Below are 113,824 nucleotides of genomic sequence, written 5' to 3'. Positions count from 1 at the left end.
GCGGCGACACTGCCACGCGGGCTGAACACGAGGCTTAGCTCCTCGCATACGGCGGGAAGCAACTCAGGCACGTCGTAATCCGCCTCACCCCGCGTGCATCCGGCCAGCATGCGAAGCGTGGGGCTGTCCAGCCCGGCGACCAGCGCAGCGCACGCGGCCTCGACGACCTCATACGCGCGAACCTCGCCGACCCCGCACAGAGCGGCAACGTCCTGCAAAACATCGGAAGGAGATTCGGTCAACGACATCCGCGCATGATCCCCCGCACGAGATGACCCCGTCGACCACAATTCCGAAGGCTTCGTGGAGGCCGCCGCATCGTTGCCGTCGGATCCGAAAGCGGGTTACGTGCTGGTGCGCGGCAGGAGGTCAGGCGGCGTGCGGCCGTGCTGCGCGGGCCGCAGCGGCGGCGACGGTCAGCGTGTCGCGGGCGGGGTGATCGAGAAGGTCTTGCAGATCCGTACCACTGGCCGCGAGGAAGCCGTGCCGGACACTGGTGGCGATGGAGGACAGCATGGGCGGCTGGAACGGCAAGAGCCCGGGGGTGTCGAGGAGCCTGCGCCGGTACTCGCCCAGCCCGATCGTGCGGTGCCCCGCCTGCAATTGCGCGGCGACGACGCCCGCGGTGACCGGTGTGCCGACGAGGTCGTAGACGCGCCCCGCGTGGCGGGGTGCATCGTGCGCGACGATTGCCGCCACGTCGGCCAGGTCCTCACGCGCAACGGCAGCCAGCGCCCCCGCGCCGAAAGCGGATTCCAGCATGCCGCCGTCCCACATCAACAACGCGCCGAACAGCTCGGCGTACAGGCCGTTGCGCAAAATCGTCCAGCCCAGACCGCTGTCCATGACCAACCGCTCACTCACCCGGTGAGCCAGCGCGAAACCCAGGTGATCACCCGAGCCGGTCAGGCTTGTGTAGATGATGTGCCGCACACCGTCACGGACGGCCGCCGCAACTACGTCCGCATGCCGCCCGACGACCACATCGTCCTCCGCGTAACCGGCGGAGACCAGCACCAGGGTGGTGACACCCGTCAGGTCGATCGTGGAGGGCTTGTCGAAGTCCACGTGCCGCATCCCCTCACCGGGCGTGCGGCTACCGCCGACCGCATCCGACTTACGGACACGCAATGCAGCCAGAGTGAGTGCGCCCAGCTGTCCGTTCGCTCCGGTCACCAAGATCATGAGGTCGGGGTCTCCTTCGTGGTTCTTTTCCGTAACTACGATGGGATCCTGACCCGCCCGCCCACCGGCCACAAGAAGGCAGTTGGATGTCACTCACGCACACCGCAGTAACCCCCCAAGCGGCCGACCTCGACCCCTGCGGACAACCAGAGCACCCCGACTGCGGCATACGTGACGTGCTGGACCGGGTCGGCGACAAGTGGTCCGTCCTGGTGATCGTGGAACTCGCCGGCGGACCCCGGCGCTTTCGTCAACTTCAGCGCGCGATCGACGGCATCTCCCAGCGCATGCTGACCCTCACCGTCCGCAGACTCGAACGCGACGGACTCGTCCAACGCACCGTCTACCCAACCGTTCCCGCCCAGGTCGACTACCGCCTCACCGAAACCGGCGCCAGCCTGACCCACCTCGTCAAAGCACTCGCCGACTGGTCCCTCACACACCGCCCCGCCATTGCCGACGCCCGACACGCCTATGACCGACAACACCCCGGCCACAACATCCACTAGCCCAACAGCTTCGCGACCGATCCGGATGACGCGGCCGTGCACTTCCCGCAGCTAGGCAACGAGTTCACGTATGGACCAGCAGGTGAAGAGCCGGCCGAGCCCGGTCGGGCGGGCGGCGGTCTTCCCGGAGAGCACCGCATCCAACACCTGCGAGGGGAGCGTTACGCAGGCCGCAGCCGGATATGACGGGGCGACACGGACGACGGAGCCGGTACGCACGCCGCAATCGGAGCCCGGACCGTGGGCGGATCCGGAACAACGCGCAACATGGACGGGGCCCGCAGCGCGGCGAGGCTGCGCAGCGTGGGGGCGGTGCGCTGTTCAGAGGGGGTCTGTGAGTACCCCTGGGCGATGGCGTCATACAGGGCGCTGGCGAACAGGGCGATGTCGCCAGGGGTGTTGTCATGACTGACGCTGACCCGGACGGCGGTGATGATGCCGCGCCGAGGCAGGTAGAGCGGGCTCTCATCGGCGACGATCTTGCCCACCAGAATGCTGCGGTCCGCGAGACGGCGGCGCAGCACGGCAGCGGGTACCCGGGCGTGGCGGAAGGTGACGATGCCGCTGTGCCGGCCGCCTTCGGCGATCAGTTCGCTACCGGGACTGCTCTGGACCGCGGCGCGCAGCGAAGACGCCAACTGCGCAATCCTGGTGCCGGGGTCGGTGCCGGGGTTCGTGCCGACGGCACCTCCAGCGTCGGTGCCGGGGGTGATGCCGCCGTCGGTGCTGGTACCGGTGCCAGGGGTGGGGTGATGGGTGAGAGCGGCGTTGAGGGAGGCGAGGGCCGGAGCGGGCGCCGACAGGGGAGGCAGGCCGCCGTGCGGGGCCAGGACCTCGTGCAGGCGCGGTGCGGCGTAGGCGAACCCGGCGCCGTGGGGGCCGCGCAGGAAACGCCAGCCGTCCCCGGTGAGCAGGTCACAGCCGAAGGCGGCCACATCCAGGGGTAGTTGTCCAACCGCGTGGGAGGCGTCGACCGCGTAGAGGCAGCGGTGCCCGGCCAGCAGGGCCCCGACCTCGTGGACGGGTTGGACGGTGCCGCAGACCGCCGACACGTACGGCAGGCACACCAGAGCGACGTCCTCATCGAGGTGGCGGGCCATCCACGCCACATCAACCTCCCCGTCCGCGTCCTGCGCGATGACCTCGATCCGGCAGCGGGTACGCGCACGCAGCGCGAACAGTGCAGACAGCTGAGCGGGCGAGGCGTACGGGCTCACCCACACACGCTCCCCAGGATGCAGCGGCAGGCGGGACATCACCGCCGTGAACGCCTGATCGCCCCCGCCACACACCACCACATCCCCGGCCGGCGCACCCAGCAGGACGCCCAGCCGGCGCGGCAACTCCCCGTACAGGACGTCCGCGAGACGCTCCTGCACCACCAGCGGGCCCTCCCGGTCCTCCACCCGCGTCCAGCGAGCCATCACCTCCGCCACCGCAGGAGACAGGGCGCCGGCGCCGGCGGTGTTCAGATCCACCCGCAGCTGATCGAGGTGTATCGCGTTCACTGTGGGCCTCCCCCGTCAACAACACCCATGAGGCAATGTGTTGCCTCCTTCTTGGCAATACATTGCCTGGAAAGAATGGGAGTTGGCAACATGGGCTCCGGCCGCACTCAAGGCAAACCGACAAAACGTCACCCCCACCGGTGCCGGCTCGGGTGTTTCCGGCTTTCTTTTCGAGGGGTTGCCAAGCATTGCCAAAGGCTTTCCCGACCCACCAACACGCCACATAACCCCAGGCCAGAGCCCATTTGATGAGGCACGTGGGGTCGTCAGGTGCTGGCTGTGGAGTGGTTCTGGCGGGCGCGTCGAGTCAAATGCGATCCATTCCCCACCCATTCACGAGAATGCGTTGCCAATCTTCTTGGCAGAAGGTTGCCAAGCCCCGAACACGAAATTGACACACCCAAGGGAGAACCCGCCATGAACCGCATCGTCCGCATCGCCGCCACCATCACCGCCCTCACCGCGGCCGCCCTCACCATCACCACCGCCACCCACGCCGCGGACACCAGCCGCCTGGCCCACACCGTCCAGGCCGGCAACATCGGCTGGCCGTCCGCCCCGACCGCCGTCCCCGCGGGTGACATCGGCTGGCCGTCCGCCCCCACCGCCGTCCCCGCGGGTGACATCGGGTGGCCCACCTCCCCCACCGCGATCCAGGCCGGAGACATCGGCTGGCCCACCGCACCCACCGCCGTCCCCGCGGGTGACATCGGCTGGCCCACCTCCCCCACCGCGATCCAGGCCGGCAACATCGGCTGGCCCACCGCACCCACCGCCGTCCCCGCGGGTGACATCGGGTGGCCGAATGTCGCCTCCGCCTGATCACGCCCGGGCTCTACCGCCACCTCGTGACGCCCCCGCCGGCCACCACGCCGCAGCGGGGGCTTCGACGTGGCCGATGGTCCGCAGAGGCCGGCCTGCACCGTGAACGGTGACACTGGGTGACGATCACACTTTCGCCGTAAACGGCACGAGCTGTCCATATTCACGTAACAATCAGCTGATGTGGGCGAAGCGACCCCTCGTGTTATTCAATGAGGTGTGTGTCGGGAGATCTCGGGGCTCCGTCGCACCGGTCCGAATAGTCGCCCCGGCGCCGCCCCGGGGATTGTGAGAGAGCCGCATGGACTCCACACCCTCGCCCTCCCCCTCCCCGTCGTCCTCATCGCCGTTCGACCTGGTCAGCAGTGCCCTCGGGCGCTACGTTCCGCGCGGTGGAGCGGCGACGGCCGGCGGCTCCGGCGATACGGCCAGTGGCTCTGGCGACGCGCGGGGCGACCGTGCCGCCCGCCCTCGCGTATCCGGCGATCCAGCAGCCGACCGTCAGGAGCAGATTCTCGGCGTGGTCAACCTGGACAGCGACCTGAAGATCACCCACTGCAATCTGGACGCCGTCGTGTTCGCGGGGCTGGACGTCACGGTCGGGAGTTCTTTCGCCGACCTTCTGCCTCCGGGGGACGTACCGACGGTCACGCGGCGGTTGCAGCAGGTCCTGGAGATCGGCGAGGCCCACGTCGCCCGCATCCAGCGACTACGACGCGGCGACGGGTCGGAGCTGGTCGTCTCCATGAGCATCCTGCCCGCAGCCGCGCCCCAGGAAGGCTTGACCGTCTCCCTGATCGCCATGGCCAAGCGGCTGCACCTCTACGCCGCCGAGACCGCGATCGGCACCTCGCTGGACATCGGCGAGACCGCCCAGTCGCTGGCCGAGTCCTTGTTGGCCTGGGGGGATGTGGCCGCCGTGGACCTCGACTACGCCGTGTGGACGGGTGAAGGAGTCACCGACAAGGCGCAGGGACGCATTCGGCTACGACGGGCGGCCCTGGTGCCCGACCGGGTATGGCCGGAGGGGTACGTGACTCCGGGTGACGATCTTCCGAGCGACGCGAGTCGCCTGCTGGCGCAGGCGGTACGTCGCAATGATTCGCCGCAAGCCATCGTCATACCCGAGCGGGAGGCCATCAGGCGCCTGCTCGGCAGCCCGCGGGTGATACGCGCCCTGGTGCCCGGCGACCGGTCGGCGAGCGTGGCATGCCTCCCGCTGGTCCTGGACGGCACGCCGCCCGTCGTACTGGGCGTGGCGGAGGTCTGGCGGCGGGCGGACATCCCCTTCCAGGACAGCGAGCTGTTCGACCTGCAGGAACTGGTGGCCAGGACCGCCCATCACGTCGATCTGGCCCGTCAGCACCAGCGCGAACACACCCAGGTGCTGGCGTTGCAGCGCCGACTGCTGCCTCGGACGGGCGGCAACACCATGGAGATCGCCAGCGTCTATCAGCCCGCGACCCCGGACAGCGCGGGCGTCGGCGGGGACTGGGTGAACAGCTTTCCGCTGCCGGACGGCCGTACCGCACTGGTGGTCGGCGACGTCGTAGGCCACGGACTGGGAGCCGCGGCGACCATGGGCCAGCTGAGCATGGAGGCCCGCGCGCTCCTGTCGGCGGGACTGGCACCCGACGAGGTGCTGGAGCACCTGGACAAGACCGTCACGCTGCTGGACGACGCGGAGTCCGGACTGACGGCCGGCTACAGCGCCCTCGGCTCCACCTGCTGCATAGCGCTCTACGACCCGGTGAGCCATCAGGTGGCGCTCTCCAGCGCGGGTCACCTCCCCCCGGTTCTGGTGCTTCCGACCGGCCGCGCGGGGCCGCTCGCGGTGAGCCCACACCCCGGTCTCGGCGCCGAGTTCGCTCTACGGGAACCGTTCGACGTGTACACGTTCAGCGCGCCTCCGGGCTCCCTGCTCGCCCTGTACACCGACGGCCTCGTGGAGGATCCGGCCCTCTCGATCGACGATGGGATCGGCAAACTGGCGGAAGTCCTGTCCACGGTGCATCCCTGGGACACCCTGCAGCAGGCCGCGCGGCACGTCGTCTCCACTCTGGCACCCGGGCGTCAGCGCGACGACATCACCCTGCTGCTCGTGCGGATGATCGGCTACCGCAAGGAGGACACCGCGACCTGGCGGCTGCCCGCGCGCGACGACGCTCCTGCCCGAGCCCGTGCGCACGTCTCCACACTGCTGCGGCAATGGCGCGCCCGGAACGACGTACGGGACGATGTGGCTCTGATGGTCAGCGAGCTGGTCACCAACGCGGTGCGCTTCGCATCCGGTCCCGTCACCGTACGACTGATCAGGGCCGGTCACGGCCTGCTGTGCGAGGTCGGCGACACCGGCAACGGCAGGCCGCGTCTGCGCAGGGGCGACCTGCTCGACGACGGAGGGCGCGGGCTGCAGATCGTGCACAGGCTCACCACGCGGTGGGGGGTGCGGTGGACCGACACCGGCAAGGTGGTTTGGGCGGAAGTCGCGAGGTGACGCCCTCGCGCCGAGCCGTACGCCGCCCAGCACCCCGCGCCAACAGGGCGGCAGACGCGTCAGTCGACGGAGTCCTCGGGGACACCCGTGGCCCGAACGGTGACGCGAGCGACCCGGTCACGAGCGCGGGCGGGTTCGGCACGCACTACAGCCACTCCCCCTCGAGGGCGGTGGCGGTGAGGCCGGGTGCCGCGGCGTACAGGACGGCGCGACTGCCCGGCTTCTGCCCGGCGTCGTGCGCCCGCCGCAGGATGTCGAACACGGCGGCGCCTCCTCGATTGCCGCTCGTGTAGCTGTCCCGGCTGTAGTCCAGCAGCCCCGACGGCCACATCTCGGGCATCGTCTGCTCCATGTACTCCAGCACCCGCGTCCCGCCGGGGTGCGCGAGCAGCACGTCGGGGTGCCAGGACTCCGGGTCGTCCTCGTAACGGACGCGCAGCCACTCCCACATCGCGTTGACCGTCTCCTGTACGGCGCGCGGCCCTCGCCGGTCCATCACGAAGTGGGCGCCGTCCTCCCGCGTGTCCAGGCGGTGCAGGTCCTGGGTGCCGGGCAGGGTGTGGTGCCAGGCGGCGTCCAGTCGCAGCACCGACTCACGCCTCGGCCGACCGGTGACCACCGCGGCGACCGCGGTGTCGGCGAACAGCAGGCGGACGATCAAGGACTCCAGGGTGTCGTCGGCGGGCTGGTAGGTCGTGCTCAGCGCCTCCGAGATCACCACCAGCACCACCCGGTCGGGATCCGCGGCCACGAGCTCCGCCGCCAGGGCCAGGGAACGGGTCCCCGCGACACAGGCCCACTGCGTCGCCGGCAGGAGCATCACATCGTTGCGGAGCTCCAGCTTGTTGGCCAGGGACACGTCCAGACCCGGCAGCGCCGGGGTGGTGGAATGACTGGTGATCAGGCAGTCGACATCCGAGGCGTCCAGTCCGGCGATCTGCAGCGCCCCGCGCGCCGCACGCTCCCCGTAGGCCTGCACGGCCTCCCAGGCCGGAGCGGTGCGCTCCTGGACGGTCTGCGGCGCGGGTATCGCCTCGAGAGCGGCGATGACGCGCTCCACGTCCTGCTGGGTGAACCCTTCGCGCGCCAGAGCGCTTTGGGCGGGTCCGGTGCCGACGGCCCGCAGCCCGCCGCCGCTGCCGGGGGCGACGGCGGTCTCCAGCGGCAGCATCCACCCGCGGGTCGCTATACCCGTGCTGGCCGCGATGCCGTCCATCCGCGACTCCCACGCCGCATGCGGATGCCGGTCACGAACCTCCGCAACGATCTGGCTGGTCTCCACGGCGTGCTCACCGTGTATCACGGCAGGAGGACAGAGGTATGCGGCCATGATGAGCACCTTTCCAGGGGAACAGAGAGGATCGTCAGGAGGGCTGCGCCATGGGCCACTTCGGAGCGTCGGGCCTGTACCGATGGGCTCCGTCACGGGAGGCGCTGTCTCCGTCGAGCATGGACGCCAAAGGGACATTTCCGCTGTGACCTACACAACTTGAGCACTGATTTCAGGGCGTGATTCGGCACACACCGGCAGGAAAGACTCACCCCACCCGCACTCCTGGTCCCACCTGACTCGGTATCAGCCACCCTGCACAACGGTCCGCACCCGATACCGTCGGGCCAACGGCTCTCCGCTCGTTCGAAGTCGTCGACTACGGCGCCACAGTCGCCCACAAAAGCGCTCACAGACCGCTCGCTAGCTGACTACGCGCCAGGACGCGCCCCCTCGCCGAGCCGGCCCAACGCCCGGAACGACTTGCCCATACGTGGTCCCGCGCAACCCGCCGCAGGACTGTCCCGCGCAAGCCGCCGGAACCGCCCGCCCCCGGAGGTCGTCTTGGGCGCTGACTGTGTGCGAAACAGGATGACGGGGGACGTTGTGACGCGGAACGTGACGAAGGCCGGTCTCATGATGGTGGCCGTGGTGACCGTACTCGGGGCCTCGGCCTGCGGAGGCGCAGCCGGCACCGCGGCAGCGCGGAAGGACGGGGCGCGGCCCGCGCACGGGAGCGAGAAGTCAGTGGCGCCCTCGCGAGACGGGGTGCCGTCGGACCCGGCGTCGGCGGGCGCCGAGCAGGACTTGTCCGCCGTCGCGCAGGCTGCGGCAGGGCCCGTCACCCGGCAGGTGCCGTGGAACCTTGACATCCTGGACCAGCGGTCGCGGCCCCTGAACGGAAAGCTCACCACCACGGCAACCGGCAAGGGCGTCCACGTCTACGTGATCGACACCGGGATGGACATCGCCCATAAGGAGTTCGGCGGACGCGGTCACCTCGGCGCCGACTTCGTGGGGCCGAAGGACTCCGGTGACTGCTTCAACGAGGAGGGCACGGGTCACGGCACGTTCGTGGCGGGCATCATCGGCGGGGCCAAGTACGGGGTGGCACCGAAGGCGGATCTCGTACGGGTTCAGGGCATCGTGTGCGAGAGCGACGGAGGCGGCTCCCCGGCGGCGGCCGAGGCGGCCGTCGTCAAGTCGGTCAAGTGGGTCACCGCGCACGCGAAGAAGCCCGCGGTGGTGAACATGTCGCTGAACCTCGACCACCGGTCGCCGGCACTGGAGTCAGCCGTCAAGAAGATGGTCGACGCGGGAATCCCGACGGTGGTGGCGGCCGGCAACTTCCATGACGACGCCTGCAAACACTCCCCGGCCGGCGTCCCTGGCACGATCGTCGTCGCGGCCGCCACCGCCAACGACCGCCCATGGAACGACGGTGGCAGCTACGGATCCGGTTACGGACGCTGCGTGGACCTGTACGCCCCAGGCCAGAAGGTGACCGCCGCTCTCGCAGGTGGCGGCAAGGTCACCCAGAACGACGGCGCAACGTCCTGGGCGGCACCGCACGCGACCGGCGTGATCGCCCTGTACCTGTCGGCACACCCCCACGCCACGGCCAATCAGGTCCACGTCTGGCTCGACCACACGGCCACCCACGGTGTCCTGCACGGCGTACGCTCCGACACCCCCAACCGGCTGCTCAACACCGGGGGCCTCTGAGGTGCCCTCGACGTGAGGCGAGGGGTCTCCGACGAACATGGCGCCCTGCTGAAGCCCTCCCGCCGGATACGGTTGCGGTGGTTGGGGCCGGTTGCGTTTTGCGGTAGGGCGTACGACGGAAGGGCTCCCCCCCTCGCACTGCATTCCCCGCCGGACTTGAGCCTGCGCGCTGGCTGGTGGCGGGCGCCCTCGAACACCTCCGCGTACTCCGCAGCTCCGGAGACCTCCGCGCGGAATGGCCTCATTGAGGTCGGTTGCGCGCCCGCTCAGGACGAGGCCGTGGACGGCCTCGGAGTCACCCCACTCCCGTCGCACCCCTTGACGCATGGCCGATTCCGGACGAACAATTTCGGGCATCCGTTTGACAACGTTGTCTTATCGAAAGGCGCCCAGCGTGCCCGATGCTTCCCTCTCCGTCGACCGCCGCCGTTTCGTCCAGCTTCTCGGCGCGGCGACGCTCGCGGCGACCGTCCCTGTCACCCTCGGCAGTGGCGCTGCGAGCGCTCAAGGACACCCTGGTGCGGCGCCCGACACCGTCGCGGACATCTACTACCGTGTTCTGCTGAACCACACACACTGGTCCGAGACACAGTGGGACGAAGCCCACGGCTACTACACGGCCAAGGACTTCGGCTTCGCCGTGGTGCTGGGCAACGCCGTCCTCCTCACCCACGGCAGCTACGACAGCGACCGCGCCGGCGTCGACGAGAAGACACTCAAGGCCCGGACCATAGCCACGATCCAGCACTTCGCCGCGTCGAACCGGCTCACCGGCGGCACCCAGTGGGGCCGGACGCTCTTCTTCGACACCACCTTCCAGCTCTACTTCGTCCTGGCGGCCCGGCTGTTGTGGGACGAGCTCGACGCGGCCACCCGTACCAACGTCGACACCATCGCCCGCGAACAGGCCGCCTACACCACGGGCTTGGGAACGGGGAACGACCCGAACTCCGGCAGCTGGACCCCGAACGGCCTGCTCGGTGGCCATCAGGGCGACACCAAACTGGAGGAGATGGGCGTCTACGCGCAGTCCCTGGCCCCCGGACTGGCCTGGGCCACGGACGACGCCCGGCACGCGGACTGGGACAAGGTCTTCGGCACCTGGTCACGCAATGAGACCGGCCTGCCCCAGGCGGACCTGGTCAACCCGGCCCGTGTCGACGGTGTCCCCGTCTCCGACAACACCGCCCGCAACCTGTACGACACCTTCATCGTCGAGAATCACGGCTCCTTCGGCCCGCACTACCAGCAGGAGCTGTTCCGCACGTCCGGCCGAAACGCCGCCCATTTCATCACCGCCGGACGCCCGTTGCCCCAGGTGCTCACCAACCAGCCGAACGCGGACGAGCTGTGGCGCACCCTCCTCGGGGTGATGAGCGACGCCGGCGAGCCGCTGATGCCGATGGTCAACGACCGTGAACACCTCTACGGCCGTGACGTCATCCCGCTCGCCTTCCTCGCCCAGGTGGGCGGGGACCGCGCCGCGGCCCGGGCGGAACTGGCCCTCGCCGAACGGCTGGAGTCGTACCAGAAGTACCCGCCGGAGTACCGGCTGGCGAAGTTCTCCGGGGAGCCCAAGTACGAGCCGGAGGCGCGCGCGGAGGTGGCCATCAGCTACCTCCTGCACCTGTGGGCGGCGGACCATGACCGCACCGTCCGGCCCCTGTCCGCGGAGGAACTGTTCGAACACGCCTCGGGAGTCACCGACTTCGGCGCCGCCCCCGGTCTCGTGTCCCACCAGTCGGCCGGCGCCTGGGCCGGCGCCGTGACCAAGCCCGGCTTCGTGAAGTTCGCCTGGCAACCGGCCCACGACAACTGGCTGTTCAAGATCAGCGGTGCCAACCCCATGTTCCTGCCCAGCACCGCCGCTCAGGTCACCGGCCGCGAGGTGAGGACGTACACCAAACTGCGCGACGGGTTCGACGGAAGTGCCACGGCGCTGCGTCTGAGTACCGGCCAGGCCGGGCTGACCACCTTGCCCTCGGGTGCGGTCGTCTACGCGACGACCGGCGTCGCGGCGGGAGAGGGACACCTCGAAGTCCACAACCTCACCATGCCGGGCATGGCAGGTCTGACGGGTTCCCGCACCTACCGCTTCGCGGAGGGCACCGCCACCGTGAAGGCGCAGGACGCCGGGCCGGCCGGCGCCTCGCCGCGCGTGGACGAGGTCGTCTTCACGCGGACCGAGGTCAGGCACCTGCGCATGACCGGCGTCCTGCCCGACCCGACGTACGGCTACTCGCTCTACGCCTTCGAGGCCCGCGACGGCGTGAACGGCACCGACCTCGCCCGGAGCGGGACCGCGACCGCGTCCTCGTACGACCCCGGCAAGGAGCCGAAGTTCGCGGTGGACGGGAACGCCACGACCCGCTGGGCGGTGTCGAGGGCCGACCGGCCCCGGGCCGACAGTTGGATCGCCGTCGATCTCGGCGCGGCCCAGGCGGTGGACCGTGTCACGCTCCGCTGGGAGGCGGCCGCCGGACGTGCCTACACCGTGCAGGGCTCGACGGACGGCCAGAAGTGGACCGACCTCGTCTCCTGGCCCGAGCCCGACGTCTCGAGCAAGGGCGGCTGGATCGACGTCGACGGTCGCGCCGGCCTCGTCGTGCGGGGCTCGGAGCAGCCCCTGGCGGTGTACGGCGACACGGTCGTCCTGGCCGACGGTGCGGCTTCGCCCCTGCTGGCCGAGGGCTATCCCGGCATAGCCACGGACAAGCTCCGTGACCTCGCCCGCCGTGACACACCACAGGCCCAGGACGACGGCGTCCGCGCGGCTCTCACCGAGGACCATCTCAGCCTGTTCAACCTGACCGACAGGAGGATCGCGACCCGCGTCGACATACCGCAGTCCGGCATGCGCACGGTCCTGTTCGAGGGGCACCAGACCCTCACCGCCGACGGCAGCGCCTACGAGGCGCAACTCGACGCCGCCACGGCCGAGTTGCTGCCCCCGCGTATGGTGGTGAGCCCCGTCCTCGGACGGCAGCTGCCCGTCGGCTTGCGGGCGGAGGTCGTGGACGCCGCGACCGTGCGGCTCACCGGGCCGTCCTGCACCCTGCGGGTGAGCGGTCAGAACCGTACCGAGGTGGCCGTGGTCCGCGCGGGTCGCACCACCACGGTCACACTGCGGGGCGCCGAGGCCTACCCGCTGGACGACCTCGCCCTGGGCCGCACGGTCTTCCCGACCAACCCGCTCCCGCCCGGCATGTCGGCCCCGTCGGCCGCTGTCGACGGTGACCCGCACACCGCGTGGACGCCCGGGCCCGACGGCCGTATCGTCGTCGACCTCGGCGCCGAGCACACCGTCCGGGAGATCCGTACCGTGTGGACCGGAGGTCACGTCCCCGGCCTCAAGGCGGAACTCAGCAGCGACGGTCTCACCTACACGCAGGCCGGCCCCCTCACCGGGCACGGCCGGACCCGCGAACTCACCGTCGACGCCACCGCTCGCTACGTGGCTCTGGCGACCGACGCGGGGCGGCGGGGTGACGCCCGGCTCACCAGCCTCTCCGTGCGCTGACGGACGTCGCCACACGGCGAGGGGATGCCTTCCCCTCGCCGTGGCGGGACTTACGGTTTGTGGGTGACCCAGAGCAGTTCCGCCGGCCAGCGGTGTGCCCAATCGAGTGGGTCGGTTTCGTTGTAGCCGTTGGGTGTTCCGGGGTCGGGCCGCGGCTCGATGAGGTCGTCGATGACGAGACCCGCGCCGCGCAGGACCCTGACCCAGTCGCCGTAGGTGAGCTGATAGCTGGTCGCGCCGTCGCCCTCGGCGATGGTGTTCAGTCCGAAATAGTCCCGCTGCAGCGTCGGGGTCACCAGGCTGGCTGCTTCGTCGTAGCAGGCCTCGAACCAGGGGCTGGCGACGTTGAACACCAGGCGCCCGCCACGGCGCAGGACGCGTGCGGCCTGCGGGACCGCCAGGTGCGGGGGCGCCCAGCTGAGCCCACCGAAGTCGCAGAACACCAGGTCGAAACTGCCGGCGGCGAAGGGGAGTTGTTCGGCGGCACCTTGCACCAGCGGGTAGCCGGCCGCCCCCATCGCACGCGCCGCTGCCGCGAGTTGGGCTTCGGACACATCGAGCCCGACCACGGTTGCACCCTCGGCAGCCAGTGCCCTGGACCACTGGCCGGCGCCGCAGCCGAGTTCAAGGACACGCTTGCCGGCGACATCGCCCAGGGCGTGAAGGTGCGTGTCAGGGATGGAGTACATGCCCCACAGCCGCGGTGCAGCGCCGATCTGCGGGTCGTGCCCGTGCTGGTAGTCGCTGCTGATCCGGTTCCAGAACCGCCGGTTGGCGGGGATGCTGTCCACCGGCCGACTCCAGCACCGCCGGCCGGGAGCGGTCAACACGATTACGGCACAGAGCGACTTTGACCTCGGTCTGTCCCTGGCCCGGCCCACGACGTCGGACGAACCCTGGCCGACTCAGGGGGCGGTACCGTCCGCGCGCTTCGCGGAGGGGCCGGGGCGGGTGCGCGCGTCGGGCGGGATCAGCTCTCCGTGCCCCGCGGCGCAGACGACCACGGTGCGGACCTGCTCGCCGCAGCCGTCGTGGACGACCTCCAGGGGCGGGCCCTCGGGATCCGCCGTATAACGGTCGCCCCACTGCTTCAGAGCGATCATGGCGGGCCACAGCTCCCAGCCTTTACGGGTGAGCCGGTACTCGTACCGGGTACGGCTGCCCGGTTCGCTGTACGGGACCGTGTCCAGGATCCCGGCCGCGACGAGCTTCCGCAGCCGGTCGGCCAGCACACTCTCGGACAGCCCTACGTGCCGGCGGAAGTCGTCGAACCGCCGCACGCCGTTCATGCAGTCACGCAGGACCAGCATCGACCACTTCTCGCCGATCAGGTCGAGCGTCCGCTGGACCGTGCAGTTGTCGGTACTGGTGTCGAGCCACGTCATGGAGCCCATCGTAGGCTGGCTGTGTCATTGACAGCCAGGTCCCGCTCTAGCTAACTTCGAAAAAAGAAGGCAGATGAGGTCGATCGAAACGGGGAGCGTCATGGGCAGGTCACGCACGTACGACTGGGAGGACCCGTCCGTGTCCGCGTCCGCCGTCGGCCACCACAGCGGCCTCGACTTCCTCCGCGAGGTGCAGGCCGGACGCCTCCCGGCGCCACCGATCGCCGCCACCCTCGGCATGAGGCTCGAAGAGGTCGAGCACGGCCGCGCGGTCTTCTCCCTGATTCCGGGAGAGGAGCACTACAACCCCATCGGCAGCGTCCACGGCGGGGTGTACGCCACACTGCTCGACTCCGCCGCGGGGTGTGCCGTGCAGTCCGTGCTGCCGCCGGCCATGGGCTACACGTCGCTGGACCTGACCGTGAAGTTCCTGCGGCCGGTCACCGTGGACACAGGCAGGATCCGCGCGGTCGGCACGGTCCTGAACAGCGGCCGCCGTACGGCCCTCGCCCAGGCGGAACTCCTCGACGAAACCGACCGGCTGCTCGCCCACACCACCAGCAGCTGCCTGCTGTTCCCCGTCCCCGTCTGAGGTCCACGCGATTGGACGGCGGCAAGGGGTACCCCCCTCCAGGTACTGCCGTACGGCCTCGAGCCTCCCGGTGCCGATGACCTGCAAGGACGAGGTCCACCACGACCACTTCCACCGTGCCCCGGGCGGTCTGCACCAGCGCCACGGGCCGACCGCTCCTTCCGCTGTCACGACCGTCAGGCTGGCATCATCCGAGTACCTCGTCCGTACCCGACGGACGTCGGTCCACGCGTGGGGTGCCTCCCGACGCCAGAGCCCTCGCCCGCCTGCTCGTTCCCGCCGGGCTGCGGCGTCGCAACGGGACTAACGTGGCGGTGTATGAGGATGAGGCTCCCCCTGGACGCGGTGCCGCGACTCACTGGCGCGGTCGTGCTCGGCGCCGCCGTCGGAGTGGCCGTGGGACTGCCGACCGACGTGCTGCTGGGACTGCTGGCCGGGATCGCCGCGACGGAACTCTTCTTCGTGCTCGCAGGCTGGGTGGTGCTGTGGCCCATGGACGCGGCGGCGACACGGCGCAACACGCGGCGCGAGGACTTCCGGCCCGTGACCGACGAGTTGGTGGTGGTGACGGTCGCACTGTGCGGGCTGTTCGCCATCGTGCTGTTGCTCGTGCGCGGAGGCAGGGCGGGCGACGGACACGCGGCTGCCGCCACGGCGCTGTGCTGCGTCTTCCTGGCCTGGTCCGCGCTGCACCTGATGTACGCCACCCGCTACGCCTACGTGTACTACGAGCACAACGGCGGCATCGACTTCAATTCCGACGCCCCACCCTCGTACCGCGACTTCTTCTATTTCAGCTACAACCTCGGAATGACCTATCAGGTCTCCGACACCGACGTGTCGAGTTCCGCGATCCGTTCCATCGTGCTCAGGCATTCGCTCCTCTCCTACGTGTTCGGCACCAGCATTCTCGCCTCGGCCATCAACGTCGTCGTGGGAATCGTCAGCGGCTGACACGCCGGACATCCCTCGGCCCTCATGTCTTCACGGCATCGGACGCCGGATCTCGTGCGGATTCTCCGGTACGCAGCAGATGAAGGAGGATCGGCCGACCGTCCCGCGTGTACCGGTGTCCAGGGTCCGTACGCGCCGACAGACGCTGACAGAGGCTGACAGACACGGTCTCGGCGGACCTGTGTCCGCTTTCCCTGTGCGCAGTCCTGTCCCGTCGGCTTGCCCAACGCGCTTTTCACGAGAGCGAGTTCACCGCATGCCGGTGAATTGCAGCGGCCTCCGGGACCGGCGTGGGCGACGTCCGCCTCCGGTTGCGGAGCCATGGGCCCCGCGAAATGGTGGAAAGTACTCATCGCCGCTCCGGGAGCTGCTCATGTCGATGTCGACGCACGGTTTCGGCTCGTCCGATCCTTTCGGCGAATTGCTGAACCGCTTCTTCGGTATGTCACCCGCGTCGTCCCCACCTGCGGTGCAGCGCGTGCCGATCGGGCGGCTGCTGACCGAGTCCTCGCAGGAACTACTCAACCTGGCCGCGCAGCGGGCCATGGAGAACGGCACGACCGACCTCGACACGGAACACCTCCTCTGGGCCGCCACGAAGGTGGAGCCCTCGCGCTCCCTGCTGGCCCAGGCCGGGGTCGACCCCGACGCCCTCGCCGCCCAGCTGGCCGAAGTGCTGCCCAGGGACGCCAGCGAGCCGTCGTCGGAGCCGGGCCTCACCCCGGCGGCCAAACGCACCCTCACCACCGCCTACGCCCGCTCGCAGGCCGCCGGGGTCTCCTACATCGGCCCCGAGCACATCCTGGGCGCCCTGCTCGGTGACGCCGACAGCGGCGCCGCCCAGCTCATGCGCGGCGACGGCCAGGACGCACAGAAGCTGGCGGGCCTCTCGGAAAGGGCCGCACGCCAGGAAGGCCGCTCGTCCGCCGAGCCCGACAAGCCGGCGACCACCTTGGACGAGTTCGGGAGGGACCTGACCGACGAGGCCAAGGCGGGAAAGCTCGACCCGGTGGTCGGACGGGCCGAGGAGATCGAGCAGACCATCGAGATCCTCTCCCGCCGCTCCAAGAACAACCCCGTCCTCATCGGCGAGCCCGGCGTCGGCAAGACCGCCATCGTCGAGGGGCTCGCCCAGCGCATCGTCTCCGGTGACGTCCCCGAGACCCTGAAGGGCAAGCGCGTCGTCTCGCTCGACCTGTCCGGCATGGTCGCGGGCGCCCAGTACCGCGGGCAGTTCGAGGAACGTCTGAAGAAGGTCATCGAGGACGTCCAGGACTCGGAAGGCGAGATCATCCTCTTCATCGACGAACTCCACACCGTGGTCGGCGCGGGCGCGTCGGGCGAGGGCTCGATGGACGCCGGCAACATGCTCAAACCCGCCCTCGCACGCGGAGAACTGCACGTGGTGGGCGCCACGACCATCGATGAATACCGCAAGTACGTCGAGAAGGACGCCGCACTCGAACGCCGCTTCCAGCCGGTGATGGTCCCGGAGCCGACGGTCGAGGAGACCGTGCAGATCCTGGAGGGCCTGCGCGACGCCTACGAGGCGCACCACCAGGTCCGTTTCGCCGACGGTGCCCTCGCCGCGGCGGCCGAACTGTCCGACCGCTACATCAGCGACCGGTTCCTGCCCGACAAGGCGATCGACGTGATGGACCAGGCGGGAGCGCGGGTACGGCTGCGCAGCGCGAGCCGCTCGACCGAGGTCGCCGAACGCGAGGACCGCATCGCCAAACTGCGCCGCGAACGCGACCAGTCCGTAGCCGCGGAGGACTTCGACCGGGCGGGACAGCTGAAGCAGCAGATCGCCGACGCCGAGGGTGAACTCGCGGGCATCGAGGAGCGCCGAGCAGGCGTGGTGTCCGTGACTGCCCGGGACATCGCCGACGTCGTCTCCCGGCGCACAGGCATCCCCGTCTCCCAACTCACCGCCAGCGAGAAGGAGAAACTCCTCAAGTTGGAGGAGGAGATGCACTCCCGCATCGTCGGCCAGGACGAGGCCGTCACCGCCGTGTCCCAGGCAGTGCGCCGCAACCGCGCCGGCATGGGCGACCCCAACCGCCCTGTCGGCTCTTTCCTGTTCCTCGGCCCGACCGGCGTCGGCAAGACGGAACTGGCGAAGACCCTCGCCGCACTGCTCTTCGGCGACGAGGACCGCATGACCCGCTTCGACATGAGCGAGTTCCAGGAGAAGCACACGGTGGCCCGACTGGTCGGCGCGCCACCCGGATACGTCGGCTACGACGAGGCCGGCCAGCTCACCGAGAAAGTCCGTCGGCAGCCGTACAGCGTCGTGCTGTTCGACGAAGTGGAGAAGGCACACCCCGACATCTTCAACACGCTGCTCCAGATCCTCGACGACGGACGCCTCACGGACGGCCAGGGCCGCACCGTCGACTTCCGGCACTGCGTCGTGATCATGACGTCCAACATCGGCGCACATCTCATCCTCGACCACAAGGGTGACGTGTCCGAACTCAGGGACGTGCTGATGAACGAGTTGCGGACCCGGTTCCTGCCGGAGTTCCTCAACCGAATCGACGACATCATCATCTTCCACGGCCTCAGCGAGGACGATCTCGGCGAAATCGTCGAGCATCTGCTCGGTCGGAGCGAACGCCGGGTGCACGCGCAGGGCATGAAGCTGGAAGTGACGGACGCGGCCAAGAAGCTGCTCGTCGCCCACGGTCACCAACCCGAGTTCGGCGCACGCCCGTTGCGGCGGACCATCCAGACCGAACTCGACAACCGCATCGCGGAACTGCTGCTCAGCGGCGAGGCCGAGCGCGGCGACACGATCGTCGCCGACGTTCGGGACGACACCGTCTACTGCACCGTACGCAAGGGTGACGGCTCGGCGGGCGAGGGCCGGGGGAACGGCGGGACCGCAGCCGAGCAGGACGGCACGACGGGCGACGGGACGGAGGACTCCTGACACCGAAAGGCATGCCCGGGACGGGCGCAATGACCACCCCGAGCAGTCCATTTGAGGAGGCTGCGCATGACGCACCACAAGCCCAACCGAGCTGTCGAAGGCGACCCGGAGCACGGCCACAGCAGGGGCATGCCCCGGCGGGTCGACGAGGACGAGCTCCAGGCGCGAACGGAACACGACCGGCGTGAGGCCGGTCTCCCGGGCGGGCCCACGGAGGACCCGGAGGACGAGTACCGGCAGGAGCGTGAGGAGATCGACCGCGAGGTCGGCACCGGTGAGATGCCCTCCGGCAAAGGCACCCGGCGCGAACGGGACCCCTTCCCACCGTCGCACTACGAGCGCTGAACGCACGACGACGCGGCCGATCGCGGGACCACCTGGGCGTGGTCCCGCGATCGGCCGCTGCGCCGCTTTCTTTGTCCGGCGGCCACACCGTCAACCGGTAGCTCCCCGGCTCGGTCCTATCGCCGACTCATCGGAGAAAGCAACTCTTCGTGACGTTCACATACAAGGAGTCACAATCGCGTCGATCCGAATCGCGACGAAATGTGATGTATGCAAGTGTGGAACGCGGTGTTCCCCGACCATCAGGACGCCTCGCGGTGTCCCCGGAGTGATGGAGGTTCCGCATGTCCTCGAAGCGACGTCGGAAGAAGAAGAGCAGGCGCAAGCACGCAGCGAACCATGGGAAACGTCCCCAGTCCTAAGACGTTTCCGCACCGTCAGAAAGTCGGAGGCGGAGTCCTAGGCAGGCAACGGTAGCAACAGCACGGTGCAATGTCGTAAAGCGCACCCTCTCCCCGCCACGCGATCCAGGACGCCCTGATCTTCTATCTGATGTCAGTTAGCGGTGGTTGCGTGGCGTGGGCTGTCGCCTGCGGCGAGGGACTCGGCGAGGATGCGCCAGATCTCCGCGGCCAGGTCGATGTTGGCATCGGCCTGCGCCTGCTCGGCCAGCACCCGCAGCCCCTGCACCCCACTGACGTCACCGGAACGGATCAGCAGCTGCTGACGCAGGATGTCCAGCCGGACCCGGTCCCGGTACGTCATCCGCGGCTCGACCTCGGCCAGCTCCGCCAGCAGCACCCGAGCATCGTCATAACGGCCCGTCAGGAACGCCAGATCCGCCTTCAACGCCGTCAACTCCTGACGCAGACCCGCAGTCCCCACGAACGCCAGAGCCGGCTCGGCCGCACGGACACACTCCTCAGCCGCCCCGGGATCAGCCGGCAGCTTCTGAAGATGCAGCCGCCCCGCCGCAAGACGCAACCGCAGCCACAACACCAAATCCAGCGCGCTGTCGAACCCCTCCAGCGCCTGCTGCAAATAGCCCTGGGCCGCCTGGTGATCGCCCTGGCGCAAGCGCACCGCCGCGGCCGTCCACATCGCCTCCGCCCACAACACATCCGAACGCCCCGCCACCAACGCGACCAGTTCATCGGCATGCGCCCGCGCGTCCGGCATCCGGCCCGCCTCGGCCTCCACCGACACCAGTGCCAGCAGCACTCCCGCCCGGTCCTCCACCTCCACACCCCCCTCCCTCGCCAACTGGTGCGCGGTCGTCGCGGCATCCAACGCGGCAGGAATCTCACCCAGCGACCGCAGACAGCGAGCGAAACGGGTCAGACCTCGCACCCGCAACGCCACCACCCCGACCACCTCGCCCAGGCCGACGAGTTCCGCGAGGTCCTCACGCTCCCCCGCATGGTCACCCTGCACCCGCCGCCGCCCCGCCAACTGCCACAACGCCTGCCACCGCAACACCGGCGACTCATGCCCCTCCGCCCCCAACGCCTCCCGCAACACCTCCAACGCCGAATCCGAACCCGTAGAAGCAACCAGCGTCAACGCATTCGCGAGCGACCCACCGGCAGGCTCCTCAAAGTCCGCCACCTCAAGACCCAGCCGCTCAGCCAAAAACGCCACAGCCCGCTCCGTCGGCTGACGAGCCCCCGACTCCAACCGCGACAAATACCCAGTCGACATCCCCTCCCCCACCAACGCCGTCTGCGACAACCCACGAGCCACCCGCAAACCACGAAGACGACGCCCAAAAGCAGGCTGACGCAACATAAAACCAATCCCTCACAGACACACAGTCAGAGCCAAGAGGCAAGGACAAGGGCAAGAGCACGGATCGGAGCAGGCGAGACACCGTCCGGGGCAACGGCCAGCCGCCACAGCCGACATGAGGCACGGGCACGGGCACGGGCAGAGAACGAGCAGCGATCAAAGCAAAGGGCAGCGACAGAGGGCTTGAGGGAAGGGGTAGCTCCAGGGGACCGGGACCGCCCCGAGCGTAGGTGCAGGGCAACCACCCGGCAATGTTTTGCCACACCCCCTGAACCCCACCTCGTGTCAACCTCACGAGCCTTTCATGCGTTCCTCAAGCGGTCCTTGACCAGCAACGCGCAGCATTTCAACGAGTAATGGCACAACCACGCCCCCAACCACCCAACCCACCACGGGAACCGTTCTCGTTCACCTCCACGGGAGACACCCATGACACCCCCGGTTCCCCACCAGCACCCCACCCGACACCCCCACACCCAGCCATCCGCACCGCCACCCAACACCAACACCAACACCGCCGACGAAGACGACATCGGCTGGCCTAAATAGCGACCTACGTGCAGGTTTGGCATACGTTGAGCATGCGACACATGGAAAATAGTAGACCGGTCGGCTAATCTGCACCCACTAAACCCGTGCGCATGAGAACGAAAGGCCACCCCATGTCCACGCAACCTTCCACTGCCACCGCTCGCTCCAGCATCTCGCGTCACGTCCACGGCCCGACCGTCGCCCTGGAGGTGGCCGCATGAGCGATCCGGGCCGACTCGGGGAGCTGCTGGGCATCGGCCACCCCATCGTCCAGGGCCCCTTCGGTGGCGGGCTCTCCTCCGTCGCCCTCGCCGCCGCGGTCAGCGAAGGCGGTGGCCTTGGTTCCTACGGCGCGCACCTCCTCACTCCCGACGAGATCACCGCACTCGTCACCGAATTCAAGGCGGCCACGAGCCGACCATTCGCAGTCAACCTCTGGGTGCCGCTGGAGGGCGAGCGCTCCGCAGTGCCCGACAAAGACGAGATCACCGCCCACATCGAGCGGCTCCGCCCCTACTACCAAGAACTCGGCGCCACTCCCCCTGCTTACGAAGTTGTCCAAACGCTGCCTGAGTTCGACGACCAGATCGACGCGCTCCTCGCCGCGGCGCCGCCTGTCATCAGTTTCGTCATGGGCATCCCTTCACGCCGTGTCATCGATGAGGCGCGCCGCCGAGGCATCGCCCTGATCGGCACGGCGACCACAGTGGACGAGGCTGTCGCCCTTGACGACGCAGGCCTCGACGCGATCGTGGCCTCGGGCAGCGACGCCGGCGGGCACCGCGGCGCGTTCCTCGCACCCGTGCACGAGTCGCTGGTCGGCACCTTCTCATTGGTGCCGCAGGTCGCCGATGCCGTGACCACGCCCGTCATCGCCGCGGGCGGTATTGCCGACGGCCGCGGAATCCGGGCGGCCCTCGCCCTCGGCGCCGACGCCGTGCAGATCGGCACCGCCTTCCTGGCCACCCGGGAATCCGGTGCGAGCGACGCCCACAAGCGTCAGCTCGGGACTCCGGCGGCCCGCACCACCGTCCTCACCCGGCTCTTCTCCGGTCGAACCGCCCGCGGCATTCCAAACCGGTTCGTCCGCGAAATGGCGGCACACGAGGACGCCGTGCCCCCGTACCCCGTCCAGAACGCCCTGATGAGGCCCATCCGCCAATCCGCCGCCGCCCAGGGCAGGTTGGAGTATGTGAACCTGTGGGCCGGACAGGCGGCGGCGATGGCGGACAGCAACCTGGGAGCCCGAGAGCTCCTGGCGGAGTTGGTTGCACAGCTGGGTTGAAGTACGGCCATGACATGCATCACACCGAGGAGTTGTTGGGTCACAAAAGGCGAACGAGGCCCGCACGTGCCACGGACTCTTGCGCGACTCCATACCCCGAAGCATGTCAGCCTCCACAGCCCACCTGCTCGCCCGAAGCGGCAGTGCGCACGCTAGACGGCAGCACAATGCTTGTTCCTGAGCCCTCGGATCTGCCCGCTGGTCGGACTGGCAGGATGTCGGGGACGGAGCGAGCAGGGACGGGCATGCACACCTGGGATTTTCATGAGTGGCAGGCGGCGCTCGGCGCTTTGAGCCCTCGGGCAGCAGCGCTGGTCGGGTTGACGGCAGCTGAACGCGTCTCTGGGTGCCTTCACGATGAGCGCTTCCGGCGGCGTGGCCGTTCGGAAGCAGCGCTGGTCAAGGAGGTGCTCCAAGCGTGCTGGAACAGCTACGCCGGGGACGACTCCTCCCTCCTTCGGCTTCGGGAGCTCACCGATCAGCTAGACGAACTGTCCCGCGAGTATTTGACCTTGTCGCTGACTGATCTCTTCCACTCGTACGAGACTCTGCCCGAGGACAGCGCTGACGACGAAGGACTCGATGACGGAACGGCCGACCTGGAAGAGTTCCTGGAGGAGGCTGAGCCCGAGGGTGCCGTGATGATGCATCTGGACGCCCTGACGGCCGTATCAGAAGCAGCATCCGTCTGCGCGGGTGGGCCTTGGGATGGCGCGCTTCGCTGCCTGCAGATCGCCGCGATCGCGGCGAGTCAACATAGTCCTCGGCTCGCGGGGCCGGGCGTCGAGATTCAGCGGCAGCGCGAGGACCTTGCACTGGTCAAGGCTGCAGCGAGCACCGAGCTGAGCCGGGTGGCTGGTGATCTGCGGGGGCGCGCCCGGGCTGATGCCCTCGGGTGGAAGCAGGTCACGGAACAGCTTGATCTCCTGCACGACTGAATGTCGTCCAGCACGTGGAAGGCCACGGCCACAAGACGGGACATCGCCATCCAGCGGACTCCTGAGCCAGACCCCTTCCTTCAGATCATCGGATCATCGGTCTGGCGCATCGTCGACTCACCACACCGGGCCACTGCGGATGGGGCCTCCCCTGTTTGCCGACTCGAGAGCAACGGCGGCATCTGAGCGAGCAATGCTCGCGCCCCCCGCGGGTGCGTCAGGTGCCGGGGCGGTGCCCACGCCGACGGTGGCATCCCGGCGGCCGGCCGCAAGGTCATGAGACGCCTTGAGTAGGGCGTTGCTCGTCACTCGAATACCCCCCGGGGTATAGCTGTTAATGTGGATGCCAGATACCCCCCGGGGTACATCGTCCGTAAGGAGTCATGAGCCGTGTTCTTCGTCGACACCCTGGAGATCGAGGGCCTGGGCAACCGCAGCTACCTGGCCGGCGGATCCAGTGCCGCGGTGGTCATAGACCCGCCGCGGGACATCGACCAGGTCATCGCCGCGGCAGCCCGACGTGGGGTGCGCATCGCATTCGTAGCCGAGACCCATGTGCACAACGACTACGTCACCGGGGGCCTGGAGCTGGCGCGTCTCACCGGCGCGCGGTACCTGGTGCCGGCCGGGGCGCACGTGTCGTTCGCCCGGACCCCGGTTGCCGACGGCGACACGGTGACCGTCGACGAGGGCCTGGTACTGCGTGCGATCGCCACTCCAGGACACACGCCGCACCACACCTCGTACGCCCTGACCGAGGGCGGCCGCGGCGTGGCGGCGTTCACCGGTGGATCCCTGCTCATCGGCACCGTCGGCCGCCCCGACCTGGTCGAGCCGCGGCTGACCGAGCAGCTGGCCCGCGCCCAGCACGCCTCCGCCCACCGGCTCGCGGACGAGCTGGACGACGAGGTGCCCGTGCTGCCCACCCACGGCTTCGGAAGCTTCTGCTCCTCCTCCCAAGCGGAGGGAGACGCGACCACGATCGGCAAGGAGCGCGAGACCAACGACGCGCTGACCCTGGACGCGGACGTCTTCGTGGCCCGGATACTTGCCGGGCTGGACGACGTACCCGCCTACTACGCGCATATGGGCCCGGCCAATGCCGAAGGCCCCGCTCCGGTCGACCTCACCCCGCCGAGGCGTGCGGACGCCGAGGAGATCACCTCCCGGCTGGCCGCGGGCGAGTGGGTCGTGGACCTGCGCAGTCGCATGGCCTTCGCGGAGGGGCACGTGGCCGGGTCGTTCAACTTCGAAGGGAACGGCAAGCTCGCCACCTACCTGGCCTGGATGATCCCGTGGGGCAAGCCCGTCACCCTGCTCGCCGAGACGCCCGGGCAGATAGCCGACGCGCAGCGGGAGCTGGCACGGGTGGGCATCGACCGCCCGGCCGCCGCCGCCACCGGCGAGCCGTCCGAATGGATCCGCGCGGGCGAACAGCTCGCCGCCTTCCCCCGCGCCCGCTTCTCCGACCTCGCCGATGTCGGTGAGCGCGGCGACGAGGTGGTGGTACTGGACGTGCGCCGCGGCTCGGAGCGTGCGGATGGCCACATCGACGGCTCCGTCCACATCCCGATCCACGAACTGCACGGCCGCCTCGGCGAGGTACCGGACGGGACGGTGTGGGTTCACTGCGCCGGAGGGATGCGCGCGGCGATCGCCGCCTCCCTGCTCGACGCCGCCGGCCGCCATGTGGTCGCCATCGACGACGGCTTCGACGCCGCCGTCAAGGCAGGACTGACCCCCACCCGCACTGGCCGAACCGACTGATACGCCCAACCGCTCCACCTGCACGAAAGCGACCAAATGATGTTCTCGCTTCTCCGCCGCGGCCCCGGCCGCCTCACCCCCCAGACGGCCCACCAGCAGACCAACGACGGCACCGCCGTCCTGCTCGACGTACGCGAAACACCGGAGTGGAACGCCGGGCACGCACCCGGCGCGCTGCACCTGCCCCTTTCCCGTCTGGCGGCAGGGGCGTCACTCCCGGCAGCCATACAAGGCAGGACAGTGGTCACGATCTGCCGCTCCGGCCACCGCCCCCAGCAGGCCGCCAAGCTGCTGACGCAACGAGGAGTACGGGCCACGGACGTCACCGGCGGCATGGCCGCTTGGGCGCGCCGGGGCCTGCCGGTCACCGGCGAGAGCGGCAGCAACGGCGTCATAGCGTGAGCGCGCTGATCCTGGCCTTGATCGCCGGAGCCGTGGTCGGACTCGCGCTCGGCTCGCTCGGCGGGGGCGGCAGCGTCCTGGCCGTCCCGGCACTGATCTACCTGCTCGGCTTCACACCGGCCGCCGCGACCACCGCCAGCCTGATCATCGTCACGGCCACCTCGCTCACCGCTCTTTACGCCCACTACCGCACCGGCACCGTCCGCTGGAAAGCCGGCGCCCTGTTCGCCGCGGCCGGCCTCCTGCCCGCGGCCGCAGCGGGAGCCGCCGCATCCCACCTACCCCAACCGGTACTGACCGCCGCGTTCGCTGCCGTCGCCGCACTCGCCGCCGTCACGATGCTCCGGCCCAGCCGCACCACCGCCGGCTCGGCAGCCACAGCCACAGCCACAGCCACAGAGGCACGGCCTGCCCGGGCCGCCGGAACCGGCGCGGGGCTGGGCGCGCTGACCGGTCTGCTCGGGGTCGGCGGAGGCTTTCTCGCCGTCCCAGCCCTGGTCACCGTGTTGGCGTTCGAGATGCAGTCCGCCGTAGGTACCAGCCTGCTGGTCATCTCGGCGAACTCGCTGGCCTCCCTGGCCACCCGCGGTGCCAGTACCGTCGGCGTCGACTGGGCGGTGATCGGCCCCTTCACGGGGGCGGCGATCCTGGGCGCCTGGGACGGCAAACGCCTGGCCGCCAAGGTCACGAGCACCTTGCTCCAGCGCACCTTCGCCGTCGCGCTGCTCGCCGTGGCAGCCTTCATGCTCATCGACGCCCTCACCTGAGGACTCAGACCGGTGATCGGCGCCGCATCACCAAGCTCAGGCCAGGGACAGGAACAGCTTCTCCAGCCGTGCGCGCATCTGCTCCCGGTCGCCGGAGGCCGCCATGTCCGCGTCGGTCAGGCAGTGCTGCAGACCCGTGGCGATGATCGCGAAACCGGCCTTGTCCAGAGCCCGGGACGCCGCGGCGAGCTGGGTCACGACGTCCTCGCAGTCCCGCCCCTCCTCGATCATCTTGATCACACCGGCGATCTGACCCTGCGCCCGGCGCAGCCGGTTGACCACCGTCTTCAGTTCCTCGGCCGCCATCGCCAGTTCCACAACCCACACTCCTTCGAGATACCCCCTTGGGTATCCTACAGAAGGGGTAACCCGGACCAAGCAAAGGAAAATCCCGCGTGGCCACCACCACCTCCCTCACCGCCGACCAGGCCAACGCCCGCCTCCACCAGCTGACCGTCATCGACGTGCGCACCCCCGGCGAATACGCCTCCGGCCACCTCCCCGGCGCCCACAACATCCCCCTCGACCGCCTCGGTGCCGCCCTGCCCGCCCTCAAGACCGCCGCGGACCGCGGCGACCTTCTCATCGTGTGCGCCTCCGGGACCCGCTCCACCCAAGCCTGCCGGCGTCTTGCCGACCAAGGCGTCACCGCCGCCACCCTCGCCGGCGGCACCACGGCTTGGACGCAGCTGGGCCACGACACCCATCGCCCGGCCGGCACCAACGCCCCCTGGGCCATGGACCGTCAAGTCCGTCTCGCCGCCGGATCCCTCGTCCTCATGGGCCTGATCGCCGGACGACGATGGAGTACCGCCCACTGGCTCTCCGCGGGCGTCGCCGGCGGCCTGGTCTTCTCCGCCCTCACCAACAGGTGCGGCATGGCCAAGATCCTGGCCAAGCTCCCCCACAACCAGCCGAGGGCCACCGACCTGGACGACACCCTCGCGGCCCTGACCGGCTGACCCCTGGCCACCGACTAACGGCGACGCCTTGCGAACGACAACCTCACAGGGCACTCGTAGGTCATGAGCTCCGAGTACGTCTGGGGATCACGGATCGCTCGTTCAAAACGGGGCCCGTGTGCCCACCCGTTCTACGGTGTGGACACACGGGCCTGGAGCCGCCGACCCTTGACGGCATCCGATCCTTGCCGGCTACTGAGCAGCGAGTTGCTTGAGGTCCACCGTGTCTCCGGCAGACGGCTGTTCGGGCTTGACGGGCTTGTTGTAGTCGCTGAACGTCGTCGACTCAGGCTTGGAACCGCCCGTCGTGGTCGCCTTCAGAATGTAGGGCTTCCCCTCGGACGCCACGTAAAGCGTCCACGTCTTGCCGCCCGACTTCTTTTCCAGCTTCACCGCCGGGGTGCCGTCCACCGACGTACTGCCTTCCTTGGACATGCCCTTGCGCTCCGACTTGTCCTCGTCCAGCGCGGCCAGCAAGCCCTGCTTGTCACACAGCCCGCTCAACTGGTCATCCCCGGCGGGCACCTTCACCCATTTGTCGGCGACCTTGGACACCATCTTGTCCGCGCCGTCCTCACGCTTCAGGCTGTTGCGCCAGTACTCCTCGTCGCCCTTGAGATACAGCGTCGCCTCCGTGTGCCGCACCTCCGCCCTGGCACCCTGCTGCGTGAGCGTCCCCTCGCAGTTCTTCTCGCTGTCGACCGCGATATCGAGCGCCAGTAACTGACCACCCTCCTGACGCACGTTGCCTTTGAGGCGCATGGAGTCGGCCTGCCGAGTCGCCTTGACCGCCTCATCGGCCACCTCATCGGCGGACTTTCCCTTGAAGGCCTCCTCATCCCCTCCGCCACATGCCACCAGGCTCAACGCACATACGCCCGTCGTCACCGCGGCTGCCAACCGTCCCGTTCCTCGCATCGCACTCACTCCCCCGAGAGCCGTACTCGCGCCCTCAGTCAGCGCCTGATCCCGATGATCACGGCGTGGACCAACCGTCTTCCCCACCGGCCACCCACAACACGCGGTACCTGGCATTCCGGATATGCCGCGTCCTGCGCGTCACCCACGTCACGAGTCCGCCACGGCGCAGGGCGTGCTGGGCCGGCCGACGGAACTCGGGGCGGCGGCGCAGGCCCACTGCCGACGGGCGGTCATTCAAGTACCCGGTGCGCCTACGCCTCGGGGCGCGCGATCGAGGTCACCATGAAAGTCTTATCGCGCGAAAGATCCGCCGCGGTTCGCCCTTTCGCGGACTTCTTTCTACGAGACAGGATCAGGAATGACGGAAGTGCACGGTACGACGTCCGCCCGTGAAATCTTCTTCGTTTCCAACAACGTGGATGAGATCGGGGGCGTCACCACTTGGACCCATCAGATGGCTCGCCTGTTCTCGCAGCGGGGCCACACCGTGCATGTGGTCGGAGTCGTTCCCGCTCCCGAGGATCAGCGGGCCGACCTGGGTGAAAGCCTGCCGTACACCACTGTCACGCTGTACGACGTCCATCCGGCCGGTCCCGCCCCGCGGCGAGGGCTGACCCGTGTCCTCCACCCGGGCGAGCGGCTGCAAGAGGCGGCACGGGCCGCGGGCATGCGTGAGCAGTCGGCCAAGCTCAGCGCACTGTTTCGCACAGCCGGCCCCGGCGCGGTGATCATCGTGACCCAGGTCTGGGCCATGGAGTGGGTGGCGCTTGCCGATACGCGCGGGCTGCCGGTCGTCGGCATGACTCACGAGTCGTTCGAGACCTGTCGCAGGTCCTCCCGCTTCCGTCGGGTCCAGCGGTTCTACAAGGACGTGGACCGGATGCTGGCGCTCACTCGTGAGGACGCCGATCTCTGGATCGGCCAGGGTCTGAACAATGTGGGCAGCATGCCGAACCCGCTTCCCTTCCTTCCTGACACCCCGTCTGAGCGGACCGAGAAGCGTGTGGTCAGCATCGGCCGGCTGCACGAGGAGAAGGGCGTGGACCTCCTTCTCGACTCCTGGGCCGAGATCGCCTCGGACCACCCTTCCTGGACGCTGTCGATCTATGGCTCGGGTCCGGAGGAAGAGGCCCTGAAGAAGCAGGCGGCGCACCTGGGGATCGCCGCTTCGGTGGAATGGAAGGGCCGGACCGACAACGTGCTCGGGGCGCTGCGCGAAAGCTCGGTCTTCGCGCTTTCCTCCCGAGGTGAAGGATTTCCCCTGGCGCCCATGGAGGCGATGGCGACCGCGGTGCCGTGTGTGGCGTTCGACGCCAGTCCGGGAGTGCGGGAGATCATCACGCACGAAGAAGACGGTCTCATCGCTCCCGCAGGGAACACCCGGGCGTTCGCGCAGCACCTCGACAGGATGATCTGCGACCAGGACCTGCGAGACCGAATGGGCGAACAGGCACGAAGGAATATCCACCGGTTCTCACCTGAGCGAGTGGTGGGCCGGTGGGAATCCCTTTTCGCCCTGCTGTACTCCTAGCCTCGAAGTTTCGTGACGGTCCGCCGACGGAGTCGGTGGACCGTTTTCGTGCCGGGGGCGAAGGCCGATCGCCGCGGCGGCGCACCCGCCCGCAGTGTCTCTCCGGAGGCTGCGAGGGTGTCGATGAGGCGGGAGACCGTCGGGTCTGAGGCGACCGGCCCGAACACGGCGGGCTCGGCCCTCCGCAGCATGCCGACATCGGCCAGGCAGTCGCCGGCCAACGCAACCGCCAGTGCACGTCCAGGAGGATCTTCCCCGCACTGACCCCTTCAGGTGACACGAAAGACCGGCCAGCCGATCTCGGTGCGCCACGCAGCTGGATCGCTTGTGTCACGGGGGCCGACAACGTAGACCTCCCGCACCGGCCCGGCCACCGACATCGCGTTCTCCACCACCCAGGTCCCGAGTTCGCCGTACGTGACCTCGATGCCGTCGTGCTCGCCGATGTGGGTGGTGACGGCCAGTTCCGCCGCCGGCAGAACCGTGGGGTGCACGCGTCCGGTGCGAGGTGGCGCAGCGGTCGGCAGGTAGACGACCGCGTGACCGCGCTCCTGCTCGAAAAGGGCGTTGTCATAGCTGCCGCCCGGCGGTCCGGTCACGGCGGCGCCGACCGCCGCCTCCAATTCGGCCATCGCGCCTGCGTACCAGGTCGCGATGTCGCGGTGACCGACTACGGCCTCCACCGCCGCGACCGTCCGGGCGGGCTCCGCACGCAGCTCGACGTCGATCGGCGCGGGGTCGGGCCGGAGCAGCCGGCGCAGCGACACGACCGCGGCCCGGGTGCGGTCGAGCTCGTCCTCGAGGCGTTGCAGGTGGTCCGTGACCAGGGCCGCCCGGACACCGGGGTCGGGGGTCCGCAGGATCCGCTGCACATCGCTCAGGGGGACGTCGAGCTCGCGGAGCCGGTGGATGACCTGCGCGGTCGGGATCTGGTCGACGCCGTAGTAGCGGTAACCAGTGGTCTCGTCCACCACGGCGGGTTCCAGCAAGGCCACCTCGTGATACCGACGCAGGGTCCGTACGCTCAAGTGGGTCAGCCGCGAGAACTCTCCGATGGTCAGCATCCCCTCATTCTGAACCTTCTCCCTGGGGGAGAGTCCACGACTTGACCCTCCCGCCCCGTGAGGTCACACGGTGGGCTCATGACACAGCACACCGATTCCCCGTCCGATCTGCTCCCGACCACCGTGCGCGAGTTCTTCGCCGCCCACGTCGTCCGCGACGCCGAATCCGCCTCGTCGTTCCTCGCCGAGGATGCGGTGGTCGTCGACCAAGGTGAGACCTTCCGCGGCCGAGAGGAGGCCCGCGCGTTCCTGCGGGACGCCGGGTCCGAGTTCGAATACACGACCGAGCAGATCGGCGCTCACCGCGTCGATGACACCCACTGGGTGGCAACCGTGCGGCTCGAGGGCACTTTCCCGGGTGGCGTCGCCGAGCTCGACTACCGGTTCGCGTTGCGGGATGACCTCATCGCCGAACTCGTCATCGCCAACCACCCAGCCTGACCGCACCCGCCTCACCTCGGTCTTCAGTGGAGAGAGAAATGTCTAGTTCAGATCGCGATCGTCTCGACGGACGCCGGGCGCTGGTCACGGGCGGATCGAAGGGCTCGGGCAAGGCCGTCGTAGAGAGACTGCGAGAGATGGGTGCCGACGTGTACGCGACGGCGCGAACGATGCCCGACGGGTACGAGCGCCCTGAACGCTTCATCGCAGCGGACGTGTTGACGGTAGAGGGCACCAACGCCGTGGCCGCTCGCATCGCTGAGGCCGGCGCACTCGACATCCTGGTGCACGTTGTGGGAGGGGCGTCGACGCCGGCTGGTGGATTCGCGGCCATCACCAATGACCAGTGGCTCACCGAGCTGAACCTCAACCTCCTTGGAGCGGTGCGGCTGGATCGAGCTCTTCTCCCGGCAATGATCGCGTCCGGGTCAGGCGTGGTGCTGCACTTCACCTCGATCCAGCGCGAGCTGCCCCAATACGACGCGTCCTTGGCCTACGCAGCAGCGAAGGCCGCGCTGCGCACATACAGCAAGGGACTCGCCAATGAGCTCGCGCCGCGCGGCGTACGCGTCAACGCAATCAGCCCCGGCGGAATCGAGACCGAGGCCTACGAAAGATTCGTGGACCGGATCGCCGAGGGCAACGGACTCACACGTGAAGCAGCCAAGCAGACCATCTACGACTCCCTCGGCGGAGTACCCCTGGGACGATTCGCGAACCCCGAGGAAATCGCGGACCTGGTCGGGTTCCTGGTCTCGGACCGCGCCTCGGCAATCGTAGGAGCCGAGTACGTGATCGACGGCGGCACCGTCCCGACCGTCTGAGCCGGACACCGGCTGCGAGCAGCCACTCGTGAACAGCTCGATCCGACGGCGGGACCCGCTCCTTCGCAAGGAGAACTCTCAGACGCTGCTGCACACCGAGAAGCGCGTCGACGGCGCCGTCGACGCGCTTCCGGCGCTCGCCTAGTCGTCGGGATCGCACCGCGCGTCTGCAGACCGGCTGCGTGTCACCAGTTTGCGTGTCGAGCGCTCAGGTTGACCCACAAAATGGCGGGCCGCATCGGCCACGCGACATTCATCGTCTGCTCAGTGTGGCTGCGGTGGTCGGTGCCGTTGGATCCGTCCCGGACTTCACCCCCCGGGACACCCAGATGGGTGGCCGCGGCCCGGCGATGCTCGTCATACTGCAGGAACGCTGCAGTGCCGGGTGAGTAGATCTCACCCAACGCTGCAGCGTGTGTCACTCAGAAAGTCGCGAGCCAGCCACCATCGACCGGCAGGATCGCACCCGAGACAAATCTTCAGTCTCCACACACCGATGATCAACGGTGGCCGCACGCGTTTTCACAGGGCCCTCACCGCAGATCGTGCCAGGAGGACATATGCAACACGGCGAAGTCTGGTGGGTCGAGTTTGATGAGCGACGGCCGGTCGTGCTGCTGCGGGGAGACGAGGCGTCCGGGCTCCGGGCGATGCAGGTCGTCGCTCCGGCGGGCGTCGACATCAGCGGTCTGGGCATCGAAGTGGCCGTGGGCGCCACGGAGGGGCTGCCCTTCGAAGGCGTGCTGCGGTTCGCGTTCCCGCGTCCAGGCTTCACCCCTTGCACGTGGCTGACCAACGTGTCCGGGGACGACCTGGTCGAGCGGGCAGGCGTGCTGTCCTCCGTGAAGCTAAGGGAGGTTGAGGACGCCCTCCGTGTTGCTGGACGCCCGCAGGAGTGGAGCGCGACGGCAGCCGCGAAGCTCAATGAGATGAGGGATGCCCTCCGCCTCGGTGGACTGGAGTAAGCGGGCAAGGGACGGGCGCCGCCGATGGTGTGGGCAATCTCGTCCAGATCATCAACGCCGGCCATCTCCGCGGCGTTCCACACCAGCAAGATCACGAGCTACGACTGGAGTACCAGTCAACCGGCGGTGTGCGCAGGCCCCTCCCCCGCGCCGGTGACGAGGTCGCTCTCCACGGGCGGTGCCGGCGAACCGCACGGCGGCGTGCCTCCGGGGCCGCCGGAGGGGCTGGGCGCCTGGCGTGCGGAGCCTCGGTGCCGTTCCCCCTCTCGCTGCGCTGGGTCCTGCTCGTGCTCCTGCCCGGCGAGGTGGCCGGCCTTGCGCCGGGTGACCGCGTCTGCCGCGATCAGGATGAGGGCGAGAGTTCCGGCTGAAGCGGGCCAGTACACGTAGCGGTAGTTGGCCTGCGGGGCGGTCGGCAGGTACGACGCGATGTAGAGCACGGAACTCAGCCCGAGGAGCCGTAGTTCTCGGGACCAGGGCCCCGGCCAGCGACGGCGGAACGTGAGTGCCAGGGCGACGACCAGCCAGAACCATGCCTGGAACAGCCACGGCACATCGTGGGCGAACCCCAATACGTACGACCTCATGAGCGCGTCGAGCGACGGGTCGACGCGGACATTCTCCGGCGTGCCCTCGAAGACGCCGCCCGCGTAACGCAGGTTGCCCTCGAAGAGCAAGCGGGCAAAGGTTCGGGTGCGGTAGTGCACATAGCCGGAGGCATGGTGGGGCATGTGCTGGACCCACATCTTCACCAGCACGTCCGCCTCGTCGGCCGTGAAGTGCGGTCCGATGGCGTCCCGGTAGCCGGGCTTGTGCGGGTAGCACGTGAAGTACGCGTCCCAGAGGATCTTCCTCGTCCGGCAGTTCTGCGCCGTAGTGACGAGGTCGTCGCGGAACGACGGGGAGGCACCGGCCTGCTCGGCGGCGGACCGTACCTCTTGCGAATCGAGGACGTGGATCAGGTCGTCCAGCGGGATCTGTGCGTACTGGCGGACGGCCAGGGGGTGGGTGGCGGAAGAGACCGCCACGCTGCCGACCACGGTGAAGGCGAGCACGGAGGCGACGGTGATCAGCCATCGGCGCCGGCCGGGCGCGGGCCACAGGGCGAGGACCAGCATGGGAAGGAGAGGGAGGGCAGCCGCCAGGGCGTTCTTCCGGACCAGGATCGCGTACGCCAGGAAGAGCAGTCCCAGTACCAGCAAGGCCCAGCGTGCCCGGTCGTGTCCCGGCGGCAACTCGCGCGCGAAGAGGGCGATCGCGCACACGGCGAGCAGCGCGTAGGCCATGTGGACGTCCTTCCACACCACGCCGGTGAAGGTGACGATGTGCGGCGCGAGGCCGAATCCCAGCATGAGCAGCGACAGCGGACGACTTCCGGTCCGCTTCCACAGGGCGACGGCAAGCACCCACACGGTCGCCCAGAGCACGCCGGTCTGGAGGGCCGCCATCGCCGAGAGTGCGCCGGTGGTGTCGATGAGGGTGCGCCACAGCAGTGCCATGACCGGCGGATGCCAGTCGGTCACCGGCCGTGCGCCCTCGGCCTGGAGCAGCTGTTCGACGCTGTCGGCGGTGAGGAATCCGGGGTGGAAGGCAGTGGAGACGAGACAACCGCACACCGCGGCCGTCAGGGCCAGGACCGCCGGCCAGAACCGGTCGTCCCGCCACACTCCCGTTCCGCGGGGACTCGTCGAGAGCACGTCTGAGGAGTCCTTTCGAGACGGGGTGAAGACGAGTCCTCGGTAGACGGTGAAGCGGACGAAGGTTGCCGCAGCCCATCCGACCAGGCGGGCGGCGTTGTCGCTCAAGGCCGAGGAGTGGTCGGACAGTTGGTGCGCCACGTACAGGGGGGCCGCCGTGATCACGAGGCCGAGGAGGTTGACCCCGATGAACCAGGCCACTTCACGCGGACGGACCGGACCCTTGCGGTCGCGGTAGGTCCAGTACCGGTTCCCGAACCAGCTCACCAGCATGGCCAGCACGGTGGCGATGGCCGAGGCGCCGACCGGTGCGGCGTGCAGCGGGCCGTCACCCGGTGGGCCGAACGCGAGCACATTGAAACTCGCCGTCTCCACCACGAACGCGAGCGCGCCCACGGTGCCGAACGCCGCGACCTCTCTCCAAATGGTCCGCAACCATGCGGGTGAACGTCGAATCCAGGCCGTCGGCTCCAGCATGACGCTGAAGGTAACGTATGCCACAAAAGCTACCAAATCTGACTGTCGTTCGTGAGGGCGCATCAACCGGCACCAGGGGCGACACAGAGGCCGAGGACAGACCCATGAATCCCAGCGTTGCGTGCGTCGTGCCCTGTTACAACGAGGAGGCAGCTGTCGGGAAAGTGGTGCGCGACCTGCGCGCCTCCCTCCCCGAGGCGATCATCTACGTCTACGACAACGCCTCCACCGACAACACCGTCGCCGAGGCCCACGCCGCGGGCGCGGTGGTGCGACACGAACCGCGCAAGGGCAAGGGCAACGTCATCCGCCGCGCCTTCGCCGACGTCGAGGCCGACGCGCTCCTCATCATCGACGGCGACGACACCTACGACGCCTCCCGCGCCCGCGAGATGGTCGACCTGCTCTTCGAGGGCCCCTACGACCAGGTCGTCGGTGCCCGCCGCGAGAGCGTGGAGACCGCGTACCGGGCAGGTCACGCGGTCGGCAACAGAATGCTCACCGGCGCCGTCCGCACCCTGTTCGGCAACGACGTCAGCGACATGCTGAGCGGCTACCGCGTCTTCTCCCGCCGCTTCGTCAAGTCCTTCCCCGCTCTGTCGCGCGAGTTCGAGACCGAGACCGAGATGACGGTCCACGCACTCAGCCTGAGGCTTCCGACCGTCGAGTTGGAGGTGGGCTTCAAGGACCGCCCCGCGGGCAGTGTCAGCAAGCTCCGCACCTACCGCGACGGTTGGCGCATCCTGAAGCTCATTCTGGGTCTGGCGCGCAGACAGCGTCCCTCCCAGTTCCACGCCATCATCGCCGGCCTCCTCACCGTCGCCGCCCTCGCCCTGGGCCTGCCGGTCGTCGTCGAGTTCACCCGGACCGGAACCGTGCCGCGACTGCCCACCGCCGTTCTCGCCGCAGCGATCATGATCATCGCGGTTCTCGTCCTGCTCGTCGGCTACATCCTGGAATCGTTCAAGCACATGCGCCAGGAACAGGCCAGCCTCGCGCACCTCGGATACCTGGCCCCCTGCCGCAGCGAGGACTTCGTACCCGTGACACTCACGGACCCCACCTCCAGCCGGGTCATCAGGCCCTGAGATCAACCGCTGTTCCACGTCGGGTACTTCGAAGGCACGCTACGCCGTCTTACCGGGGGCCTCGGCCCTGCTCCCGCCTCAGTAACCCGTGGGGCGAACCAGTCCCGACTCGTACGCGAACACAGCCGCCTGCGTGCGATCCCGAAGCGCCAGCTTGACCAGGACCCGGCCCACATGGGTCTTGACGGTCTACTCGGCCACGACCAGGCGCCCCGCGATCTCCGCGTTGGACAGCCCTTGCGCGATCAGGCAGAGCACCTCTGTCTCCCGCTCGGTCAGTCCACCTGTCCGCTCCTTGAGCGGAACGCGTGGTCTGCTGTCCAGGCGGGAGAACTCGGCGATGAGCCGGCGGGTGATGCCCGGGGCCAGCAGCGCCTCACCTGCGGCCACCACACGCACCGCCTCGGCCAGTTGGTCGGCCGAGGCGTCCTTGAGAAGGAACCCTGACGCTCCCGCGCGCAGCGCCTCGTACACGTACTCGTCCAGATCGAAGGTGGTCAGCACGAGCACTCTGATGTCGGGGCTCGCGCCGGTGATGTGACGCGTGGCCTCGATGCCGTCGAGTTCGGGCATGCGGATGTCCATGAGGACGACATCCGGCGCGAGTTCGGCGACCTTGGAGATGGCGTCCCGGCCGTCCACGGCCTGCCCGATCACCTCGATGCCCGGCTTGGTGTTGAGCAGCACGGTGAAGCCTTGCCGGACCATGTGCTGGTCGTCGGCGATGAGTACGCGGATGGTGCCGCTCGTCATGGTGTGTCGTCTCCTGGTGCGGGGGCGGGGACTGGTGGCGGCGAAGCGGGGCCGTGCGGTTGATGGTGTCTGTCGGAGGCGTAGGGCCCGGAGGGGTCAACGGGAGCGGCTGGTCCCGCGATGCCGCCTGTGTGGGCGTCTCGAGGGAGGAAAGCGGTGACGGCGAATCCGCCGTCTCGGGTTCGCGTGGCGGTGACGTGACCGCCGAGCATGGCCGCTCGTTCCCGCATGCCCAGCAGTCCGTGTCCTGTTCCCGAGGACGGTGGAGTGGGCTGACGGGGGCGGGAGTTGACGATTCCCAGATGCAGGCCCTGACGCAGGTGATGGATCTCGACACACACGGCGGAACCCGGCGCGTGCCGTAGGGCGTTGCTGAGTGCCTCCTGGACGATCCGGTACGCGGACAACTCCAGACCGGGCGAGTAGACGGGTGCCTCACCCTCGATGTCCTGGGTGACGACGAGACCGGCGGCGCGGGTGTTGTCGATGAGGGCGTCTAGCCGCTCGAGCGTGGGCTGCGGCGCATTGGGCGAAGATCCGGCGCCGGACACGCCGAGACCGTACGGGTCGTCCGGGTCCTCCGAACGCAGGACACCGAGCACGCGGCGCAGTTCCGCGAGTGCCTCCAGGGCGTTCTGCCGGATCCCGGCGAGATTCTCCTTCAACTCCTCGGACGGGTTCTCCGCCAGGTGCGGGGCGACCTGGGCCTGGATGGAGATGACCGACATGTGGTGGGCGACCACGTCGTGCAGTTCGCGGGCGATGCGGCTGCGCTCCTCCAGCAGTGTGCGCCGGGCCCGTTCCTCGGCGGTGAGGGTGCTTTGCCGGACCAGTTCACTGCGTGCCTCGCGACGGCCGCGCAGGGCCATTCCCAGGACCACGACGACCGCTGACAGCAGAACTGTCACCGTCCCGGCGCTTCCGGAGTCCCTCACACTCAGGGGGCGTTGGAGGACGTACGTCACCAGAGCGGTCAGGACCAGTACCTCGGCGGACACTCGGGTGGGCACCCGCAGAGCGAGCAGAAGGAGAACGAGCACGTGGGCTGTGACGCCGGTCGTGGTCCACAACGAGACCGGCTGCCCTGGCTCGACGACGCCCATCCAGTCCTGCAAGGCAACGGCACCCGCCACCGTGCCGGCGATCGAAAGCCACCACGCCGGCACGGGCCGCCACAGTGCCAGGACCACCGCACCGCCCTGGGCGAGGGCGATCGGGTAGGCGAGGGCGGTCAGGCCCCAGTCCAGGAGTTGCTGGAGTGCGCCGACCGCGATGACGAATGCCGTCAGGCACACAACCCCGTGGGGCAGCCAGCGCAACCACAGGGAGACCGGCAACGGATCCGCGCGGACGGTCAGCAGATCACCACGCAGCACCCGCAGCCAACGCTTCGTCAAGCTCCCGGACACGTCTGGCCCTCCGTCCCCCGCCCCGTGCTGTGACACCCTATGCACGTCGCCCTCCCTCTGCCGTGTCCCGGCTCGGGGCGCGGTGCACTCGCACCACCCGGCTCGACCCGAATTCCACCGGCGGACCCGAGGCCGACGAGCGCCTGCGTACACCCTGCTCGACGTGGCGGAAGGCCGTCCAGCACAGCGTGAGGGCCAGGGCGAAGAGTGGCAGCCACGCCAGTCGGCCCGCGATCCATACCCAGCCGTCGGGTGAGGTGTGCAGCCCCGGCAGGGGGCCTGGGGGGAGAAGTACGGCCGTGGTCACCATCAAGGCCGTCTGGTGCCAGAGGAAGATCGTCATGGCGTAGAGGTTGACCAGCGCCACCGCGGCCCAGGCCGTCGGCCGACACATGGCCCGTCGCAGGGCACCGCACGACAACAGGGCGAGACCACACTGGGCCAGACCGAAGGTGACGGCGGCCAGACTCGGCGGGTTCAGGTTCGACACCGACGCTCCCGGCACCCCCACCATCGACGCCGGGTAACCCGCCCACGCCACCAGTACGGCGGTCGCCACCGCCCCACCGATGAACAGCGCCCAGCCCGCACGCAGCCGGTCCAGCTCCCCGCGACTCCAGGCGGCACCCAGGGTGTAGGGCACCATCCAGCCGGCCACTACGTTCACCCAGCCGAGCCAGGACGGGCCGCCCAGGCCGAAACGAAAGAGGTCCACATGGAGGACGACCGCCAGCGGCCAAAGGGGGGTGAGCCGGTTCAGCAGTGGGGTCGCCGCTGTCAGCGCGGCGAACACCAAGAGGAACCACAAGGGTGAGAGGGCCAGTTTGACCAGCGTGCGGACGGTCATGAACTCCACGTCCGCGAAGGCCAGACAGGCCGCGGTCACCGACCACAGGGCGATGACCGCGGCGACCGGCTTGAAGAGTCGTGACATGCGGGCGGCGAGCCAGCGCCGGTACGTCATGCCACGGGCCCGCGCCGCGACAAGACCACGGCTCGCGACCTGGCCGCCGACCAGGAAAAAGACCGCGAGCGTCTGAAAGGCCCAGGAGATCGGGGCAAGGACGGGCAGATGCCGCAGCGGGCTGTCCGCGTGAAGCGTTCCGCCGTCCGCGACCAGAGCGGTCACCAGCCAGTGCCCCAGGACCACTCCGAGGACGGCGAGCGCGCGCAAGGCGTCGACGGCGCGGTCCCGCTCCGCAGGTGTCCCGGCGTCGATGCGCACGGCACCTCGGTGCACGGAGCGCCAAGCGTCGCGCACTTTCACCTCAAGCACGGGGCACCGCCGAGATCCGTCCGAGGGTGATTCCGGCGAGGCCGGCGAGCGACGCCGAACCGGGAGCGAAGTAGTCGCTGTGACCGCCACGTGCCTCGAAGACGCGTGCGCCGAAGGCCGGTGACACCGGATCCGTGCCGAATCCGACGCTCATGCCGAAGAAGCCGGCCTTCACGTGCGGTACGTCGGCGATCCAGTCCTCAGCGCCACGGGCAGCCCAGATCCGAGCCGACGTACGCAGGGCGGCAGCGGAGTCCGCTCCGGTGCCGGGACTGCCGAGCAGCGCGATGTCGTCCACCTCCAGACCGGGTGCGGCACGGCCGCAGACGACCGACCCGTAGGAGTGGCAGAGCAGCGCGACGTGGACGTCCTCGCCCGCGACATCCCGCAACTCCCCCACGAAGACACGCAGATGAGGTGCGGACTGCTCGGCAAGCCCGTCCGTGAGGACGTCGACGCTGACCGTGCCGGGAGTCCGGTAGCCGAGCCAGGCCACGACCGCGACGACATCACTTCCTCCAGTCTCCCGCGTGAGTTGATCCCTCAGGGTCAGGGCTCCCGCTCGAAAGCGTGTGTACGTGTCGAGGCTCGTGTCGGAACCCGGGACCAGGACCGCGATGCGGTCGGCGCGGGCGAGGTCACCGAAGACCTCGATCACCCGTCCCGGACCGCGGCCGTCGAAGGCGAGAAGACGACGGGACGGACCGGCCATGGAACGCTCCGCGGCCGCACGGTGCGTGTCCCCATGGGCAGCGGCCATACGAGAAGCCTCGGCGGCGTTGGCCCGATTGGCAGCGAAGACCTCGTCCAGGGTCGCCGCCGTGACCTGGCCGAGGACCGCGGGGTCCGGCGCCGGGATCTCCGGCCGCGCGGCAGCGGCGAGAGGGACCACCAGGGCACCCGTGATCAGTGCGGCGAGAAGACCCCGCTGCCAAGTGCCCCGGCGCCTGGTGCGCTTGCCCTGCACCCGCTCCCGGTACTCGGCGCCACCGCGTCTCCGCTGCGCTCGTTCGACTGACCGCTTCTCGAGCCCCATGGTCGATCCCCCTCCCGCCCGCCCGTTCATCGGGCCTGCCTGGAAGGGAAGTTACGGATCGTGGGACGTCGACCGCGTCACCCCGGGGAGCTCACCTGCGCGGTAGCTCTCAAGTACTACGGGTACTACGGCAGGCATGTCCGAGGCACCGGAAACAGTTCGTCATGCGACCATGCGCCGGCGACGCAACCATCAAGACGCTGCACTTTGCCCGCATGGAACGGCACTGACTGCGACGACAGCACGCACTACCTACGGGCTGTTCAGGCGCCCAGGGGCGAAATCCTGTTGTCCGGAAGCACGTTCGGCGTCTAGCGTCGGGCCTCATCGACGTGTAGCTCAGTAGCCAGAGCACCGGGCTTCTCACCCGGAGGGCGCAGGGGCGGAACCTGCCACGTCGGCGCATCGACGTGTAGCTCAGCAGCAGAGCACCGGGCTCGGGACCCGGAGGGGGCGGGGGCGGTACCCGCCACGTCGGCTTATGAACGACGACGCTGACCAGCAGCACTTCGCAGAGGCCAACCCTGCCTACGCCTCAGGCCAATTGGCCAGGGCGCTCAGCACCGCGCTCACCCACGACGACCCCGACACCCGCCGGCGCGCCGGGGAGCGACAGCGTGCGTGGCGGTCCGTCCTGGCGGGCATGGCGAACGGCCTGCTCACCATCGGCTCCCGCACACCGGTACGGGATCTGCCCGCGTGGGTGACCCCCGAGGTGCTCCGGGGCGGCTTCGCCACCGGCGCGCCGAGCGCCGGCGGCCCCATGACGCGGTACGAGACCGAGGCCGCGCGCCGCGCCGGGGTGCCGCAGGACCGCGCAGCGCTTTTCGCCTACTGGGTGTCCGAGGACGGGCTGGCACAGCTCTACGAACTCCTGGACAGCGGACGGTACGAGGTGACCGTCCCCGAGGAAGCCGCTCTGCTCACGGTGGCCTGGCTGGCCCGGGCCGGAGAGACGGACGCGGCGATCGGACTCGTCGAGGAACTCGCCCCGTTCGCCGGACGGCTGCGATTCACGCCCCGCCCCTCCACCCGCCCTGCACCCGACCCCGGCATGGTGCACCGGCGGACCGTCGCCGAGGCCGGTGAAAGCCTCGCGCGACGGCAGACCAGCGAGGCGGTGGAGACACAGCGAGAGGCACTGGCCGTCTGGCAGCCGTTCGGCGACGAACTCCTCGCCCACTGGCTGGAGACCGCCGACCCCGGAGAGCCGCTCCGGGTACTGACCCGCACCCCCGACGCCGCCTGGCACGAGCACGGCGCCGAATTGCTGCGCCGATACCGCGACTTGAGCGAACGCCACACCTACTGCACCAAGCACCGCAAGCCCAAGGCGAACCTGGGCATCATGCGCGGGGCGCTGGAGGAGGTCGCCGCCGGACGGGAACTGGACGCGCGCCGGCTCGGGTTGCTGCGGCACGCCGTCACGTCCATGGTGCGGCGGCGCGGGCTGCCCGGGTCCGCCCAGCTCACCGCACTGCGCCGGGGGCAGGCCGCGCAGGCGGCGCTGCCCTCGCACCATGCGCTGGCCCAGCTGGTGCTGCGGCGGCTCTCCGACCTCGACCAGCAGGCGGGCGTCGCCGAGGTCGCGCCGCTCGTCGCCGAGGTGAGTGAGGAGGAGGCAGGGGAAACGGGTCTGCCCGCGGGTGCGGTGATTCCCGCCGGCGTCCGGCGGCCCGTCGAGTCCGCGTTGAGCGCGCCGTTGAGCACCCTTGTGGAACGCGGGGTCGTACCCTCCGCGGAAGTGCTGGCCGAGCTCGTACCGCAACTCGTCGCCGCCACCACCGCGCAGGCCTATCCCGACCCGGCCCTGCGTACGCTGGCGGCCGCCCATCACCGGGCGTTCGCGGGCCGCCGTTCACTGCTGCTGCTCAACCTCCAGCACCAGGTGCGCGCGGAGGAACTGCCATGGGTACGGGCCGTGGCCGGGCAGCGCGAGGAGGGGGCAGCGGGTGCGGTGTCGGCCGTCGCGTTTCGGCGGCTCGGTGAGCTGGCCGTGCAGGCCTTCCCTGGCACGATCCTGCCCAATCCGCTGATCCGTGAGCTGTCCTTGCTGGCCCGCCAGGCCGAGCTGGGCGCTCCCCTGGTCGAGGAGCTGGCCGCGGACATCTTCATGGGCACGTTCAGCCCGAAGTTCCTCGCCGCGGCGCGGGTCGCGGCGGAACTGCTGGGCGGCGGCTCGCTCTACGAGCGTTACTACGCCATCGACTACCGGGCCATCCGGAACTTGGCGATCGTCGAGGCCGGCGAGACGCTTACGACGTCGTACGGGGCTCGGACCTCGCCCGGGTTCGCGAAGCTGTGCGTCGCGCGGGCGAAGGGCGGCTCGTCCGGGGCGCGGAGTGCAACCGGATCGGTGGCCGCGAACGGCAAGGTGATCGAGCAGGCGCAGATCCTCACCACGCACAATCTGGCCACCCTGGTCCACCGGGTCGGCATCGACCCGGACGTGGGCTGGGCGTACCTGGCCCGCCGTTGCTTCGTCACCGTGTGCCGCCTGACCGACCGCGTGCACGGCAACCCACGCCCTCTGAGCACCATCAAGGACGTGGCCTACGCCTGGCGCCAGATGGTGTTTTACCTGTCCCTGTGCAGCACCGGCGAGCGGGATCGCGTGCTGGCCTCGCTACCGGAGGAGCTGGCCCGGCACCCCCGCCATGTGGCGGGACGGCTGGCTCCCGCCCTCACCGGTCTGCGCCAGGTCACCGAGGGCGGCACGGCGGACGAGGGCGCCGGGCGCCTGCTCCTCGGCTGGACCACGGACGGACACTGGCTGCGTCCGGACCCGGTGTCGACGGCACGCTGAGGCCACCGGAGCGCGGGCCGCGCTTCCCGGGATGCGCGGCGCTGCCCATGCCTGGTCGGACTCACCGGTGTCGATGCGCGGACGAGTCCGACCAGACGGGCGGCCTCCACCACGGGACGGTCGCCGGCGAGCGCGGCAGCGTGCTCCGCCGCGTACGCGCCCGGCGAGTCGGGTGCAGGACCCGGCTGCGACACGGGTCTCCGCCGGCTCCGACACCCGGTGCCGGGGTGCCCCCTCCCCGGGGCTTGAGTTCGTCGGACCACAGCGCAGGTTCGGAACAAGGCTTGCACCGCCCAGCGGAGGATGTGGGTGCCGTCCGCGGCCAGGTCAACCGATCGGACCGTTTTCTCCCCTGGCGTCCAGCCAATTCACCGTCCACCCCGCTCCCCGTTCCGCCGACCGCCTCTACGGCTGCGACGACTGCCCCGACGAGGACGCGCCCGTACCTGACCGGGCGTACTCACTCCGGAGCGAGTTCCACTGTCGTCGTGACCCGAGTCAGTGCAGGCCACCGTGGCACCGAGCCGAACCCGAACCGTACGGGCGGTGCGACCTGAGCGATCGTGCCGAGGTCGGCGTCCTCGAAGACCGCCGACACCGTGCGGATCGGCCGCAGATCACGGGCTCCGTACCACTCCCTGCGGCCGCCGCCCGCGCTGCCACGCGTGCGTACACCGCGCAGCAGCGCACGCGCGGGCAGGTCGGTCAGCGCGCTCCACCCCGGACGGCGGCTGATCACACCGGGCACCGCGCGCAGCATGAGCCCCAGGGGTCCTCGCCGCCCAGTGGTGAAGCGCAGGTGGAGGGAGCCAGCGGCGACGGTCCAGGTGTCGCCCTCGGCCCTTACGTCGATGGGAACGACCTGCACGGTGTCGAAGGTGTAGGTCCCGCTGATGAAGTCCGCCGTCTCATGGGTGGGGGCCAGCAGCAGTCGTTCCCCGTCGGACCGCTCGAGCATCACGTCGCTGAAGGAGCCGAACGGCGACCGGGGCCAGTGCCCCAGCACGATGCGTGTCCCGGAGGCCGTACCGAGGCCTGCGATCCAGCCGTCGAAACGCAGCCGCGACGGCCGTCCCCCGGAGCCGAGGACGCGGTTCATAGGCGACCGGTCCCGTCGAGCCGGCCGATGAGACCTGCGGCGGTGGGCAAGGTGTCCTCCAGTTCGTCGAGTACGGCGACGACGCCTCGTGACGTCGGACGTCACCCCCAGTCATTCTCAACCGACAGGTGCGCGCGCGGCACGGCGAGATCCGTTACCCACGTCGCAACGGCACCTTCAGGGGCGGGGTTCCAGCACCTCCACGACGCCCGTCTCCGTGTCGTAGCTGCGCAGAGTGGTGAGCCGGGCCGACAGCGGCGGTGGCGGCAGCAGTTCGGGGACCCGCCGACCGGCGAAGGCACCGGCGCGCCGGGTCCGGCCGAGGGTGACGTGCGGGCTCCAACGCCCCGGGGCGTGGAAGGGATTGAGGGTCTCGGACGGGCTGTCCGAGGTCACCGCCTCCCACACCCGGCGGTGCAGAGCGGCCAGGAGGGGGTCGCAGTCCAGCGACCAAGCCAGCACCGAGGTGGGCCGCTCGAAACGGACCACGCCTGTGAAGCGCACCGACAGCGGCAGTTGGGCGGCCACCTCGGCGAGCTCCCATCGGATCGGAGCGGTCAACTCCGGGCAGGTGGCGAGGGTGAGGTGCGGGCTGTTCGTCGGTGAGCGGTGGCGCGCCTGGCTGGGCAGCCCCGCGTCCGCCAGACGCCGCCAAGCCTCCCGGACCGCCAGATCTGCCGCCTCGTCCAACAGGAGCTCGACCGTTCGCACCAGCGCAGCCTACCGGCCCGGCTGTGTTGTTCTGCCGCCCGTCGGCCGCGTCGTAAGGCACAAGGACGACAGTGCTGCGGCACGTGAGGACCACCGGCTGGGACCGACTACGCGCCAAGTGCAACGAGGCGACCTGTCAGCCTGCATTCGATCCAGGCCGGCGCAGTCCGGCGTCCGCTCATGTCGGAGCCGTACGACGTGATGTGCGTGCTGTCCGCTATGCAGTTCGTGAACCCGCACCAATGGGTGGGTGATGCCGGCACGACTGCTCAGTGACCTGGCACGGGCGAGTCGACATGGCATCACGTCAAGGAGGGCTCGGACCTCCGGTCGCTTTCCGAACGGGCAAGGCGCGGACCGGTTCGATGCAGCACCATGAAGCTGAGGGCTGCCAAGAGGCTCGCCACGGCGCAGGCGGCCCACAGAGTCGTGGGGCCAAAGTGGTCGTACGTGAATCCGCCTGCGACAGAGGCGAGTGTGGCGCCGACAGCCCAGGTCAGGGCTGCCACCCCCTGGTAGCGCCCGTGTGCCTCCTTGTCCGCAAAGCGAGCGGTGACCTCCACGCTCATCGGGCCACTGATGATCTCGCCGAGGGTCCAGAGCGAGACCGTCAGAGCGAACCACACGGCGGAGGAGGCAAAGGCCGTGAGCCCGAATCCTATGCCGATGAGGACGGCCGCGAGTGTGAGCAGGACGAACGGGGATCGGTGGGACAGCAGTTGGCCGGCCGGGACCTGTAGAAGGCAGATCAGCACCCCGTTGAGGGCGATGAGCGCTCCGCAGGATGCAGGCGCGAGGCCCGACGCCGACATCGCAAGCGGCAGAGTGACGGTCATCTGCTGAAGCACTGTGGAGATGATCGTGAACGACACGGCGCACAGAAGGAAGGGCCTGTTCGCGAGCAGACGTCCGAACCCGTGGGCCGGTGGGCCGATCGTGACGCGTCTTTTGCGTCGCGGGGCAGGGATCTTGAGCAGCAGAACCATCGCGCACAGAAGCGTGGCGCCGGCATCGGCGATGAAGAGGAGCCGGTAGCCGAACTCGGCCGCGACACCAGCGAAGAGAACCGAAGCGGCGAACCCCAGATTCATAGCCCAGTAGTTGAGTGAGAAGGCACGCACCCGGTCCCGGTGGTCCAGCAGGTCGTTCATCATCGCGTTGGTGGCAGGACGGGAGGATCCGGAGAAGAGGCCGACCAGCAACCCCGAGCTCACCAGCAGACCGTCGCCGGCACTGAGCCCGAGGAGCACGGTGCTGAGGGCCGTGGCGACATGAGACGTCAGCAGCACCCACCGGGGGCCCAGGCGGTCCGTTGCGACACCGCCGACCAGCGAACCCGCCATGCCTCCTAGGCCGACGACCGCGGAGATGAGGCCGGCGAACGCCACGGTCCTGCCTTGATAAGTGGTCAGGTAGAGCGTCAGGAAGGGAGTGACGAAGGTACCCAGACGGTTGATCAGGGTACTTGCCCACAGCCACCAGAAGGCACTCGGCAGTCCAGCGATCGCCCGGATCGTGGTGGCTCGGATCGATCTGGCCAGAGACATGAACGTCTTACTCGACGCGATCGCCGAGGCTGTCGAGCAGGGTTTCGATGCGCTTCGCTTCGGGGGCCTCCGGGCCAAGAATCTCTGAGACTTCGGGGAGCAGGTTGTGGAGAAGTTCGCGAGCCTCCGCCGTGTTGCCGGATTCAGCCGTCCACTGGGCGAATTCGATTCGGTTGCCGAGGAACACCGGGTGCTCAGGGGTCAGCACGGCCGAGACGTCGACGAGCAGCGTGCGCATCTGTTCCAGGGCGGCCCCCGGGTCGCCCAGCACTCCGGTCCAGTGGGCGATGCGCTGCCGGGTTGCGTACGGATACGAATGTGAGGCACCCAGCGTCTCGTAGAGTCTGGGCAGGATGCGCTTGAGTTCGATGAGCCCGGTGACCGGGTCCCCCGCTTCCGCCGTCCAGTGAGCAAGTTCGGAGGCAGTGATCGCGCGAAGTGGATGATCTTCAGGTGCGGTGCTCTCGACGTCACTCACGAGTTGGGCGCAGAGTTCCCTCGCCTCCTCCGTGCGCCCCATCTGTCCGGTCCAAGAGACCACGTTGGCGCGGGTGTTGAGGACGATGAGGTCGTTGTGCGGAAGCAGTCGTTCCTCGCGGCTGAGCAGATCGAGATGGCGACTCAGAGCCGCCGCGGGCTTGCCGATCACGCCCGTCCAGTAGCTCATCCGGCGGCGAGTACTCAGACATTCGAGGTCGTCAGGGCCAAGAGCCTGTTCTTGCGCTTCGAGGATCGCGGTGAGTTGGGCGACCGCTTCCCTGGGACGCCCGGAGACACCGGCCCAGTGGGCGGCCGAAACCGCAACGGAAAGAACGCGGAGATCTTCGGGGCCGAGCACATGCTCCAGCTCAGAAGCAAGTTCTCGCAGCAGCCGTAAGGCCGACTGCGGTGCTCCCGCCAGGCCGATCCACTCGGCCAGGTCACGCCGGCCAGCGAACACCGGCAGGCTACGCGCCCCGTGGCTGGCGGCAAGTTGTTCCAGCACGAGCTCCGCACGGGACACAGCCCCGCGCCAGTCACGTGCGGATACCAGCGCCGCCAGCTCCGGATCGTGATCAGTGAGGGAGTCCAGCGGAGCGTCAGCGGCCGGCCGCTGCCAGTCCTGTTCCACAGACCGTCCTCCGCCGTCTCCGCCGTTCGGACCGCGGGCCGTCAGTCCGAGATGCCTCATCAGTGGTTCAGCGGTGACCGCGAAAGCGGATGCACCAGGCGGCAGTTGGAGCTCACCGGTCAGGTCGGAGCGGACTGCTGGAAACGTACGAGTCGCGTGTTGCGGGAGGCCAAGGGTGTCGGTGACGAACTCGGCCGTCTTGAGAAGATCACCCGACGGCACGGTTTCCAGCAGCAGATCGCGCATTCCTGGCCGGTAGTCGTAGTGGGTGACGGTGTGCCGTGCAGGGTCAGGGCTCTGCCTCATGAGGCCGCCGAGCAGCACTTCCGCCAATGGCGCGGGATCGGACCGGCCGAACACGGAACGTTGCACCAAGCGCATTAGTTCGAGCGTCAGGGGGCGGATCGCAGCCAGATGGCCGGCCAGCCTCCAAGCTTCGGGTGACGCCGCTCGACGGAACAACGCCAGGTGGTCGCGTAGGTCGGCTGAATGGACAGCGGACGACGGCACGTCGTGCAGGTACCGGGGGCTTGACTCAGGGCTCACTGCGGTCACTCGGCAGGAGGTCCGGGAGCCGTCGGCCACGAGCCTGGCCCACTGTGCCAGCGCGCTCGGATGCAGTTCCACCACTGGGACGGGGATTCCACCGAACTCCGACAACTCTGGAGGCAGCCATGGATCGTCTACGCGGAAGGCGATGTTCGCTGTGCCTGGCAAAGGGCTGCTCAACACCTTCAGCTCGGTCGCGATCCGGGTGCCGTCCCAGAGCCGTCTGGGCAAGGGCTGCAAGATGGCGACCGGACAGCGCCGGGCGTAGAACCGGATGAGGGACTGGACCGCACCTGTGTGCCATCCCGCCCCGATGCCGTCCGACATGACGAGTACGGCTCCTCGCCCGTCAGGGGAACACAGCGACTGCGGGTCGACTCGTGGACTCAGGGGACGGAACGGAGCGCTGTGCAGCACAGGACCGTCCGGTCTTCTCGTGTCGAGGCCAAACGTACGGATCCGCCGGAAGGCACTTGTTCTTTCCAGGACGGCACGCATTTCGGAAGCCGTATCCTGCCACAGCCTCATGGACAACCCGTCGTCCACCACCAGTGAAACGTCCAGCCACTGTTCATGCTTCGGAAGAAACACAGCGTCGAGGACTCCGGTCTCGGCGATCAACTCGACCGTGCTCGTGTCGTCGATCTGCTCGTCGCCCTGGGCCGGCGTAGGGCGTCGGAGTTGTCTGAGTGCGCGGCCGATCGCCAGGCTCGCGGGCAGGGCTCGTTCTGCCGGAAGCCTGGTGAGGTGGCCCGTCGTGCCCGGCACGCCGTCACCGCCGGGACCGAAAACGTCGGATCCCCCGGCAAAGCCGCCCCCGTCAAGGGTAGAAACCGTCGCAGTGTCGGCGGAACCAGTCATGTGCGGAGCGGGAGAGTCACTTTCGTGTTCCTCTGCGGGACCGAGTCCTGTCTCGGGGAGACGCATGGCCAGCCAAAGGACCTCGGCCAGTTCTACAGGCGTCAAGAAGATGCCCGCGCGCGCCAGCGCGTCGTGCAGCCTATCGATCATTCGAGGGTGGGTCCCGCCTCCTCGAGCGGGCGCAGCACGGCTGCCAGGAGGCCTTCTCGTCCCAGGTCCACGCCGGTGACCCGTAGATGGACGGCGTTGAGCAACTGGTCCGTGGCCAGTGCCATCTGGCCTTGGTCCCGCCGTTCGAGGAAGGTACCGATCAGGTCTTCCGCAGCACTCAGGCCCTCCTCTCCTAGGTGCGCACGGACGATTTCCCGCAATTGGTCCCCTGTTGGTTCCTGCAGGTCCAGCCGCACGCAGCGGCGCAGGAATGGAGCGGGGAAATCACGCTCGCCGTTGCTGGTCATGACGACCACGGGGAACTCCGTGCAGCTGACGATTCCCTGCTGGACCGTGTACCTCTGCCTGCTACCCGCGAGCATGACCTGGACATCGGGACTGTCATCGGGAAGACGGACGAGTTCCGGGATTTCGAAGGAGCCCTCTTCGAAGACGACCAGGAGATCGTTGGGCAGGTCGATGTCGCCCTTGTCGATTTCGTCGATCAGGAGAACACGCGGTCTGCCGGGACGGCTGGTGGCCAGGGCGGTGCCCAGAGGGCCGAGCCTGATGTAACTGCCGACCTCCGGAGCAATCGTGCCCAGTTCCCGGGCCCGGCCAGTGTCGCGCAACCGTCCGACCGCGTCGTATTTGTAGAGGCCGTCAGCCAGTGAGGTCTTGCTGTTCACCGGCCAGCGGAGCAGGTCACCAAGTCCCAGCTCGAGCGCTATCGAGGCGGCAAGTGAGGACTTTCCGGCGCCTGGCCGGCCGGTGACGAGCAGCGGGCGTCGCAGATGCAGTGCGGCATTGACCACGTCCGCCTCCCGCGTCCCGATCCGATACCTGAGCGGCGCGCTCTTCCGGCGGGTGGTGAACGTGCGCCACGGCGGAGCGGCCGGCAACCGAGGAGGCTCTTGGCTGACCTCGCTGGTGCCGCGATACAGCCGCCAACTGTCAACGTTATCGGACATGTATCGGAACTCTCCTCACCTACAGTGACGGGTCGCTCAGCCGAAGCGTTTGCGGAACGCCGTCCGGCCGGTCCCACACTAGAGCCAACCGGGCGCCGAACTCGCCAGGCGCAGCCCTGAGCCTGGCTTCGTAGACACGTCTGGGAAGCGCATGTGGAGATAATCCCTCTGTCAGTTCGGCCAGTTCGTCGTCCTTCGAACGGCTTTCGGTGGGCCGAAGCCACAGCACGCCGGGAACTCCGACGGCCAATGCGATGACACGCAGCCGAACAAGTTCCGAAGGGGGGCAGGCGAGGGCGACCGCACAGATGGGGGTCGCGGCTCCGCGTTCCTGGATCGCGGGATCGTGGTGTGAGAGCACCGCGACTCGGCCCGAGAGCAGCGCCTGCCATCGGTAACGCAACTCGGGCAGGTAGGCGGGACGGCGGAGTTCGGGGCACCTCAGCACGCAGAGAAAATCCTGTCCCAGCACGGCCGGAAAGATGTCGTCGGCCTGGTAGATCCATTGGTCGAAAGGGAGGTCGAGTTCGCTCGGGGGTACGAAACACTCGATGACCGGCAGCGCACCAGGCGCGCTCTGCGCCGCGAGGGTCTCGAGTACAGCGGCGAGCTCCTCCAGCAGCGTCCTCAACGGTACTGGCCGGTCCTGTGTCCGATGGTGCGTCACCGAGCCGTCGGCGTCGCTCACGTACAGGACGAAGCTGAAGGTCTCGGTGTCGGCGACTCGCCAGAGCTGAAGCTGCACCAGGGGTGCAGCCGTGACCGCGGCCTCCACGGACTCCATGGCCTGGGCGCGGTATTCTCGCAGGTTCTCGGCGAGACCAAGACGGCGGGACAAGGAATCGTTCCAGGCGTACAAGGCGTGTCTCGTGTCCGCGTCAGCCGTGTACGCTGCGGCGAACTCGATGACCCGCAGCAGATGAGGCACTTTCCCGCGGTGTGACCGGTAACGCTCCAGCAGGATCACAGCGTCAGGCCAGTCCAGCGCCGCCAGGGACGGCCCGAGCGCAAGAGCCCTCGCCGCCGTCCCTTGCGGGCTGGGTACGGAGCCGGACAGGAGGTGGAGCAGTTCCCGATGCTCGGAGGCCGTCAGAAACTGGTTCTGAGTGGTGTGCAGCGCCGTCGTCCGGATCCAACGCCGGTCGTCTTCCGTCCCGGCGAACGCGTCCAGTAAGGCCAGCAGTGTGGGAACACCCCGCGGCGAGGAGAGCGCGGTCCGGGCGAACCACTCGTAGGGCGCACCGAGCGGTGCCGGGCCCCCGGCCGGCCCCAGCTCCCCTGTGAGCCGTTCCGCGCACTCGATGCGGCTGGCGGCCGAAGGCAGGCAGGCTCGGAGGGGGCCAAGGAGCTGCTGAGTGATCGCGGCGCGGCGGGGGTCTTGCTTGAGGACCGCGGGCGCGAGCCCGTCTGCTTCCGTTCTGTCTGCCGCAAACAGGGAAGCGACGTTCCAAATGGGTACGGCGAAGGCTCGCTCACCGCGCCTGCTCACCACCAGACCGACGACTCGCTGCTGTTCGCGGTCCCACAGCGGAGAGCCGCTGTAGCCCTCGACGATCGACTGCGCCGATGCCGGGCAGTCGAGCACGATCCACTTGTCCGTGACGCCTTGGGCCACAGCAGCGACGATGGTGCTTGGCGCGCCGCTGCCAAACCACGCGTAGTTGACGCTGCCGACCCGGCATTGTCCGATGTCCGGCGGCGTGTGCGGAAGCGTGGACCCCGCTTGGAGTCGTAACAACGCGAGATCGCCGAACCATTCGACGTCCCCTTCCTGCGCCGGTCTTCCATCGCCGCGTCGGGCGGGAAGCCACCCCGCCAGGGCTGCCTCGTAGCACTGGTCCACCGAGCCCCCGGGCAGCGCCACCGATACTCCCTCGACCACTTCGCCGGATTCGGCCGGCCGCTCCTGGCAGAACGAGGGACGGCCGAGAATCTGGTTGATCACATGCGCGCAGGTCAACACGTGGTCGGGCGTGACAAGGACGCCTCCGCCGACTGCCCGGGGAGCGTCGTTCCTGTAGAGCGCCGCGTGCGCGGATTTGACCGCACGGTCCAGGTCATCCATGCCGCTACCCGGCCGACGGTCCCAGCTTCCACGTGGCACGCACGACGACGACCGCCTCTCCTTGGGTACACGTGATGCCGAGTTTGAGGTCCTGTGACAACTTGACGCCCAGTTCTATCGACACGTCGTCGGGTGGGCGCAGCGAGGAGGTCACTGCCTGGTGCACGGAGTCCAGTACCGAGCCGAGCGGACGCAATACGTCGCTGAGTGCCTGGCCTGCGGCTGCGGCGACTCGCTGACCACGGCCCACCGGGACAACGGATCCTGCATCGTCGGGCAGGTCCGGATCACTGACTGGTACCGGGCCAGGGGCGAACACTTCCACCAGCACGCCTGTACCGTCTGCGAGCTGCAACTCGACTAATTGTGGCATCCGTTCATCGTGGCACAGACTGTACTGGCACGCATCGGAGCAAACCCGGACACCGTGCAGGCATTCGCCGCATGGTCGGCTTGCGCACGCTGACGCGTGGCTCCGGGTATCGGCATGCAGGCGAAGCAATCGTCGGTGCGCCGGGCGAGGCGATTCAATACAGCATCCGCAAGGCGCCCGGGAGTACGCGTGCGGTGACCGGGAGGACGGCGTCGACCTCGCCGTCGGCGCCGTAGGGCACCTCGCGGTCCGCCTCGATGCGGATCTCCCGGCCCTGGAGGACGCGCACTTGAGGTCGCCGGACATGGGTGCCCGCGGAGAGCTCGTTCATCAGGGCGAAGAACAGCCGGCGCGGCGCTTCCCGGATCAGCACCACGTCGAGCAGTCCGTCGTCGACGCGCGCGCCGGGGGCGATCATGCGACCGGAGCCGTAGTAAGGCGAGTTGGCGGCCACGACGGTGTAGCCGCGGTGGGTGTGCTCCTCGCCGTCGACGGTGACCCGGTAGGTGGCCGCTCGCCAAGTCGCCACGGCGCGCAGGCCGCCCGCGTAGTAGGAGGCCGCGCCGCGCAGCAGCTTGGCCTCGTTGGCGTGGCGGTTGGCGAGTGCGTCGACGCCCGCGTAGACGCTGCCGAGGACGGCTGTGCGCGGGTGGACGGCCGACTCCACCTCGATGGTGTCCACCGCCCGCGGTGGGGCGTGCAGCAGGATGCGGGCCAACTCCGCCGGTTTGGAGGGGAGTTCGAGGGCCCGCGCGAAGTCGTTGCCGCGGCCGGCGGGGACGAGGCCGAACAGGACGTCGGTGCCGCTGAGGGCTCCGCCGATGCCGCCCGCGATGCCGTCGCCGCCCACGGCCAGGACGACGCGCTGCCGCGCGCCCGCTGCTCGGGCGAGGTCCTGGGCGTGGGTCAGGCTGCGGCTGTACTCGGTCTCCAGCTCGGCCCCCGCCTCCCGGAGCAGCCTGGCCACCTGCAGCAGCGCGGCGGCCGAAGTGGATCCGCCCGCACTGGGGTTGACGATGGCGGTGAACTGTCGCATCGGTGGGCCTCCGGGACGCGGGGTGGGGTGAGTGGACTGGTTGGACCGAGGGTTGGCGGGTTCAGTCGCGTGGCAGGAGGACGCCGGGGTTGAGGAGCCCGGCGGGGTCGAGCCGTTGTTTGACCGCCCGCAGCGCGGCGATGCCGAGTTCGCCGGCCTCGCGGACGTACCAGTCGCGGTGGTCGGTTCCCACGCCGTGGTGGTGGCTGATCGTGCCGCCGGCCGCGCCGATCGCCTCGTTGGCGGCGCGCTTGGCCGGTGCCCAGTGCGCCACGGGGTCCTCGCCCTGGGCCGAGACCACGGTGAAGTACAGCGAGGCGCCGTTCTCGTAGACGTGGGAGATGTGGCACATGACCAGCGGCGGTGTGCCGGCTTCGGTGAGGGAGGTGGTGAGTGCCTCCTTGACGGAGGCGTAGAGCTCGGGGATGCGGGACCAGAAGGCCGCGGTCTCCAGGGTTTCGGCGAAGGCACCCGCGTCCAGCAGAGCGTCGCGCAGATAGGGCGCCGAGTAGCGGCCGTGCGCCCAGCGTCGGCCGGGTTCTTCGCCGAGGTAGGTGCCGCCGCACTCGCGCAGGACTGCCTCGCCCTGCCGGCTGCGCAGTTCGGTGTCCTCCTGGGTGCCCTCGTAGCCGACGACGGCGACGCATCCGGGGTCCTGCGGTGCGTCCTGAGCGCCGATGGCGTCGGGCTGGGCGAGGCCGATGAAGGTCTCGGTCTCGTCGGACAGGCGTAGCACCGTGGGGCGCGGTCCGTCCTGGGCGAGGCGGCGCAGGGCCGCGGCGCCTTCCTCGAAGGAGGCGAAGCGCCAGCCCTCGTAGCGCCGTGCGGCGGGCTGCGGGCGGACGCGGACGGTGACGGATGTGATGACGCCGAACGCGCCCTCGGATCCGAGGATCAGTTGCCGCAGGTCGGGTCCGGCCGCCGAGCGGGGGGCGCGGCCGACGTCGAGCGTGCCCTGCGGGGTGGCGAGGGTGAGGCCGAGGACCATCTCGTCGAAGCGGCCGTAGCCGGCGGACGCCTGTCCGCTGGAGCGGGCCGCGGCGAACCCGCCGATGGTGGCCCATTCGTAGGACTGCGGGAAGTGCCCCAGGGTGAATCCGTGCTCGGCCAGCAGGGCCTCCGCCTCGGGGGCGCGCAGTCCGGGCTGCAGGGTGGCGGTGCGGGAGACGGGGTCGAGGGCGAGCAGGCCGTCCATGCGGCGCAGGTCCAGCGCGACGAAGGGGCGGGACCGCTCGGGCGTCAGACCGCCGACGACGGAGGTGCCGCCGCCGAAGGGGACGACGGCCAACTCGTGGGCGGCGCAGGCCTGTAGGGCCGCGAGGACCTCGTCGTGGCTCGCGGGCAGGACCACGGCGGCCGGGACGTCGGCGATGTCGCCGGCCCGGATGTGCAGCAGGTCCGGGGTGGACTTGCCGCGGGTGTGCCGGATGCGGGTCTCGGCGTCCGTACGCACGTGCGCCGGGCCGCCGACCGCGGCGGCCAGGGCGTCGATGGCTCCCGCGTCGAGCGGTGAGGCGGGCACCTCGATGGCGTCGAGGGCGACCGGTGCACTGCGGGCGGGCTTGACCCCGAGCAGGTCGCGCAGGAGCCCGATCACCGTTTCGGGCAGCTCAGTGGCCTTGGCGGGGTCTCCCCACCCGCTCCACAGCATGTCCATGGGGTTGTTCCTCACCGGTCGGATGCAAGGGGTGCCGCAGGGAGCGGCATGGGGCCGTGGGGCGGGAGAGGTGCTGTCCCACGACCCCGTGGCGCGTTACACTGTGACACATGACGCCTATTCGTCACAACGGTCCGGACGGTACGGCCGCCGGAGACCCCGTCCTGGACGCCGTACGCGACTGCGTGCTGGCCGTCGGAGTGCGCCGCACGACCCTCACCGACGTGGCCCGCCGCGCCGGTGTCTCCCGTATGACGCTCTACCGGCGCTGGCCGGACGTACGGACCCTGGTGGGAGACCTGATGACCCGCGAGTGGGTCGAGGCGGCCACCCGGGCGATGCCCGAGCGCCGGACGGGCACCTCCGCCCGCGCCCTGATCGTCGACGGCCTGGTGGCGGGCGTGCGGGCGTTCCGCGCCCATCCGCTGTTCCGCAAGATCATCGACGTGGACCCCGAACTGCTCCTGCCCTACATGCTCGACAGACGCGGAGCCAGCCAGGAAGCCCTCCTGGAACTGCTCCTCGGCACCCTGCGCGAAGGCCACGCGGACGGATCGGTGCGCGCCGAGCACGCCGACCGGCAGGCCCGGGCCCTGCTGCTGATCGTGCAGTCCTTCACGCTCTCCCTGCGCACCATGACCGACGAGGACGACCCCGAGCTGACCGGCGACGCGTTCCTCACGGAACTGCGGACCATCCTGGAGAGGACCCTGACGCCATGAGCACCAGCAGGAGCGCGTCCGACCCGGCACCGACACCCGGCTCCTCACTGACCGCCGCCCGGCGGGCCGACGAGCTGGCCCGCACCGTGGGCGGGGCTCCCGTCGACCTCCTGGTCGTCGGTCTCGGCGCCACCGGCGCCGGGGTCGCCCTGGACGCCGCCGCACGCGGCCTGAGCGTCGCCGCCGTCGACGCCCACGACCTGGCCTTCGGCACCTCACGCTGGAGCTCCAAGCTCATCCACGGCGGCCTGCGCTACCTGGCCTCCGCCCAACTCGACGTCGCCCACGAAAGCGCCGTCGAACGCGGCATCCTCATGGAACGCACCGCCCCCCACCTGGTGCACGCCCAGCCCTTCGTCCTTCCCCTCACTCCCCTGGTCTCACGCGGTCAAGCCGCCCTGGCACAGGCCGGCTTCCACGCCGGCGACCTCCTGCGCCTGGCGGCCCGCACGTCTCGCGCCACCCTCCCCGCGCCACGCCGCCTGTCCACCGTGGAGACCCGCACGCTGGCCCCGGCACTCCGCTCCGCCGGTCTGCGGGGCGGCCTGCTGTCCTTCGACGGCCGGCTCACCGACGACGCCCGCCTCGTCACCGCCATCGCCCGTACGGCCGCCGCGCGCGGCGCACGTGTCCTGACGCGGGTACGGGCCCTGGAACTGACCGGGCACGGCGCACGCGTCCGCGACGAACTCACCGGCGAGGAAGGCGAGATCCGGGCCCGCGCCGTGATCAACGCATCCGGCGTGTGGGCCGGCGGCCTCGTCGACGGCATCCGCATCCGGCCTTCGCGCGGTACCCACCTCGTCCTGCGCGCCGAGCACTTGGGCGCGGTGCCGGCGGGCATGCACATCCCGGTCCCCGGGGAGACCAACCGCTTCGTGCTCGTCCTGCCGCAAGGCGACGGCCGCGTCTACGTCGGGCTCACCGACGAGCCCGTCGACGGCGACATCCCCGACGTCCCCGAGGCGCCCGACTCCGACATCGGCTTCCTCCTCGACGTACTCAACTCCGCCCTGGACATCCCGGTCCACCGCGACGACGTGGTGGGTGCCTTCGCCGGGCTGCGCCCCCTGCTGGACACCGCCCCGGCCGGCAGCGGCGGCACCAAGACCGCCGACATCTCCCGCAGGCACGCCGTGCACACCTCGGCCGACGGTGTGATCACCGTCGTCGGCGGCAAGCTCACCACCTACCGGCGTATGGCCCAGGACGCCGTCGACGCCGCCGTCGCCACGCACGGGCTCGACGCGGGCCCCTCCCCCACCGCCTCGCTGCCCCTCATCGGCGCCGCGCCGCCGCACGTCCTCGCCACCGTCCAGGCACCGCCCCGCCTCGTCCGGCGCTACGGCACCGAAGCGGCGGACATACACGCGCTGACCACCAAGGACCCACGGCTAGGCGCCCAGGTACTTGAAGGCCACCCCGTCACACAGGCCGAACTGACCTGGGCGGTACGCCACGAGGGCGCCCTCGACGAGGCCGACCTCCTCGACCGCCGAACCCGCATCGGCCTGGTCCCCGAGGACCGCGCGCAAGCCGTACCTTCGGCCCGGGAAGCGCTCGGCGAGAGTGTGGGCAGCGGCTGAACGGACCCCTGCGCCACGCCCCTGCGGCGCGGCGCAGGGTGAGCAGGCTGCGGGAGCCCTCCGTAGGACCGACGCCTCAACCGGGAAGGTGCGACTTGAGATTGCACGGAGCCCCGCCTGCCAGCGAACCCGGCCGGACGCCGGGGGCCCGGCGTCGCTCCGGACTGCGTGACCCGCCTCGGGCACGGCAAGATGCAGTCATGCGGAATCGACCGGTACTCGTCTTCGACGGTGATTGCGGCTTCTGCTCCACCTCGGTGCGCGTGCTCGAACGGTGGCTGCGACCGCGCTGTGAGATCGTCCCTTCGCAGTTCGCCGACTTGGAAGCCCTCGGCGTCAGACGCGAGCGGGCCGAGCAAGAGGTGCTGTGGGTGACTCCGCCCGGCACGGTGTACGGAGGTTCCGACGCCGTGGCGAAGGCACTGCTGAGCGCGCGCGGGGCGTGGCCGGTACTCGGCGCGCTGCTGCGCCTGCCCCCGCTGCGCCAAGTCGCCCACGGCGTGTACCGCCTGATCGCCGCCAACCGCCACCGCTTGCCCGGGGGGACTCCGGAATGCGCCTTGCCGGGCAGCGGCCGGCCCAACTCAAAATGGGACCCCTGATATACGTCGGCAAAAGGTGCCGGAGTACGGGATCTCCGCGTCCCAAGCCCTGACCGACCCGGCGCCACGGGGTTGGTACGGCAAAAGGACAGCGGCGGTCCCGAGGTTTCCGGAACCGCCGCCGTACCGACGTAGGGGTCTCAGCAGAGTCCCAGATCAGCTAGTGCCCGGTTCTTGCCGAGGGTGTACTTGGTGGGCCGGCGCCACGTAGCGCCAATCGATCAGGCACGACCATGCGATCGCGCAGCTCGCCACGCTCGCCAGCACGCCGATCAATGTGTCGGGGCCCGAGGCCCCGGTAGCGACCGACCCCAGGAGCATCACTGCGATGGCGACCTCACCCACTCCGAGCACGGCGAGCCAGCCGACGCGCAAGGCGCGCGGTGCCCTGTCCCTGACACGACTTGAGCCCAGCAGGGCGGCTCCGCCGATCATGGTCAGAGCGGCCACGGCGACAAGCACCGAGTTCAGCAGGGTGCCAGAGGTGTCGGGCGCGGTGTGGTCGATTTCCGCGGTGTCGGGCACCAGGAATGTGAACGCGAGCTCCAGCAGCGTGACATACGCGACCTGACCGAGCAGCAGCGTGGGCACGACCCGGCGGTGGAACATGGTCGTCATGCGTCGCTCCTCACGAGACGGCCGCCTATCTCTGTCTTCTTCTTGTGCCCGTTCAGCCTGTCGTCGGCCAGCGCCACCCCGACCGGCTGGACAGCGAGCGCCGAGCACAATGGCAGCGTCGTGGTCATCGCCGCCGTAAGCCGTCATCGCGACCTTCCCCCTTGAGCAAGAGCTGGCGTGCCCCGTCACAGTCCCGGCCTCGGCTCCGGAGCGAAGTCGCAGGTCCCCGATCTCGACGTGCCTTCCGTGCCCCTCAGTCGCACGGTGGCCCGGATGTCGACGTCGTGGCCGTAGGCGACCGTGCAGATCAGCTGTTGCGACGCCGTCCGGTTCAGGCCGTCCAAGGGCAGGGGCACGTCAGCCGTGACCTGCTTGCCGCCCGCCGAGACCTCAACCTGAGGTGGTCGGTCGGACGAAGTGGGGTGGAGGGACGTGCCGAGCCCCGCTTTGCGGTCCCGTTCGCCGGGGCCGGCGAGCAGCGCGCCGAGCACCTTCTCCAGCGGCGGGGGTGCGGTGTCCGTCGCGGTGGAGTTCTGGCCCGCGACCGTCAAAGCGTCGGAGCCGTTGTCCGTCATCGACTCGGCGGGACGGATCACCGGGTGGAGGCGGCCGTCGCGGGTGTGGAAGAAGAGCAGCACCTCGGTCTCGTCGTCGAAGAACGCCTGGATCGAGGCGGGACCTCCCGCCTCGATCACGTCGGTCTCCTGGATGCCGCAGCCGCCGAGCAGCAGCACCCCCGACGCGGCGGCGACCGCGACCGCCCCGCTACGGCGGCGCACACGCGCACGTCCCATCAACAGCCCTCTTCCAGGTGCAGCGGTATCTCCACGGTGAAGACGGCGCCGCCGCCCGGAAGGTTCGCCGCGCGCACGGTTCCGCCGTGCAGCCGCACGTTCTCCAGGGTGATCGCCAGCCCCAGGCCGCTGCCCGCCGACCGGGTGCGCGCCGCGTCGGCCTTGTAGAACCGCTCGAAGATGTGCGGGAGGACGTCCGGGTGGATGCCGGGTCCGCTGTCGGCGACCTCGGTGATCAGCACGGGCGGGCCGGAGGAGCGCTGCTCGCTGCGCAGGCTCACGGTGACGGGCGCGCCGCCGTGCCGCAGGGCGTTGCCTACGAGGTTGGCGATGACGACGTCGAAACGCCGTGGGTCGATCCGGGCGCGGATGCCGGAGGGCAGGCGGGTGCGGACGCGGTCGTCGGTCCAGTGCCTGTTCTGCAGTGTCTTGTCGATGGTCTGCGCCATGTCGACTTCGTCGGCGTTGAGCCCTGCCGCGCGGGCGTCGAAGCGGGAGATCTCCATGAGGTCCTCGACGAGCACGGCGAGCTTTCCGGTCTCGGCGCTGACCAGGCGTACCGCCCGGGCGGTGTCGGGGTCCAGTCCATCGGCGTCTTCGTCGAGGACCTCGGTGACGGCGAGCATGCCGGCGAGCGGGGTGCGCAGTTCGTGGGAGACGTCGGAGGCGAAGCGGCGGGCGCGTGCCTCGGCCTGGCGCAGTTCGCGCACCGAGGTCTCCAGTGCGGCGGCGGACTCGTTGAAGGTGCGGGCGAGGTCTGCCAGTTCGTCGCTGCCGCGTACCGGGATGCGGGTGTCGAAACTGCCGCTGCCCATGCTCCGTGCGGCCTTGCGCAGTTCGCGCACCGGGCGCAGCACGCTGCGGGCGGCGATCAGGCCGGGGATCAGTGCGATGGCGAGACCGGGCAGGGCGCCGTCGCGGGCGGCTATGAGGAGCGCGTCGACGTTGACCTGTTCGTCGCTCATGCGCGTGACGGCGTAGAGGACGAGCCCGCTGGGCAGCACGTCGTCGGGGCCGGTCTTGAACACCGTGGGCATGGCGATGGTGAGGTACGGGACTCCGTCCTTGACGACCCGTTCGAAGGTGCCGCGGGGATGGGCTTGTGCGGCGCGGCGCAGTTCGGGGGTGATCACCGTGGAGACGGGGTTCTCGCCGGAGGACGCCCTGATCGATCCGTACTCCGCGAACACGACCCAGGGGTGCGGCCTCCCAGCGCGGGCGATGCTCCGTAGGGTCTCCTCCATTCCTTCCTTCTGCAGGGGCAGGGCCCAGCCGGTCTGCTGGACCTGGTCGCGGAAGGAGGCGACCGCGGTGTCCTGGGCGGTCTTCAGCAACGCGTTGCGGGCCTCGCGGTAGGTCAGCGCGGAGGTGGTGCCCGCACTGACGGCGGCGACCAGCAGGAAGGCCAGGACCAGCCGGGTGCGCAGCCCGAACGCCCGCGCCCAGCCTCGTCGGACGGGAGCGTCCGCAGCCGGCGTGCCCTCGCGGGCCGGACGGTTACCGCCGCCGGCGCCGGGTCTCCGACGCGCGAGCCGCATGCCGGAGGTCACAGGGGTCCGAAACGGTAGCCGAAGCCCCGCAGCGTCTGGATGTACCGCGGGCTGCCCGCCTCGTCCTCGACCTTGCCGCGCAGCCGTGCGACGCAGGCGTCGACCAGCCGTGCGTCGGCGTGGAAGCTGTGTTCCCACACGTGCTCCAGCAGCTGCTGTCTGCTGAAGACCTGCTCGGGTGCGGCGGACAGGTGCAGCAGCAGCTTGAGTTCGGAGGGGGCGAGCGGAAGGCGCGTACCGGACTTCGTGACACTGAGCCCGGCGCGGTCGATGACGAGGTCGCCGTGCACTTCGATGGCCGCCTTGCCCTGACCGGAGTTGTCGATACGGCGGAGTACGGCGCTGATGCGTGCCTCGATCACCTCGGTGCGCGCGGGTTTGACGATGTAGTCGTCGGCGCCGGCCTCCAGGCCGATCACCACGTCGAAGTCGTCACCCCGCGCGGTGAGCATGATGATGGGCAGCTGGCTCCGGTCGCGGACCTTCCGGCAGACCTGCACGCCGTTCATGCCGGGGAGCATCAGGTCCAACAGCATCAGATCGGGGCGGAATTCGGCCAGTGCGGCGAGACCGGCCTCACCGGTCGCGGCCACCCGCACCTCGTGTCCACGGCGGCGCAGACCGAGTTCGACACCCTCCCGTACGGAAGGGTCGTCCTCGATGAGGAGCACGCGGGGCATGGGCAGTTCTCCCTCGGTAGTGGTCAGGCCCGGGTCGCTCTGCGGCGCAGGGTGGAGAGCAGGGCGTCGAGTTCGGTGAGCCGCAGCGGGCGGGCGAGCACGGCAAAGGTGAGCACGACGGCCACGGCCCCGGCGGTTGCAGCGGCGAGCGTTCCAGCCCCGGCGGCGGCCCGTACGGCGAAGTGACCCAGAAGGGTGGCGGGTACTGCGGCGACGAGGAGCCGCACGTGCGTGCCGACGGCGGCCGAACGCAGGGGACGGGCGACTGCGAGCGAGCGGCTCAGCACCCGGGCGGTCACCGCCCAGCCCGCGCACAGGGCCACCGAGTACGCGGCCGCCATACCCGTCACGGCCCAGCGGGCGGGCAGCAGTTGGGCGGCCGCCACGGACAGTCCCGCGTTGACGGTCACGATCACCAGGTTGAGCAGGAACGGGGTGCGGGTGTCGGAGAGTGAGTAGAAGGTGCGGGACAGCACGTACTGCCCCGACAGGGCGACGAGCCCGGGTGCGAAGGCCATGAGGATGCCGGCCATGGCCGCGGTGTCGCCGGCGCTGGTCCTGCCGTACCCGAAGACGAGGTCCATGATCGGCTGGGCTAGGGCGAGCAGCATGCACGCCGCGGGGACGACGGCGGACGCGGAGGTGCGCAAGGCTTGGGAGACGCTGCGCCGCAGGCCGGCGGTGTCCCCGGCCGTCGCGGCCGCGCTCATCCGGGGCATCAGCGCGGTCACCAGGGACACCGTGACGATGCCGTGCGGCACGACCCACAGGACGTAGGCACTGTTGTACGCGCTGTATCCCGGTCCGCCGTCGAGACCGGCGGTCGTCGCGAGCCGGGTGGTGACCCAGTAGGCGGCCTGGTTGGCCAGCACCATGAGCAGCAGCCAGAAGGCCGACCGCAACGGGCGGGTCAGTCCACTGCCGCGCCAGTCGAAGCGGGGCCGCCAGCGGAACCTGGCCGCGCGCAGCGCGGGAAGCAGAGCGAGGGCCTGGACGGCTATCCCGGCGGTCGTGCCGCACCCGAGCAGCGCCGTCTCGGTCGAACTCAGTGTGCCGCCGTCCGTAGCGAGCGCCAGAAAGAGGCCGAACACGGCTATGACGACAAGGTTGTTGAGGACGGGTGCCCACATCATCGCGCCGAACCGGCCGCGTGCGTTGAGGATTTGCCCGAGCAGGGTGAACAGTCCGAGAAAGAAGATCTGCGGCAGGCAGTACCGGGCGAACGCGCTCGTCATGGCGGCCTGTCCGCCGCTGTAATCCGTGTACACGTCGACGATCGCGGGAGCCGCCCACACCACGGTCACGGTGATCGCCAGGAGCGCGGCCACGCAGACCGTGACGAGTCGGTCGGTGTACGCGACGCCGCCGTCCTCGTGCTCCTTGGCGACCTTGACGAGCTCGGGGACGAACACGGCGTTGAGCGCGCCGCCCAGGAGGAGCATGTAGACCATCGTCGGCAGCGAGTTGCCCACGGCGTAGCCGTCGGCGGTCGGCCCGACGGTGCCGATCGCCGCCGCGATCACGGCGGCACGGGCGAAGCCGGTGCCGCGGGAGACGAGCGACCCGGCGGCCATGACGGCGCTGCTGCGCGCCGTGGACGTCGCCTTCGTACGGGGCTCGTGGCCCGGCTGTTCGCTCGCGGTCGCGGCGCTGTCGTCGCCTCGCCGTTCGCCGTCCGGCCGCGAGGCGCTGTCCTCCGCACCGGTCGGGGTGAGGGCGCTCACCGGCGGTTCAGGTATGCCTGGAAGGCGCGGTACAGCGCCTGGTTGGCGGGGCCACCCAATGACTTCTCCCATTCCCCCAGCGTCTCCACGACCTGTCCACCGGTGCCGAGCTTCCAGCGCAGCAGGCCGTACGCACGTTCGGCGGGGTCGAGAGTGGAGGGTACCCCGCGCATGTCGTAGACGTCGGCGCCGAGCGCGTGCGCGTCCAGCAGCATCCGCCATTGCAGGGCGTTGGAGGGCCGTACCTCACGACGGTGGTCCGCCGAGGCGCCGGTCTGGTACCAGACCCGGTCACCCACCGTGATCATGGTGTGAGCGGCCAGGATCTCCCCGCGGTGACGGGCGAGGTACAGCTTCATCCGGCCCGGCTCCTCGGCGTTGAGCGCCGCGTACTGGCGCTCGTAATAGGCGAGGGAGCGACCGAGGCGAAAACCGTCGCGCTGCTCCGTCACGTCCAACAGACGGTAGAACTCGGGAAGTTCGGTGGCGCTGCCCACGACCACCTCCACGCCCTCCTTCCGGGCGCGCCGGACGTTGCGCCGCCACTCCTGATTGAGTCCTGCCCACAGGTCCTCGGTGGTGCGTCCTGCGAGCGGTATCCGGAACACGTGGCGGGGCTGGGCGTCACCGCCGTCGGCGGACCCGTCGCTGCCGCAGCGGACCCACCCCCGCGCGCGCAGCCGCTCGGCGACGGCACTGCCGAGCGGATCGACCTCGCTGGCGAGCACGTCGCCGAGCCGACGCCCCGGCCCGGTGAGGGACTTCAGCGCGGAAGCGTCCCAGCGCCGGTACGCGGGCGAGGGCCCCATCCGCACGGCGAACGCTCCCGCGTCGCGCAGATGACCGAGCAACGGCGTGAGCCACAGGTCGACGTCGGGATCCGCCCAGTCGGCCACCGGGCCCTCGGGCAGGTAGGCGAAGAACTTGCGCGTGCCGGGGAACTGGCGCAGCAGCACGAGCGCCGCACCGCTCAGCGCGCCCCCTTCCACATCCGTTCCCCAGCCGACGAGTTGGGCCCGCCAGCCCTCCTTGACGTCGGCCCAGGAAGGGCACTGCAGGAAGCCGGGGCGGAGGGCTCGGCCGGCGGGTGACGAAAGGAAGGCACGGTAAGCGCGGGGCGTGACCGGCCCCAGCGACAAGGGTTCCTTCCCCGCTCGGGGGATACGGCCGGGTGGAACGAGCAGCGCTGACACGGTCTGAGCCTCACTCTCCTCCCCGGCTGGCGACGGGGACACCGAGGATGCTCACAACCAGCCGTGACCGGTCCGCGCGCCGAGTGTGACGAAGCCATGACCGTTTCTCACCAACCGCCGTCATAGACCCGGAAAGCAGCTGACCTGGCATTTTCCGGCTCTACGGTCGGGGCAGTCCGCTCATCGCCGCGGAGTCGTCCGTCCTGGGGGTTTCCTTGCCGCGCACACGTGTGTCCACCCATGTCCCGATCCGGGCAGCCATCGCCGCAGCCCTGCTCGCACCTCTCGCCGCCTGCTCGTCGAGTCCGTCACCTTCCTCTTCACACGCACCGCGGGCGGATGCGTCCAAGGACCGGCCCGTCATGGTCACCGTCACACCCAAGGGGCGGCAGGCCACGCCGGGCCGGCCGGTGACGGTCACCGCCTCCCACGGCCGTCTCACCTCGGTCACCGTCACCGACGCGGAAGGCCGGCGCCTGCCCGGCAAGGTCGCGGCCGACGGACGGAGGTGGGTCTCCGGTCGCAAGGCCGTACCCGGCACGGCGTACACGGTCATCGCCAAGACCCGGACGACGGGTGGCAGCGCCGCCACCACGAAGGCATCGTTCACCACCGTCGAGGCGGACAAGGTCAACAAGGTCGACTGGCGTCCTGGGGACGGCACCATCGTCGGAGTGGCCCAGCCGATCTCCCTGGTCTTCGACCGCCCCGTCAGAAACCGCTCCGAGGTCGAGAAGCAGCTGCACGTCACCACCTCGGAACCCACGGAAGGGTCTTGGGGCTGGATACGCGACTGGTCGGGCCGGGACCGGGTCGACTGGCGTCCGAAGTCGTACTGGAAGCCGGGAACGAAGATCGTGCTCAAGGCCGAACTGAACGGCACCGATTCGGGATCCGAAGGCGGCTGGTTCGTACGGGACTACAGCACGGCCTTCACCATCGGCACCCGCCAGATCGTCCGCGTCGACCTCGACCGCCACCGCCTCGCTCTGGTACGCGACGGCAGGACCGTCCGCAGCATCCCGGTCTCGGGCGGCACCCCCGGCGGGGACAAGCGATCCTGGCGCGGAACGGCCGTGCTCATGGCCAAGGAGGGCACCGTCAACATGAACTCGGAGACGGTCGGCCTCGGCGACGCCTACGACAAGACGGTCCACTATTCGATGCGGCTGACCTGGTCGGGCATGTACGCCCACGCCGCACCCTGGAACGCCGCCTACTTCGGCAACGCCAACCACAGTTCGGGCTGCATAGGCATGAGCAACGCGGACGCGGCCTGGTTCTACGGGCAGGTACGACCGGGCGACCCCTTCGAGATCACGGGCAAGGACACCAAGGGCGTGGTCGACCCGGGAAACGGCTTCGGCGCGTGGAACGTGCCGTGGAACGCCTGGCAGGCGAAGAGCGCACTGCGTTGAGGATGCCGGGGCCGTGTCCCGCGGACGCGGCCACACCGCGCGCACGAACGGTCAGGCCGGGCTGCCCGCGGTGCAGTACGGCGACCAGTCTGCGGAAACGAGCGCCGCGAGGCACGGCCTGCGTGCCGAGGACGGCCACTGAACGTGCGCTGAATGGGTACCACCGGAAACGCGGTGCCGAGGCGTAGCGGCGCAGCTTCACTCGCAGACAGGGGGCGTTCACGCACGGCTCCCGGTCTCACGAACCTCGGCGAGTAGCCCTCACCGAACAGTCACCGCCACTGGGCGCGTTCTTCCCGGACCGGTCCGGGAAGAACGCGCCCAGTGGCGGTGCTCAAGTTCCTCAGCGCTTGTGGCCGTTCGCGTGTCCGTCGGGGTGCAGGACCACCTTGGTCCAGCCCTCGTCACGGGCGTCGAAGTGCTCGTAGGCGGTGGGGGCCTCGTCCAGGCTGAGCTCGTGAGAGACGAGGAAGCTCGGCTTTGCCTTGTCGCCGGCGATCAGGTCTCGCAGCGCACGGTTGTACCGCTTCACCGGCGCCTGCCCGGTGCCCATGCGCTGACCCTTGAACCACATCAGGCCGAAGTCGATGGGGACCTTGCCCTGGGCCTCCAACTCGCCCTGGGCCTCTGCGCCGCCGGGGTCCTCCGGGAGGAACACACCGACCACGCCGATGTTGCCCGTGAACCTGACCGAGTCGATCAGGCCGTTGAGCGTGAGGCTTGCGTCTTCGTGTCCTTGGGCGTCGTGCGCCTGGTAGCCGACGCATTCACAGCCGTTGTCGGCGCCCAGACCGAGGGTGGCCTCCTTCACCACGTCCGCCGGGTTCTGCTCGGCGGTGTTGATAGGGATGGCCCCGATCTCCTCCGCCTTGCGCAGCCGGTCGGGCTGGTGGTCGGCCACCCAGACGCGGCCGGCGCCCTTGAGGATGGCCGAGTAGGCCGCCATCAGCCCGACGGGACCGGCCCCGAAGACGATCGTCTGGTCGCCCGGCTTGACGTCGGCCATCTCGGTGGCGTGGTAGCCGGTGGGGAAGATGTCGGCGAGCATCACGTAGTCGGTCTGGCGTTCGGCGGCGTCCTCGCCCAGACGCAGGGCGTTGAAGTCGCCGTAGGGTACGCGCAGCAGTTCCGCCTGGCCGCCCTGGTAGGGCCCCATGTCGGCGAATCCGTAGGCTGCTCCCGCGAGGGCCGGTTCCGGCTGCATGGTCAGGCAGTAGTTGGTCAGACCTCGCTCGCACTGCTTGCAGAAGCCGCAAGCGATGTTGAAGGGCAGGACCACGTACTCGCCGACCTGGACCTTGCGGACGGCCGAGCCGACCTCCACGACCTGGCCCATGTTCTCGTGTCCCAGGGTGCGGCCGGACTCGAACGAGGTGCGGCCCTCGTACATGTGCAGGTCAGAGCCGCAGATGTTGGTAGCGGTGATCTTCACGATGATGTCGCAGGGGTGCTCGATCTTCGCGTCCGGCACGTCCTTCACGGTGACCGTTCGCGGTCCGTCGTATACCGCTGCTTTCATGATGGCTTCCTTCGGTGCGCAGCATTGCCGCAGCACGCCGGAAATGGCGACGGCGCACAGAGCCGGGCGCCCGGGAGGTGATGTGACGGGGGCCTCGGCTCAGGCATGCCTCAATGGACCGTTCACCCGAATCGGGTGGGACGGTGGTGCCCGCCGGACGCCCAGGCGGAGGCCCGCATTCCGGCGGTGACTTCCGGGTCCCCGTCGGCCCCGACGCGAAACAACCACGCACGATCGATCATCTGGGTCTTCGGCCCCGGACGGGCATCGACCGACCACCGACAAGTCACCGGCTCAGGGCTTCAGTTGATCACCTTCGTCCTGGAGCATGTCGCGCCGTTCCTGTTCGCGCTTGGAGTAGGCAGCCGCGCGGATCGCCTCGTCACTCTCCAAGCCGGATCCCAGAGCTCCGCCCACCGTGGCGACCGAAGCGACGAACCAGGACAACGTCCAGTAGTCCGCTGTGTGCAGAGGCGTCTGTGTCATGGAGGCGAACACCTGGTCATTGAGGATGAACAGCGCCCAGACCAGGTTGACGATCATCAGACCCGCGTAACAGACGACCACACCGATACCCACGGTCAGGACTGTCGAAGCGTTGTAGAGCTTCACCCTCTGCCTCGCCTCCCGTGAGACGTCCGACGACCGGTGCCACAGCTGCGCGTCCACGATCAGCCAGCCGATCATCAGCACGAGGGAACCGACCGTTGCGATCACAAGACGCGGCGCGCTCAGGGCCCCGGCCAGGCTCCAGACGGTGGAGTTCACGGTGGCGACCGCTCCTGTGGCCAGCGCGGCAGCCAGGGCTTTCGACAGACCCGGCACCAAGCGCCACGGACGGTTGGCACGGACCATCCCGACGAGCACCCTGAGGTATCCGCGCGGCCCGCTGAGGACGTACCGAAGATCAGCGATCTCCTCCTCGTCGACCGCGCCCGGGTGAACGGGCGCGAGACTACTGACGAAGCGCCCCATGGGTGGCTGACGCTGCTGCGGTCCTTGTGCTCCGTCGGCCGGCGGACCCGTCAGGCCGAGCACGACCTCTTCCACGGCCCGCCGGGCCCTTGTCTGCAGCCGCCAGCCTCCCAGCGTAGGAAGAGAGAGCAGTGCCAAGCCGTGTTCGTGGTTCAGATCCACAACGAGCTTGTGCCCGTGCGTGTGCAGCGGAAGATCGGTGAGTGCCACGACGATGTCCCAGTGCTCCGACCCTGCGCGATCCCTGATCCTCTGCATCAGAACGGACGTGTCCTCCGTCCCCGCGGTGAAGGGCTCACTCACCACCTCGACGTCGAACCGTCGCCCCTGCTCCGCCTTGTCGGCGAGCCGCGAGGGCAGAATGCGGGCCATACGCTGAGCGATCTCCGTCGGCGCATCCGGATCCGCCAGGAGGGCCACGACTGTAAGGTCCTGCGAAGCCATCGGCATGACTGAACCCTTCTCGTGAACTGCCCCCGCTCTCGAACGCTCCCACAGAACGCACCTGCGGCGATGTCGACGCTCCTGAGAGACGGACCGGAAGGCCACCGGGCGACGCCTCTCAAGCCGGCGGCGGACCGCCTCACCCGTCTTCTCCCGCTGCTCGTGCACGAGGCGGACCGCCCTCGCATCCTCGCCCCCCGCCGAGGCCACTGGTTTGGCCAAGCCCCTCTTGACGTCGCTCACGGCGAAGACCCCGGGATCGGGGGCTCCGATGAACACGAACAGCACCGCGGCCCCCAACTGCCGGTGCTCACTCCCCGCCTTGTCCTTAGCGGTCAGCGACTCCGGCCTCTCCTCCCCGCAGGCGCTCGGAGCGGGCAGGCGGGCGGTCCGAGACGCCCGGGCGTGCCCACGTAATCAAAGGCGGCGTAGCGCAGCGGCGTCTGCGAATCCCTGGCAATTTACCGGTCCGGTCATCGCTTACGCAGGCTTGAGGGCTCGAGCGGTCGGGGCACCGGCACCCAAGCCATCGCAGAACCCGTCTCGCGTTCTTCGATCCGGCCGTCCGGCGAGGCAACCCGCTTGGACGCCGCAAGATGCTCGCCTCCGTCAACCATGCTCTGATGAGAGTGCTCTCGACCTCGACCGGGAAGCTGACAATGCATGAAATGTGGTGGGGCCCAGCCCCCGCAGGGGAACCGGCGTGGCATGTCCTGGCGGATGACAAATCCTCCACGATGTGCGGGGTGCACAAGCCGGAGGAACCCAGCACTCAGGAGCCAACCGACAGGCACTGTTTTCTCTGTATGAAGGCGTTTCAAGCAGCTATGGCGTGAGCCGCGCGGAGCGTGTCCGCGACGGCGACTTCGTGCCGAGCTCGCCTTGGAACATCACATCTGGCACCGTCCCGCCCGGCCTCACACGTGCCGGGCGGGACGGTGCCACACGTGGTGCGGCGGTGAAAGTGAACACGGGCCGCGCTCCTGGCCCTGGTCCTGGCGTGTCAGGCCTGCTCGGCAGCGTCGCTCGATGGCGCCGGACGGGCGAGGATCTCGGCGACCGCCTGGTCCAGCGTGGTGGGCGGGTGCCCGAGGACGCGGTGGAGGTCGTCGGTCTGCCGTTCCAGGACCCCTTCTCGGACTTGGGCCTCCAGCCAGCCCTGGGCGCCGGTAGTGAGACTGTCCCGCACGCGGTGGAGGACGGGCGTCCCGCTGACGCGGGTGAGAACCCGGGCGAGCTGCGGATAGGTCCACAGGCTGCCGGTGAAGTCGTAGGCGCGGCCCAGGTGACCCTCTTCGGTCAGGACGCGTGCGGCGGCTTCGGCAAGGTCGGCGCGGGAGGCGGTGTTGATCCCGCGGGCGCCGGTCGCGTCGTCCAATGCGCCCATGGCAATGGCGGCGTGCAGACCGGAGTTGAGGAAGGCTTCGCTGTAGAAGGGGTGACGCAACAGCGTATGAGGCAGGCCGCTGGCTCGTAGCGCGCGCTCGGTGGCGTGATGTGCCCCGGTGATGCCCTCGGCCTGGGTGTCCGCGTCCAGAAAACTTGTGTAGACGACAGCGCCGACACCGACGGCTCGGGCCGCCTCGATGGCGCTCTGGTGCTGGCGGATACGGCGAGCGGAATCCAGTTCCGGGGAGGAGATCAGCAGGAGTCGGTCGGCGTTCTCGAACGCCGTGCGCAGCGTGTCCGGGACGTCGTAGTCGCCGCGGCGCACCTGGACCCCTCGGGCGGCGAGGTCCGCGACACGATCAGGAGCACGCACCGCAACCACCACCTCTTCGGCAGGGCACCGGGCCAGCAGATGATCCACGACGAGTCGACCGAAGGCCCCTGAAGCGGCAGACACAGCAATCATGCGGAACTCCCTCGCCCTGCGGGAGCCGATGGCACCGCAGGACTGGCTCGTGACCGGAACAACCGGCACACCATCGGCCAACGGCCTCCACCCCGTCAAAGGCTTTTAACCTCGGTCTCCTCGTGCCCGTCGGCTCGGGCCGTCAGCGCGTTGGGCACCCGGCCGCAAGCCTGGCCGGCGGGCAGGGCGTCCCGGAAGAGCGACACGTCGCCACCTGGTCGCTGGATCCGATCGGTCGGTTCAGGGATCGACGGGCATTTCGAGGACGGCATGCGCGGCCTGCGCCACTCGTTTCGGGATGGAGTCTCCATCCGGCGTCGGCAACAGCATGTGGCTGATGGTCAACCGGACGACGAGATCGGCGGCTTCCTTCCTGCGGTCCTCTGGAATATGAGGGGCCACGACGTCGAGCCAAGCCGCGACCAGCCTCCGAGCCTCGGAGAACACCGGCTCGGGCCGGCTGCTCAAGTAAGGCAGCAACGCCTCCGTTCCGCCTTGCGCCGCCGACACCACAGCAGCGACAAACGGGTTGCTCTTCGCCTGGGCCAGAGCGTGACCTACGCCGGCCTCCAGTGCGGCTCTCACATCGCCGCGCTGTCTGTCCAGGACAGCGCCGACTCCGAGCAGGAAACGCTCTGTCTCGCGTTGCACGAGCGCCTGCCCGATTCCGGCGCGGTCACCGAACTCCGCGTAGATGGAAGGCCGTGACACCTCGGCCCGCTGCGCGAGGTCCGCCACCCGCACCCGGTCCCAACCCGCCTGCGTGGACAGCAGCCACGCCTCGTGCAGGACTCTCTCCCTCATCTGCTTGCGCCAGGCGATCCGCGGCGGATCGGGTGGCGCCACGTCGAGCGCTTCGCTTGTCAAAGTACCCCTCCACACTCTGCTGATGGTTCATCAGAACTTTTACACGGCGCAGCATTTGTCAGTCGAATTCCGAGCTGGCACGCTCGGCATTCTCCCAGGGCGCCTCCGCCGAGACCGCAAGTCGGCAATCCGCGTGGTGCCCGTTGCCCAAGGAGGCTTCATGCCCGACCGCGACTCGCAGGCGCCGCTCCCGTGGCGCGACCGCAGGCGTCATCTCTGGCCTTTGGCGCTCGTCGTTCCGACCCTGCCTTTTCAGGCGCAGGGTCTGGTCGATCTGACCGGCAGCGGTCTTCTGTGGTGGTGGGGGCCCTTCTTCGCATTCTTCCTCATACCGGTCTCCGATCATCTGCTGGGCTCGAACGAGTCGAACCCGCCGGACGACGTGATGAAGGCGCTGGAGGCGGATCGCTACTACCGCTGGTGCACCTACCTCTACCTGCCCCTGCAGTTCGGCGCCCTCGTCTGGGCCTGCGGCAAGTGGGCCGACGACGCCCTCTCCGTCGCGCAGGAGCTGGGCCTGACCGCCACCACCGGAGTCGTAGCCGGCGTAGCCATCAACACCGCCCATGAACTGGGGCACAAACGTGAGCAGTTGGAGCGCCGTCTGAGCCGGATGGCGCTGGCGCAGACCGGTTATGGCCACTTCTACGTCGAGCACAATCACGGGCACCACGTTCGCGTGGCAACCCCGGAAGATCCGGCCAGTTCACGCCTGGGCGAGAGCTTCTGGCGCTTTCTGCCCCGCACCGTCCTGGGCAGTCTGCGTTCAGCCTGGCACCTGGAGCAGCGCAGGCTACAGCGGCGCGGCAAAGCCGTGTGGGGCCGGCACAACGACGTGTTGACCGCCTGGTCCATGACCGTGCTTCTGTTCGGCACCCTGAGTGCGGTGTTCGGCCTGAAGGTCCTGCCCTTCCTGCTCCTGCAGGCGGTACTGGGTTTCTGCCTTCTGGAGACCGTCAACTACCTCGAGCACTACGGGCTGCGCCGGCAGCGAAGGCCCGACGGCCGCTACGAGCGCGTCACCCCGAAGCACAGCTGGAACAGCAACAACACCATCAGCAACCTGCTCCTGTTCCAGCTCCAGCGGCACTCCGACCATCACGCGAACCCGCTGCGCCGCTACCAGACCCTGCGCCACTTCGACGATGCGCCACAGTTGCCCTCCGGGTACGCGACGATGATCGTCCTGGCCTGGCTGACACCTCTGTGGCGCAAGGTCATGGACCCACGCCTCACCGACCACTACAAGGGCGACCTGTCCCTGGCCAACGTCCACCCGCCCCTGCGGCGCCGGTACGCAGCCCGCTACGCGCCGACATCACCGGACACGCCGACCACGCCGGCCACGCACCAAGGGGCCTGAGGCGGCGACGTGGGGGGTGCAATGAGCCCCGCATCACGTCGCCCGCCACTCAACACACGCCGGGCCCAGCCGAAGCTGGGCCCCGCGTCCACATCACGCATCAATTCGCCTACCGGCGTGTTCAGTCGTGGTGCCGTCCATGCCTGCCGTGACCGTCGTCGTCACCGCCGCCGTGACGGTCGTCGGACGTTCCGTCGTCGTGGTGGCCGCCGCTGTCGTGCCCGCCGGAGCGGTCGTCACCTCGCTCGTGGTCCGCCTCCGCCCGTGCCCCGTGGTCGTCCGCCCCAGAACGGTCGTCGCGGGCGTCGCCATGATCGTCGCGGCGACTGTCGGCGCCAGAGCTGCCTGCTCCGCCCCGGGACCTGATGACGTCGCCGGTGTTCGCGTCGACGTCCACGTCGTACCGGGCGCCGTCCCGGACGATTCGTACGCTCCACACCGCACGACCGTGTTCCACCTCGGCCTCGACCTTGGTGACGCTGCCGCCGCCCACGTGGGAGAGCGCGATCGCCCGAGCATGGCGACTGCTCACCGCACCCTTCGCGGGCATGGTGGCGGTCGCTCCGGCCGTGTCGTCCATGGACGGCGTCGGTGTCGGCGTCGCTGACGGCGTCGCGGCTGACGTACTGGATGACGGCGTCGCCGAGGCCGAGGCGGACGACGAACCGGACGATGGGGAGGCGTCGTCGCCGCCTCCCGCGAGGGCGGTCCCGGTGACCGCGGCGACGAGTGCCCCCGAGGCGAGCAGTACGACCGATGTGCGCTTCATGGCGAACCTCCTGTGTTGGCGCTGCTGTTGAGAGGAGGTTCACGCACGCCGGGATAGGGCCGCACTGCGCCAGTGCTAAGAGCGGGCTAAGGAGTTCATTCCGGCACAGCGGGCGAGGCCGGAGGTCCCAGCTCCAGCCTCACCCGGGCGCCACCCGCCCCGCCGGTCGCCAGGTCCATACGTCCGCCGCTGGCCTGGGCGGCCCGCCGGGCGATGTCCAGCCCCAGGCCGGTGGATCCGCCGAGGCTCGCACCCCGGCGGGCCATGTCCAACGACAGGCCGGAACCCTCATCCTCGACCGTCAGCACCGCCCCGCCGCCGACCCGGGGTGCCAGCGTGACCGTGAAAGCCGTGCCGTCAGGTGTGTGAGCGAACACATTGCCCAGCAACGCGTCCACGACCGCGGCGAGTTCGTCTTCATGTACCCCGACCGGCAGGGGTCCTTCCTCCGTGACGTCCAGGGTGACGGCACGCCCGGTGTCCTCGGCCAGCACGGTCCAGAACGCCACCCGTCCGCGGACGGTCGAGGCCGCCTCACACATCGCGTACGCGTCCGCCTCGCGACGGTGGCGGGCCTCGCTGATGAGCCCGGTGACCGCCCGTTCCATCGCGTCGACGCGCGCGCCGATCCGCGCCGCGTCAGCGCCGGACAGCGATTCCGCCTCCAGGCGCAAGGACGTCAGCGGCGCCCGCAGGCGGTGGGACAGGTCCGCGACCTCCTCGCGCTCCGCCCTCAGCAACTCACGGATCCTGTCGGCGAGATGGTTCAAGGCCCCGGCGACCTCCCGTAGTTCCCGTGGCCCGTCCGGGCGGGCCCGAGCGGTCAGGTCGGCCCTGGCGAGGCGGTGTGACACGGCGGACAGCTCCGTGAGGGGACTCACCAGCGCGCGGCTGAGCCGGTCCGCGACGAGCAGTCCCAGCAACAGCAGCGCGACGCCGAGCCCGGCGAGCACCAGCCAGGCCCGCGTCACCCCGCGCGTGAGCTCGGCGGTGGGCACGAAAGCACGGATGACGGCGGTGCCCTCAGGCCGCCCCTGCACCGCCACCACGATCTCCCGCCCGTCGGGGCGCTCCACGGTGCGGCTCGCACCCGCCAGGGCCGCGAGCCGTACGGCGCTGGTCCGCGGCGCACGCGAACCCAGCACCACCCCGTCGGCCAGGAAGACAGTCAGCGGTCCCCGCGCCTGCCCGGCCATGTGCTCGACACTGGAGCGCACCGTGTCCCGGTCCGCCGTCCCCACCAGTGACACCAGGCTCTGCGCGTCCGCACCGGCCGCCGCGACGGCACGGTCCTGCGCCACCGTGCGCAGGAGCAGTGCCAGCGGCACGACGAACGCCAGGAGCGTCAGGCACATGGTGGCCGCGACCAGCAGAGTCAGCCGGCGCCTCACGAGGCCCCCGCGGGTGCACTCAGCCGGACGCCGACACCGCGCACGGTGTGCAGATAGCGGGGCTCCTGCGCGCTCTCACCGAGCTTGCGGCGCAGCCAGGACAGATGCACGTCCACGGTCTTGTCGGCGCTCCCGTACGGCACTCGCCACACCTCGGTGAGCAACTCCCGCTTGGTGACCACCTGCCCGGCTCGTGCGGCCAGGTGGTGAAGCAGATCGAACTCGCGGGGTGTGAGGTCCAGCGCCGTCCCGCCGAGGCTCGCCTCACGGGAACCGGGATCGATCCGCAGATCGCCTACGACGACGGCAGCGGCCACCTCCCGGGAAGCGGCCCCGCGCCGCAGCACCGCCCGGATCCGAGCCTCCAACTGGGCGGCCGTGAACGGCTTGACCACATAGTCGTCGGCGCCCGCGTCGAGACCCCGCACGATCTCCGCCTCGTCGTCCCTCGCCGTTGCGATGATCACCGGCACGGGGCTGACCGCCCGCAGCATGCGCAGCAGCTCGATCCCGTCGAGATCGGGCAGACCGAGGTCCAGGACCACGAGGTCCGGGCGCTCGTCCAACGCGGTCTGCAGTCCCCCCATGGCGCTCTGGGCCGCCGCCACGGCATGACCGCGCTCGCTCAGCGCCCGGATCAGCGGCATCCGGATCGCGGGATCGTCTTCGACTATCAGCAGGTGCACCACAGCGGGCACGCTATCCGAACCGTCCCCGGCCCAGCCGTCGCGTTAACCATCCCTTAGGGCTCCCCGGTGCTGTCCTTATCGCGGGCCGGGGCATAGTCGTACGCATGCCCTCCCGCACCCTTCTCGTCCTGGCAGGCTGGACAGCCGCCGCCACGGCCGCCACGCTCACCGGTCTGGCGGCCGTGCAGCTCATCGGTGACGGAATCACCGGCACCTCCGGGAGCGACGAAGTCACCTCGGCGCAGATCGAGCAACAACTCGACGCGGCACGCGCCTCCGCGTCTCCCCGCCCCGGCCGGACGCCGAACACCGCCCGGCCCACGCCGGGTACGGCGCCCACCGGCCGGACCCCGGCCCCGAGCGCGACTGCCGTCCCGGTCAGGAAGACCTTCTCCACTCCGGGCGGCACCGCGATCGCCGCCTGCGACGGCACGACGGTACGACTGCTGTCCTGGGCGCCCGCCCAGGGATACGACGTCAAGAGCGCGGACCCGGGCCCCGACGACGAACACGCCGAAGTGAAGTTCGAGGGCCCCGGGGGCAAGGTCGAACTCCGCGCGCGCTGCGCCGACGGCGCCCCCACCGGCTCCTGGAAACAGGACGGCTGAGCCGCACCTCCCGGTCGCGCCGTCGTACCGCGACCGGTGGAGGTGACGCTCGTCAAGCGGTCGCGGCCGACGCCTGAAGGAGCCTCGCGTCCTGCGGTGTGGGGCCCAATTCAGGAACAGGGGCCGGCCCGGTGCCAGCTGCGTGCACGAACGGCGCCGCCTCAGCAGATGCAGAGCCCTGGCCTGCGGTGTCTCATGAGTGAACAGGAGCGAGGCCGTGATCACGGCCCGCGAGGTGTCGGCATGCGTCACGTACGGCGAAAGTGGGCGGTCATGGCACGCGCAATCTGGAGCGGTGTGATCACGTTCGGCCTGGTCACGGTGCCGGTCGGCCTGTTCACCGCCACGGAGGACCACACCGTCCACTTCCACCAGCTGCAGCGGGGCACGTCCGACCGGGTCCGGAACCGGCGTGTGAACGAGCGCACAGGCAAGGAAGTGGCCGGCCGGGACATCGTCAAAGGCTTCGAGGTGGCTGAGGGCGAGTACGTGGTGGTCGAGCCCGAGGAGCTGGACCAGATCGCGCCGGGCCGCTCACAGTCCATCGCCATCACCGACTTCGTCGATCTCGACGCCATCGAGCCGGTCTACTTCGACCGTACGTACTACGTAGCCCCGCGCGGCGAGGAGTACACCAAGGTGTACGAGCTGCTGCGAGCGGCTCTGGCCGAAGCGAACAAGGTGGGAGTCGCGACGTTCGTCATGCGCAACAAGCAGTACCTGACCGCACTCCGCGCGGAGGACAGGGTCCTGGTCCTGCAGACTCTCCACTGGACCGACGAGGTCCGCGACCCGGCCAAGGAGCTTCCCGAAGTGCCTTCGGAACGGGCGCGCAAGGGCAAGGAGTTGGACATGGCGCTCCAGCTGGTGGACACCCTGAGCGGATCGTGGGATCCGGCCCGCTACCACGACACATATCAGGAGAAGGTCAGGGAGCTGGTCAAGGCCAAGGCCGAAGGCCAGGAGATCACAGTGGCCGAGGGGCCGCCCACGGCCACCAATGTCATCGACCTCATGTCGGTCCTGCAGGGCAGCATCGACCAGGCCCAAAAGGGACGCGAGGCGGCCGGTGAGCCGAAGCAGCAAGGCAGGACCAGGCCGACACGCAAGTCGGCGTCCAAGCCCGCCTCGAAGGCAACGAAGGAGCAGAACACCGCCAAAAAGGCGCCCTCCACGAAACGCCGCCCCTCAGCGACCACCGGCAGTCAAGGCAGGACAAGCAAGGACGAGTTGCGGCAGTTCAGCAAGGCTGAGCTCTACCAGCGCGCCACTGAGCAGAACATCAACGGCCGCTCCAAGATGAGCCGGTCGCAACTCATCGACAGTCTCGCCAGTGCGGGACGCCGTCGGAAGAAGACCGCCGCCTGAAGAGCCTCGCGGGTGCGGTCCGGAAACCGGCCCCCGCGAGATTGCTCCAGATGATGCGTCGGCCGGGCAGAACACTGAGCTGATGTGTCGTCCCGGTGGGCTCAGACGAGGGCGGCCGCCAGACAGGCGAAGGCGGCGATGATGACGGCGACGCGGACGTAGTGCCAGCGGTCCCACCGGTTCATCTGCTCCTTCCAGTCGTCCGGCCGGCTCTCGGGAGTCCAGGTCTTGCCCCGGTTGTTGATCGGGACCAGGAGCAGGAGCGACATGACCACACTGAGGACCAGCAGCCCCGCGGCGACGACGACCAGGCTGGTGCCGGGACGGTCCCATCCGGCGAAGGCCCAGAGCGCGGCAAGGACGAGCGAGCCTATGTACCAGACCGGCATCACGGCGCCGAGCATGCGGCCTCCGTGAGCGCGGCCGAGCTGGCCGCTGTCCTCGGGCAAGGCGTTGAGGATCGGATTGATGACGAAGGCGACGGAGAACTCCACCCCCACCATCACACCGACCACCACGGTGGTGACGACCTCAAGTGCGTCGAGCATGACGGCCCCTCCAAATTTCTAGCGCTGCTAGCTTATAAAGCAAGGCTAGTACTAACGAGGCTCGATTGTCTAGCAGTGCTAGGATTCCTTCATGTCAGTCAAGGAACGCAAGGAGCGCGAACGCGCGGAGCGCGAGCGCCTCATCGTGGCGACGGCCCGCGAGCTCGCAGAGGATCAGGGCTGGGACGCGGTGACCACCCGTCGGCTCGCCGAACGCATCGAATACAGCCAGCCCGTCCTCTACAGCCACTTCCGCAGCAAACGGGAGATCATCGGAGCCGTGGCCCTCGACGGCGCCACCGAGATGGCCGTCGCACTACGGGCCGCGACCTCCTCCGCGGACGATCCGCGCGCCCGGGTCACCGCACTAGCCCGCGGCTACCTCGACTTCGCGGAGCGCAACAGGGCGGTCTACGACGCCTTGTTCCAGCTCGACGGCGGTCTGGCGTACGCGCGGGAGGACACCCCGAAACCACTCAAGGACGCCTTCGCCGCACTGCTCGAGTGCCTCGGCGAAGTCGCCGGGGACGGCGTTGACCCGGGACTGTTCACCGAGCTCTTCTGGGCGTCCCTGCACGGGATCGCGACTCTGACCCGGGCGGGACGGCTGCCGCCGGAAGACACCGAGCAGAGGGTGGAACTGTTGGTGGACCGCCTCGCCGTGCTCTGACGCACCACCGCAACGGGCATACGGCCGAGGCCCTCATCCGACGTCGACTTCGCGTAAGGCTGCCCGGCCATGGCCGCAGCCTTCCGGTCGGCGGCAGGGCTCTTCTCGACGGCGGCTGCGGCGTCGGGGCACCGACACGGGCTCGCCGGCTACTCTCCCACCTCGCGCTCCTGAGGCCCCACGGTCGGCGGCTCGTCGAAGGTGATCACCACCGGCGCCTCGGACCGTGCCCGGGCGAGGTCCGATGGCGTCTCGATCTCCTCGTAGGTCCATTCCCTGTGCAGGCGCTCTCCGTGGGCATCGGTGATGTCGACGACCACGCCGGTCCACTCCTCGTCAGGCTGTTCCGGGACGAGCCCAAGTTCGTACGTGGCGTCCTGAAGCAGGGATTCGGTGACACGTATGCCAGTGAGTCTTTCGGTCAGAGCGAGGACCGCCGCCTTCCCGTCGACGTCCGGCGCGCTCTCGTCGTGCTCTCCCTCGACGGTCAGAGGGAAACCGACTCCCCGCAGCAGCGGGACCAGATCGTCGGGGGCGTTGCCGCCGCGCGACGAGGGGCCCTCGAATGTCGTACGGAGCGCTCCGTCCTCGAACCAGTGGAAGAAGTGGATGGGCTTGCCGCCATTGGTCGAGTGCGCCACGACTCGGCCTCCCGTCGACAGCGGCTGCGCGCACGCGAGCCCCAGGCCGCCGTCGAAACCCAGGACGAGGGTCCAGTCCCCGTTCTCGCCATGGGCGCTGAAGGCGCCTGCGACGTACGACTCGTCCCAGTAGTCGTACTCCACTTCAGCGCGGTGGGCGTCGTCCGCTGCGAGCAGCCCGGCCGTTCCCCGCCCGGTGCCCCGACGTTCCGCCTCCATCGCCTGCAGCACTTCGTGTGGGCTCCGCCCCTGTATCAGTGTCAGGGTGTATCCACTCTCCATCATGTGGCGGAAGAGTGGCGAGGTGCGGATCCAGGCGTAGTCGTGCGCGGTCACCAGGTTCATGCAGCGCAGTGTGCCCGATGCCTCTGACAACGCCGGGCCCACGCAGGCCGTTCCGTCGAGGCCTTACCTACCCTCGCGTTGCCGAGTCTCGGTCGGCTGACTTGTACTTGCCACGACCTCTCGGGCCGTGCCTACTCGGCGGCTCCGGCTTTGACGGCGACCTGGTGTGCGGCGTGCCGCACAGCTCTGATCGTCGGTTCGGAACGCCTTCGCCGTAACCAGGCGAGAGCGGACGTGGAGGGCTGGAGGTCGACGACCTCGATGAATCTGACACCCGGGCGTGGGAAGTATTCCCGAGCAGCCGCCGGCAGGAAGCACATCGCTTCTCCGGTGGCCACGGTGTGCATCAAGGATTCCATGTCGGTGACCACTGGACCGTATTGGACGCGACTGCCGTCTGGACGGGGGTCGACCGCCCAGAAGTCCCACCACAGACGTGGAACCTGCTCGGGCATGTCGACCACGGGGATGTCGGAGAGCTGGGCGAGAGTGAGCTGGGGAAGGGCTGCCAGTGGGTGGTCCGCCGAGAGGCAGGCCACTCGTGGTTCGGTGGCCAGGTGGTGCAATTCGATGTCGTCGCTCACCGGGGGCCGGAGGAACACCACATCGGCCGCCTGTTGTGCCAGTGCCGCCATGTGATCGCCGAAACTGAGGTTCACCAGACGGAAGGACATGTCCGGATGGCGATCCCTGAGAAAACCAAGTACCGCACGGGTGTGTGCCATTGAGGCCTCAGCGCCGATGGTTCCCACGACGACTCGCCCCGAGATCTGTCGCTGCTGGGCGTCGGCGATGCGCCTGAGCCGATCGACGGCTGCGACTGCGGCCCGAGCCTCGGGAAGCAGGGCCCGCCCTTCCTCGGTCAGGGCGATCGTGCGACTCGTGCGCTCGATCACGCGTATACCCAGGCGCTTCTCCAGGTCTCTGATCTGCTGACTGAGCGCCGGCTGAGTGATGAACAGGCGCGCGGCGGCGTTTCCGAAGTGGAGCTCCTCACTCAGCGTGAGGTACAGCCGAAGCTGATGGATACTCGGTTCCCTCGACAGGGACGCTCCCATTCCCATGAACCCTTTCTACGGCTCGACTTGCAGCGATAACCAGGTCCTTATCGACCAGCAGACATAACCGTGCCTGACTTCGGTGACATGACTGCGACCACCGTGTGATAGTCAATGCACCGTCACGTGATGAACCTGACGACGTACGCGAGGGGAAGCGCACTGTCATCAGCCGAAAGGCCCTTGCCGAAGGGCGGCTGATTCCCGACGTCAAGCAGGTTTCCCCAATCCGACCGGGGATGACGACACAGGGGGCCACCACACTATGTCCGCGCGACTTCGCCTGCACAAAACACATGACCGCACATCGAGAAAGGCCGATGACGACAGGGGTACGACCTCGCACCCGTGTCGCCGCCGACGCACCGGCCGAGCGGCTTTCCTGCCACTTCTCGCCGTGCTGCTGTCCATGACGGTCGCATGGACTACTGCCTGCACACCCACCGGCACGCAAGCACAGAAGGAGCCGCCGCCTCGACACCTCACATCCAGCGAACGAGAAATACTGGCCCAGGCGGAAAAAATCCTTACGCGTGACTGCATGCGCAAAGACGGATTCTCCTACTGGGTCACCCCTGAACTCCCTGAACCCTTGGAGCGCTTGTTCCCCTACGTCATAGACGACAAGCGGTGGGCCGCCGCGAACGGCTACGGCCGGGACATCCGGGAACGCCGGGAGGGGTCGGCCCGCAACGACCCCAACCGCCGCTACTTCGACCGGCTCTCCGCCGACCGCAAGGCGGCCGCGATCACGGCACTCAACGGGCCGACCCCGGAAGGACTGGAAGCCGACATCCCCGGGATGGGCAAGATCCGGCACAGCGACGAAGGATGCGTCTCCGACGCCCAACGCCGGCTCTACACGGATCTGCCCGCCTGGTACCGAGCCAGCAAGGTCACCGACGCCCTTGCGCGATCGGCCGCGGCAGCCGCCGCGAACGATCCCAGACTCCGTCCCACGACACGGCAGTGGGCCACATGCATGCATGAACAGAGCCTCCCCTACGACACGCCTCAGCAGACGCGCGAACACTTCGCGCGTGGCTCCAGGTCCGGTGAGGTCGCCACGGCTCAAGCCGAGGCCACATGCGCACAATCCACGGGACTGGCCTCGGCGTTCCAAAAGTTGAGCCGAGCCCATCGCCAAGAGATGAACACCCACCGTCCCACCGAAGTCAAAGACCGCGCCTTGCTCGAGTACAAGGCGCTCAGCCGTGCCAGCGACATCGTCCGCCGCGGCTGATCGACCCGACAGAAGACAACGAGAGGACAGGACATGAGCAAGCTCGCTTCACTCGTCGGCGCGGCCGCGCTGGTGACCGTCGCCTTTACCGCGCCCGCGGCACAGGCATCTGAACCGGCACCGGCGAACTCCCGGACGACCAGCGTGGCCGCGGCAGACGGCAAGCTCCACGCCTGGACTGAGCCCTACCGGGGCGGCGACCATTGCGCCTGGAGCGGAGCCAACCGCAACTGGGACTATCCCGGCCCGGGATGTGTGCCGATGCGCAACCTCGCCTCCTCGGTGGAGAACCGGGGATACGCCGGCGGATACGACGACGTCAACCTCTACTACAACGAGGACCAGAGCGGCCCCTACGCCTGCCTCGGCAACGGCGACATGTGGCTGGACCTGTCGCTCGGGCGCGAGGTCTTCAGCCACGGCTGGCCGTGGTGGGACGGCTACGGCGAGTCCGTGAACAACAACATCGCATCCCACAGCTGGACGGACAGCTGCTGACCGTCCATTCGTAGCTACGGAGGGCCCTTCGGGGCCCTCCGGTGTCCTGTGCACCCCCATGTGTCCCGTGCGGATGGCAACGCCGGCACGACGGCTCGACACGGCCCGCTGACCGCGCTGCGAGTCGTGGTGCACGAGGGCACTCGTCACGGGTGGAGCGCCACCGAAGCCGTAGGCGTCAGGTCGTTCTCATTGGCTTGACCCTGGTTGATCCTCCACCAGCTCCGGGCATGGGCAGGGCACCAGCAGCCGTCGTGGCGGCCTTGCGGAGGTGGCGCCTTGTCGCGACGAGGCCCTGGGCCCCCGGCGCATAGACGACGCGGCGGCCGGTTGGGAAGGAGAAGACTTCACTTCATCAGAGCGCGGCTTCGGCGGCGGCCTTGATGCGCCTGCCGAAAGCCGGAGCATCCTTGCGCAGGGCGACCCCCGCCAGCGGGAGCAGCAACTTGCCGGGCCCGTGCCCGTCGAGGACGTTGAAGAGACGAACCCGGGTACCGCCGGCGGCGGTCGGTTCGAGGTCGTATCCGCCTTCTCGCGCGGTGAGCGAGTTCTTCGAGATCTCGCGCCACCGGATCCGGGTAGGTGCGGTCAGGTGGGTGATCTCGAACTCGCGCTGCGACTTCATTCCGGAGTCCTTGACGGTGCTGCGGAAGACGGTTCCGACGTTCGTCTCGCCGTCAGGGACCTTGTCGATCTTCTGCACACGCGGACTGAAGTCGGGATCGTTACGGCCGTCCGCGAGGTAGGCAAAGACGTCCGCGATCGGGCGGTCGATGTCGACGGTGGCTTCGAACCGAGTGCTCATACTGTCCCTTCCCGAGGGAGCGAAGACGGCTGCCTTCGCCTGACTTTGCACGAGGACGGTTGCTCGCCGCCAACGCTACGGATGTACCGGAAACGACCCGACTGCGGTCATACGAAGGGAGGCTGGGCTCCCTGGCCTCACTCCCGCGCCAGAGGGAGGCATGACGAAACAGGAGACTCCCAGGCCTCTCCCCCAGAGTAACGCCGATACTCCGAGCCGGCAGGAGGAAGCGGCAGTCCTCATGGCTGTCCGAGGACCCCGGCGGCAACTGTCGGGCAGCCCCGTCGGCACGGACCGACACCCGTCCTCAGCCTCAGCGCGTGAGGGCCGGCCCGCGAGGCGGGCCGGCCACGGTCACGCCACCGGGTCGAGGAGCGTCAGCACCGAGGCGTCCTCCTCGATCAGCGGGGCGAGTGCGGCGTTGAACGGAGCGCCGTACGGCGCCTTCAGGTGTGCCTGGAAGGCGTCCTCGTCCCGGTACACCTCGAAGATCCAGTAGGCGCGCGGGCTCGACGTCTTGGTGTAGACGTCGAAGGCGAAGTTGCCGTCCTCCTCGCGCACCTTACGGGCGTAGTCCAGTAGCAGGCGGGTGACCTCGTCCTCCGCGCCTTCACGGGCGGTGAACTCGGCGAGCAGGGTTCTGTTCACGGTGTGGTGTCCTTCGTGGTCGGGCGTGGAGAGAGGGCTCAGTCGTGGATGGAGTCGAGGCGCCAGACGCGGGCCTGGTCCAGCCTCACGGAGCCGTCCTCGGCGAAGACCTGGACCCCCTGGCTGTCGGGGTCGGGGAAGATCTGGTCGGTGATGACGGCTTCGCCGTTGCCGCCGAAGACCTCTACGGACGACCAGTCGACGAGGATCCGCAGTTTCACCTTGCCGTTCTTGGCATGCAGTGGTGCTCGCTGGACGCCGGGGAAGGTGCTGTTGAAGTCGACGGCGCCGGAGTGGGTGCGGTCGACGTACAGCTCCTGTGCCGTGGTGTCGTAGCCGATGACGGTCTCCTCGCCCCCGGCGCCGGTGCGCACCTTGAGGCCGAACCGTTCGGCGTTCTCGAGGGAGAAGGTGGCTTCGATGTCGAGTGCCTTGCCCGTGGCCGCGGCGCCGATCAGCGGCTTCGTGGTGCTGTCGACGGTGACGCCGGCCGCGGTCGCCGGGGGGCCGTGCCGGAGGGACTCCAGGCTGCGCACCGGTTTGCTGGTCAGCCGGGGTCGGCCGTCGATGCTGCGCAGGGTCATCTCCCGGGGGACGCTTTGCGCGCCGCGCCAGGGGGCGGTCGGTATGGCGCCGCCGTAGTCCCAGTTGTTCATCCAGCCGATCATGTATCGCTTGCCGCCGGGGGCGTTCTCCCAGGACACCGCCGCGTAGTAGTCCTTGCCGAAGTCGGCCCAGTCGGCGCGCTGGACGGCGGCTTGGGCGGCGGTGTCGGCGGCGGTGAACTCGTCGGCCATGATGTGGCCCCAGCCGGCTGTGTTCATGTCGACGATCTGGATGCGCGCCTTCTTGCCGGCGTAGGGGCGCAGGTCGAAGGAGGCCCAGTCCAGCGTCTCGCTGTCGGAGCCGGTGGCGCTGCGGACGACCTCGCCGTCGACGAGGAGGTTGACGGACGTCTCCTGGGAGACGGGCCGGGCCTTGGTGTCCGACAGCATGAGGTGGTCGACGTTGAGGTGGCCCCAGCCGCCGGTGTTGTCGTCGACGATCCTGATCCGCGCCTTCTTGCCGGCGAGGTCGTCGACGTCCCATGAGGCCCAGTTGAGTGCCTCGGCGTCGTTTCCGGTGGCGCTGCGCACGACTCGGTCGTCGACGAGGAGTTCGATGGCGGTGGGGTCGGCCGAGCCCTCGGGGTGGTGTCCGCCGCCGATGAGGAAGTTGATGTGCTTCTTGTCGATGGTGAACGCGGGCGAGGTGAGGGTTCCGGTCCCGGCGTCGCCTCCCTGGAAGGTGTTGACGAGGCCGCTTCCCAGGAAGCCGGAGACCTCCTGTTGGCCGGGCAGGGTGCCGGTGGCGGGTGCCGGGCCGAAGGCGTCTCCGGTCTTCGTCCAGTCGCCGTAGCTGCCGCCCTCGAAGTCGGCGAGGACCGTGCCCGCGGGTGGAGGCCCCTGTTCCATGACGCTTCCGGCTGCGTGCGGGTGTCGTCCGCCGCCGACCTTGAAGTTCAAGTAGCTTCTGTCGACGGTGAATTCGGGCGAGGTGAGCGTCCCGGTGGTGCCGTCGCCCAAGTGGAAGCTGTTGGCGAGTCTGTCGCCGTCGAAGCCGCCGACGGTCCCCTGCCCGGCCAGTGCCCCGGCCGACGGTCCGTCGCCGAAGGCGGTGCCGGCCGGTGTCCACGTGCCGAAGTCGGTGCCCTCGAAGTCCTGCACCACCGTCCCGGCGGGCGGTGTGTAGGTTCCCTTGTCGTCGGGTGTGAACGTCCGGCCGTCGAAGTCGCCGACGAAGTACTGGGCGGCTGAACCTCCCGCGATGCCACCGGGGTTGATGTTGACGACCAGGACCCACTTAATGTTGTTCTCGTCCCCGTCGACCGCGAGGGGGAACAGGTCGGGACATTCCCACACTCCGCCCGTGGCGCCGGCGGGACCGAACTCGCTGAGCTGATCCCAGTCCTTGAGGTTCTTGGACGAGTAGAACCGCACCTTGTGCTCGGTGGACAGCGAGACCGTCATCAGCCAGCTCTTGGTGGGCGCGTACCACTGGACCTTCGGGTCGCGGAACTCTCGTGAGCCGATGTCGAGTACGGGATTGCCCTGGTACTTGGTCCAGGTACGGCCGCGGTCGGTGCTGTAGGCGAGCGACTGGGCCTGCTTCCCGCCGTCCTTGTAGGCGCTGGTGTAGATCGCCACCATGGCCGGGTTCTTCTTCGTGCCGAACCCCGTGGTGTTGTTCCGGTCGACGACCGCGCTGCCGGAAAACACCATCTCCCTGTCGTCGTGGGACAGGGCGAGCGGCAACTCCTTCCAGTGCACGAGGTCCTTGCTCACGGCGTGCCCCCAGGACATGTCGCCCCAGGAGTTGCCGTTCGGGTTGTACTGGTAGAAGAGGTGGTACTCGCCCTGGTAGTACACCAGGGCGTTGGGGTCGTTCATCCAGTTCTTCTCCGGGGTGAAGTGGAACTGGGGGCGATGGTTCTCGGAGTACGGCGGGCTGTCGGCAGCGGCGGCCTGGGGCGCGAGCGTGGCTGCAGACAGGGCACAGACGGCTGCCATCGCTGCGACCAGCCGCGTGCGGGCATGACGGGGTACACGTCCAGGGCTCATGGTGTCTCCTGTGTGGCGGCCGTCCACGCTGCGGGGCCTGCTGCCCGGCACGGACGCACCGAAGAATGACGCCTCGCCGACGCCGTCGTCCATGGCGCCCGGCAAGATGACGAGTGGTGTCATCGATGACATCGAGTGGCCCGATGATGGAGGCAATCCGCCTGGTGCGTCAACGGTGCGGCTCCGATCGTCTCGGCGCGACTCGACTGCCCGTTCATCCACGCCGGGCCGTGGCCGGCTGCGCCAACTCGCTGGGCCGCGGTGGGTTGGGTCCGGCGACCGAGCAGGTCAGGGCCGCTACCTGAGCGGCGAACCGGCAGGCTTCGGCGACGTCGTCGAGGCGGAGTTCGGCCAGCCGGCCGCCGAGAAGGCCGCGGGTGCCGAGGTGGTGCAGCAGCCCGGCCGTGAAGGAGTCCCCCGCCCCCACCGTGTCGGTGACCCGTATCGCCACGGCGGGCACGTGCAGCCGCTCGCCGTCGAGCGAGGCCAGGGCGCCGTCGGCGCCGCGTGTGATCACCACCAGCCGCACCCCGGCCGCGTGCCAGAGGTCGCATGCCTGGTCGGGGGGCGTGCCCGGGAGCAGGAGGTCCAGGTCGTCCTCGCTCAGCCGGAGCACGTCGGCGAGGGCGCACCAGTGCGACAGCCGAGCGCGGTAGACCGCCGGATCCACCAGCAGGGGCCGGACGTTGGGGTCGATGCTGATGGTTGCCTGAGGCGCTGCCGACGCCAGGAAGTCCTCCACCGCGGCCGCGCCGGGTTCGCGGACCAGGGCGAGGGATCCGGTGTGCACGCAGGCCGTGTCGGACAGGTCCACTCCCGCCAGTTCCTCGGCTGTCCACTGCCAGTCGGCCGTGTTCTGCGCGTGGAAGGAGAAGGCGGCCTGCCCCCGCGCGTCGAGCTCCGCCACGGCCAGCGTGCTGGGCTCCGCGGCCGCGACGGCGTTCGACAGGTCCACCCTGGAGGCTTCCAGGCGGGCACGGAAGAGACGGCCGAACACGTCGCCGGACAGTCGCGCGAGGAGGCGCGCGGGCGTGCCGAGGTGGGCTAGGGCGACAGCGGTGTTCGCAGGCCCGCCGCCGGGCAGGACCCGCAGGGCGAGTTCGTCGGAGCTGCTTGCGGGTGTGGTGAACGCGTCCGCGACGCACTCCCCCAGGACGGTGATCTGACGCGGGCTCATGGGTTTCTCTTCTCTGCGGACGCGCGGACTGAAGCGGGCACGGAGCGGGCATCCGCCACGGCCGTTACGGACTTGTGTCCGGTCCAGGGCATTGACGTTGCCGGGAGGCGGAGTCCATCATCCTCGGCAAGCAGTGTCAACGATGACATAAGTCAACGATGACACCTTGGTGGCGGCATCCTCCGGTGCCGCCACCACCGTCCGCGATTCCACAGGAGCACTCCATGTCCCGCACCCCTCATCTGCCTTCGGCCCTCGTCAGAGCCGCCGCCTGCACCGGTCTGGCCGCCCTCACCCTCACGGCCTGCGGATCCGGCTCCGGAACAGACACCACCGACTCCGGTTCGGGCAGCGTCAAGGTCGGTCTGATCACCAAGACCGACACCAACCCGTTCTTCGTGAAGATGAAGGAAGGCGCGGAGAAGGCCGCGAAGGCCGACGGCGCACAACTGATGACCGCCGCGGGCAAGTTCGACGGAGACAACGCCGGCCAGGTCACCGCCATCGAGAACATGGTCGCCGCCGGTGTGAAGGGCATCCTGATCACCCCCAGCGACTCCAAGGCGATCGTGCCCGCGATCGAGAAGGCCAAGGCCAAGGGAGTCCTGGTCATCGCCCTGGACACCCCGACCGACCCACAGAGCGCGGTCGACGCCCTCTTCGCCACCGACAACCTCAAGGCCGGCGAGCTGATCGGCGAGTACGCCAAGGCCGTCATGAAGGGCAAGAGCGCGAAGATAGCCACCCTCGACCTCGCGCCGGGCGTCTCCGTCGGCGTCAAGCGGCACGAGGGCTTCCTCAAGGGCTTCGGCATCGGCGCCAAGGACCCGGCGGTCGTGTGCTCCCAGGACACCGGCGGCGACCAGGCCAAGGGCCAGACCGCCATGGAGAACTGCCTCCAGAAGCAACCCGGCATCAACGTCGTCTACACCATCAACGAACCCGCCGCACTGGGCGCGTACACGGCACTCAAGGCCAAGGGCCGGGAGAAGGACGTGCTGATCGTCTCCGTCGACGGCGGCTGCACCGGCACCCGGGCGGTCAAGGACGGGAAGATCGCGGCGACTTCGCAGCAGTACCCGCTCAAGATGGCCGCCGAGGGCGTCAAGGCCGTCGTGACCTACGCCAAGGACGGCAAGAAGGCGTCCGGCTACACCGACACCGGTGTCACCCTGATCACCGACAAGGCGCAGGACAAGGCCGCCTCCAAGGACACCGCCTACGGCCTGGACCACTGCTGGGGCTGAGCTCGCGCGGCCACCGGCCCGGCGTCCTGCACGCCCTCGGCGGGCCTGCCGCCCCAACTCCCCTACCAGGAAAGGCTTCGGCCTTCTCCCTTGTCCCGCGACAAGGACTGACACGGACTTCTGTCTTCCGACAAGGACTTCGCATGACCGCCACGTCCACGCCTCCGAGCACGTCCTCGCCGTACGCCGGGCTCACAGCGCCGACCACGGCCCGCAGGCTGCTCACGGCACCGACCACCGGCCCGCTCGCCGCCCTCCTCCTGGCGTGCGTCTTCTTCTCCTTCTCGACTGAACAGTTCCTGACCGGCGGGAACTTCTCGCTGATCGTGCAGCAGGTCATGGTCGTCGGCATCCTCGCCATCGGCCAGACCCTGATCATCCTCACAGCGGGCATCGACCTGTCCTGCGGTGCGGTGATGGCGTTCGGCAGCATCGTCATCGCCAAAATGGCCGCCGAGGGCTCCCTTCCGCCACTCCTGGCCATCGCCCTGGGCATCACGGTCTGCGGCGGCTTCGGGCTGCTCAACGGGCTACTCGTGCAGAAGATCCCGCTGCCCCCGTTCATCGTCACCCTCGGCATGCTCAACGTGGCGTTCGCGCTCACCCACATCTATTCCGACGAGCAGACGGTCACCAACCTGCCCGGCCCGCTCACGGCTCTCGGGCAGACCTTCCCCCTCGGCCACACCGACATCACCTACGGCTCCCTCGTCACCATCGCCCTGTTCCTCCTGCTCGCCTACGCGCTGAGCAGCACCGGCTGGGGCCGGCACGTCTACGCACTGGGCAACAGCCAGGAAGCCGCGCGGCTGAACGGCATCCGCACCTCCCGCCTGACCATCGGCATCTACACCGTGGCCGGCCTGCTCTACGGCCTCGCAGCGCTGCTGCTCATCTCCCGCACCGGAGTCGGCGACCCGCAGGCCGGCCAGACCGACAACCTCGACAGCATCACCGCCGTGGTCCTCGGCGGCACCAGCCTCTTCGGCGGACGCGGCTCGGTGCTGGGCACCTTCATCGGCGTCCTCATCGTCGGCGTCTTCCGCAACGGCCTGCAGCTGATGGGCGTCGCCTCCATCTACCAGACCCTGATCACCGGAGTGCTGGTGATCCTCGCGGTGACCGTCGACCAGATCTCCCGGAAGAAGGCCCGATGACAGCCACCCCCTCCCCCACCCCCGTCCTGCAGGCCCGCGGTCTCGTCAAGCGCTACGGGCATGTCACCGCCATCGACGGAGCCGACTTCGACTTGCTGCCCGGTGAGGTCCTCGCCGTCATCGGCGACAACGGCGCCGGAAAGACCAGCCTGATCAAGGCACTTACCGGTGCCGTGGTCCCCGACGCGGGCGAGATACGGCTCAACGGCAAGCCGATCCAGTTCTCCGGGCCGCAAAGTGCGCGGGCCCACGGCATCGAGACCGTATACCAGGACCTCGCCGTCGCCGCGTCCATGGACATCGCCTCGAACATGTTCCTGGGCCGTGAACTGCTCCGGCCCGGCATCCTCGGCAGCGCCTTTCGCATGCTCGACAAGAAGCGCATGCGAAAGGAGGCCGCCGAGCACATGGCCGACCTGAAGATCGGCCTGCGCTCGCTGACCCAGTCCGTCGAGACCCTCTCCGGCGGGCAGCGGCAGGCCGTCGCGGTGGCCCGGGCCGTCGCCTGGGCCCGCAGCGTCGTCGTCATGGACGAGCCCACCGCCGCCCTCGGCGTCAAGGAGTCCGGCCAGGTCCTGGACCTCATCCGCCGCGTCCGCGACAACGGCATGCCGGTCGTCCTGATCAGCCACAACATGCCCCACGTCTTCGAGATCGCCGACCGGATCCACGTCCACCGGCTGGGCAGGCGCGCGGCCGTGATCAAGCCGTCCGACTACTCCATGGCGGAGGTCGTCGCCATCATGACCGGCGCGCTCACCGTGGACGCGGCCGGAGATACTGTCGTAGCGGATTCCGAGGCGGTGAAGGCCGCGGGAGTCCAGGCCACCTGACCACACCACACGAGACTCGACGGAATCCGGCCGAGGCCGCGGCCGGAACCGACGAGCACAGGAGACCGTTCCCTCATGGCCGCGAACCGCCGCCCCACCCTGGCCGACGTCGCCCGCGAAGTGGGCGTCAGCGCCAAGACCGTCTCCCGCGTCCTCAACGAGGACGGGCCCGCCTCCGCACAGACGAGGGAACAGGTACTCGCCGCCGTGGCCAAGCTCGGCTTCCAGCCGAACCTTATGGCACGCAACATCCGCGTCGGCGGACCCGACACCACCATCGGGCTGGTCATCCCCGACCTCGGCAACCCCTTCTTCGGCGCGGTTGCCCGCAGCATCGAGGACACCGTCCGCGACCGCGGCCTGACCCTGCTCATGGGCTCCTCCGCGGACGACCCCGACCGTGAACGCGCCCTGACCGACAAGTTCCTGGCCCGCCGCGTCAGCATCCTCATGGTCGTGCCGTCCGTCGGCGCCGACCATTCCCACCTCAAGACCCACCGCACCCAGGGCCTGCCCATCATCTTCCTCGACCGTCCCGGAGTGGGCCTGTCCACGGACAGCGTCGTCACCTCCAACCGTGCGGGCGCCCAGGACGGCGTCGCCCACCTGATCGCCCACGGCCACCGCCGCATCGGCTTCGTGGGCGACCTCCCCACCAAGCTCTACACACGCCGCGAACGCCTGAGCGGCTACCGCGCGGCCCTGCAGGAAGCCGGCATCCCCTACGACCGCTCCCTGGTCACCGACGCCCACGACCAGCACGGGGCCTCCACTGCGACCTCCCGGCTCCTCGACCTGGCCGATCCCCCCACCGCCCTGTTCGCCGGCAACAACATCGTCGCTCTCGGCATCGTCACCGAACTCGCCCGCAACAAGCGCAAGGACGTGGCCGTCGTCGCCTTCGACGACATCGAGCTGGCCGAGGCACTCGAACCGGCCCTGACCGTCGTCGCCCAGAACCCCGAGGAGATCGGCCGCACGGCGGCGACCACTGCCCTGGCCCGCCTCGACGGCGACCGTTCCCGCGCCCGCAGCATCACCGTCCCCACCCGCCTGATCGTCCGCGGGTCGGGAGAACAGCCGGCCCCGACGCTGCAGGGGGCGTGAGAGCGAGGGGTTTTCCGCACGCGGCGTTAGCAGCTACGCCTGCGACAGCGGCCGCCTTCGGCCCTCGCGAGCAGCAATGGGGCACCCGTGCCCCGGCCGGCCATCATGTGTGCCCCTTGAGTAGGGGCCTGAGAGCGTCTGCCTCCCGACCGCGCGCCGGCACCACGGGCTGCGGCGGCGGGGAATGATCTCCGCGCCAAATTGTTGAAAGCAGTATGAAGAAGATCGGGTTCCTGTCCTTCGGACACTGGACGCCGTCACCGCACTCGCAGACGCGCTCCGCGGCGGACTCCCTCCTCCAGGCGATCGACCTCGCGGTCGCCGCCGAGGAGCTGGGCGCCGACGGCGCGTACTTCCGCGTCCACCACTTCGCACGGCAGCACGCCTCACCGTTCCCGCTGCTCGCGGCCATCGGCGCGCGCACCAGCCGGATCGAGATCGGCACCGGCGTGATCGACATGCGCTACGAGAACCCCCTCTACATGGCCGAGGACGCGGGCGCGGCGGACCTGATCTCCGGTGGCCGGCTGCAGCTCGGTCTCAGCCGGGGGTCCCCGGAGCAGGTGATCGACGGCTGGCGCCACTTCGGGCATGTGCCGTCCGAGGGGAGCAGCGACAGCGACATGGCGCGCGCCCACACCGAGCGACTCCTCGACGTGCTGAAGGGCGAGGGCTTCGCCGAGCCCAGCCCCAATCCAATGTTCTCCAACCCTCCGGGGCTGTTGCGCGTCGAACCGCACTCCGAGGGTCTCAGGGACCGTATCTGGTGGGGTTCCGGCTCGAACGCCACCGCCGCGTGGGCGGCCACGCTCGGAATGAACCTGCAGAGCTCGACCCTCAAGGACGACGAGAGCGGTGAACCGCTGCACGTCCAGCAGCGCAAGCAGATCGAGGTCTACCGCGAGGCCTGGCGGGAGGCGGGTCACACCCGCGAGCCCAGGGTGTCGGTCAGCCGCAGCGTCTTCGCACTGGTCGACGACCGGGACCGCGCCTACTTCGGCAGGGAACGCGACTCGAAGGACCAGGTCGGCTACATCGACGCCAACACCCGCGCCATCTTCGGCCGTTCCTACGCCGCCGAACCCGACGTGCTGGTCAAACAGCTCGCCGAGGATGAAGCCATCGCGGCCGCCGACACCCTGCTGCTCACCGTGCCCAACCAGCTCGGCGTCGAGTACAACGCCCACGTGCTCGACAGCATCCTGACTCACGTGGCTCCGGCACTGGGTTGGCGCTGAACCCGGCAGTGTTCGAGGCGAGGGGCTCATGCGCCCGGCCGGTGTCGCCACGTGAGGTCACGCGTACACGCCCGGATGGCGCGTTCGCCGGCCTGACAACCCCTCGCTGAAGCGCGCACGGAAACTTCAGCGACACGGCGCCTGCGCTACTCGCGCAGGCGCCGTACCGTGGTCGCCGAAGTGCGCGTCGGCGCTGTTCACCGTTCCCGCCCTCGGTAGCGGCTCCTGAAGCCAGGAGCCGAGGGGTTCCTGAACTCGCTGGTCAACGCCCCCAGGCCGGGACGGGAACGATCAAAAAAGCGGTCAGGAGAGGGACTTGTAGCCGCCCCAGCCGGATGCGATCTTCACGCGCGCGCCGAACGACCCCTTGCCGTCACCGCTGTTGCGGTACAGGTTGCCGCCGCTGTCACGGGAGACCAGGTCGGCCTTCCCGTCGCCGGTGACGTCCCCTGCTCCGACGACTACGTTGTACGAGCCGCCCCAGTCGGAGAAGACCTTGGCGCGGGCTGAGAAGGTGCCGTCGCCCTTGCCGTTGTAGCGGTACAGGGTGTTCACCTTGTCCTGGACCAGCAGGTCGCCGAAGCCGTCCCCGTTCAGGTCGCCGGCCCCGACGACCTTCTTGTACGTCTTCCAGTCGTCGTAGAGCTTCACGCGCGCCGACAGCTTGCCCGTGCTCGTGCCCTTGTAGAGGTAGACCGCTCCCGTCGACGAGTTACGCGCGAGGAGATCCGGGCGTCCGTCGCCACTGACGTCTCCGGGCGAGGTCAGCACGTCGTACTGGGTCCAGCCGCTCGACGCGATGGTCGTGTACGACGTGGACGGCGTGAGCGCCTTGCCGCAGCCGGGCTTGTACAGGCGCAGGGCCCCGCTGCTGTACCGGACGAGGACGTCGTTGCAGCGGTCCCCGCTGAGGTCGCCGACCGGTACGGCCTTGACGGAGGTGGCCCAGCCGCTTCCGCTGACCTTGCCGGAGAGGGCGCCGGTGGACGACTTGCCCAACTGGAAGGTCAGCGCGCCCGAGGAGTTGAGGGTGAGCAGGTCGCCGGTACCGTCGGGAGTGGCCGAGGCGCCGCCGAAATCGTGGGACACCGCAGCGCCGCCGGTGACGGTGACCGTGCCGGACGCCACCTGCGTGTCTGCGGACGCACCCTCCTGGGTGGCGCGCAGTGTCCACGCCAGGGGCCCGTTGGGAGCGTAACTCCCGCCGGATGTAAGGCCGTTCCAGCCCGCGGTGATCGACAGGCCGTCCGGTGTGCCGGTGAGCGTGTGGACCGTCCTGCCGGCCCGGTCGGTGAGGGTGAGCGACCAGGACGAGGCGGGGCTGCTGAGCTTCCAGCTGGGCGCCCAGACGCTGCTGGTCCCGTCGCTGCCCTTGAGCGCGGCGCCGGCGGGAACGGCGGAGCCGGCGACGGCGAGGGCCGGCCACGAGGTCCGGGAGCCCGACAGCTGCCAGTTGGCGCTCTCACTCCTCGCGCCGGACCAGACAGCGGTGGCGCTGCCGTCCGGGCCCGCACTGATCCGGCCCAGGACAGACGCGTTTGCGGAGCCCGGCACCTGGGCGGCGGTCGTCCACGTGCCGTCGGCGCGGACGGCTTCCATCATCACGGTGCCCCCGGCGGCGCTCTGGGGCCACAGCGCGCGTACGGTGCCGTCGTCGCCGATGTCGGCGTCCCATGCTTCGGAAGCGTGAGACGTAGACAGCGTCTTGGGGGCCGACCATATGCCGGTGTCGGCCTCCCGGGTGGCGGTGCGGGTGCTGAACGTCGAGGTGTAGTCGACCCAGACGAGGGTCACGTCACCGTCGGGGGCGACCAGCGGCTCGGGGCTTCCCGCGAGGTTGTCGGTGCCGGTCACGGTCTCCGGCGCGGACCATGCGCCGTCGGCGGAGCGTGTGGTGGTGAGGAGCGAGGAGTCCTCGGCGTCGTCCGTACCCTGCCAGGCCACGGTGACGGAGCCGTCGGCGGCGGCCGTGGCCTCAGGGTCTCCCACCGACTGGTAGTCGGCGGTGGCGGGGGCGGGAGTGCTCCACCCGACGGCGCCGGCCGCACGCGAGACCGTACGAAGCGAGGCGGAGGGACCGTCCCACTGCTTGTAAACGACGACCGCCGTGCCGTCGGAGGTGACCGCGACGCTCGGGCCGTACGCCGAGTCTGCGCCGTCCGCGGCGGCGGTGCTCACCTGCACGGGCGCGGACCAGGTGCCGTCGGTCGAGCGAGTGGCGGCGCTGACCTCCCACTGGCTGCCGGATCGGGGTCTGCTGCCCCATACGGCGGTGAGACTGCCGTCGGGGGCTTCCGCGAGGTCGATCCCGCCGTCGCCCCAGGACGCGTCCGTGCCGACGAGTTCGACGGGCGAGGACCAGGCGGACCGGTCGGCCGCGAGCACAGAGCTGACGACCCGGCTGTCGAACGGCCCCGAGCCCGGCGAGGTCTCGTGCGGGTACTCGAGCCACAGCGCGGTGACCGTGCCGTCCGCCGAGGCGTGCAGTTTCTCGGTGCCCGCCTCGGTCGGGGTGACGGCGAGCAGCGTCGGTGTTCCCCAGACGTCGCTGCCGGCCGGACGGACGGCGGCGTACAACTTGCGTTCCTTGCTGCCGATGCCCGCGTACTGGTTCCACAGCACGACGGCCGAGCCGTCGGCGGCGGTGACGAGGTCCGACACCGCGGTGCTGACGTCGGCACCGGTGATGGCCGTAGCCGGGCCCCACGGGGCGATCGGAGCGGCCACGGCCGGGGCCGGAAGAACGGCGCCGCCCGCCACGGCGAGCGACACTGATGAGATCGCGACCGCCAGACGGCGGCGCGACAGGGCGTATCTGCCCACGTGTGTTTCCCTCCCTGCGAGGACGCACGCCCTCGCACACGTGTGCGGATGCTAGCAGTGGGTGCCGACAGCGCGCGTACCCAGCGGCATTACCCGCCACGGGAGTTGGGCTTCTGAGCGGGCATGATCCGCCCTCGGCGTCCGGCACCCGGAACAGGGCGAGCGTGCGGGAACACGTGCTGACCTCGCCCGGTGAACGAGTCGCGGCCGCGGAAGCGGCCCCTCCGGGAGCGAAGCCCGTGCGTACCGAAAAGAGCCGTCCCGGAAGCCCGGACGAAACCCCTTGCGCAATGGTCAAGAAACGTTGACCATTGCTGGCATGCCTACCGACGATCCATCAGAGACGCTTCACGTCACCACCGACGAACAGCTACGGGCCGTCTCCAATCTCACGCGCCACCGGATCATGGCCGTGCTCCGCTTCGAGCCCGCGACGATCACGCAGATCGCCGACCGGGTGGGCCTCGCGAAGGGGAGTTCCAGCTACCACGTGCGGCTGCTCGAACGGGCGGGCCTGGTGAAGGTGGTGCGAACGCGGAAGGTCCGTGGGGTCACCGAGCGGTACTACGCCATGGCCGCGCGGTCGATCGTGTTGCCCGATCCGGGCGAAGGAGGGCCGGATGTGCTGATGCGGCACGCGGTGGCGGACCTGGAGGCAGCGCAGCCGGAAGGCGATCGGCACGTACGCATGGCGCATCTGCGGCTCACCGAGGAGCAGTTCGCGGAGCTGGGGGCGCGACTGGACGCGCTGGCGGACGAGTACCGGGAACTGTCCGACCCGTCACTGCCGGATGCGTCACTCGTCTTCGCACTCGTCCACCCCGCACCGCGCCGGCAGGCCGAAGGAGACGCCAAGTGACCTCAGACGCCCGCAAGTTGCCGACCGGGTTCGGACGGCTGTGGACTGCCCAGTCGGTCTCGTCGCTTGGAGACGGGGTGTCCCATGCGGCGCTGCCCCTCCTCGCGTTGACGCTGACGCGGGATCCGATGGCACTCGCCGTCGTCACGGCCGCCGGCACGTTGCCGTGGCTGCTCTTCGGAGTGCTCGGCGGTGCCCTGGTGGACCGCTGGGACCGCAGACGCACGATGTGGATCACGGACGCGGCACGTGCGGTGCTGCTCGCGATACCGGCGGCAGCTGCCGCGCTCGACATGCTGAGCATTCCCCTGCTCGCAGCCGTCGCCTTCCTGCTCGGCCTCGGCGGGCTCTTCTTCGACACCGCCGCCACGGCCTACCTGCCGGATCTCCTCGGCCGCGACCCCGCACTGCTGGAACGCGCCAACTCCCGCCTGCGCGGCACCCAGACCGCCGCGTCCGGCTTCGCGGGACCGCCTGCGGGCAGTGTCCTGCTCGCGATAGGGCGAGCGGTACCGCTGCTCGCCGACGCGGTGTCGTTCGCGCTCTCCGCACTGCTCGTACGGTCACTGCCCGCAACGCCCCAACCCGTGCCGCAGGCCCGTGAGTCGCTGCTGCGACAGGCGCGGGCCGGCGCCTCGTACGTGTTCCATGATCAGGTGCTGCTCGGGCTCGCACTGCGTCCTGCGGTCGGGAACGTCGCCTTCCTCGCGGTGGAGACCGTCCTCGCCCTCTTCGCGCACGACCGCCTCGGCATCGACACCTACGGTTTCGGTCTGCTCCTCACCGCCGAGGCCACCGGCGGCCTGCTCGGCGCGGGCATCGCCTCCTTCCTCGGCCGCCGACTCGGCACCGGCACCGCGCTCACCTGCACGGCCGCGGTCGAAGGACTCGCCATCCTGGGCCTTGCAGTCGCCCCGAACCCGTACGTCGCCGGCCTTGCGCTCGCCGTCTGCGGAGCGGGCATGGGCGCCACGATGGTGCTCGCCCCCTCCCTCCGGCAAGCGATCGTCCCCGCTCACCTGATGGGCCGGGTCGCCTCCACCTCCCGCATGCTGGCCATGTGCGCCGCCCCCATCGGGGCCTTCCTCGGCGGCTGGCTGGCCTCCACGTACGACGTCCGCACCCCGCTCTACGCGGCCTCGGCTCTCCTCCTCACGATGACGGCCGTCACGGCGACCATGACCAACAACCGCCGTGTAGAAGCCGCGTTGCGCGCGGCCACTCCGGCCGACGCTCCCGATCACCCGGCGTCCAGGGATGAGGACTTCACCCAGGAGAGCGCAAGCCATTAGCCGTATGAGGCCTCAATGAGGGGCTTGATTCAGGTGATTCCGCGCGTGGCGCACCAGGGCCTGGCTCGATGCAGGAACTCGATCGCGGTCGCTGCCGGCCGGCAACGGGGCGCCGACGGCGGATCGACCAGCCCGACGTCACCGTACTTGCGCCGCCAGTTCACCCACTTCGACACCGGACGCCCGCGAGATCCCCGTCTCTGCGGCCACATGCGCAATCCGGCGGGTCTCACAACGCTCTGTCAGGCGGCGTCGACCTTCCGACGATAGTGACGCGCCGGCATGTCATGGCGCGGTCCGAGCTGCGGGAAGGCGTGGTGACGTGCGAGGGTGACGATGAGCAGGCTGGTTGCTCCGAGAATCGCGGCCATGGCTGCTACCGCGGTTGCGCTGACGCTTTGGAGTATGACCCCGCCGACGATCCCCCCGAGGGCCATCGCGGCGTTCCACAGGGTGACAAGGATGGCCTGCGCGGTATCGGCGACGGCCGGGCCACGTCGCATGCCGGCGTGTCCGGCGGCGGTCTGGAGCAGGGTCGGTACGCCTCCCCACCCCAGACCCCAGACGACGGCGGCGACCCAGACAACCGAGTGCGCCGTCGTGGCGGTGAATGCTGCGGTGGAGAGAGTGAACAGTGCTGCCGCGGTCAACGCCAGCACCCGCAGGTACTGGTCGATGCGGCGCCCGACGTACCAGATGCTGCCCAGGCAAGCGATACCGAAGGCGAGCAAGACCGCATCGGTGGACGACCTGAGACCGGCGTGCTGAAGGTAGGGCGTGATGTAGGCGTAGATGATCGTGTGGCCGAGCACGAACGTCACGACCACGATCATGATCGCTGCAACGCCAGGGACTTTCATGGTCTGACGGGTGGTCGCTTTCGTCGCGTTCTCGATTCCCGGCTGGGCTGTGGCGGGGACGGACCGGACGATCCAGGCGATGACAGCGAGGGTGAGCACCGAAACGGCTGCGAACGCCGCCTGCCATCCCACCTGTTGACCGACCAAGGTCCCGGCCGGCACGCCCAGGGACAGTGCCAACGGGATCCCGGTCATCGCGATGGCGATGGCACGCCCTTCCGACCCGGCTGGGGCGATACGCCGTGCGTAGCCCGCGAGGATCGCCCACGCCAGACCGGCGGCGACGCCGGCGAGGAACCGGGCGACCAGGAGAACGACGTATCCCGGTGCGGCGGCGGTGAGGGTGTTGGCGACCAGGAAGACCGTCATGGCGCCGAGCAGCAGGGGCTTGCGCGGAACGGAGGCAGTGGCTGTCGCCAGCGGGATGGCGGTCAGGGCGGTGCCTGCGGCGTAGACGGTGACAGCTTGGCCGGCGGCAGCGGAGCTCACGTCCAACGTGGAAGACATCTCCGGCAGGACTCCGGCGGGCAGGGTTTCGGTCAGGCTGGTGATGAAGACCGCGGTCCCCAACGCCAGCAACGCCGACCACGGCAGGGCGGCTCGTCCCGTCTGGGAATGTGTGGTGGTGGTCATGGCACCGATCCTCAAACCCTCACATAGATGTGATGGTCAAGTCCGTAATCCGTAGCTAGGCTGACGGGGTGCGAATCGGTGAGTTGTCCCGGCTGACAGGGGCGTCGCGTCGGCTGCTGCGCTACTACGAGGAGCAAGGGCTCATCGTCCCGGACCGGGGCGCGAACGGGTACCGGGAGTACGACGACCGGTACGTGGATCGGGTCAAGCAGATCCGTGGTCTGCTGGCGGCCGGGCTGCCGACTCGGATCATCAAGCAGATCTTGCCGTGCCTGGACAAGCCCCGATTGATCCATTTCCGGGACGCGACGCCGGAGATGTTGGCCCTGCTGACGGATGAGCGGGACAAACTCAACGCACGGATCGAGGTACTGATCCGCAACCGTGACGCCATGAGTGAATACCTGACCGAGGTGGAACGGCACCGGGCCCCGATCCTCGACGATCAACCCCGGAGCACGTGACGCCAAGCCCTCGGCAGGGCGGCGACGGCCCCTGACCGTTCGAGGTGCACGTCGTGCCCGCATCGGTCGCGCGCCACGTAAGGGGCGTGGCGGTACCACCTCAGGAGCCGCTGTCGAGGAGGGTGGGCGGTGGCGACTTCGCCGGCGAACGAAGCCCGAACGACCGACCGATCTGGTCGATCGTCAGCCCGTCCAAGAGGAACATCGGTGTGCCTGACCGCGGTTGTCGGTGAACAGGCCCGTCACAGCCGGCCCCCGTCCGAGTTGGCGGCTCCGCCGGCGGGCGACCTCAACAGGGGCACGAGGTCGTGAATGATCCGTTCGGCATCATCGGGCAGCACGGCAGGCCGCAACCGGACGCCGGAAAGCCCGTGACCGTCGCGCCAGTCGGTCAGCTCGTCCGCTAGCCGGCCCGCGGTTCCCACGAAGATGCTCGTGTCAGTCGACCACGGCGCACCGGCAGCGTCGTTCAATCGCGCGAGCCCCGGTCATGGGCGTGGTCGTCGGAGTCCCCGAGCACGACCGCGATGTCCGCGTACATCAGGGTCAGGGTGGCATCCGGGGTGAGTTCCTCGATCTGGTGAAACGCCGCCAGGAGCTCCGGCATCGGGTGATCAGAAGTCGGCGTGATGAACAGCCGGTCAGCCACAGCGGCGCCGAGCCGGTACGGCTCAAGGGCGTGATGGGCCAAGACGGCGACCGGCGGCGGGGTCCGGACAGGCACTGTCAACGGGCCGGCGGCCGGATACCGCGGCCTGGCCTCCAAAGTTGCCGGCCGCACCTGTTCGGGCTGCCAGAACTTGCCCCCGCCGCCGAGGCCTTCCCCCGGGAAGGTCGCCCACAAGCGACGCACCGCGTGCACATAGTCCTCAGCGTCCCGGAACAGGTCACGCAGGCGCCGTGCGATCCGGGGCGGGACATATACGTCTTCCGGCTCGAGGGCAGGTGTGGAAGTACCCCCGACCACGACGGCGTCGCGGGCGTCCGCCGACACCTGCGGGCGCCACACCACCCGACCCGGGCCGATGGCCGCGAGGGACGCCAGTTGCGAGGCCACGTGGAACGGATTGGAGTGCGTCACGTTCCGCGTGACGACAACCTCGGAGATATCGCTCCTCGACAGCAGAAGCGCGGCGACCACCACCGAGTCCAGCCGACCGCGAACCCGGTGGCCGGCATCGTCGGCAGCGGTCCCGTACTGGTCGGTCTGAAGACTCAGGCCGTCCTCGAGCGTGACGAAGTCGATGCCGCCCGATGCTGCTTCCCTGGCCCAGTCAACCCAGTAGTCAGCGGTGAAGAGTTCGGCGGGATCCACCACCGACGAGTGCGACCACGACGCCGGGTGCCAACCCACACCCTCCAGTGCGATGCCTATGCAAAACGATCTGTCGTCCGTCATGGCCCGATTCCAAAGCCTTCACACTAATGTGAAGGTCAACAGCGGAGTCACCGCGGCAGGCGTCAACAACCTTCTGACGCACGACAACTGGCAGCTCCGCTAACGCGCCGCCGGTGTGGCGTTCCATCCGTGTTCGAGGAGATCGAAGGCCGCGTCGACGGCTTGCTCGGGCTTGTCGGATCCGCGGGCGAGAGCCGAGGCCTCCAAGGCGAAGCGGGCCAGGGCGAGGCTGCGCGGGTCGTCTGCTGCGAGGCCGGCGTCCTGGGCGATGGCGTGCGCGAGGGCGTCCTGGTGGCGCATCCACATGCGGTGGCCGTACTCGCTGAGGGCGGGGGTGTTGGTCACCAAGTTCACGAAGTCGGCGTAACCGGGGTCGGAGTCGGCCCCGCGCAGGCGGACGCGCTTGATGTGTGCGCACAGCGCCTGGGGGACGGTCGCGCCGGGGGCGCGGTCACGGACGGCGGCGACGAGCGCCGCTTCCTGGTCGGCGTCCTCGTCGAAGACGAGGGCCTCCTTGCTCGGGAAGTGCTTGAGGAGCGTGGTGGTGGAGACGTCGGCCGCCTCTGCGATCTCGTGCAGGGTCACCGCGTCGTATCCGCGCGTGAGGAAGAGATTCAGGGCAGCGTCGGCGAGCGCTTTGCGGGTGGCGGCCTTCTTGCGTTCACGCCGTCCCGCCGGAGCTGGAGGCGAGGACTGGGCAGAGGTTGGCATACCGCCATCATACATAAAGGTGCCTGACTCAAAAAGTTGTGTCGTTGCACTTTTTTGCTCGTTGTGCTTTTTTGGAATGGCGGCAGCGCGACCGCTGCCGCCACCTTCTCCCCCGGACCTGCCCCTGCCTGTCCGAGAGGCGAATCGGCACAGGCCAGCGCTGCACCCCTTCGCTCTCCGCCCGACCGGCGACGCACAAGCACGCGCACCGGTGCTGAAGGCTGCGATGCGCCCGAGAGTTCCGCCGCCAGAGCAGCCTCTGCCCCACCCGCACGTCAGCACCTACTCACTTGCCGGCCACGTAAGCCCGCATGACACGAACGGAGCATCACCATGAACACCGACCCCGCACCCCGCATCGCGATCATCGGCGCCGGCCCCGGCGGCCTGACCTGCGCTCGCATCCTCCAACGCCACGACATCCCCGTGACCGTGTACGACGCCGAAGCGGGCCCTGACGTCCGCAATCAGGGCGGAAGCTTGGACCTGCACGAGGACAACGGCCAGCTCGCCCTGCGCGAAGCCGGGCTGCTTGAGGAGTTCTTCCGCCTGTCGCGCCCCGAAGGTCAGGAGATGCGCCAAGTCGACCCGGACGGGACCATCCTTTTCCACCACACCCCGGAGGCGGGCGATCTCTTCAAGCCCGAGATCGACCGCGGCGACCTGCGCGGCCTCCTCCTCGGCTCCCTGAGGCCGGGCACGGTCCGCTGGAGCCACGCACTCACCTCCGTCGACGGACCCGACCACGGCCCCCGTCTGCTGCGCTTCGCCGACGGCACCACGGTCGAGGCCGACCTCGTCGTCGGCGCCGACGGTGCCTGGTCGAAGGTGCGACGGGCCGTCTCCCCCGCCGTCCCCGAGTACGGCGGCGTGAGTTTCCTCGAAGCCTGGTTCCACGACGTCGAGAACCGGCACCCCGAAATCGCCGAACTCGTCGGCCAGGGCAGCGCCGCGGCTGCCGACGGTGAGCGCGGTCTGTTCGCCCAGCGCAACAGCGGCGACCACATCCGCGTCTACATCATCCAGCGCGTTGCCGCCGACTGGATAACCGCGAGCGGCCTCACCATCCAGGACACCGACGGCATACGGGCTCTCCTGCTGGAGCGTTACCGCAGTTGGTCACCCCGCCTGCGCCGGCTGCTCACGGACAACGACGGCCTCTACGTGGACCGCCCCATCAACGCCCTTCCCGTGCCTCACACCTGGGAACGCAGCTCCACGATCACCCTGCTCGGCGACGCCGCCCACCTCATGCCACCGCTCGGTGTCGGGGTCAACCTCGCGATGCTGGACGCATGCGAACTCGCGCTCTCCGTCGCCGGCAGCAACAACGTCAAGGACGCCATCGCGGCATACGAAAACAGCATGCTGCCCCGCTCCCACAAGATGCAGAAGCTCCTTGACCACGGCGCCGAGGAACTCCTGTCCACCGAACTGCCCGACTTCGCCACCGCCGACGACAGCAACTGACAGCGGTCAGGTAAGGGCTATCCCCGAGGCGGGTCCATCGCCTGAGCGCACACGCCGCAAGCCGCAACGGCCGAGCCCTGGCGCGGTCGCACACCACGCGTTGGCTGAAAGCCCGGAGATGTTGCGAAAGTTCACCACCAGCGGTGAAGCTGGCGTCAACGTCCCCTCAGGAGTTCAGGACGCGGGGTCGCACTCCTCCCGGGCGGGCTCGTCACGTATGGCTTTCTGCAGTCCAGGTCTACGCCGCTGACCGTGCCCCCGGCCAAACCGGTAGTGCTCAGGCGCCCGGAAGGAAGAGACAGAACGGGTGTCCGTGAGGGTCGCGAAGGACTCGTACGTCCTTCGCCGGCTGGTGCTCCTGCACCGTCGCACCCAGCGCACACGCCCGGGCGGTCTCCGCTTCCAGATCGTCGACCTGCACGTCCAGGTGCGCTTGCATCTGCTGAGTACCTGGACGCTGCGGCCATGTCGGAGGGACGTGGTCCTTCTCCAGCTGGAAACTGAGGCTGGGCCGTTCCTGCTCAGGGGCCCTCAGACGCACCCATTCGGGACTGCGCGCCACTTCTTCCCAACCGAGCAGGGCCCGGTAGAAGTCGGCCAGCGCGCGTGGATCGGGAGTACCGAGAACAAAAGCACCGAGCTTCGTCGTCATGCCTCCCACCTTGCCCCTGGAACCCGCCTCATGCACGCGCGCTTCGCACGCGACGCGCAGCCATGCCACCACCGGGCACGGTGGATGGAGGGCGCTCGTCGCCTGCCATCCACGGCCGACTTTCAAACCGGCCGTGACGTCAGCACACGACCGCGGCGAGGGAGAGGGCGTATGCGGACGAGTTGCGATGGATCAGCGGTGCGGCCGAACCGTGCCCGGGCACCTCGATGCCCTCGCACGACCTTGAGCCTTGCTCTGAAGATCGTTCTGTTGGAGGCTGAGGCATGCCTAATCCGCCGACTTTCATTCTGGTTCACGGGGCCTTCGCGAATTCGTTCTCGTTCGCGCCGCTGCAGGCCGAACTCGCCCTGATGGGGCACCGATCGGCCGCGGTCGATCTTCCCGGGCACGGTTTCGAGGCAACCTTCCCAGCGTCCTACCAGTCCCCCCAGGATCTGAAGGCACTCGCCGCGGAGCCGGGGCGCATCAGAGGAGTCACTCTCGCCGACAATGTCGCCCGCGTGATCGAGGTCCTTGAACGAGCCAAGCAGAACGGGCCCACTGTCCTCGTCGCCCACAGCAGGGGTGGCATCACCATCACCGCCGTCGCCAACGCGCGGCCCGAGCTGATCGACCGGATCGTCTACGTCTCCGCCTGGTGCCCCGTCGAGCTGGACGTGAGCGACTATTACGCCCAGCCTGAGATGGCGGACGTCGACACGAGATCCTTCGCGGCCACGCTCGTCGGGAACCCCGCTGAACTCGGCCTGCTCCGCACCAACTTCCGAACCGCTGACGCGACGGCACTCGCCGCGTTCAAGCGGGCCTTCGGTGCCGACCTCACCGATGACGAGTTCCGGACCTTCCTCAACACCTTCCAGCCGGATGAGAACCTCGACGCCGGCACGTCCGCCGATCGAGTGCAGGCCGCGACCTGGGGTCGAATCCCCAAGACCTACGTACGCCTGGCCGCCGATGCCAGCCTCCCGCTCGCCGTGCAGGACCGCATGATCCGCGAAGCCGACGCCCTCACACCCGACAACCCCTTCGACGTCCGCACGCTCGACGGCAGTCACCTGCGCTGGCTCGTCCACCCCAGGGCCGCGGCGGAGTTGCTCGCGGACCTCGCAGCACGCTGACACGCGCACCGGCGCCAGGCATGAGTGGCGGAGGCGGGGCTGTGCCGGGCACGCCTTCGCCTCTCGCTGCCTCGGCCCCGCCCCGCAGGGGTCAAGCCGGATGACCAGGCGGCGACTCAACGACCCGATGAACGGCCAGTGGGCCGCTGGTGGCTCTGCTGCCGATGGGTATCAATGCGCCGCAACAGCCGCCTGGCCCGGCACAAAGTTGATGGACAGCGAGGGTGGTTCCCGACCGGTCCCCTTCATCGATCGTGGACGCTCTCGGCCAGCGGAGGGCCCGCAGCACGACCTATGGGTGGGGTGCCGCCGCTCCAGGGTGCCTGCTGGTCGGGGGCGCAGCGGACCACCGACTCGAACCCGATTTGCCACAGGTTGAGTTCGGCGACATCCACGCCGGGCTCGGACAAGCCGTGTCCCGACACCAGCAGCGGGACGGCTTCGTCCAGGTCCAGGACGCCCGAGACATAGCCGGCGGCGCAACCGCCCGCCCCCTCTCCGGCCACGGCCGCGGCACGCAACGCATGGCATTGGCGCCACAACTCGAACAGAGCGACCTGGTAGGCGAACAGCGCGGTACGCCGGAACTCGGGCCGGTCAAGCAGACCGGCATCGACACTGTCGTGAGGAGCGAACACGGCGGCAGCCAACGGCAACGGCAAACTGCCGTCAACTACCTGACACAAGGCATCGAACTGCTCCCGGAAAGGCGAGAACGCCCCGTACAAGGCTCGCAACTGAGCAGGACTGACACCCGGCCCCGACGGAAATGCCACCGCCAACTCGGCCCCCGCGTCCAGCACTACAGGTTGGCCCCGCAGCACACCGCGGCCCTCAGACGCCTGCCGCCGCACCAGAGCGGCCCAACGCGACACCCCTCTCACGAACCACTCCCCTCCCCCTCGATCCACTGACACTCCCAGGACACCCGCCTCACTTCACGCCCCGTCCCACGGCGACGTGCCAGCCCCAAACCCGCGGCCCACGGTCGAGGATGCGTGTACGGTGCGCCGCCCGCCGTTGACTGGCGTGCACAGCGTGGGCCTGCCGGCGTACCGCTGGTGCCGTGCGCTGAAGTGCTCCTCCTGCGCCGACTCGATGGCCGCCCGCGCCGGGGTCAGGGCCGCTTACCAGGGATTTCGTCGCCGGGCACCAGCATGTCGTGGCACCGCACGATGTGGCCCGCCCCGTCAAAGCGGAGCTCCGCCACCAATGACCAGGCCGAGCGTCCCGCCCGGGCAGTCGCCCGCAGCACAGCCGTGTCCGATTCGGCCAGCAGGCTCTCGACCGTGAGGACCAGTTCCGCGGGCAGCAGGGCGTTGCCGGAGGCTTCCCGGCTGGCCCAGGGTCGTGTGAGTTCATTGACCTCACCGCGATTGCCCGCCTCGACCAGTGCCAGAACCACTTCCTTGTTGCGCTCTCGCAGGCTGCGGGCGGTGAGCAGATCGTGCAGCACCCCGCTGAGGGGGTCGGCCAGCGTGAGCGCCATGACCATCAGGCCCTTCTCCATGAAACGCCGTCACGTGCAGCTGTCGTGGAGCACATTGCCGGTGTCGCCTCGAGAAGTGCCGGAGGACAGGTCGACTCTTGACGCTGTGCCGCGCCTCCACTGCGCCTGTAGAAGACACGAACAGACTCCGGGCCACGACCACAGAACCCCACAGCGCCCGACGAGGGTTTCGGATGACCGAACGCCACCGCATCCAGCCGTCCGGCGCGAAGTGCCGAGGCCTCAGGGTTTCGGGCACTTCGCCCGCCGCACACGACCGTCGCGAACCGCAGCAGACCGACCTAGAGTCCGCGCACAAGAACGAAGGGATGAGACCAGCCATGTCCTGGGACACGACTTTCGAGGAACTCCTGCGCAGCTATCTGCCATTCCTCAGCGCGACCCAACCACTGCACGCCGACACGGACCTCCCCACCGCAGGGCTGGACTCCCTGGGCGCGGTCGAACTCCTCGGCTCTCTCGAAAGCGCCTACGACGTCCGCTTCGTCAACGACACTCTCTCCCTGGACACCTTCGCCACTCCCGGGGCCCTCTGGGAGACCCTCACCCGTCTGCAAGCGAGGGTGTGAAGCACCAGAACCGGAAGGACGCGGTTGTTCAGGCTGCGCTGCTGGGGCTCGGCACCCGTGGCTCCAGGCCGGGCACCATCCGTCGGCAGTACGACATGCGGCCAGGGCACAACGCGCGTCCGGGGCTCCGAGCGTTCGGAGAGCGACTTCACCGACACGGTCGGCGTCAGGAATTTCCGCCAGGTAGCGCATCCACGCGGTTCGTTTGATCGCCGGGTGGGCTTCGGCACAGGCATGCGCGGTGACGCGAAGGGAACTCCAGTGGCAGCACCCGCACCATGCCGTCGTGCACGCCGGTGAACAGCGTGCCGCCGTCGGGAGAGACACGCAGCGCGGAGAGCGCGGTGCGATGCCATGGCCAAGGGACGACCCGGCGTGCCCTCGTGTCCTGACGGTGTTCCGGAGCTCCGGAGCTCCCGACTCGTGCGGCCGGGCTCGGTAGCATGCAACGCATGCCCATCAAACTCGAGAACGTCGGCATCGCCGTTCGCGACCTCGAAGCAACGATCTCCTTCTTCACCGACCTCGGCCTCACCGTCGTCGGCCGTGACACGGTGAGTGGCGAATGGACCGACACCGCCGTCGGCTTGGACGGCAACCATGCCAAGATCGCGATGCTCCAGACCCCGGACGGTCTCGGTCGCCTCGAACTCTTCGAGTACATCCACCCGGATGCGATCGAGACGGAGCCCACGCTTCCCAACGAGATCGGCATGCACCGCGTCGCCTTCTCGGTCGACGACATCGACGTAGCGCTTGAGGCAGCCGCCAAGCACGGGTGCCATCCGCTTCGAGGTGTGGCGAACTATCAGGACATCTACAAGCTCACGTACCTCCGCGGCCCCAGCGGCATCCTCGTGATGCTCGCCGAGGAGCTGAAGAGGAACTGAGGGCCGGCCCCCCAAGTTAGCCCGCGCTTGCAAAATTGGCTGTGCGTCCGTTCTGCCGACAGATTTCCGGCATGAATGCCTTACACGTGAGGCTCACGTGGCGCAACCGCCGAGGTAGGACCCGTCGCCTGAAGTACGTGGTTGACGGCCGTCTCATGCGCTCGGTCAGCCTTCAGGGGTTCTATCGTTTGACCCCTGAAGCTGCCGGTGAGTTGGCGGAGATCGTTGGCAGCCATACCACTTGATGCCGATGCCGGCCGCCCGCCACAGCCCGGGACCCCGAAGTCAAATCCAGGCCGCTACCGACGAAATACGCTGACCGATGACGACTTCGTGACCAGCAGATACCCAGCCCTTCAACCTCAACGCCGCGGCCCAGCTCACCGTCGTGGGGACCTGCGTCGGTGCCGGCTTCCGATCAGGCGGCGAACAGGTCAAACGTCGAGGAGTGGCGCGGGCCCGCCAGCACGTCGAGTTGCGGGTCCACTGCCAGTACCGCGTGGTGCATGCGCTGCAACTGCGGTGACGGCTCCACGCCCAGGTCGTCGATCAGACGCATCCGCAGCCTGCGGTAGACCTCCAACGCGGTCGCCTGACGGCCCGCGCGATACATCGCCAGCATCGCCTGCGAGTGCAGCCCCTCATGGTGTGGGTGACGTGCCGTCAGCTCCGTCAGCTCGGCGATCAACTCCGAGTGCCGGCCCAGCCGCAGATCCGCGTCGATGCGCCGCTCGACCGTCACCAACCGGCTCTCCTGCAAGCGCATGACCTCGATCTCCAGCACCGACCCCAGCTTCACGTCCACCAGCGGCGCACCGCTCCACAACGCCAGCGCCGCACCGAATCGCGCCGCGGACAGCTCGTTGTCGCCCGCATCGAACGCGGCCTGACCCTGGCGGATCCACTCCTCGTAGCGGTTCACATCCACACAGCTCTTGTCGACCTGCAGCAGATACCCGCCGTGCCGAGTGGCCAGAACATCCTTCGCCCCCGACCCGGCGCCCGGCCCCATCGCCGTCCCCAACCGCCGCCGCAACTGCAGAATGTAGGTCTGCAACGTCGTCAGCGCACTCGCCGGCGGCTCACACCCCCACAACTCCTCCATCAGCGTGGGAACCGGCATCACCCTGCCCGGATACAGCGCCAGCAACGCCAGAATCTGCCGCGGCTTCCCCGCCGACGGAACAATCGACGCCCCGTTGACCTCGGCACTCAACGGACCCAGAACCTGAATCAGCATGGCGCCCTCCCCACCTCGTCGAGTTCGTGCCCCAGCTCCACCGCGGCCGAAATACACCGCCACCACGCACGCTAGCCCTCCACCCCCAACCCCAACACGACCCTGTAGCCATCCTCCAGCAGCACTCCACACCACATGAGGCAGCAAGCCCTCAGACAGGCGATGCACCGCACCACCGCCCCTGTCTCCAGCGAGTTCCGCCGGCCGGATGCGGCGAGATCCGCGACCGGCCACAGGTCAAAAGCGTCGCCGGAGTGGACCTCCAGAACAGGCTGCATCCCGATCACGCGGCCAGTCTCCCGCACCTGCACAAGCTGCTTCTGCCCGAGCCGCAGGCCGTCCGTGGCAGACACCCACCCGCGCAACATCACATCCGGGATCTCAGCACGTCGACCTCACAGCCCCGCGCGAACGGGTCGAAGCCGTGCTCGCTCAGCCAGCGAACCACCAGCAGGCTGCGCAACGACCACCACGCGTGGATCACGTCGAGGTCGACCTCGGTGCCATACCCGGCGACGACATCGCCGAGATGCTCCTCGTGCCCCAGCGTGAAGGTGGCCAGGTCGTACAGGGCATCACCCTGGCCCGCCTCGGACCAGTCGATGATGCCCGTCACCTCGTCGCCGTCGACGAAGAGGTGCGCGATCTGCAGGTCCCCGTGCGTGAACGCCGGAGTCCACGGTCGGAGCGCGGCCTTGGCCACCTGGCGGTTGCGGAGGACCAGGTCAGCGGGCAGGACGCCGCCCTTAACGAGGGACTCGCACTCGCTGTCGAGCTCCGCCGCCAGCGCGACAACGCTCCGGCCGGCCCGACCGGTCCGGGGCGGCAGCGGCGCGTCGTGCAGCTTCCTGATGGCGGCGCCCGCCGCGGCCCATGCCGCCGGCGACCCGGTCGACGGGCCGCCGAGCCGCCCGAGGGGCGCCCCCCGGAGCGCGCGGATCGCGAGCACGGGCGGCTTGCGCCACAGGACCTCCGGGCTCGGCACCGGCGCGAGTGACATGGCCTCGACCTCTACGTCGATACGCGCCTGGTCGGCGTCCACCTTCAGGAAGACATCGCCGACACGCAGCGTCGCACGCTCGGAATGGGCGACGACGACCTGGACCTCATCCATGGTCGACCAGTATCCCGGGAACGTCCGGCACCGTCGCCGGGTTTCTCGCGTGCGGTTACGTGGCTGACCGCGTCGCGAAGTCCGGCCGCGCAGTGTGGGACACCGACATCTGACCAGGTCGAGTCATCCATGTTTCGCGAAGTCCCCCAGACCGACCCTGGTGTGGAGCTGCCACGGCACCTTCTGGGAAGTGGCCGACGCATGTGCAGCACGGCGCGACCTCCGGGACTAGGCAGCTGTGTACAAGTCGTTGCGAATCGAACACTCCCGGCACCGGGTTCTGTGGGCAGACTGGGCACATGACAGCGACATCGATGAGCAAGGGCGGCAACCTTCCCGTCACCGCCGGCACCGTGCAGGTCGAGCTCGGCTGGTTCGCGGCCCCCGGCGCACCTGATGCCGATGCCTCGGCCTTGCTGCTCCGTGCCGACGGACGGGTGAGAAACGACGGTGACTTCGTCTTCTACAACCAGCCCCGACATGCCTCCGGTGCCGTGAGCCATCTGGGGAAGCGACGGGAAGGCGGCGCGACGACGGACACCGTCGGCGTGAACCTGCAAGCCTTGGAGCCGGAGATCGACCGGGTCGTCCTCGGGGCATCCGCGGACGGAGGCACCTTCGGCCAATTGTCCGGCCTGAGGCTGCGGTTGATCGACACCGCCACCGGAGCTCAGCTCGCGTTGTTCGAGATGGAGGCGACGACGGAGACGGCGTTCATCGGAGGAGAGCTGTACCGGCGCGCCGGTCAGTGGAAGTTCCGCGCGGTGGGCCAGGGGTACGCCTCCGGACTCGCGGGCCTGGCCACCGACTTCGGGATCAGCGTGGACGAGGAACCGAGCCCCACTGCGTCGTCGGTTTCCCCCGCACCCACGTTCCCGCCTGCGCCCAGCCCGCCGACACCCACGCCCGCCCCCGCGGCCCGGCCCGCGCCGACAGCAGCGCCTGCTTCCGTCCCACCCCAGAACCCGCTGGCCCCCACCTCCTCCCCCACCCCACGTCTGGTCAAGGGTGAGGAGCAGTTGCCGGTGGACATGCGCAAACGGCTCTCCCTTCGCAAAGAACAGGTGGCCGTCAGTCTGCGTAAGCATGGCGCCGAAGGAGTGAGCGCGCGCGTCATCCTGGTCCTGGACGCCTCCGGTTCCATGTCGTTCCTGTACTCGAAGGGAGTTGTGGCCGACGTCGTGGAGCGGATGGCGGCGGTGGCCGCGCAGCTCGACGACGACGGAGAGATGCAGGCGTGGACGTTCGCCTCGAATCCGGCGCGGCTTCCGGACCTCGCCCTGGGTGATCTACCGCAGTGGCTGGAGCATCATGTCCGGGTCGGGGAACTGACGTTGTTCCGGCGTAAGAAGCCTCGTGAGGGTCTACTGCCGGGCCAGGTGGACATGCGCGCGGTCGGGATCCAGAACGAGGAACAGAAGGTGATCGCCGAGGTTCGGGCGTACGTCCATGAGCACCCCGCGGCCGCCCCCACCCTGGTGCTCTTCTTCTCCGACGGCGGCGTCTATCGGAACAACGAGATCGAGACCGAACTGCGCCAAGCGGTGGACGAACCGATCTTCTGGCAGTTCGTCGGACTGGGACGCTCCAACTACGGTGTA

The 113,824-nt window shown here is 69.1% G+C and carries 99 protein-coding genes, 2 tRNA genes and 2 pseudogenes (2 of these 103 running past the window's edge); 48 read left to right on the top strand and 55 right to left on the bottom strand.

Annotated features, from left to right (window positions below):
• Positions 1-248, bottom strand: partial view of a hypothetical protein gene (locus ACFYQQ_RS32480; protein ID WP_388906190.1) — the 5' portion only. 247 nt of this gene lie to the left of the window's left edge; 248 of the gene's 495 nt are visible here — the first part of the coding sequence; it begins with the start codon at positions 246-248; the stop codon falls past the left edge of the window.
• Positions 249-369: 121 nt separating this feature from the next.
• Positions 370-1,185, bottom strand: a complete 816-nt coding sequence (locus tag ACFYQQ_RS32475; RefSeq protein ID WP_356176258.1) for an NmrA family transcriptional regulator — start codon at positions 1,183-1,185, stop codon at positions 370-372.
• Positions 1,186-1,271: 86 nt separating this feature from the next.
• On the opposite strand from ACFYQQ_RS32475, the gene ACFYQQ_RS32470 reads away from it, so the two are divergent.
• Positions 1,272-1,694 (top strand): helix-turn-helix domain-containing protein, encoded by a 423-nt coding sequence (locus tag ACFYQQ_RS32470; RefSeq protein WP_355795318.1) that lies wholly within the window; start codon positions 1,272-1,274, stop codon positions 1,692-1,694.
• Between the two features lie 161 nt (positions 1,695-1,855).
• On the opposite strand, the gene ACFYQQ_RS32465 is transcribed toward ACFYQQ_RS32470, so the two are convergent.
• Entirely contained in the window at positions 1,856-3,202 is a 1,347-nt protein-coding gene (locus ACFYQQ_RS32465; RefSeq protein ID WP_356243923.1) for an aminotransferase class V-fold PLP-dependent enzyme, read from the bottom strand.
• A 417-nt stretch (positions 3,203-3,619) separates the two neighbouring features.
• Here ACFYQQ_RS32465 and ACFYQQ_RS32460 point away from each other — a divergent pair, with 417 nt between their 5' ends.
• A complete protein-coding gene (locus tag ACFYQQ_RS32460; protein WP_388906186.1) occupies positions 3,620-4,024 on the top strand; it encodes a hypothetical protein in 405 nt (134 codons plus the stop codon).
• Positions 4,025-4,325: 301 nt separating this feature from the next.
• Positions 4,326-6,521 (top strand): SpoIIE family protein phosphatase, encoded by a 2,196-nt coding sequence (locus tag ACFYQQ_RS32455; RefSeq protein WP_355793827.1) that lies wholly within the window; start codon positions 4,326-4,328, stop codon positions 6,519-6,521.
• Between the two features lie 145 nt (positions 6,522-6,666).
• On the opposite strand, the gene ACFYQQ_RS32450 is transcribed toward ACFYQQ_RS32455, so the two are convergent.
• Positions 6,667-7,851, bottom strand: coding sequence for a type III polyketide synthase (locus ACFYQQ_RS32450; RefSeq protein ID WP_356176102.1), 1,185 nt, complete (start codon positions 7,849-7,851; stop codon positions 6,667-6,669).
• Between the two features lie 687 nt (positions 7,852-8,538).
• Here ACFYQQ_RS32450 and ACFYQQ_RS32445 point away from each other — a divergent pair.
• Positions 8,539-9,516, top strand: coding sequence for a S8 family peptidase (locus ACFYQQ_RS32445; RefSeq protein ID WP_356176099.1), 978 nt, complete (start codon positions 8,539-8,541; stop codon positions 9,514-9,516).
• Positions 9,517-9,910: 394 nt separating this feature from the next.
• A complete protein-coding gene (locus ACFYQQ_RS32440; protein WP_388906181.1) occupies positions 9,911-13,036 on the top strand; it encodes a discoidin domain-containing protein in 3,126 nt (1,041 codons plus the stop codon).
• 50 nt (positions 13,037-13,086) lie between these two features.
• On the opposite strand, the gene ACFYQQ_RS32435 is transcribed toward ACFYQQ_RS32440, so the two are convergent.
• Both ACFYQQ_RS32435 and ACFYQQ_RS32430 read right to left on the bottom strand, forming a co-directional pair.
• Positions 13,087-13,827 carry a class I SAM-dependent methyltransferase gene (locus ACFYQQ_RS32435; RefSeq protein ID WP_388906179.1) on the bottom strand — a complete coding sequence of 247 codons (741 nt, stop codon included), beginning with the start codon at positions 13,825-13,827 and terminating at the stop codon, positions 13,087-13,089.
• 114 nt (positions 13,828-13,941) lie between these two features.
• Positions 13,942-14,421, bottom strand: a complete 480-nt coding sequence (locus ACFYQQ_RS32430) for a helix-turn-helix domain-containing protein (RefSeq protein ID WP_355787483.1) — start codon at positions 14,419-14,421, stop codon at positions 13,942-13,944.
• 100 nt (positions 14,422-14,521) lie between these two features.
• On the opposite strand from ACFYQQ_RS32430, the gene ACFYQQ_RS32425 reads away from it, so the two are divergent.
• The 5 genes from ACFYQQ_RS32425 to ACFYQQ_RS32405 all read left to right on the top strand — a co-directional run bounded on the left by ACFYQQ_RS32425 (position 14,522) and on the right by ACFYQQ_RS32405 (position 19,612).
• Positions 14,522-15,013, top strand: coding sequence for a PaaI family thioesterase (locus ACFYQQ_RS32425; RefSeq protein WP_355787480.1), 492 nt, complete (start codon positions 14,522-14,524; stop codon positions 15,011-15,013).
• A gap of 318 nt (positions 15,014-15,331) precedes the next feature.
• Entirely contained in the window at positions 15,332-15,967 is a 636-nt protein-coding gene (locus tag ACFYQQ_RS32420; protein WP_355787477.1) for a DUF1345 domain-containing protein, read from the top strand.
• Positions 15,968-16,340: 373 nt separating this feature from the next.
• The gene (locus ACFYQQ_RS32415) at positions 16,341-18,905 is read left to right on the top strand and encodes an ATP-dependent Clp protease ATP-binding subunit (protein ID WP_355787474.1); all 2,565 of its coding nucleotides are present in this window, start codon (positions 16,341-16,343) and stop codon (positions 18,903-18,905) included.
• 66 nt (positions 18,906-18,971) lie between these two features.
• Positions 18,972-19,250: a hypothetical protein gene (locus ACFYQQ_RS32410; RefSeq protein ID WP_356176086.1), complete on the top strand. Its 279-nt coding sequence runs from the start codon at positions 18,972-18,974 to the stop codon at positions 19,248-19,250.
• Positions 19,251-19,534: 284 nt separating this feature from the next.
• Positions 19,535-19,612 (top strand): 50S ribosomal protein bL37, encoded by a 78-nt coding sequence (locus ACFYQQ_RS32405; protein WP_373287922.1) that lies wholly within the window; start codon positions 19,535-19,537, stop codon positions 19,610-19,612.
• Between the two features lie 133 nt (positions 19,613-19,745).
• Here ACFYQQ_RS32405 and ACFYQQ_RS32400 read toward each other — a convergent pair whose 3' ends face one another.
• Positions 19,746-20,978: a helix-turn-helix domain-containing protein gene (locus ACFYQQ_RS32400; RefSeq protein ID WP_355784127.1), complete on the bottom strand. Its 1,233-nt coding sequence runs from the start codon at positions 20,976-20,978 to the stop codon at positions 19,746-19,748.
• 748 nt (positions 20,979-21,726) lie between these two features.
• Between ACFYQQ_RS32400 and ACFYQQ_RS32395 the strand changes: the two genes are divergently transcribed.
• The 5 genes from ACFYQQ_RS32395 to ACFYQQ_RS32375 all read left to right on the top strand — a co-directional run bounded on the left by ACFYQQ_RS32395 (position 21,727) and on the right by ACFYQQ_RS32375 (position 26,668).
• Positions 21,727-22,794, top strand: coding sequence for a nitronate monooxygenase (locus ACFYQQ_RS32395; protein ID WP_356175140.1), 1,068 nt, complete (start codon positions 21,727-21,729; stop codon positions 22,792-22,794).
• Between the two features lie 245 nt (positions 22,795-23,039).
• Positions 23,040-23,732: a hypothetical protein gene (locus ACFYQQ_RS32390; protein ID WP_355791464.1), complete on the top strand. Its 693-nt coding sequence runs from the start codon at positions 23,040-23,042 to the stop codon at positions 23,730-23,732.
• Positions 23,733-24,122: 390 nt separating this feature from the next.
• Entirely contained in the window at positions 24,123-25,499 is a 1,377-nt protein-coding gene (locus tag ACFYQQ_RS32385; RefSeq protein ID WP_355791467.1) for an MBL fold metallo-hydrolase, read from the top strand.
• A gap of 39 nt (positions 25,500-25,538) precedes the next feature.
• Positions 25,539-25,901 (top strand): rhodanese-like domain-containing protein, encoded by a 363-nt coding sequence (locus ACFYQQ_RS32380; RefSeq protein WP_355791472.1) that lies wholly within the window; start codon positions 25,539-25,541, stop codon positions 25,899-25,901.
• Positions 25,898-26,668 carry a sulfite exporter TauE/SafE family protein gene (locus ACFYQQ_RS32375; protein WP_355791469.1) on the top strand — a complete coding sequence of 257 codons (771 nt, stop codon included), beginning with the start codon at positions 25,898-25,900 and terminating at the stop codon, positions 26,666-26,668. The genes ACFYQQ_RS32380 and ACFYQQ_RS32375 overlap by 4 nt, the downstream gene beginning before the upstream one ends.
• 36 nt (positions 26,669-26,704) lie before the next feature.
• Here ACFYQQ_RS32375 and ACFYQQ_RS32370 read toward each other — a convergent pair whose 3' ends face one another.
• Positions 26,705-26,986 (bottom strand): metal-sensitive transcriptional regulator, encoded by a 282-nt coding sequence (locus ACFYQQ_RS32370; RefSeq protein ID WP_018845516.1) that lies wholly within the window; start codon positions 26,984-26,986, stop codon positions 26,705-26,707.
• A 77-nt stretch (positions 26,987-27,063) separates the two neighbouring features.
• Here ACFYQQ_RS32370 and ACFYQQ_RS32365 point away from each other — a divergent pair, with 77 nt between their 5' ends.
• Positions 27,064-27,630: a rhodanese-like domain-containing protein gene (locus ACFYQQ_RS32365; protein ID WP_355786795.1), complete on the top strand. Its 567-nt coding sequence runs from the start codon at positions 27,064-27,066 to the stop codon at positions 27,628-27,630.
• A 192-nt stretch (positions 27,631-27,822) separates the two neighbouring features.
• On the opposite strand, the gene ACFYQQ_RS32360 is transcribed toward ACFYQQ_RS32365, so the two are convergent.
• Positions 27,823-28,530 (bottom strand): hypothetical protein, encoded by a 708-nt coding sequence (locus ACFYQQ_RS32360; RefSeq protein WP_355786799.1) that lies wholly within the window; start codon positions 28,528-28,530, stop codon positions 27,823-27,825.
• A gap of 379 nt (positions 28,531-28,909) precedes the next feature.
• On the opposite strand from ACFYQQ_RS32360, the gene ACFYQQ_RS32355 reads away from it, so the two are divergent.
• On the top strand, positions 28,910-30,082 hold the full coding sequence (locus ACFYQQ_RS32355; protein WP_355786801.1) for a glycosyltransferase: 1,173 nt from the start codon (positions 28,910-28,912) through the stop codon (positions 30,080-30,082).
• Between the two features lie 98 nt (positions 30,083-30,180).
• Here the strand turns inward: ACFYQQ_RS32355 and ACFYQQ_RS32350 are convergent.
• Together ACFYQQ_RS32350 and ACFYQQ_RS32345 are read right to left on the bottom strand one after the other, a co-directional pair.
• A pseudogene (locus tag ACFYQQ_RS32350) lies at positions 30,181-30,338 on the bottom strand (IS1380 family transposase); the annotation flags it as partial.
• 13 nt (positions 30,339-30,351) lie between these two features.
• The gene (locus tag ACFYQQ_RS32345) at positions 30,352-31,146 is read right to left on the bottom strand and encodes a MerR family transcriptional regulator (protein ID WP_355786804.1); all 795 of its coding nucleotides are present in this window, start codon (positions 31,144-31,146) and stop codon (positions 30,352-30,354) included.
• A gap of 78 nt (positions 31,147-31,224) precedes the next feature.
• On the opposite strand from ACFYQQ_RS32345, the gene ACFYQQ_RS32340 reads away from it, so the two are divergent.
• Both ACFYQQ_RS32340 and ACFYQQ_RS32335 read left to right on the top strand, forming a co-directional pair.
• Positions 31,225-31,587: a nuclear transport factor 2 family protein gene (locus ACFYQQ_RS32340; RefSeq protein ID WP_355786807.1), complete on the top strand. Its 363-nt coding sequence runs from the start codon at positions 31,225-31,227 to the stop codon at positions 31,585-31,587.
• 38 nt (positions 31,588-31,625) lie between these two features.
• Complete coding sequence (locus ACFYQQ_RS32335; protein WP_356175133.1) at positions 31,626-32,411, top strand: SDR family oxidoreductase; 786 nt, start codon at positions 31,626-31,628, stop codon at positions 32,409-32,411.
• Positions 32,412-32,596: 185 nt separating this feature from the next.
• Here the strand turns inward: ACFYQQ_RS32335 and ACFYQQ_RS32330 are convergent, their stop codons facing one another.
• Entirely contained in the window at positions 32,597-32,815 is a 219-nt protein-coding gene (locus ACFYQQ_RS32330) for a hypothetical protein (protein ID WP_355795206.1), read from the bottom strand.
• Between the two features lie 156 nt (positions 32,816-32,971).
• Here ACFYQQ_RS32330 and ACFYQQ_RS32325 point away from each other — a divergent pair, with 156 nt between their 5' ends.
• Positions 32,972-33,376: a type II toxin-antitoxin system PemK/MazF family toxin gene (locus ACFYQQ_RS32325; RefSeq protein ID WP_355795208.1), complete on the top strand. Its 405-nt coding sequence runs from the start codon at positions 32,972-32,974 to the stop codon at positions 33,374-33,376.
• Between the two features lie 116 nt (positions 33,377-33,492).
• Here the strand turns inward: ACFYQQ_RS32325 and ACFYQQ_RS32320 are convergent, their stop codons facing one another.
• Positions 33,493-35,550: a GtrA family protein gene (locus ACFYQQ_RS32320; protein ID WP_388906167.1), complete on the bottom strand. Its 2,058-nt coding sequence runs from the start codon at positions 35,548-35,550 to the stop codon at positions 33,493-33,495.
• A 104-nt stretch (positions 35,551-35,654) separates the two neighbouring features.
• Here ACFYQQ_RS32320 and ACFYQQ_RS32315 point away from each other — a divergent pair, with 104 nt between their 5' ends.
• A complete protein-coding gene (locus ACFYQQ_RS32315) occupies positions 35,655-36,638 on the top strand; it encodes a glycosyltransferase family 2 protein (RefSeq protein ID WP_355793779.1) in 984 nt (327 codons plus the stop codon).
• A gap of 78 nt (positions 36,639-36,716) precedes the next feature.
• On the opposite strand, the pseudogene ACFYQQ_RS32310 reads toward ACFYQQ_RS32315, so the two are convergent.
• The 4 genes and pseudogenes from ACFYQQ_RS32310 to ACFYQQ_RS32295 form a co-directional block, all read right to left on the bottom strand.
• A pseudogene (locus ACFYQQ_RS32310) lies at positions 36,717-37,391 on the bottom strand (response regulator).
• Positions 37,388-38,788, bottom strand: coding sequence for a sensor histidine kinase (locus ACFYQQ_RS32305; protein WP_355781810.1), 1,401 nt, complete (start codon positions 38,786-38,788; stop codon positions 37,388-37,390). Before ACFYQQ_RS32305 ends, ACFYQQ_RS32310 begins: the two are co-directional and overlap by 4 nt.
• Before the next feature lie 49 nt (positions 38,789-38,837).
• Entirely contained in the window at positions 38,838-40,025 is a 1,188-nt protein-coding gene (locus tag ACFYQQ_RS32300; protein ID WP_388906164.1) for an acyltransferase, read from the bottom strand.
• A gap of 43 nt (positions 40,026-40,068) precedes the next feature.
• On the bottom strand, positions 40,069-41,112 hold the full coding sequence (locus ACFYQQ_RS32295; RefSeq protein WP_356175119.1) for an alpha/beta hydrolase: 1,044 nt from the start codon (positions 41,110-41,112) through the stop codon (positions 40,069-40,071).
• A 328-nt stretch (positions 41,113-41,440) separates the two neighbouring features.
• Between ACFYQQ_RS32295 and ACFYQQ_RS32290 the strand changes: the two genes are divergently transcribed.
• The 3 genes from ACFYQQ_RS32290 to ACFYQQ_RS32280 all read left to right on the top strand — a co-directional run bounded on the left by ACFYQQ_RS32290 (position 41,441) and on the right by ACFYQQ_RS32280 (position 43,918).
• Positions 41,441-41,513: transfer RNA gene (locus tag ACFYQQ_RS32290), tRNA-Arg, on the top strand.
• A 5-nt stretch (positions 41,514-41,518) separates the two neighbouring features.
• A tRNA-Pro gene (locus tag ACFYQQ_RS32285) sits at positions 41,519-41,590 on the top strand.
• A gap of 3 nt (positions 41,591-41,593) precedes the next feature.
• Positions 41,594-43,918 (top strand): hypothetical protein, encoded by a 2,325-nt coding sequence (locus tag ACFYQQ_RS32280; protein ID WP_356175116.1) that lies wholly within the window; start codon positions 41,594-41,596, stop codon positions 43,916-43,918.
• Positions 43,919-44,378: 460 nt separating this feature from the next.
• On the opposite strand, the gene ACFYQQ_RS32275 is transcribed toward ACFYQQ_RS32280, so the two are convergent.
• The 9 genes from ACFYQQ_RS32275 to ACFYQQ_RS32235 form a co-directional block, all read right to left on the bottom strand.
• On the bottom strand, positions 44,379-45,017 hold the full coding sequence (locus tag ACFYQQ_RS32275) for a hypothetical protein (RefSeq protein WP_355792934.1): 639 nt from the start codon (positions 45,015-45,017) through the stop codon (positions 44,379-44,381).
• 177 nt (positions 45,018-45,194) lie between these two features.
• Positions 45,195-45,728 carry a 2'-5' RNA ligase family protein gene (locus tag ACFYQQ_RS32270; protein ID WP_355792936.1) on the bottom strand — a complete coding sequence of 178 codons (534 nt, stop codon included), beginning with the start codon at positions 45,726-45,728 and terminating at the stop codon, positions 45,195-45,197.
• A 302-nt stretch (positions 45,729-46,030) separates the two neighbouring features.
• Positions 46,031-47,275, bottom strand: coding sequence for an MFS transporter (locus ACFYQQ_RS32265; protein ID WP_355792938.1), 1,245 nt, complete (start codon positions 47,273-47,275; stop codon positions 46,031-46,033).
• Between the two features lie 7 nt (positions 47,276-47,282).
• Positions 47,283-49,946: an SAV_2336 N-terminal domain-related protein gene (locus tag ACFYQQ_RS32260; protein ID WP_356244429.1), complete on the bottom strand. Its 2,664-nt coding sequence runs from the start codon at positions 49,944-49,946 to the stop codon at positions 47,283-47,285.
• On the bottom strand, positions 49,943-50,917 hold the full coding sequence (locus tag ACFYQQ_RS32255) for a MoxR family ATPase (RefSeq protein ID WP_355788666.1): 975 nt from the start codon (positions 50,915-50,917) through the stop codon (positions 49,943-49,945). Before ACFYQQ_RS32255 ends, ACFYQQ_RS32260 begins: the two co-directional genes overlap by 4 nt.
• 19 nt (positions 50,918-50,936) lie before the next feature.
• Positions 50,937-52,982: a trypsin-like peptidase domain-containing protein gene (locus ACFYQQ_RS32250; protein ID WP_388906157.1), complete on the bottom strand. Its 2,046-nt coding sequence runs from the start codon at positions 52,980-52,982 to the stop codon at positions 50,937-50,939.
• 4 nt (positions 52,983-52,986) lie between these two features.
• Positions 52,987-53,313, bottom strand: coding sequence for a CU044_2847 family protein (locus ACFYQQ_RS32245; protein ID WP_355793310.1), 327 nt, complete (start codon positions 53,311-53,313; stop codon positions 52,987-52,989).
• Positions 53,314-53,509: 196 nt separating this feature from the next.
• The gene (locus ACFYQQ_RS32240; RefSeq protein ID WP_356244435.1) at positions 53,510-54,391 is read right to left on the bottom strand and encodes a YegS/Rv2252/BmrU family lipid kinase; all 882 of its coding nucleotides are present in this window, start codon (positions 54,389-54,391) and stop codon (positions 53,510-53,512) included.
• 61 nt (positions 54,392-54,452) lie between these two features.
• Entirely contained in the window at positions 54,453-56,048 is a 1,596-nt protein-coding gene (locus ACFYQQ_RS32235; RefSeq protein ID WP_356244438.1) for an FAD-binding oxidoreductase, read from the bottom strand.
• Positions 56,049-56,158: 110 nt separating this feature from the next.
• On the opposite strand from ACFYQQ_RS32235, the gene ACFYQQ_RS32230 reads away from it, so the two are divergent.
• The 3 genes from ACFYQQ_RS32230 (at position 56,159) to ACFYQQ_RS32220 (ending at position 58,958) form a co-directional block, all read left to right on the top strand.
• Entirely contained in the window at positions 56,159-56,770 is a 612-nt protein-coding gene (locus ACFYQQ_RS32230; RefSeq protein ID WP_356175099.1) for a TetR/AcrR family transcriptional regulator, read from the top strand.
• Positions 56,767-58,356, top strand: coding sequence for a glycerol-3-phosphate dehydrogenase/oxidase (locus ACFYQQ_RS32225; protein ID WP_356175096.1), 1,590 nt, complete (start codon positions 56,767-56,769; stop codon positions 58,354-58,356). Before ACFYQQ_RS32230 ends, ACFYQQ_RS32225 begins: the two co-directional genes overlap by 4 nt.
• A 200-nt stretch (positions 58,357-58,556) precedes the next feature.
• The gene (locus ACFYQQ_RS32220) at positions 58,557-58,958 is read left to right on the top strand and encodes a DUF393 domain-containing protein (RefSeq protein WP_355780195.1); all 402 of its coding nucleotides are present in this window, start codon (positions 58,557-58,559) and stop codon (positions 58,956-58,958) included.
• A 156-nt stretch (positions 58,959-59,114) separates the two neighbouring features.
• On the opposite strand, the gene ACFYQQ_RS32215 is transcribed toward ACFYQQ_RS32220, so the two are convergent.
• The 6 genes from ACFYQQ_RS32215 to ACFYQQ_RS32190 all read right to left on the bottom strand — a co-directional run bounded on the left by ACFYQQ_RS32215 (position 59,115) and on the right by ACFYQQ_RS32190 (position 65,517).
• Positions 59,115-59,576, bottom strand: a complete 462-nt coding sequence (locus tag ACFYQQ_RS32215) for a hypothetical protein (protein WP_355780198.1) — start codon at positions 59,574-59,576, stop codon at positions 59,115-59,117.
• 185 nt (positions 59,577-59,761) lie between these two features.
• Positions 59,762-60,370, bottom strand: coding sequence for a hypothetical protein (locus ACFYQQ_RS32210; protein WP_355780201.1), 609 nt, complete (start codon positions 60,368-60,370; stop codon positions 59,762-59,764).
• Complete coding sequence (locus ACFYQQ_RS32205; protein WP_355780204.1) at positions 60,370-61,908, bottom strand: HAMP domain-containing sensor histidine kinase; 1,539 nt, start codon at positions 61,906-61,908, stop codon at positions 60,370-60,372. Before ACFYQQ_RS32205 ends, ACFYQQ_RS32210 begins: the two co-directional genes overlap by 1 nt.
• Positions 61,909-61,916: 8 nt before the next feature.
• A complete protein-coding gene (locus ACFYQQ_RS32200) occupies positions 61,917-62,600 on the bottom strand; it encodes a response regulator transcription factor (RefSeq protein ID WP_355780207.1) in 684 nt (227 codons plus the stop codon).
• Positions 62,601-62,623: 23 nt separating this feature from the next.
• Positions 62,624-64,174 carry a murein biosynthesis integral membrane protein MurJ gene (gene murJ, locus ACFYQQ_RS32195; RefSeq protein ID WP_388906240.1) on the bottom strand — a complete coding sequence of 517 codons (1,551 nt, stop codon included), beginning with the start codon at positions 64,172-64,174 and terminating at the stop codon, positions 62,624-62,626.
• A 146-nt stretch (positions 64,175-64,320) separates the two neighbouring features.
• A complete protein-coding gene (locus tag ACFYQQ_RS32190; RefSeq protein WP_355780212.1) occupies positions 64,321-65,517 on the bottom strand; it encodes a peptidoglycan bridge formation glycyltransferase FemA/FemB family protein in 1,197 nt (398 codons plus the stop codon).
• 215 nt (positions 65,518-65,732) lie between these two features.
• Between ACFYQQ_RS32190 and ACFYQQ_RS32185 the strand changes: the two genes are divergently transcribed.
• Together ACFYQQ_RS32185 and ACFYQQ_RS32180 are read left to right on the top strand one after the other, a co-directional pair.
• A complete protein-coding gene (locus ACFYQQ_RS32185; RefSeq protein ID WP_355780215.1) occupies positions 65,733-66,935 on the top strand; it encodes an Ig-like domain-containing protein in 1,203 nt (400 codons plus the stop codon).
• A gap of 13 nt (positions 66,936-66,948) precedes the next feature.
• Positions 66,949-67,077, top strand: coding sequence for a hypothetical protein (locus ACFYQQ_RS32180; protein WP_388906149.1), 129 nt, complete (start codon positions 66,949-66,951; stop codon positions 67,075-67,077).
• 201 nt (positions 67,078-67,278) lie between these two features.
• Here the strand turns inward: ACFYQQ_RS32180 and ACFYQQ_RS32175 are convergent, their stop codons facing one another.
• The 4 genes from ACFYQQ_RS32175 to ACFYQQ_RS32160 form a co-directional block, all read right to left on the bottom strand.
• Positions 67,279-68,454 (bottom strand): glutathione-independent formaldehyde dehydrogenase, encoded by a 1,176-nt coding sequence (locus ACFYQQ_RS32175; RefSeq protein WP_355792529.1) that lies wholly within the window; start codon positions 68,452-68,454, stop codon positions 67,279-67,281.
• Positions 68,455-68,748: 294 nt separating this feature from the next.
• Complete coding sequence (locus tag ACFYQQ_RS32170) at positions 68,749-69,879, bottom strand: hypothetical protein (protein ID WP_388906146.1); 1,131 nt, start codon at positions 69,877-69,879, stop codon at positions 68,749-68,751.
• A gap of 997 nt (positions 69,880-70,876) precedes the next feature.
• Positions 70,877-71,728, bottom strand: coding sequence for an NAD(P)H-binding protein (locus ACFYQQ_RS32165; protein ID WP_355792611.1), 852 nt, complete (start codon positions 71,726-71,728; stop codon positions 70,877-70,879).
• A 240-nt stretch (positions 71,729-71,968) separates the two neighbouring features.
• Positions 71,969-72,595: a TetR family transcriptional regulator gene (locus ACFYQQ_RS32160; RefSeq protein ID WP_355792614.1), complete on the bottom strand. Its 627-nt coding sequence runs from the start codon at positions 72,593-72,595 to the stop codon at positions 71,969-71,971.
• Between the two features lie 160 nt (positions 72,596-72,755).
• Here ACFYQQ_RS32160 and ACFYQQ_RS32155 point away from each other — a divergent pair, with 160 nt between their 5' ends.
• Positions 72,756-73,958, top strand: coding sequence for an alkane 1-monooxygenase (locus ACFYQQ_RS32155; RefSeq protein WP_356240404.1), 1,203 nt, complete (start codon positions 72,756-72,758; stop codon positions 73,956-73,958).
• A gap of 121 nt (positions 73,959-74,079) precedes the next feature.
• Here the strand turns inward: ACFYQQ_RS32155 and ACFYQQ_RS32150 are convergent, their stop codons facing one another.
• From ACFYQQ_RS32150 to ACFYQQ_RS32140, 3 genes are all read right to left on the bottom strand, one after another.
• Positions 74,080-74,727, bottom strand: a complete 648-nt coding sequence (locus ACFYQQ_RS32150) for a PepSY domain-containing protein (RefSeq protein WP_356240407.1) — start codon at positions 74,725-74,727, stop codon at positions 74,080-74,082.
• A gap of 95 nt (positions 74,728-74,822) precedes the next feature.
• Positions 74,823-76,118 (bottom strand): HAMP domain-containing sensor histidine kinase, encoded by a 1,296-nt coding sequence (locus tag ACFYQQ_RS32145; RefSeq protein WP_355779232.1) that lies wholly within the window; start codon positions 76,116-76,118, stop codon positions 74,823-74,825.
• A complete protein-coding gene (locus tag ACFYQQ_RS32140; protein WP_355779241.1) occupies positions 76,115-76,807 on the bottom strand; it encodes a response regulator transcription factor in 693 nt (230 codons plus the stop codon). The genes ACFYQQ_RS32145 and ACFYQQ_RS32140 overlap by 4 nt, the downstream gene beginning before the upstream one ends.
• A gap of 104 nt (positions 76,808-76,911) precedes the next feature.
• Between ACFYQQ_RS32140 and ACFYQQ_RS32135 the strand changes: the two genes are divergently transcribed.
• Together ACFYQQ_RS32135 and ACFYQQ_RS32130 are read left to right on the top strand one after the other, a co-directional pair.
• A complete protein-coding gene (locus tag ACFYQQ_RS32135) occupies positions 76,912-77,415 on the top strand; it encodes a hypothetical protein (RefSeq protein WP_355779230.1) in 504 nt (167 codons plus the stop codon).
• A gap of 273 nt (positions 77,416-77,688) precedes the next feature.
• A complete protein-coding gene (locus tag ACFYQQ_RS32130; RefSeq protein WP_355779227.1) occupies positions 77,689-78,783 on the top strand; it encodes a Ku protein in 1,095 nt (364 codons plus the stop codon).
• 101 nt (positions 78,784-78,884) lie between these two features.
• Here the strand turns inward: ACFYQQ_RS32130 and ACFYQQ_RS32125 are convergent, their stop codons facing one another.
• Entirely contained in the window at positions 78,885-79,331 is a 447-nt protein-coding gene (locus ACFYQQ_RS32125) for a DUF1772 domain-containing protein (protein WP_355779224.1), read from the bottom strand.
• Between the two features lie 91 nt (positions 79,332-79,422).
• Between ACFYQQ_RS32125 and ACFYQQ_RS32120 the strand changes: the two genes are divergently transcribed.
• Positions 79,423-80,001, top strand: coding sequence for a TetR/AcrR family transcriptional regulator (locus tag ACFYQQ_RS32120; RefSeq protein ID WP_355779221.1), 579 nt, complete (start codon positions 79,423-79,425; stop codon positions 79,999-80,001).
• Between the two features lie 149 nt (positions 80,002-80,150).
• Here ACFYQQ_RS32120 and ACFYQQ_RS32115 read toward each other — a convergent pair whose 3' ends face one another.
• Together ACFYQQ_RS32115 and ACFYQQ_RS32110 are read right to left on the bottom strand one after the other, a co-directional pair.
• Positions 80,151-80,987, bottom strand: coding sequence for a DUF6461 domain-containing protein (locus ACFYQQ_RS32115; RefSeq protein WP_355779218.1), 837 nt, complete (start codon positions 80,985-80,987; stop codon positions 80,151-80,153).
• Positions 80,988-81,118: 131 nt separating this feature from the next.
• Positions 81,119-82,045 carry a LysR family transcriptional regulator gene (locus tag ACFYQQ_RS32110; protein WP_355779215.1) on the bottom strand — a complete coding sequence of 309 codons (927 nt, stop codon included), beginning with the start codon at positions 82,043-82,045 and terminating at the stop codon, positions 81,119-81,121.
• A gap of 397 nt (positions 82,046-82,442) precedes the next feature.
• Here ACFYQQ_RS32110 and ACFYQQ_RS32105 point away from each other — a divergent pair, with 397 nt between their 5' ends.
• Positions 82,443-83,288 carry a hypothetical protein gene (locus ACFYQQ_RS32105; RefSeq protein WP_355779213.1) on the top strand — a complete coding sequence of 282 codons (846 nt, stop codon included), beginning with the start codon at positions 82,443-82,445 and terminating at the stop codon, positions 83,286-83,288.
• Positions 83,289-83,321: 33 nt separating this feature from the next.
• The gene (locus ACFYQQ_RS32100; protein WP_355779210.1) at positions 83,322-83,786 is read left to right on the top strand and encodes a hypothetical protein; all 465 of its coding nucleotides are present in this window, start codon (positions 83,322-83,324) and stop codon (positions 83,784-83,786) included.
• A gap of 355 nt (positions 83,787-84,141) precedes the next feature.
• On the opposite strand, the gene ACFYQQ_RS32095 is transcribed toward ACFYQQ_RS32100, so the two are convergent.
• From ACFYQQ_RS32095 to ACFYQQ_RS32080, 4 genes are all read right to left on the bottom strand, one after another.
• On the bottom strand, positions 84,142-84,591 hold the full coding sequence (locus ACFYQQ_RS32095; RefSeq protein WP_355779208.1) for an SRPBCC family protein: 450 nt from the start codon (positions 84,589-84,591) through the stop codon (positions 84,142-84,144).
• A 354-nt stretch (positions 84,592-84,945) separates the two neighbouring features.
• The gene (locus ACFYQQ_RS32090; protein ID WP_355779205.1) at positions 84,946-85,239 is read right to left on the bottom strand and encodes a putative quinol monooxygenase; all 294 of its coding nucleotides are present in this window, start codon (positions 85,237-85,239) and stop codon (positions 84,946-84,948) included.
• A gap of 38 nt (positions 85,240-85,277) precedes the next feature.
• Complete coding sequence (locus ACFYQQ_RS32085; RefSeq protein WP_356240417.1) at positions 85,278-87,839, bottom strand: GH32 C-terminal domain-containing protein; 2,562 nt, start codon at positions 87,837-87,839, stop codon at positions 85,278-85,280.
• 214 nt (positions 87,840-88,053) lie between these two features.
• On the bottom strand, positions 88,054-89,016 hold the full coding sequence (locus ACFYQQ_RS32080) for a carbohydrate kinase (RefSeq protein ID WP_355794887.1): 963 nt from the start codon (positions 89,014-89,016) through the stop codon (positions 88,054-88,056).
• 224 nt (positions 89,017-89,240) lie between these two features.
• Here ACFYQQ_RS32080 and ACFYQQ_RS32075 point away from each other — a divergent pair, with 224 nt between their 5' ends.
• From ACFYQQ_RS32075 to ACFYQQ_RS32055, 5 genes are all read left to right on the top strand, one after another.
• The gene (locus ACFYQQ_RS32075) at positions 89,241-90,263 is read left to right on the top strand and encodes a sugar ABC transporter substrate-binding protein (RefSeq protein WP_355795750.1); all 1,023 of its coding nucleotides are present in this window, start codon (positions 89,241-89,243) and stop codon (positions 90,261-90,263) included.
• Positions 90,264-90,406: 143 nt separating this feature from the next.
• On the top strand, positions 90,407-91,420 hold the full coding sequence (locus ACFYQQ_RS32070) for an ABC transporter permease (protein WP_355795247.1): 1,014 nt from the start codon (positions 90,407-90,409) through the stop codon (positions 91,418-91,420).
• Positions 91,417-92,253, top strand: coding sequence for an ATP-binding cassette domain-containing protein (locus ACFYQQ_RS32065; RefSeq protein WP_356240422.1), 837 nt, complete (start codon positions 91,417-91,419; stop codon positions 92,251-92,253). Before ACFYQQ_RS32070 ends, ACFYQQ_RS32065 begins: the two co-directional genes overlap by 4 nt.
• 75 nt (positions 92,254-92,328) lie before the next feature.
• Positions 92,329-93,360, top strand: a complete 1,032-nt coding sequence (locus ACFYQQ_RS32060; protein WP_355794648.1) for a LacI family DNA-binding transcriptional regulator — start codon at positions 92,329-92,331, stop codon at positions 93,358-93,360.
• A gap of 215 nt (positions 93,361-93,575) precedes the next feature.
• Positions 93,576-94,598 (top strand): LLM class flavin-dependent oxidoreductase, encoded by a 1,023-nt coding sequence (locus ACFYQQ_RS32055; protein WP_356240425.1) that lies wholly within the window; start codon positions 93,576-93,578, stop codon positions 94,596-94,598.
• A 303-nt stretch (positions 94,599-94,901) separates the two neighbouring features.
• On the opposite strand, the gene ACFYQQ_RS32050 is transcribed toward ACFYQQ_RS32055, so the two are convergent.
• Entirely contained in the window at positions 94,902-97,421 is a 2,520-nt protein-coding gene (locus ACFYQQ_RS32050) for an FG-GAP-like repeat-containing protein (protein WP_355787264.1), read from the bottom strand.
• Positions 97,422-97,740: 319 nt separating this feature from the next.
• Here ACFYQQ_RS32050 and ACFYQQ_RS32045 point away from each other — a divergent pair, with 319 nt between their 5' ends.
• Complete coding sequence (locus tag ACFYQQ_RS32045; RefSeq protein WP_355795289.1) at positions 97,741-98,280, top strand: winged helix-turn-helix domain-containing protein; 540 nt, start codon at positions 97,741-97,743, stop codon at positions 98,278-98,280.
• The gene (locus tag ACFYQQ_RS32040) at positions 98,277-99,572 is read left to right on the top strand and encodes an MFS transporter (protein ID WP_356240431.1); all 1,296 of its coding nucleotides are present in this window, start codon (positions 98,277-98,279) and stop codon (positions 99,570-99,572) included. Before ACFYQQ_RS32045 ends, ACFYQQ_RS32040 begins: the two co-directional genes overlap by 4 nt.
• A gap of 242 nt (positions 99,573-99,814) precedes the next feature.
• On the opposite strand, the gene ACFYQQ_RS32035 is transcribed toward ACFYQQ_RS32040, so the two are convergent.
• The gene (locus ACFYQQ_RS32035) at positions 99,815-101,065 is read right to left on the bottom strand and encodes an MFS transporter (protein WP_355790868.1); all 1,251 of its coding nucleotides are present in this window, start codon (positions 101,063-101,065) and stop codon (positions 99,815-99,817) included.
• A gap of 68 nt (positions 101,066-101,133) precedes the next feature.
• On the opposite strand from ACFYQQ_RS32035, the gene ACFYQQ_RS32030 reads away from it, so the two are divergent.
• Positions 101,134-101,529 (top strand): MerR family transcriptional regulator, encoded by a 396-nt coding sequence (locus ACFYQQ_RS32030; protein WP_355790865.1) that lies wholly within the window; start codon positions 101,134-101,136, stop codon positions 101,527-101,529.
• A 469-nt stretch (positions 101,530-101,998) separates the two neighbouring features.
• Here ACFYQQ_RS32030 and ACFYQQ_RS32025 read toward each other — a convergent pair whose 3' ends face one another.
• Entirely contained in the window at positions 101,999-102,928 is a 930-nt protein-coding gene (locus ACFYQQ_RS32025) for an LLM class flavin-dependent oxidoreductase (RefSeq protein ID WP_355790862.1), read from the bottom strand.
• A gap of 99 nt (positions 102,929-103,027) precedes the next feature.
• Positions 103,028-103,639: a TetR/AcrR family transcriptional regulator gene (locus ACFYQQ_RS32020; RefSeq protein WP_356240437.1), complete on the bottom strand. Its 612-nt coding sequence runs from the start codon at positions 103,637-103,639 to the stop codon at positions 103,028-103,030.
• A gap of 333 nt (positions 103,640-103,972) precedes the next feature.
• Between ACFYQQ_RS32020 and ACFYQQ_RS32015 the strand changes: the two genes are divergently transcribed.
• Positions 103,973-105,109 carry an NAD(P)/FAD-dependent oxidoreductase gene (locus ACFYQQ_RS32015; protein WP_356240440.1) on the top strand — a complete coding sequence of 379 codons (1,137 nt, stop codon included), beginning with the start codon at positions 103,973-103,975 and terminating at the stop codon, positions 105,107-105,109.
• Positions 105,110-105,386: 277 nt separating this feature from the next.
• Here ACFYQQ_RS32015 and ACFYQQ_RS32010 read toward each other — a convergent pair whose 3' ends face one another.
• On the bottom strand, positions 105,387-105,761 hold the full coding sequence (locus ACFYQQ_RS32010) for a VOC family protein (protein WP_355794034.1): 375 nt from the start codon (positions 105,759-105,761) through the stop codon (positions 105,387-105,389).
• A gap of 284 nt (positions 105,762-106,045) precedes the next feature.
• On the opposite strand from ACFYQQ_RS32010, the gene ACFYQQ_RS32005 reads away from it, so the two are divergent.
• Positions 106,046-106,900, top strand: a complete 855-nt coding sequence (locus ACFYQQ_RS32005) for an alpha/beta fold hydrolase (RefSeq protein WP_355794035.1) — start codon at positions 106,046-106,048, stop codon at positions 106,898-106,900.
• Between the two features lie 245 nt (positions 106,901-107,145).
• Here the strand turns inward: ACFYQQ_RS32005 and ACFYQQ_RS32000 are convergent, their stop codons facing one another.
• A complete protein-coding gene (locus ACFYQQ_RS32000) occupies positions 107,146-107,703 on the bottom strand; it encodes a hypothetical protein (RefSeq protein ID WP_388906124.1) in 558 nt (185 codons plus the stop codon).
• Between the two features lie 314 nt (positions 107,704-108,017).
• Positions 108,018-108,410, bottom strand: coding sequence for a hypothetical protein (locus ACFYQQ_RS31995; protein ID WP_356240445.1), 393 nt, complete (start codon positions 108,408-108,410; stop codon positions 108,018-108,020).
• Between the two features lie 320 nt (positions 108,411-108,730).
• Between ACFYQQ_RS31995 and ACFYQQ_RS31990 the strand changes: the two genes are divergently transcribed.
• Entirely contained in the window at positions 108,731-108,979 is a 249-nt protein-coding gene (locus ACFYQQ_RS31990) for a phosphopantetheine-binding protein (protein ID WP_355787270.1), read from the top strand.
• A 452-nt stretch (positions 108,980-109,431) separates the two neighbouring features.
• Entirely contained in the window at positions 109,432-109,869 is a 438-nt protein-coding gene (locus ACFYQQ_RS31985; protein ID WP_355787267.1) for a VOC family protein, read from the top strand.
• Between the two features lie 418 nt (positions 109,870-110,287).
• Here the strand turns inward: ACFYQQ_RS31985 and ACFYQQ_RS31980 are convergent, their stop codons facing one another.
• Positions 110,288-111,109, bottom strand: coding sequence for an AfsR/SARP family transcriptional regulator (locus tag ACFYQQ_RS31980; protein WP_356240451.1), 822 nt, complete (start codon positions 111,107-111,109; stop codon positions 110,288-110,290).
• Between the two features lie 367 nt (positions 111,110-111,476).
• Positions 111,477-112,223 carry a phosphotransferase gene (locus ACFYQQ_RS31975; RefSeq protein ID WP_356240453.1) on the bottom strand — a complete coding sequence of 249 codons (747 nt, stop codon included), beginning with the start codon at positions 112,221-112,223 and terminating at the stop codon, positions 111,477-111,479.
• 299 nt (positions 112,224-112,522) lie between these two features.
• On the opposite strand from ACFYQQ_RS31975, the gene ACFYQQ_RS31970 reads away from it, so the two are divergent.
• Positions 112,523-113,824, top strand: the 5' portion of a protein-coding gene (locus tag ACFYQQ_RS31970; protein WP_355789376.1) for a VWA domain-containing protein. The gene runs 159 nt beyond the window's last position; the window shows 1,302 of its 1,461 coding nt (coding positions 1-1,302); it begins with the start codon at positions 112,523-112,525; the stop codon falls past the right edge of the window.

It is taken from the genome of Streptomyces sp. NPDC005496, from assembly GCF_042872045.1.
Classification (GTDB): Bacteria; Actinomycetota; Actinomycetes; order Streptomycetales; family Streptomycetaceae; genus Streptomyces.
Note: the sequence above shows the minus strand (reverse complement) of the source record. Positions and strands in the feature narration are given on the sequence as shown.

What these genes read in the sequence shown, in the direction of transcription:
- ACFYQQ_RS32475 (WP_356176258.1), bottom strand. Translation starts at nt 1,185, where the DNA reads ATGATCTTGGTGACCGGAGCGAACGGACAGCTGGGCGCACTCACTCTG.
- ACFYQQ_RS32470 (WP_355795318.1), top strand. Translation starts at nt 1,272, where the DNA reads ATGTCACTCACGCACACCGCAGTAACCCCCCAAGCGGCCGACCTCGAC.
- ACFYQQ_RS32460 (WP_388906186.1), top strand. Translation starts at nt 3,620, where the DNA reads ATGAACCGCATCGTCCGCATCGCCGCCACCATCACCGCCCTCACCGCG.
- ACFYQQ_RS32455 (WP_355793827.1), top strand. Translation starts at nt 4,326, where the DNA reads ATGGACTCCACACCCTCGCCCTCCCCCTCCCCGTCGTCCTCATCGCCG.
- ACFYQQ_RS32450 (WP_356176102.1), bottom strand. Translation starts at nt 7,851, where the DNA reads ATGGCCGCATACCTCTGTCCTCCTGCCGTGATACACGGTGAGCACGCC.
- ACFYQQ_RS32430 (WP_355787483.1), bottom strand. Translation starts at nt 14,421, where the DNA reads ATGACGTGGCTCGACACCAGTACCGACAACTGCACGGTCCAGCGGACG.
- ACFYQQ_RS32425 (WP_355787480.1), top strand. Translation starts at nt 14,522, where the DNA reads ATGGGCAGGTCACGCACGTACGACTGGGAGGACCCGTCCGTGTCCGCG.
- ACFYQQ_RS32420 (WP_355787477.1), top strand. Translation starts at nt 15,332, where the DNA reads ATGAGGATGAGGCTCCCCCTGGACGCGGTGCCGCGACTCACTGGCGCG.
- ACFYQQ_RS32415 (WP_355787474.1), top strand. Translation starts at nt 16,341, where the DNA reads ATGTCGATGTCGACGCACGGTTTCGGCTCGTCCGATCCTTTCGGCGAA.
- ACFYQQ_RS32410 (WP_356176086.1), top strand. Translation starts at nt 18,972, where the DNA reads ATGACGCACCACAAGCCCAACCGAGCTGTCGAAGGCGACCCGGAGCAC.
- ACFYQQ_RS32405 (WP_373287922.1), top strand. Translation starts at nt 19,535, where the DNA reads ATGTCCTCGAAGCGACGTCGGAAGAAGAAGAGCAGGCGCAAGCACGCA.
- ACFYQQ_RS32400 (WP_355784127.1), bottom strand. Translation starts at nt 20,978, where the DNA reads ATGTTGCGTCAGCCTGCTTTTGGGCGTCGTCTTCGTGGTTTGCGGGTG.
- ACFYQQ_RS32395 (WP_356175140.1), top strand. Translation starts at nt 21,727, where the DNA reads ATGAGCGATCCGGGCCGACTCGGGGAGCTGCTGGGCATCGGCCACCCC.
- ACFYQQ_RS32390 (WP_355791464.1), top strand. Translation starts at nt 23,040, where the DNA reads ATGCACACCTGGGATTTTCATGAGTGGCAGGCGGCGCTCGGCGCTTTG.
- ACFYQQ_RS32380 (WP_355791472.1), top strand. Translation starts at nt 25,539, where the DNA reads ATGTTCTCGCTTCTCCGCCGCGGCCCCGGCCGCCTCACCCCCCAGACG.
- ACFYQQ_RS32355 (WP_355786801.1), top strand. Translation starts at nt 28,910, where the DNA reads ATGACGGAAGTGCACGGTACGACGTCCGCCCGTGAAATCTTCTTCGTT.
- ACFYQQ_RS32345 (WP_355786804.1), bottom strand. Translation starts at nt 31,146, where the DNA reads ATGCTGACCATCGGAGAGTTCTCGCGGCTGACCCACTTGAGCGTACGG.
- ACFYQQ_RS32340 (WP_355786807.1), top strand. Translation starts at nt 31,225, where the DNA reads ATGACACAGCACACCGATTCCCCGTCCGATCTGCTCCCGACCACCGTG.
- ACFYQQ_RS32335 (WP_356175133.1), top strand. Translation starts at nt 31,626, where the DNA reads ATGTCTAGTTCAGATCGCGATCGTCTCGACGGACGCCGGGCGCTGGTC.
- ACFYQQ_RS32325 (WP_355795208.1), top strand. Translation starts at nt 32,972, where the DNA reads ATGCAACACGGCGAAGTCTGGTGGGTCGAGTTTGATGAGCGACGGCCG.
- ACFYQQ_RS32320 (WP_388906167.1), bottom strand. Translation starts at nt 35,550, where the DNA reads ATGCTGGAGCCGACGGCCTGGATTCGACGTTCACCCGCATGGTTGCGG.
- ACFYQQ_RS32315 (WP_355793779.1), top strand. Translation starts at nt 35,655, where the DNA reads ATGAATCCCAGCGTTGCGTGCGTCGTGCCCTGTTACAACGAGGAGGCA.
- ACFYQQ_RS32295 (WP_356175119.1), bottom strand. Translation starts at nt 41,112, where the DNA reads ATGGGGCTCGAGAAGCGGTCAGTCGAACGAGCGCAGCGGAGACGCGGT.
- ACFYQQ_RS32280 (WP_356175116.1), top strand. Translation starts at nt 41,594, where the DNA reads ATGAACGACGACGCTGACCAGCAGCACTTCGCAGAGGCCAACCCTGCC.
- ACFYQQ_RS32275 (WP_355792934.1), bottom strand. Translation starts at nt 45,017, where the DNA reads ATGAACCGCGTCCTCGGCTCCGGGGGACGGCCGTCGCGGCTGCGTTTC.
- ACFYQQ_RS32265 (WP_355792938.1), bottom strand. Translation starts at nt 47,275, where the DNA reads ATGTCTCTGGCCAGATCGATCCGAGCCACCACGATCCGGGCGATCGCT.
- ACFYQQ_RS32260 (WP_356244429.1), bottom strand. Translation starts at nt 49,946, where the DNA reads ATGATCGATAGGCTGCACGACGCGCTGGCGCGCGCGGGCATCTTCTTG.
- ACFYQQ_RS32255 (WP_355788666.1), bottom strand. Translation starts at nt 50,917, where the DNA reads ATGTCCGATAACGTTGACAGTTGGCGGCTGTATCGCGGCACCAGCGAG.
- ACFYQQ_RS32250 (WP_388906157.1), bottom strand. Translation starts at nt 52,982, where the DNA reads ATGGATGACCTGGACCGTGCGGTCAAATCCGCGCACGCGGCGCTCTAC.
- ACFYQQ_RS32240 (WP_356244435.1), bottom strand. Translation starts at nt 54,391, where the DNA reads ATGCGACAGTTCACCGCCATCGTCAACCCCAGTGCGGGCGGATCCACT.
- ACFYQQ_RS32235 (WP_356244438.1), bottom strand. Translation starts at nt 56,048, where the DNA reads ATGGACATGCTGTGGAGCGGGTGGGGAGACCCCGCCAAGGCCACTGAG.
- ACFYQQ_RS32230 (WP_356175099.1), top strand. Translation starts at nt 56,159, where the DNA reads ATGACGCCTATTCGTCACAACGGTCCGGACGGTACGGCCGCCGGAGAC.
- ACFYQQ_RS32225 (WP_356175096.1), top strand. Translation starts at nt 56,767, where the DNA reads ATGAGCACCAGCAGGAGCGCGTCCGACCCGGCACCGACACCCGGCTCC.
- ACFYQQ_RS32220 (WP_355780195.1), top strand. Translation starts at nt 58,557, where the DNA reads ATGCGGAATCGACCGGTACTCGTCTTCGACGGTGATTGCGGCTTCTGC.
- ACFYQQ_RS32215 (WP_355780198.1), bottom strand. Translation starts at nt 59,576, where the DNA reads ATGACGACCATGTTCCACCGCCGGGTCGTGCCCACGCTGCTGCTCGGT.
- ACFYQQ_RS32210 (WP_355780201.1), bottom strand. Translation starts at nt 60,370, where the DNA reads ATGGGACGTGCGCGTGTGCGCCGCCGTAGCGGGGCGGTCGCGGTCGCC.
- ACFYQQ_RS32205 (WP_355780204.1), bottom strand. Translation starts at nt 61,908, where the DNA reads ATGCGGCTCGCGCGTCGGAGACCCGGCGCCGGCGGCGGTAACCGTCCG.
- ACFYQQ_RS32200 (WP_355780207.1), bottom strand. Translation starts at nt 62,600, where the DNA reads ATGCCCCGCGTGCTCCTCATCGAGGACGACCCTTCCGTACGGGAGGGT.
- murJ (WP_388906240.1), bottom strand. Translation starts at nt 64,174, where the DNA reads ATGGCCGCCGGGTCGCTCGTCTCCCGCGGCACCGGCTTCGCCCGTGCC.
- ACFYQQ_RS32175 (WP_355792529.1), bottom strand. Translation starts at nt 68,454, where the DNA reads ATGAAAGCAGCGGTATACGACGGACCGCGAACGGTCACCGTGAAGGAC.
- ACFYQQ_RS32170 (WP_388906146.1), bottom strand. Translation starts at nt 69,879, where the DNA reads ATGCCGATGGCTTCGCAGGACCTTACAGTCGTGGCCCTCCTGGCGGAT.
- ACFYQQ_RS32165 (WP_355792611.1), bottom strand. Translation starts at nt 71,728, where the DNA reads ATGATTGCTGTGTCTGCCGCTTCAGGGGCCTTCGGTCGACTCGTCGTG.
- ACFYQQ_RS32155 (WP_356240404.1), top strand. Translation starts at nt 72,756, where the DNA reads ATGCCCGACCGCGACTCGCAGGCGCCGCTCCCGTGGCGCGACCGCAGG.
- ACFYQQ_RS32150 (WP_356240407.1), bottom strand. Translation starts at nt 74,727, where the DNA reads ATGAAGCGCACATCGGTCGTACTGCTCGCCTCGGGGGCACTCGTCGCC.
- ACFYQQ_RS32135 (WP_355779230.1), top strand. Translation starts at nt 76,912, where the DNA reads ATGCCCTCCCGCACCCTTCTCGTCCTGGCAGGCTGGACAGCCGCCGCC.
- ACFYQQ_RS32130 (WP_355779227.1), top strand. Translation starts at nt 77,689, where the DNA reads ATGGCACGCGCAATCTGGAGCGGTGTGATCACGTTCGGCCTGGTCACG.
- ACFYQQ_RS32125 (WP_355779224.1), bottom strand. Translation starts at nt 79,331, where the DNA reads ATGCTCGACGCACTTGAGGTCGTCACCACCGTGGTGGTCGGTGTGATG.
- ACFYQQ_RS32120 (WP_355779221.1), top strand. Translation starts at nt 79,423, where the DNA reads ATGTCAGTCAAGGAACGCAAGGAGCGCGAACGCGCGGAGCGCGAGCGC.
- ACFYQQ_RS32115 (WP_355779218.1), bottom strand. Translation starts at nt 80,987, where the DNA reads ATGAACCTGGTGACCGCGCACGACTACGCCTGGATCCGCACCTCGCCA.
- ACFYQQ_RS32110 (WP_355779215.1), bottom strand. Translation starts at nt 82,045, where the DNA reads ATGGGAGCGTCCCTGTCGAGGGAACCGAGTATCCATCAGCTTCGGCTG.
- ACFYQQ_RS32100 (WP_355779210.1), top strand. Translation starts at nt 83,322, where the DNA reads ATGAGCAAGCTCGCTTCACTCGTCGGCGCGGCCGCGCTGGTGACCGTC.
- ACFYQQ_RS32095 (WP_355779208.1), bottom strand. Translation starts at nt 84,591, where the DNA reads ATGAGCACTCGGTTCGAAGCCACCGTCGACATCGACCGCCCGATCGCG.
- ACFYQQ_RS32085 (WP_356240417.1), bottom strand. Translation starts at nt 87,839, where the DNA reads ATGAGCCCTGGACGTGTACCCCGTCATGCCCGCACGCGGCTGGTCGCA.
- ACFYQQ_RS32080 (WP_355794887.1), bottom strand. Translation starts at nt 89,016, where the DNA reads ATGAGCCCGCGTCAGATCACCGTCCTGGGGGAGTGCGTCGCGGACGCG.
- ACFYQQ_RS32075 (WP_355795750.1), top strand. Translation starts at nt 89,241, where the DNA reads ATGTCCCGCACCCCTCATCTGCCTTCGGCCCTCGTCAGAGCCGCCGCC.
- ACFYQQ_RS32070 (WP_355795247.1), top strand. Translation starts at nt 90,407, where the DNA reads ATGACCGCCACGTCCACGCCTCCGAGCACGTCCTCGCCGTACGCCGGG.
- ACFYQQ_RS32065 (WP_356240422.1), top strand. Translation starts at nt 91,417, where the DNA reads ATGACAGCCACCCCCTCCCCCACCCCCGTCCTGCAGGCCCGCGGTCTC.
- ACFYQQ_RS32060 (WP_355794648.1), top strand. Translation starts at nt 92,329, where the DNA reads ATGGCCGCGAACCGCCGCCCCACCCTGGCCGACGTCGCCCGCGAAGTG.
- ACFYQQ_RS32055 (WP_356240425.1), top strand. Translation starts at nt 93,576, where the DNA reads ATGAAGAAGATCGGGTTCCTGTCCTTCGGACACTGGACGCCGTCACCG.
- ACFYQQ_RS32045 (WP_355795289.1), top strand. Translation starts at nt 97,741, where the DNA reads ATGCCTACCGACGATCCATCAGAGACGCTTCACGTCACCACCGACGAA.
- ACFYQQ_RS32035 (WP_355790868.1), bottom strand. Translation starts at nt 101,065, where the DNA reads ATGACCACCACCACACATTCCCAGACGGGACGAGCCGCCCTGCCGTGG.
- ACFYQQ_RS32025 (WP_355790862.1), bottom strand. Translation starts at nt 102,928, where the DNA reads ATGACGGACGACAGATCGTTTTGCATAGGCATCGCACTGGAGGGTGTG.
- ACFYQQ_RS32020 (WP_356240437.1), bottom strand. Translation starts at nt 103,639, where the DNA reads ATGCCAACCTCTGCCCAGTCCTCGCCTCCAGCTCCGGCGGGACGGCGT.
- ACFYQQ_RS32015 (WP_356240440.1), top strand. Translation starts at nt 103,973, where the DNA reads ATGAACACCGACCCCGCACCCCGCATCGCGATCATCGGCGCCGGCCCC.
- ACFYQQ_RS32010 (WP_355794034.1), bottom strand. Translation starts at nt 105,761, where the DNA reads ATGACGACGAAGCTCGGTGCTTTTGTTCTCGGTACTCCCGATCCACGC.
- ACFYQQ_RS32005 (WP_355794035.1), top strand. Translation starts at nt 106,046, where the DNA reads ATGCCTAATCCGCCGACTTTCATTCTGGTTCACGGGGCCTTCGCGAAT.
- ACFYQQ_RS31995 (WP_356240445.1), bottom strand. Translation starts at nt 108,410, where the DNA reads ATGGAGAAGGGCCTGATGGTCATGGCGCTCACGCTGGCCGACCCCCTC.
- ACFYQQ_RS31990 (WP_355787270.1), top strand. Translation starts at nt 108,731, where the DNA reads ATGTCCTGGGACACGACTTTCGAGGAACTCCTGCGCAGCTATCTGCCA.
- ACFYQQ_RS31985 (WP_355787267.1), top strand. Translation starts at nt 109,432, where the DNA reads ATGCCCATCAAACTCGAGAACGTCGGCATCGCCGTTCGCGACCTCGAA.
- ACFYQQ_RS31980 (WP_356240451.1), bottom strand. Translation starts at nt 111,109, where the DNA reads ATGCTGATTCAGGTTCTGGGTCCGTTGAGTGCCGAGGTCAACGGGGCG.
- ACFYQQ_RS31975 (WP_356240453.1), bottom strand. Translation starts at nt 112,223, where the DNA reads ATGGATGAGGTCCAGGTCGTCGTCGCCCATTCCGAGCGTGCGACGCTG.